116 protein-coding genes and 17 pseudogenes (1 of these 133 running past the window's edge) are annotated in these 115343 nt (G+C 33.3%); 29 read left to right on the plus strand and 104 right to left on the minus strand.

The genetic code is table 11. The annotated features are described in order from the left end of the window. The 14 genes and pseudogenes from VK90_RS30560 to VK90_RS07495 form a co-directional block, all read right to left on the minus strand. Positions 1-186: pseudogene (locus VK90_RS30560) on the minus strand (alveolysin); the annotation flags it as partial. A gap of 49 nt (positions 187-235) precedes the next feature. Next, positions 236-419, minus strand: a pseudogene (locus VK90_RS31200) (hypothetical protein). A gap of 80 nt (positions 420-499) precedes the next feature. Next, positions 500-676: pseudogene (locus tag VK90_RS07445) on the minus strand (IS6 family transposase); the annotation flags it as partial. A gap of 658 nt (positions 677-1334) precedes the next feature. After that, positions 1335-3764 (minus strand): SpaA isopeptide-forming pilin-related protein, encoded by a 2430-nt coding sequence (locus tag VK90_RS07450; RefSeq protein WP_048371647.1) that lies wholly within the window; start codon positions 3762-3764, stop codon positions 1335-1337. A gap of 589 nt (positions 3765-4353) precedes the next feature. Then, positions 4354-5886 (minus strand): alpha/beta hydrolase, encoded by a 1533-nt coding sequence (locus VK90_RS07455; protein ID WP_048371649.1) that lies wholly within the window; start codon positions 5884-5886, stop codon positions 4354-4356. A gap of 243 nt (positions 5887-6129) precedes the next feature. Then, the gene (locus VK90_RS07460; RefSeq protein WP_048371651.1) at positions 6130-7299 is read right to left on the minus strand and encodes a serine hydrolase domain-containing protein; all 1170 of its coding nucleotides are present in this window, start codon (positions 7297-7299) and stop codon (positions 6130-6132) included. A gap of 555 nt (positions 7300-7854) precedes the next feature. Beyond that, positions 7855-8043 (minus strand): RNA chaperone Hfq, encoded by a 189-nt coding sequence (gene hfq / locus VK90_RS07465; protein ID WP_048371653.1) that lies wholly within the window; start codon positions 8041-8043, stop codon positions 7855-7857. Between the two features lie 72 nt (positions 8044-8115). Continuing rightward, positions 8116-8682, minus strand: a complete 567-nt coding sequence (locus tag VK90_RS07470) for an SMI1/KNR4 family protein (protein ID WP_048371655.1) — start codon at positions 8680-8682, stop codon at positions 8116-8118. A gap of 1 nt (position 8683) precedes the next feature. Next, positions 8684-8839, minus strand: a complete 156-nt coding sequence (locus VK90_RS28200) for an HNH endonuclease (RefSeq protein WP_082147841.1) — start codon at positions 8837-8839, stop codon at positions 8684-8686. A gap of 629 nt (positions 8840-9468) precedes the next feature. Beyond that, positions 9469-9924, minus strand: a complete 456-nt coding sequence (locus VK90_RS07475; RefSeq protein WP_048371657.1) for an immunity protein YezG family protein — start codon at positions 9922-9924, stop codon at positions 9469-9471. Positions 9925-9945: 21 nt separating this feature from the next. Next, the gene (locus VK90_RS28205; protein ID WP_331457087.1) at positions 9946-10434 is read right to left on the minus strand and encodes a DNA/RNA non-specific endonuclease; all 489 of its coding nucleotides are present in this window, start codon (positions 10432-10434) and stop codon (positions 9946-9948) included. A 95-nt stretch (positions 10435-10529) separates the two neighbouring features. Then, entirely contained in the window at positions 10530-10775 is a 246-nt protein-coding gene (locus VK90_RS07485) for a hypothetical protein (protein WP_048371662.1), read from the minus strand. 16 nt (positions 10776-10791) lie between these two features. Next, on the minus strand, positions 10792-11418 hold the full coding sequence (locus VK90_RS27565) for a TNT domain-containing protein (RefSeq protein ID WP_053081366.1): 627 nt from the start codon (positions 11416-11418) through the stop codon (positions 10792-10794). Positions 11419-11479: 61 nt separating this feature from the next. After that, on the minus strand, positions 11480-11731 hold the full coding sequence (locus VK90_RS07495) for a hypothetical protein (RefSeq protein ID WP_048371664.1): 252 nt from the start codon (positions 11729-11731) through the stop codon (positions 11480-11482). Between the two features lie 76 nt (positions 11732-11807). On the opposite strand from VK90_RS07495, the pseudogene VK90_RS28210 reads away from it, so the two are divergent. The 4 genes and pseudogenes from VK90_RS28210 to VK90_RS07510 form a co-directional block, all read left to right on the plus strand. Then, positions 11808-12107 (plus strand): annotated as a pseudogene (locus VK90_RS28210) (MFS transporter); the annotation flags it as partial. Positions 12108-12700: 593 nt separating this feature from the next. Continuing rightward, positions 12701-14404, plus strand: coding sequence for a molecular chaperone HscC (locus tag VK90_RS07500; protein ID WP_048371666.1), 1704 nt, complete (start codon positions 12701-12703; stop codon positions 14402-14404). Beyond that, entirely contained in the window at positions 14401-15699 is a 1299-nt protein-coding gene (locus VK90_RS07505; RefSeq protein WP_048371668.1) for a J domain-containing protein, read from the plus strand. Before VK90_RS07500 ends, VK90_RS07505 begins: the two co-directional genes overlap by 4 nt. A 12-nt stretch (positions 15700-15711) precedes the next feature. Further along, positions 15712-16392, plus strand: coding sequence for a DUF1266 domain-containing protein (locus VK90_RS07510; protein WP_048371670.1), 681 nt, complete (start codon positions 15712-15714; stop codon positions 16390-16392). 189 nt (positions 16393-16581) lie between these two features. Here the strand turns inward: VK90_RS07510 and tnpB are convergent, their stop codons facing one another. The 66 genes and pseudogenes from tnpB to VK90_RS07830 all read right to left on the minus strand — a co-directional run bounded on the left by tnpB (position 16582) and on the right by VK90_RS07830 (position 69534). Next, entirely contained in the window at positions 16582-17703 is a 1122-nt protein-coding gene (gene tnpB / locus VK90_RS07515) for an IS200/IS605 family element RNA-guided endonuclease TnpB (RefSeq protein ID WP_048371672.1), read from the minus strand. A 142-nt stretch (positions 17704-17845) separates the two neighbouring features. Next, a complete protein-coding gene (locus VK90_RS30140; protein ID WP_048371675.1) occupies positions 17846-18130 on the minus strand; it encodes a hypothetical protein in 285 nt (94 codons plus the stop codon). Positions 18131-18162: 32 nt separating this feature from the next. After that, positions 18163-18624 (minus strand): hypothetical protein, encoded by a 462-nt coding sequence (locus VK90_RS07525; protein WP_048371677.1) that lies wholly within the window; start codon positions 18622-18624, stop codon positions 18163-18165. Between the two features lie 360 nt (positions 18625-18984). After that, positions 18985-19800 carry a hypothetical protein gene (locus VK90_RS07530; RefSeq protein ID WP_197088200.1) on the minus strand — a complete coding sequence of 272 codons (816 nt, stop codon included), beginning with the start codon at positions 19798-19800 and terminating at the stop codon, positions 18985-18987. A gap of 42 nt (positions 19801-19842) precedes the next feature. Further along, on the minus strand, positions 19843-20325 hold the full coding sequence (locus VK90_RS07540) for a hypothetical protein (protein ID WP_048371679.1): 483 nt from the start codon (positions 20323-20325) through the stop codon (positions 19843-19845). Positions 20326-21885: 1560 nt separating this feature from the next. Further along, positions 21886-23380 (minus strand): annotated as a pseudogene (locus VK90_RS31365) (T7SS effector LXG polymorphic toxin); the annotation flags it as partial. A gap of 849 nt (positions 23381-24229) precedes the next feature. Beyond that, complete coding sequence (locus tag VK90_RS07560; RefSeq protein WP_048371683.1) at positions 24230-24739, minus strand: Imm6 family immunity protein; 510 nt, start codon at positions 24737-24739, stop codon at positions 24230-24232. A 15-nt stretch (positions 24740-24754) separates the two neighbouring features. After that, positions 24755-25282, minus strand: coding sequence for a hypothetical protein (locus VK90_RS27575; RefSeq protein WP_231595835.1), 528 nt, complete (start codon positions 25280-25282; stop codon positions 24755-24757). 229 nt (positions 25283-25511) lie between these two features. After that, positions 25512-25982, minus strand: a complete 471-nt coding sequence (locus VK90_RS07570) for a DUF6985 domain-containing protein (protein ID WP_048371685.1) — start codon at positions 25980-25982, stop codon at positions 25512-25514. A 17-nt stretch (positions 25983-25999) separates the two neighbouring features. Further along, positions 26000-26110: pseudogene (locus VK90_RS30570) on the minus strand (HNH endonuclease); the annotation flags it as partial. Beyond that, on the minus strand, positions 26080-26286 hold the full coding sequence (locus VK90_RS31370) for a hypothetical protein (protein WP_048371687.1): 207 nt from the start codon (positions 26284-26286) through the stop codon (positions 26080-26082). The pseudogene VK90_RS30570 and the gene VK90_RS31370, both read right to left, overlap by 31 nt. A gap of 677 nt (positions 26287-26963) precedes the next feature. Next, a complete protein-coding gene (locus tag VK90_RS07580) occupies positions 26964-27419 on the minus strand; it encodes a DUF4274 domain-containing protein (RefSeq protein WP_048371689.1) in 456 nt (151 codons plus the stop codon). Between the two features lie 24 nt (positions 27420-27443). Then, positions 27444-27650 (minus strand): annotated as a pseudogene (locus VK90_RS30150) (AHH domain-containing protein); the annotation flags it as partial. Next, positions 27650-27906 (minus strand): annotated as a pseudogene (locus tag VK90_RS30580) (HNH endonuclease); the annotation flags it as partial. The pseudogenes VK90_RS30150 and VK90_RS30580, both read right to left, overlap by 1 nt. A 383-nt stretch (positions 27907-28289) precedes the next feature. After that, entirely contained in the window at positions 28290-28745 is a 456-nt protein-coding gene (locus VK90_RS07590) for an immunity protein YezG family protein (protein WP_002187016.1), read from the minus strand. 21 nt (positions 28746-28766) lie between these two features. After that, positions 28767-29402: a DNA/RNA non-specific endonuclease gene (locus VK90_RS07595; RefSeq protein ID WP_082147835.1), complete on the minus strand. Its 636-nt coding sequence runs from the start codon at positions 29400-29402 to the stop codon at positions 28767-28769. Between the two features lie 321 nt (positions 29403-29723). Next, the gene (locus VK90_RS07600) at positions 29724-30215 is read right to left on the minus strand and encodes an immunity protein YezG family protein (protein ID WP_048371692.1); all 492 of its coding nucleotides are present in this window, start codon (positions 30213-30215) and stop codon (positions 29724-29726) included. Between the two features lie 4 nt (positions 30216-30219). After that, positions 30220-30492 (minus strand): annotated as a pseudogene (locus tag VK90_RS07605) (DNA/RNA non-specific endonuclease); the annotation flags it as partial. 419 nt (positions 30493-30911) lie between these two features. Beyond that, on the minus strand, positions 30912-31403 hold the full coding sequence (locus VK90_RS07610) for an antitoxin YezG family protein (RefSeq protein WP_048371695.1): 492 nt from the start codon (positions 31401-31403) through the stop codon (positions 30912-30914). 2 nt (positions 31404-31405) lie between these two features. Continuing rightward, positions 31406-31930, minus strand: a pseudogene (locus VK90_RS07615) (DNA/RNA non-specific endonuclease). Between the two features lie 214 nt (positions 31931-32144). After that, positions 32145-32837, minus strand: a complete 693-nt coding sequence (locus tag VK90_RS07620; RefSeq protein ID WP_048371697.1) for an endonuclease V — start codon at positions 32835-32837, stop codon at positions 32145-32147. Between the two features lie 44 nt (positions 32838-32881). Beyond that, positions 32882-33289 (minus strand): toxin-antitoxin system YwqK family antitoxin, encoded by a 408-nt coding sequence (locus VK90_RS07625; RefSeq protein WP_048371699.1) that lies wholly within the window; start codon positions 33287-33289, stop codon positions 32882-32884. A 112-nt stretch (positions 33290-33401) separates the two neighbouring features. Then, a complete protein-coding gene (locus VK90_RS07630) occupies positions 33402-33872 on the minus strand; it encodes an Imm30 family immunity protein (RefSeq protein WP_048371700.1) in 471 nt (156 codons plus the stop codon). 27 nt (positions 33873-33899) lie between these two features. Next, positions 33900-34172 carry a hypothetical protein gene (locus tag VK90_RS07635; RefSeq protein ID WP_097872584.1) on the minus strand — a complete coding sequence of 91 codons (273 nt, stop codon included), beginning with the start codon at positions 34170-34172 and terminating at the stop codon, positions 33900-33902. 602 nt (positions 34173-34774) lie between these two features. Then, positions 34775-35284 (minus strand): ankyrin repeat domain-containing protein, encoded by a 510-nt coding sequence (locus VK90_RS07640; RefSeq protein ID WP_048371702.1) that lies wholly within the window; start codon positions 35282-35284, stop codon positions 34775-34777. A gap of 22 nt (positions 35285-35306) precedes the next feature. Next, positions 35307-35462 (minus strand): hypothetical protein, encoded by a 156-nt coding sequence (locus tag VK90_RS29805; protein WP_156185385.1) that lies wholly within the window; start codon positions 35460-35462, stop codon positions 35307-35309. 348 nt (positions 35463-35810) lie between these two features. Then, on the minus strand, positions 35811-36266 hold the full coding sequence (locus VK90_RS07645; RefSeq protein WP_048371704.1) for an SMI1/KNR4 family protein: 456 nt from the start codon (positions 36264-36266) through the stop codon (positions 35811-35813). 18 nt (positions 36267-36284) lie between these two features. Continuing rightward, positions 36285-36725, minus strand: a complete 441-nt coding sequence (locus VK90_RS07650; protein WP_048371706.1) for an SMI1/KNR4 family protein — start codon at positions 36723-36725, stop codon at positions 36285-36287. A gap of 529 nt (positions 36726-37254) precedes the next feature. Further along, positions 37255-37659, minus strand: a complete 405-nt coding sequence (locus VK90_RS07655; protein ID WP_016128617.1) for an immunity 22 family protein — start codon at positions 37657-37659, stop codon at positions 37255-37257. A gap of 294 nt (positions 37660-37953) precedes the next feature. Further along, positions 37954-38154, minus strand: a pseudogene (locus tag VK90_RS28240) (PoNe immunity protein domain-containing protein); the annotation flags it as partial. Between the two features lie 130 nt (positions 38155-38284). After that, a complete protein-coding gene (imm48, locus tag VK90_RS07660; RefSeq protein WP_002198549.1) occupies positions 38285-38560 on the minus strand; it encodes an Imm48 family immunity protein in 276 nt (91 codons plus the stop codon). A gap of 141 nt (positions 38561-38701) precedes the next feature. Then, entirely contained in the window at positions 38702-39178 is a 477-nt protein-coding gene (locus VK90_RS07665) for a hypothetical protein (RefSeq protein WP_048371711.1), read from the minus strand. A gap of 13 nt (positions 39179-39191) precedes the next feature. Continuing rightward, positions 39192-39847, minus strand: a pseudogene (locus VK90_RS07670) (type IV secretion protein Rhs). Between the two features lie 266 nt (positions 39848-40113). After that, positions 40114-40764: an SMI1/KNR4 family protein gene (locus VK90_RS07680; protein ID WP_048371713.1), complete on the minus strand. Its 651-nt coding sequence runs from the start codon at positions 40762-40764 to the stop codon at positions 40114-40116. Then, complete coding sequence (locus tag VK90_RS07685) at positions 40761-41132, minus strand: hypothetical protein (RefSeq protein WP_231595837.1); 372 nt, start codon at positions 41130-41132, stop codon at positions 40761-40763. The genes VK90_RS07680 and VK90_RS07685 overlap by 4 nt, the downstream gene beginning before the upstream one ends. A gap of 482 nt (positions 41133-41614) precedes the next feature. Then, positions 41615-42082, minus strand: a complete 468-nt coding sequence (locus VK90_RS07690) for a DUF6985 domain-containing protein (protein WP_048371718.1) — start codon at positions 42080-42082, stop codon at positions 41615-41617. A 15-nt stretch (positions 42083-42097) separates the two neighbouring features. After that, positions 42098-42658: an HNH endonuclease gene (locus VK90_RS30590; protein ID WP_082147837.1), complete on the minus strand. Its 561-nt coding sequence runs from the start codon at positions 42656-42658 to the stop codon at positions 42098-42100. A gap of 247 nt (positions 42659-42905) precedes the next feature. Then, positions 42906-43295 (minus strand): immunity 22 family protein, encoded by a 390-nt coding sequence (locus VK90_RS07700; RefSeq protein WP_048371722.1) that lies wholly within the window; start codon positions 43293-43295, stop codon positions 42906-42908. Positions 43296-43365: 70 nt separating this feature from the next. Beyond that, the gene (locus VK90_RS07705; protein ID WP_048371724.1) at positions 43366-43836 is read right to left on the minus strand and encodes an SMI1/KNR4 family protein; all 471 of its coding nucleotides are present in this window, start codon (positions 43834-43836) and stop codon (positions 43366-43368) included. 20 nt (positions 43837-43856) lie between these two features. Continuing rightward, entirely contained in the window at positions 43857-44441 is a 585-nt protein-coding gene (locus VK90_RS30595) for an HNH endonuclease signature motif containing protein (protein WP_231595839.1), read from the minus strand. A 158-nt stretch (positions 44442-44599) separates the two neighbouring features. Continuing rightward, positions 44600-45067: a DUF6985 domain-containing protein gene (locus VK90_RS07715; RefSeq protein ID WP_048371725.1), complete on the minus strand. Its 468-nt coding sequence runs from the start codon at positions 45065-45067 to the stop codon at positions 44600-44602. Between the two features lie 115 nt (positions 45068-45182). Then, positions 45183-45353: pseudogene (locus VK90_RS31065) on the minus strand (hypothetical protein); the annotation flags it as partial. 148 nt (positions 45354-45501) lie between these two features. After that, positions 45502-45861, minus strand: a complete 360-nt coding sequence (locus VK90_RS07720; RefSeq protein ID WP_156185387.1) for a hypothetical protein — start codon at positions 45859-45861, stop codon at positions 45502-45504. A gap of 188 nt (positions 45862-46049) precedes the next feature. Further along, positions 46050-46367 (minus strand): DUF6572 domain-containing protein, encoded by a 318-nt coding sequence (locus VK90_RS07725; RefSeq protein WP_048371729.1) that lies wholly within the window; start codon positions 46365-46367, stop codon positions 46050-46052. Positions 46368-46515: 148 nt separating this feature from the next. Beyond that, positions 46516-46983 (minus strand): DUF6985 domain-containing protein, encoded by a 468-nt coding sequence (locus VK90_RS07730; RefSeq protein WP_048371731.1) that lies wholly within the window; start codon positions 46981-46983, stop codon positions 46516-46518. Further along, positions 46980-47120, minus strand: a pseudogene (locus VK90_RS31070) (HNH endonuclease); the annotation flags it as partial. The gene VK90_RS07730 and the pseudogene VK90_RS31070, both read right to left, overlap by 4 nt. Positions 47121-47489: 369 nt before the next feature. Beyond that, positions 47490-47945 carry a hypothetical protein gene (locus tag VK90_RS07735; RefSeq protein ID WP_048371734.1) on the minus strand — a complete coding sequence of 152 codons (456 nt, stop codon included), beginning with the start codon at positions 47943-47945 and terminating at the stop codon, positions 47490-47492. Positions 47946-47961: 16 nt separating this feature from the next. Then, positions 47962-48936 carry a hypothetical protein gene (locus VK90_RS07740; RefSeq protein ID WP_048371736.1) on the minus strand — a complete coding sequence of 325 codons (975 nt, stop codon included), beginning with the start codon at positions 48934-48936 and terminating at the stop codon, positions 47962-47964. A gap of 120 nt (positions 48937-49056) precedes the next feature. After that, positions 49057-49770, minus strand: a complete 714-nt coding sequence (locus VK90_RS07745; RefSeq protein WP_048371738.1) for a pentapeptide repeat-containing protein — start codon at positions 49768-49770, stop codon at positions 49057-49059. 561 nt (positions 49771-50331) lie between these two features. Beyond that, positions 50332-50802 carry an SMI1/KNR4 family protein gene (locus tag VK90_RS07750; protein ID WP_231595840.1) on the minus strand — a complete coding sequence of 157 codons (471 nt, stop codon included), beginning with the start codon at positions 50800-50802 and terminating at the stop codon, positions 50332-50334. 34 nt (positions 50803-50836) lie between these two features. Continuing rightward, positions 50837-51265 carry an SMI1/KNR4 family protein gene (locus VK90_RS07755; protein ID WP_048371742.1) on the minus strand — a complete coding sequence of 143 codons (429 nt, stop codon included), beginning with the start codon at positions 51263-51265 and terminating at the stop codon, positions 50837-50839. Next, positions 51253-51609: pseudogene (locus tag VK90_RS07760) on the minus strand (HNH endonuclease); the annotation flags it as partial. The pseudogene VK90_RS07760 and the gene VK90_RS07755, both read right to left, overlap by 13 nt. 463 nt (positions 51610-52072) lie before the next feature. Further along, positions 52073-52816 (minus strand): DUF4261 domain-containing protein, encoded by a 744-nt coding sequence (locus VK90_RS07765; protein ID WP_048371746.1) that lies wholly within the window; start codon positions 52814-52816, stop codon positions 52073-52075. Between the two features lie 41 nt (positions 52817-52857). After that, positions 52858-53328: a hypothetical protein gene (locus tag VK90_RS07770; protein ID WP_048371748.1), complete on the minus strand. Its 471-nt coding sequence runs from the start codon at positions 53326-53328 to the stop codon at positions 52858-52860. Positions 53329-53887: 559 nt separating this feature from the next. Continuing rightward, positions 53888-54343: an immunity protein YezG family protein gene (locus VK90_RS07775; protein ID WP_048371750.1), complete on the minus strand. Its 456-nt coding sequence runs from the start codon at positions 54341-54343 to the stop codon at positions 53888-53890. Between the two features lie 20 nt (positions 54344-54363). Continuing rightward, a complete protein-coding gene (locus VK90_RS07780) occupies positions 54364-56352 on the minus strand; it encodes a DNA/RNA non-specific endonuclease (RefSeq protein ID WP_048371752.1) in 1989 nt (662 codons plus the stop codon). Next, complete coding sequence (locus VK90_RS07785; protein ID WP_048371753.1) at positions 56353-57069, minus strand: DUF4176 domain-containing protein; 717 nt, start codon at positions 57067-57069, stop codon at positions 56353-56355. A 1-nt stretch (position 57070) separates the two neighbouring features. Further along, positions 57071-57358: a hypothetical protein gene (locus VK90_RS07790; protein ID WP_048371755.1), complete on the minus strand. Its 288-nt coding sequence runs from the start codon at positions 57356-57358 to the stop codon at positions 57071-57073. A gap of 17 nt (positions 57359-57375) precedes the next feature. Then, on the minus strand, positions 57376-57807 hold the full coding sequence (locus tag VK90_RS07795) for a DUF5082 family protein (RefSeq protein ID WP_048371757.1): 432 nt from the start codon (positions 57805-57807) through the stop codon (positions 57376-57378). 93 nt (positions 57808-57900) lie between these two features. Further along, the gene (gene essC / locus VK90_RS07800) at positions 57901-62376 is read right to left on the minus strand and encodes a type VII secretion protein EssC (RefSeq protein WP_048371758.1); all 4476 of its coding nucleotides are present in this window, start codon (positions 62374-62376) and stop codon (positions 57901-57903) included. After that, positions 62354-63529, minus strand: coding sequence for a type VII secretion protein EssB (gene essB / locus VK90_RS07805; RefSeq protein WP_048371760.1), 1176 nt, complete (start codon positions 63527-63529; stop codon positions 62354-62356). Before essB ends, essC begins: the two co-directional genes overlap by 23 nt. Before the next feature lie 3 nt (positions 63530-63532). Then, entirely contained in the window at positions 63533-63805 is a 273-nt protein-coding gene (locus tag VK90_RS07810) for an EsaB/YukD family protein (RefSeq protein WP_016128393.1), read from the minus strand. 3 nt (positions 63806-63808) lie between these two features. Further along, a complete protein-coding gene (essA, locus tag VK90_RS07815; protein WP_231595848.1) occupies positions 63809-64303 on the minus strand; it encodes a type VII secretion protein EssA in 495 nt (164 codons plus the stop codon). Positions 64304-64343: 40 nt separating this feature from the next. Next, entirely contained in the window at positions 64344-68066 is a 3723-nt protein-coding gene (gene esaA / locus VK90_RS07820) for a type VII secretion protein EsaA (RefSeq protein WP_048371764.1), read from the minus strand. Positions 68067-68141: 75 nt separating this feature from the next. Beyond that, complete coding sequence (locus VK90_RS07825) at positions 68142-68438, minus strand: WXG100 family type VII secretion target (protein ID WP_025151418.1); 297 nt, start codon at positions 68436-68438, stop codon at positions 68142-68144. Positions 68439-68667: 229 nt separating this feature from the next. Continuing rightward, complete coding sequence (locus VK90_RS07830) at positions 68668-69534, minus strand: Rgg/GadR/MutR family transcriptional regulator (protein WP_025151419.1); 867 nt, start codon at positions 69532-69534, stop codon at positions 68668-68670. Between the two features lie 1360 nt (positions 69535-70894). Between VK90_RS07830 and VK90_RS07835 the strand changes: the two genes are divergently transcribed. Next, on the plus strand, positions 70895-72151 hold the full coding sequence (locus VK90_RS07835) for a DUF5068 domain-containing protein (RefSeq protein WP_048371767.1): 1257 nt from the start codon (positions 70895-70897) through the stop codon (positions 72149-72151). Positions 72152-72318: 167 nt separating this feature from the next. Here VK90_RS07835 and VK90_RS28270 read toward each other — a convergent pair whose 3' ends face one another. From VK90_RS28270 to VK90_RS07890, 12 genes and pseudogenes are all read right to left on the minus strand, one after another. Beyond that, a complete protein-coding gene (locus tag VK90_RS28270; protein ID WP_231595841.1) occupies positions 72319-72477 on the minus strand; it encodes an HNH/ENDO VII family nuclease in 159 nt (52 codons plus the stop codon). Between the two features lie 217 nt (positions 72478-72694). After that, positions 72695-73189 (minus strand): DM13 domain-containing protein, encoded by a 495-nt coding sequence (locus VK90_RS07840; protein WP_048371768.1) that lies wholly within the window; start codon positions 73187-73189, stop codon positions 72695-72697. A 99-nt stretch (positions 73190-73288) separates the two neighbouring features. Further along, a pseudogene (locus VK90_RS31375) lies at positions 73289-73369 on the minus strand (ATP-binding protein); the annotation flags it as partial. Positions 73370-73664: 295 nt separating this feature from the next. After that, positions 73665-74054 carry a hypothetical protein gene (locus tag VK90_RS07845; protein ID WP_053081374.1) on the minus strand — a complete coding sequence of 130 codons (390 nt, stop codon included), beginning with the start codon at positions 74052-74054 and terminating at the stop codon, positions 73665-73667. A gap of 24 nt (positions 74055-74078) precedes the next feature. Beyond that, entirely contained in the window at positions 74079-74711 is a 633-nt protein-coding gene (locus tag VK90_RS07850) for a CdiA family toxin C-terminal domain-containing protein (RefSeq protein WP_082147839.1), read from the minus strand. Between the two features lie 70 nt (positions 74712-74781). Beyond that, positions 74782-75150, minus strand: a complete 369-nt coding sequence (locus VK90_RS07855) for a hypothetical protein (RefSeq protein WP_048371771.1) — start codon at positions 75148-75150, stop codon at positions 74782-74784. Between the two features lie 10 nt (positions 75151-75160). Continuing rightward, positions 75161-75835, minus strand: coding sequence for a hypothetical protein (locus tag VK90_RS30600; RefSeq protein ID WP_048371773.1), 675 nt, complete (start codon positions 75833-75835; stop codon positions 75161-75163). A gap of 155 nt (positions 75836-75990) precedes the next feature. Continuing rightward, positions 75991-76368 carry a hypothetical protein gene (locus tag VK90_RS07865; protein ID WP_048371774.1) on the minus strand — a complete coding sequence of 126 codons (378 nt, stop codon included), beginning with the start codon at positions 76366-76368 and terminating at the stop codon, positions 75991-75993. 9 nt (positions 76369-76377) lie between these two features. Then, complete coding sequence (locus VK90_RS30605) at positions 76378-77913, minus strand: deaminase domain-containing protein (RefSeq protein WP_053081376.1); 1536 nt, start codon at positions 77911-77913, stop codon at positions 76378-76380. A 4-nt stretch (positions 77914-77917) separates the two neighbouring features. Continuing rightward, positions 77918-78268 (minus strand): DUF3958 family protein, encoded by a 351-nt coding sequence (locus VK90_RS07880; protein WP_048371777.1) that lies wholly within the window; start codon positions 78266-78268, stop codon positions 77918-77920. Beyond that, entirely contained in the window at positions 78265-78564 is a 300-nt protein-coding gene (locus tag VK90_RS07885; RefSeq protein WP_048371779.1) for a TIGR04197 family type VII secretion effector, read from the minus strand. Before VK90_RS07885 ends, VK90_RS07880 begins: the two co-directional genes overlap by 4 nt. 551 nt (positions 78565-79115) lie before the next feature. Then, complete coding sequence (locus VK90_RS07890; protein WP_048371781.1) at positions 79116-80090, minus strand: hypothetical protein; 975 nt, start codon at positions 80088-80090, stop codon at positions 79116-79118. 220 nt (positions 80091-80310) lie between these two features. On the opposite strand from VK90_RS07890, the gene VK90_RS07895 reads away from it, so the two are divergent. The 5 genes from VK90_RS07895 (at position 80311) to VK90_RS07915 (ending at position 84299) form a co-directional block, all read left to right on the plus strand. Beyond that, the gene (locus VK90_RS07895; RefSeq protein ID WP_048371783.1) at positions 80311-80886 is read left to right on the plus strand and encodes a hypothetical protein; all 576 of its coding nucleotides are present in this window, start codon (positions 80311-80313) and stop codon (positions 80884-80886) included. A 126-nt stretch (positions 80887-81012) separates the two neighbouring features. Then, complete coding sequence (locus VK90_RS07900; protein ID WP_048371785.1) at positions 81013-81480, plus strand: DUF6985 domain-containing protein; 468 nt, start codon at positions 81013-81015, stop codon at positions 81478-81480. A gap of 609 nt (positions 81481-82089) precedes the next feature. Beyond that, on the plus strand, positions 82090-82548 hold the full coding sequence (locus VK90_RS07905) for a DUF2262 domain-containing protein (RefSeq protein WP_048371788.1): 459 nt from the start codon (positions 82090-82092) through the stop codon (positions 82546-82548). 236 nt (positions 82549-82784) lie between these two features. After that, positions 82785-82937 (plus strand): hypothetical protein, encoded by a 153-nt coding sequence (locus tag VK90_RS30615; RefSeq protein WP_231595842.1) that lies wholly within the window; start codon positions 82785-82787, stop codon positions 82935-82937. Positions 82938-83651: 714 nt separating this feature from the next. After that, positions 83652-84299, plus strand: coding sequence for a lysozyme family protein (locus VK90_RS07915; RefSeq protein WP_048371790.1), 648 nt, complete (start codon positions 83652-83654; stop codon positions 84297-84299). Positions 84300-84658: 359 nt separating this feature from the next. Here the strand turns inward: VK90_RS07915 and VK90_RS07920 are convergent, their stop codons facing one another. Both VK90_RS07920 and VK90_RS27585 read right to left on the minus strand, forming a co-directional pair. Next, a complete protein-coding gene (locus VK90_RS07920; protein WP_048371791.1) occupies positions 84659-85882 on the minus strand; it encodes an alpha/beta hydrolase in 1224 nt (407 codons plus the stop codon). 258 nt (positions 85883-86140) lie between these two features. Continuing rightward, on the minus strand, positions 86141-88351 hold the full coding sequence (locus VK90_RS27585) for an MMPL family transporter (protein ID WP_048371793.1): 2211 nt from the start codon (positions 88349-88351) through the stop codon (positions 86141-86143). 395 nt (positions 88352-88746) lie between these two features. Between VK90_RS27585 and VK90_RS07930 the strand changes: the two genes are divergently transcribed. The 3 genes from VK90_RS07930 (at position 88747) to VK90_RS07940 (ending at position 92401) form a co-directional block, all read left to right on the plus strand. Continuing rightward, positions 88747-89262 carry a TetR/AcrR family transcriptional regulator gene (locus VK90_RS07930; RefSeq protein WP_048371795.1) on the plus strand — a complete coding sequence of 172 codons (516 nt, stop codon included), beginning with the start codon at positions 88747-88749 and terminating at the stop codon, positions 89260-89262. Between the two features lie 581 nt (positions 89263-89843). Then, the gene (locus VK90_RS07935) at positions 89844-90701 is read left to right on the plus strand and encodes a M23 family metallopeptidase (protein ID WP_231595843.1); all 858 of its coding nucleotides are present in this window, start codon (positions 89844-89846) and stop codon (positions 90699-90701) included. Positions 90702-90970: 269 nt separating this feature from the next. Beyond that, a complete protein-coding gene (locus tag VK90_RS07940; RefSeq protein ID WP_048371800.1) occupies positions 90971-92401 on the plus strand; it encodes an IS4 family transposase in 1431 nt (476 codons plus the stop codon). Between the two features lie 299 nt (positions 92402-92700). Here VK90_RS07940 and VK90_RS07945 read toward each other — a convergent pair whose 3' ends face one another. From VK90_RS07945 to VK90_RS07955, 3 genes are all read right to left on the minus strand, one after another. Continuing rightward, positions 92701-93255, minus strand: coding sequence for a hypothetical protein (locus tag VK90_RS07945; RefSeq protein ID WP_048371802.1), 555 nt, complete (start codon positions 93253-93255; stop codon positions 92701-92703). A 94-nt stretch (positions 93256-93349) separates the two neighbouring features. Next, a complete protein-coding gene (locus VK90_RS07950) occupies positions 93350-94537 on the minus strand; it encodes an MFS transporter (protein WP_231595844.1) in 1188 nt (395 codons plus the stop codon). After that, a complete protein-coding gene (locus VK90_RS07955; RefSeq protein WP_053081377.1) occupies positions 94530-94859 on the minus strand; it encodes a carboxymuconolactone decarboxylase family protein in 330 nt (109 codons plus the stop codon). Before VK90_RS07955 ends, VK90_RS07950 begins: the two co-directional genes overlap by 8 nt. Before the next feature lie 148 nt (positions 94860-95007). On the opposite strand from VK90_RS07955, the gene VK90_RS07960 reads away from it, so the two are divergent. The 8 genes from VK90_RS07960 to VK90_RS08000 all read left to right on the plus strand — a co-directional run bounded on the left by VK90_RS07960 (position 95008) and on the right by VK90_RS08000 (position 101949). Next, on the plus strand, positions 95008-95346 hold the full coding sequence (locus VK90_RS07960; RefSeq protein WP_048371803.1) for a MerR family transcriptional regulator: 339 nt from the start codon (positions 95008-95010) through the stop codon (positions 95344-95346). Positions 95347-95451: 105 nt separating this feature from the next. Continuing rightward, positions 95452-96882, plus strand: coding sequence for an IS4 family transposase (locus tag VK90_RS07965; RefSeq protein WP_048371805.1), 1431 nt, complete (start codon positions 95452-95454; stop codon positions 96880-96882). Between the two features lie 762 nt (positions 96883-97644). Next, the gene (locus VK90_RS07975; RefSeq protein WP_048371808.1) at positions 97645-97842 is read left to right on the plus strand and encodes a hypothetical protein; all 198 of its coding nucleotides are present in this window, start codon (positions 97645-97647) and stop codon (positions 97840-97842) included. Between the two features lie 212 nt (positions 97843-98054). After that, positions 98055-98507: a LytTR family DNA-binding domain-containing protein gene (locus tag VK90_RS07980; protein ID WP_048371810.1), complete on the plus strand. Its 453-nt coding sequence runs from the start codon at positions 98055-98057 to the stop codon at positions 98505-98507. 94 nt (positions 98508-98601) lie between these two features. Then, positions 98602-99120, plus strand: coding sequence for a DUF6622 family protein (locus VK90_RS07985; RefSeq protein WP_048371811.1), 519 nt, complete (start codon positions 98602-98604; stop codon positions 99118-99120). A gap of 23 nt (positions 99121-99143) precedes the next feature. Then, positions 99144-99536 (plus strand): DUF3021 domain-containing protein, encoded by a 393-nt coding sequence (locus VK90_RS07990; RefSeq protein ID WP_053081379.1) that lies wholly within the window; start codon positions 99144-99146, stop codon positions 99534-99536. 420 nt (positions 99537-99956) lie between these two features. Continuing rightward, positions 99957-100370 carry a YjdF family protein gene (locus tag VK90_RS07995; RefSeq protein ID WP_048371813.1) on the plus strand — a complete coding sequence of 138 codons (414 nt, stop codon included), beginning with the start codon at positions 99957-99959 and terminating at the stop codon, positions 100368-100370. Positions 100371-100518: 148 nt separating this feature from the next. Then, entirely contained in the window at positions 100519-101949 is a 1431-nt protein-coding gene (locus VK90_RS08000) for an IS4 family transposase (protein ID WP_048371815.1), read from the plus strand. Positions 101950-102355: 406 nt separating this feature from the next. Here VK90_RS08000 and VK90_RS08005 read toward each other — a convergent pair whose 3' ends face one another. Next, positions 102356-103516: an MFS transporter gene (locus VK90_RS08005; protein WP_048371816.1), complete on the minus strand. Its 1161-nt coding sequence runs from the start codon at positions 103514-103516 to the stop codon at positions 102356-102358. Positions 103517-103753: 237 nt separating this feature from the next. On the opposite strand from VK90_RS08005, the gene VK90_RS08010 reads away from it, so the two are divergent. Continuing rightward, positions 103754-104611: a LysR family transcriptional regulator gene (locus VK90_RS08010; protein ID WP_048371818.1), complete on the plus strand. Its 858-nt coding sequence runs from the start codon at positions 103754-103756 to the stop codon at positions 104609-104611. A gap of 397 nt (positions 104612-105008) precedes the next feature. Next, positions 105009-105638, plus strand: a complete 630-nt coding sequence (locus VK90_RS08015; protein WP_048371821.1) for a LysE family translocator — start codon at positions 105009-105011, stop codon at positions 105636-105638. Positions 105639-106372: 734 nt separating this feature from the next. Here VK90_RS08015 and VK90_RS08025 read toward each other — a convergent pair. Further along, a complete protein-coding gene (locus tag VK90_RS08025; RefSeq protein WP_048371823.1) occupies positions 106373-106804 on the minus strand; it encodes a hypothetical protein in 432 nt (143 codons plus the stop codon). Then, a complete protein-coding gene (locus VK90_RS08030; RefSeq protein ID WP_048371825.1) occupies positions 106801-107007 on the minus strand; it encodes a helix-turn-helix transcriptional regulator in 207 nt (68 codons plus the stop codon). The genes VK90_RS08025 and VK90_RS08030 overlap by 4 nt, the downstream gene beginning before the upstream one ends. Before the next feature lie 224 nt (positions 107008-107231). Here VK90_RS08030 and VK90_RS08035 point away from each other — a divergent pair, with 224 nt between their 5' ends. Next, a complete protein-coding gene (locus VK90_RS08035; protein ID WP_048371828.1) occupies positions 107232-107537 on the plus strand; it encodes a hypothetical protein in 306 nt (101 codons plus the stop codon). A 145-nt stretch (positions 107538-107682) separates the two neighbouring features. On the opposite strand, the gene VK90_RS08040 is transcribed toward VK90_RS08035, so the two are convergent. Next, positions 107683-108063, minus strand: a complete 381-nt coding sequence (locus VK90_RS08040; RefSeq protein WP_048371829.1) for an ammonia permease — start codon at positions 108061-108063, stop codon at positions 107683-107685. 38 nt (positions 108064-108101) lie between these two features. Continuing rightward, the gene (locus tag VK90_RS08045; RefSeq protein ID WP_002188105.1) at positions 108102-108575 is read right to left on the minus strand and encodes a helix-turn-helix transcriptional regulator; all 474 of its coding nucleotides are present in this window, start codon (positions 108573-108575) and stop codon (positions 108102-108104) included. A 744-nt stretch (positions 108576-109319) separates the two neighbouring features. On the opposite strand from VK90_RS08045, the gene VK90_RS08050 reads away from it, so the two are divergent. The 4 genes and pseudogenes from VK90_RS08050 to VK90_RS28300 all read left to right on the plus strand — a co-directional run bounded on the left by VK90_RS08050 (position 109320) and on the right by VK90_RS28300 (position 113183). After that, entirely contained in the window at positions 109320-110213 is an 894-nt protein-coding gene (locus VK90_RS08050; protein ID WP_048371831.1) for a Cof-type HAD-IIB family hydrolase, read from the plus strand. Beyond that, positions 110210-110857, plus strand: a complete 648-nt coding sequence (locus VK90_RS08055) for a YczE/YyaS/YitT family protein (protein WP_048371833.1) — start codon at positions 110210-110212, stop codon at positions 110855-110857. Before VK90_RS08050 ends, VK90_RS08055 begins: the two co-directional genes overlap by 4 nt. A gap of 236 nt (positions 110858-111093) precedes the next feature. Continuing rightward, positions 111094-112068 (plus strand): LacI family DNA-binding transcriptional regulator, encoded by a 975-nt coding sequence (locus VK90_RS08060; RefSeq protein ID WP_048371835.1) that lies wholly within the window; start codon positions 111094-111096, stop codon positions 112066-112068. Between the two features lie 72 nt (positions 112069-112140). Further along, positions 112141-113183: pseudogene (locus VK90_RS28300) on the plus strand (IS3 family transposase). Positions 113184-113238: 55 nt separating this feature from the next. On the opposite strand, the gene VK90_RS08075 reads toward VK90_RS28300, so the two are convergent. Next, a complete protein-coding gene (locus VK90_RS08075; RefSeq protein WP_048371837.1) occupies positions 113239-114546 on the minus strand; it encodes an N-acetylglucosamine-6-phosphate deacetylase in 1308 nt (435 codons plus the stop codon). A 126-nt stretch (positions 114547-114672) separates the two neighbouring features. Next, entirely contained in the window at positions 114673-114846 is a 174-nt protein-coding gene (locus VK90_RS30160) for a hypothetical protein (RefSeq protein WP_186320989.1), read from the minus strand. 495 nt (positions 114847-115341) lie between these two features. On the opposite strand from VK90_RS30160, the gene VK90_RS08080 reads away from it, so the two are divergent. After that, positions 115342-115343 carry a 2-nt sliver of an aminotransferase class V-fold PLP-dependent enzyme gene (locus tag VK90_RS08080; protein WP_048371839.1) on the plus strand. 1126 nt of this gene lie beyond the right edge of the window, so just 2 of its 1128 coding nucleotides fall inside the window; its start codon straddles the right edge of the window (only 2 of its three bases are visible, at positions 115342-115343); its stop codon lies off the right edge, out of view.

Genomic DNA, 115343 nt, shown 5'->3' on the forward strand with positions numbered 1-115343 from the left:
ATTATTATACTTAAGATTTCCTATACCAGTATCAATGTTAATAGCTTTTTTTGTTGCATCAGCTGAATTACTTGTATGTGTTTCAGCAAAAGAAATAGAAGAATAATTAAAAGTGCATAAGCCAATTGATAAACATGCTAGTAATTTTATTCCTTTGTTATTTTTCTTAATTTTCAAAAAAATCAACCCATTCCTTTTTTGATATGATATTATAAATGATTGCCAAATAATAAACTTACATAAATACTTTTAAAAGTTCTTGAACGAATGGAATTACTCCACCTACAAATTTCAAAACTGCCATTGCAATTTCCATATTATTTCCTCCTCTTTTCGTATTAAGATGTGGTAAATTTTAATACTTTCATTATAGTAATTACTTATACTTATAGCAATATATTTTATATGCAATATTGCATATAAGAATGTAGCAAGGGGTCTGGTGCAAATACTTAGGAAAGATATAAAGAGGCGAAAAGTTTCCTATTGGAATCTAGTCTTAAGCAGCCATTCCGAATAGTTGATGGATGAACTTCACTTGATTTTGGACAGACTTGTCCAGTAAAACAAGTTTCCCTTTTTTTACCATATGCATAGCTTCTATTCCAGAAATAATGGATGTAGCTATGCGAAAGGATTTTAATCCTAACATCGAACGAACTCGCTTTTTAATAAAAAATAGAGTAATATTCTTTTTTTCTATTTTTAGTTGTTCATAGTGTTCATCTTGTAAGTCCCTCACTTTTTTTATCCCCTTTTATCATTTGAATGCATATGTAACTATCGTATCACATAAAAATTTAAATACTTTTCTAAGTACATATTTCGCAAGAAATCTATTCAAAATATAAATGAAATGTCCATTTTACATGAGGTAGTATCCAAAACAAATAATACATTATCCATTTAACGGATTAATTAGGCATAAAATTAAATGTAGACTATTGACTGGATACTTTGTTTTTTATTAAACATTACGGTACGTGAAATTTTATTTTCTTTGTTAAAAAAGGGTCTTTCGACTCCATTCTATTGTAACAGGATTTTTCCATACACGAGAAACCTTTTCATTTTTCCTAAAAACGCGTGTAAACCCTGTATATATCTTTATTTGCGTTTTTATAGCGAATAAGACCCATTACATTAACTCCTTCATCAAAATACAAAATAAACAAATTTGAAAAAAAGCAGCTCGAAATCTCCCACTTCAATCATTCCTTAAAGATGTTAAGTGGTGAGTAGTTCAAAGAGTTCCATCTATTTGATCTATATTATAGAAAATAAATAAGTACACCTCCTTATTTGAACAAGTAGGTGTACTTATTTTTTAATTTCTATGCATTTTTACGCTTTAAGAATATTACTCCACCAATAACCACTAACAATGCTCCAACTGCCATTGAAATCCAACTTGTAAGGTTAGTACCTGTTTGCGGTAACCATCCAATTTTAGATTCAATTTCTTTTTTAGGCTGTGGCTGTTCTTTTACTTGCTCTTTCGTTGGTGTTTTATCTTCTGGTTTTTGAGTTGTACCAGGTGTAACGGGTTTCTTTTGATCTTTTACAGTATGCTTGATGATTTCACCATCTGTTTTAATCTCAAATGAGAAAATCTCTTCATTTATAAGATATCCTACAGGTGCAATTGTTTCTTTATACGTATACTTTCCAAATGGTAACTTCTCAAATTTCGCAATACCTGTATCATCTGTTTTTCCTTTTACTACTTCTTTCCCAGCTTCATTATAAATAGTAAATTCTGCACCCGGAAGCTTATTATTACCGTTTGCTACATCTACTTTTGTGATTTCTAATAACCCTGCAATCTTTTTATTTTCTACTACATGTTTAATAATTTCCCCGTCTTTTTTAATTTCAAACGAGAACGTTTCTTCACTTACCACATAACCATTTGGTGCAATTGTTTCTTTGTACGTATACTTTCCATACGGTAACTTCTCAAATTTCGCGATACCTGTATCATCTGTTTTTCCTTTTACTACTTCTTTTCCAGCTTCATTATAAATAGTAAACTCTGCATTTGGAAGCTTGTTGTTTCCATCAGCTACATCAACTTTTGTAATTTCTAGATTACCTTTGATAAGATGATTAACTGCTAATAACTCAATAATTTTCCCATGTTCCTTTATTTCGAACTCAATTGGTTCTGTAACAAGAACATAACCGTTTGGAGAAGCCTTTTCCACAAAAGAATATTTACCATGCGCTAAATCTTTGACACTAACTTCACCATTTTTATCTGTCTTATATTCACCAATGACTTTCCCACTTGTATCTTTTAACTCGAATACTGCACCTTCTAATTTTTTGCTGATATCTTCATTATCTACTTTTAATAATTTTACACTCCCTTTCACTTCTGTGTTTTCCACTGTAAAAGTAAGTGTTTTATTATGTTCTTTAATTTCAAAAGGATACTTCGTTTTATTTCCAACATATCCATTAGGTGTTTTTGTCTCTAAGAAATAGTATTTACCATACGTAAGACCATCAACTTTAGCAATTCCATCTTCATTTGTTACTACTTTTTCCACTTCTTTTCCATCTTCGGTGAAAACTGTGAATTCAACATTAGGTAAAACCTTTCCTGAATCGCTAAGTTTTTTAATTTCAATGCTACCTTTTACTTTGTTGTTTACTACTTGAATAGCTCCTGTCTCTCCTGTCTTAACTTCAATAGTTTGTGTTTTTTCATCTGAAACATAACCTGTTGGTGCCTTAATTTCTTTTACTGTGTAAGTACCAATTGGTAGATTATTTAATTCTGCAGTACCATCAGCACCAGTAGTGATTTTTCCAACTGATTCATTATTTGCATTAAAGACTTCAAATACTGCATCAGCTAATACTTCCCCATTTTCTCCAACCTTTTTAATTTTTAAAGAACCAGCAGCTTCCCAATTTACTGCAAGGTCACTACTAAGCTTCTCTTCATTTCTTTCTAGTAATACTGTAGCATTCTGAACAGTATCAGTACCGCGATAAGCAATTGCTTGCACTTTATTCAAATTAGCAGCAACACTTAAATTAAATTCACCTGTTTTTGTATTTTTAGGAATTTGAATACGGAATTTTTCTCCAACCGCAAGCTGATCTTTCACCTCCCCATTTTCACTAATAATTCTAACGCCATTAGGAGCATCTTTTGTTACAACCTTATAAGAACCACCTTTAGCGTTTGTTTGTACTGTATATAGGTTTGTTTCAAAAAATTCTCCCTTTAATTCTGCCTTTTGTTTTTCAGCCGGAATGACATTCATAAAGATATCTTGTGTGTCTTCACTTTTGTTAGCAGCATTTATAATAGTTTTAGCTGCCTTCTCAACATTTTTATTTGTATGTTTTAACTCATTTACATCAAGTTGAACTAAAGCATTCCAAACGGCTAGTTGCGTTGCATAATGAGCCTCATTTGTATTTGCAACCCCTAATTGTTCTACACTCTTTTGTGGGAAACCATTTAATAATACCCGATATACCATATTATCTGTTTTCCCCATTTCAGGTAGATCTTCTCCACTAGGTGATTTTAATCCTAGAGCTAAGCAATATGCAATCTGACCACTTGAATTTTTAATTATTTCAGTTTTAATATACTTTCCTAGTTGATTACTATAACTCCAGTCCAGCGAATACTTTTCATGAGTCATAACTTCTGCACTAGCCCTTGGTAAAAACACATTAAGGAATAATGCCAGTACTGATAATAATGTAAAAACTCTTATAATAACTCTTTTCCCCAATTTTGAAACCTCCCTAAAATAAATTAATCCGAGTATTTATCGAGATATTTAAATCATTCACGATCAACCCGATTATCATTATAAAACAAAAAATTACAAATATTAAACACCCTTGTCAAAATTGTCAAATAACTTACACATTTCAATATTTTTCAGGCTTTTAAACATATTAACTATATACAAATTCCTAAAAAAGGCCTTAATTAAAAAAACTAATATGTATGTTAAGTATGTAAATACCCCGTTCTTTTTGCACGAGTTATTAACCTTTTATGATAATTAAGTTCACTTTTTTCATTTTGGGGTATAATTATTTGTTAGCTTGATGGCGATGTGGTGCTATCCCATCGTTATCAAGCTAAGAAAAGTAAATACCCCAAACGAATTTTTTCGTTTAGGGTATACTTCCAAATATTAAGTTGATGGGCATGTATGGTGCCCCCTGATATGAGAATCTAAAGTATTTGAATAAGAAACTTTACTCCGTTCGTTATAGTTGTTTACATCATAATATAATTATATATCTCTTATTAAAAATGATTCTATCTTAAGAACTGAAAATGGCTATTAAAAAATATGGTTGCTAATTTTATTTCGATCTTCCTTGCACCCAAGCAGCAATATCATTTATAACATACTCAGGGATATTAGCAGGACTATAATATTCATCGGGTTTACTTAATTCCCCATCTCCTTCTGTAAAGAAGTGATTTAACTTTGGATATAGTCGATAATCAACGTTATCTCGCTCTTTTAATTGTTCTTTCCAAAGAGGAATTTCGATTTTTGATTGAACTTGATAGTCTCTTTCTCCTTGAATAATAAGTAGCGGTGTCTTTTGTTCTTTTGACATTTCTGCTGCCTTAATTTTACGGATAGAATCCCAAAATAATGGTGATCCTAAATAAAAATCTTTTGGAGGATTCTGACTAGAGAAATTGGGATCATTTAATAATTCAAATTGTGATTTGTAAAATTTATATTCATCCGGTTTCATTGCCCCAATAGAAAAAAGATACTCAAATTGATCTAAAACAACATCTTGGATCGTACGAGCTGGTCCTCCCATCACAATTGCACCAGCAATATTTTGATTTTGGTCTTTTTCGATCATTTTCGGAAGCATCATTCCACCTTGACTATGACCAAGAATATAAATTTGATTTTTATTTATCATAGGTTCATTTTGAAGAAAATGAGTCGCAAGAAGAGCATCATCTGTTGTCTCTTTATCAACTGTATAAAAAGGACTAAATTGTGTTTTCAATCCATGTTCATAAGTTCGTTTATTATAGCGAAGGACAGCAATTCCTTTCGAGGCAAGACCTTCAGCTAAATCGCGAAATGGTTTTAAGGCAAATGCTGTTTCATCCTGATCAGTTGCTCCAGATCCTTGAACAAGAATAACCGCTGGGAAAGGACCCTTTCCCTTCGGAACAGACAATGTTCCTGGTAATGGAAACGCACCACTTCCAACTACTACTTCTTTATCAACAAATGATTCAGGCTTACTATATGATGGACGCTCTGAAACAGGACTAAACGACATGCTAAGTTGAAAATCATCTATTTTTCCAGATGGATCTAGTTTAATTAGTAAAGGTACAGTAGATTGTTCAAAAACTAATTTAATCTCTACATTTGTATGAACGGAATTTGTCTCTTTTTGTGTTACCTCTCCAATTCCCATAAAAGAACCTGCTTGTAATTGCGCAGGGAGTCCCTTCCAATAGCTCTTCAGCCATTTTTCGGATATTATTTTCTGTAATGATCGTGAGGTTAAATCATATGCAGATTTATAATCCTCACTATTCATATAGCGGATAAATGAAAGGGTAGTAGATATAATAGGATTTTCATCATCAGTATTGTCTATTTTTTTTATATTTGTGTTTGTTTCCTTTAATGTCGAAATAAATTGGTAATTGAACGGATTATTATATGTATCGTGATATAAACTTGTTTTCAATACATCCGTATTCCGTCCCTCATACAAACTTGAAGAACTCGTGAAATTTTTAGGTGAAATTACTTCCTCCGCAAATGAAACTGAAGGAATAGTTATCGCACAAATTGCACTGACAAGTAATAACTTATTCCCTATTCTTTTTTTCGTGCTCATTTTTATTGATTCTCCTTTCAAAATTAAAATTTTTTAATACAGCATGCCAAGTACTATAAGGAAAATAAAAATTATCAAAGAAATTATTAATCTACTTTACGATCCCCTCTAACAGGTTAAAAAGCTATTATAAACAAACTTCAATAAAAGATGCCTTCTCCCTCTTTTTTTATGACTGGATTTTTTGAGTGGATGTGACCCCTATAAAAGCTATGACAAAAATTATCCTGTTTTCCTTTTTGCTTACTTGCTAAATTCAGCAAATAAAATATTTTCAAAAGGATCAGGACTGTTAGCTTTACCCGTACTGTTCAAATTGATGGTCAACGTATGCTTGCCTCCAAGTGTACCTCCAACAAGAGTAATAAACCCTGGAATGCCACCTGTGTGTCCCCATATCGAGACACCGTTTGGAAGCTTAGTTTCATAGATTCCAAGACCATATCCGCTGATTTCAGCATATCCTGTAGGAACTGTAGTAAGCATTTGTTTTAGTTGCTGTTCCTTCAGTAATTTGCCACCGAGCAAGGAAGAAAAGAATTTGTTTAAGTCGTCAGCAGTAGAAATCATCTCTCCAGCCGAGCTAGCTATACTTGGGTTATAATAAGTAACGTCTTTTAGCTCACTTGCTCCGTCTGGCTGGACATATCCACGGGCATGCTTGGTGCCTGGAATAACGCTTGAATTGCCAGGTAGGAATGTATTAGACAACTCAAGCGGTTCAATAATTCGATTTTCAATCTCTTCCGCATAGCTGTTTCCGGTTACTTTTTCAATAAGGATACCCAGTAATACGTATCCTGTGTTTGAATAAGACCAGCCCTTTCCAGGGGCGAAGGCTGGAGGCAGAGAAAGCCCAATCTTCACTATTTCTTCAGCGGTATATGTTTTTTTTGTATTCATCAGATCAACGTCTTTTGAATTTAAGTAGTCAGCGATACCACTTGTATGGTTCAATATCTGCCGGATAGTAATCTGTTTACCATCATATCCGTTTCCTTGAATGACACCAGGCAACCATTTTTCAATGGAGTCGTCTAGATTCAGGCGGTTCTCTCCAGCTAATTGAAGTACAACCGTTGCGGTGAATGTCTTCGTCACGCTGCCAATACGAAAGCGAAAATCTGTTTCCATTGGTTTCTTGGTGCTCAGATTCGCTACCCCAGCGGCATAACCCCACGTTTTTCCACCCTCAGAAGTTTTAGCAAGTATCCCCGGGAATCCAAGGTGCAATGTATCCCGCATTGCTTGTTTGACGGAATTACGATCTCGTTGGGTGCTTGTTTGTAACGAACTAGATACATTTTGAGTGGGCTCTGCTTTTACAATTGAGTTTGGTGTTGTGTATAACAGGGAACTTCCAGCTATTAAAAGGGTAAGACTTGCAAATGTAATTTGACTACGTGTTTTCATAAGGCATTCCTCTCCTCTATTCATATTGTATCGCTGGTTGTTTGCTTGCTGTTTCATACTAACCACACAGCTATCATCTCTACCAATGACAAAAAAACAACAATAAAGTGAAACTTTAATCCGTGTGGGTCTTACTGCCCGTTAATGCGGGGTAAAATTAACTTTGTGCTCTTTCACTCTATAATAAACGGAAGATTCTAAATATCTATTTTCCTTACAAGAAGATTACAAAGTTGTCACTCCATCACCATCAAGCTAAGAAAAGCAAATACCCCAAAACGAAAAAATGTACATCTTCAGGGGAAAATGTACATTTTTTTGTTTTGGGGCCTTATAAAATTCTTAGGTTGATGGCAGTGTGGTGGTACGCCAAAGATAAGATCATACTCTCCGATCTTATCTCTTTTTTGTAGATTCTTGATACAAAAAAAGGAATCCTTATAATAAGGATTCTGCAACAGGAAATAACAAAATATAAATAATAAAAAGAATTACTTATATTATAGTTTATATAGTAATAATATAATATCGGGAAATATTTACATACAGTATGTATTACGTAGCAATTGTAGAAATGACTTGTTTATAGACTAGCTGTTGCTTACCATGAACCATCATTAGAATGGTAAATTTATCTGTTGCAAGAATCTGCCCACGTACTGGAACGCCATTTTTTAAAAATACAGTGACTTCCCCTTTTTTCTCTTTCAATTGTTCATACATATCTTCTTGTAAATTAAACATGAAATGCGCCCCCTGGTTTGATTGTATTTACTTTTCTTCTAATACCTGCTGCTTTTCACTGTTGGATATTATTTAATCTTTCAATAAATCTTCGTCTAAAAAGAGTTCGATGTCATCTAAATTCACATTTTTTTTTCTTTCATGAATTGAAAATTTTAAAATAAACTCTTCAAAAGAGTTTGCTATAAGATAATAATATTCTTTTCCATCTTCGTCTATTGTTTCACCTTCATGATACCAATAATAAATTTTACCCCTGTATTTATCTTTTAAGCCTATACATATTAAATCTCCCCCGTCCGCATCTGCAATAGGCATTACAATACTTCCTAAAATATCCTTATAAGTTTGAATGATTGATTCAATTTCATAGGCATCATTAGTAATACCATAAAAGCCACCTATCGAATCAAAACCATCCTCGAGGGTTACAGGGGTAACTTCAATTGCCTGATACATTCTATTATCTTTAATAAAACACCCTCCATATTCAAGCAAAAACTCTTTGTAGTCTAATGGTAAATCTACACCATATATTCGTTCAATTGTTTCGATTGACTTATATGCATCTTCTTTTTTTGAGACTATCATTTCCGAATCAATTATTTCATTTAATACTTGCTTTATTATTTTGTTCATTTTATTTTCCTCCTCTTAAATTTGATGCTGAACCTATATGTGGTATATTAGCATGGAAATCTGTTGGAATTAACTCAATTTCAGTAGAACTTTTATGGTGAGGTGTTAACCCTTTTTCTTTTAACCGGGCCTTTCTTTGATTCTTTAATTCTTTGATTTAAACCCTTTTAATTGCATAATTTATTCATACACTAAATTGAAATCATTATTAGAGCCATCTAACATACCTTCTTTAAATTTTATAGAACCTTTACTCCAAGGTGTGAAGTTAGGTCTACCATCAATAAATGCTACACCTTCACCATTCGTTATACTTTTAACTTCAGTTTTATCAGAATACCATTTCCCATTACCTGGCTCACCTTTCCAGTGACCATCACTTCTCGGTAACCTTGTTCTAGGATTACCCGTACCCTTAGTGCACTTATAAAATTATAACGCTCTTTTCACTTTTCATGCTTAAACAAAAAAGCACTCGTCGTCTATCGTAGACAATCAAGTGCTTTAAATTCAACTGGTTTTATGCAGCATAACTTTGTAATTTTTCTAGTAACAGTATGAAACCCTTCATATGTCATGACAAGTAATACGTTAGAACTTACGAGTTTGTACGAGTTCGTTAGTTTACTATACACTCCATGTCTTTGTACCCGCCGCACAATAAAATATCATATCGCCTAAGCTTGTACTTCGTTTTCTATTCTATCATTGCACATAGTACCCCATGATGGTATAACCACCATGAGTTATCCATTCAACTTAGATATAACTATTACTGTAAACCTTTTAAAGGTTATTATTTTTCACTTCCTCAAACCACTCATTAGCAATATGCCCAGCCGTTTTAACATCGTCATTTGTATATACTAAATCATACTTATACTCAGCTTTAAACTCGCCACTCTTAACATCATATATTAATTTCATCTCTGTTGGCATGTCTCGTTCATATTCTTTGCACAATTCTTTTATTTTTTTGATGTCTTCACATATTATACGCAATACCGTAAACCCTCGTTTTGGAGATACATCATATCTTTCATCCCCATTCTCCAATGCATCATTCACTTTATGAGGCTCTACATACTTATTATTAATTAAATAAAAGAATCTACCTGAAGTAATACCTTCTTCACGTGAAGCATAAACATATACTTTATCGGCTCTATCTTCAACAAATTCCATACATATAGCTATCATATCTGATTGCAATTCACTAAACTTATCTTCAAATTCTTTCATATTACATTTTCACTCCTTAGATTAATTCTCAATAACTTCAAATTCCCATTTACCATCAATAGAATAATTAACTATAAATTCCTTTGGGCGCATATCATTTCCAGAATAAACTATTTCAACATCAACAGTTACTTCTTTAGGGGGATCTGCTTTCAAAGCTTTAGCCCATTCTTCTTCAATCTTCTTATATTGCTTCAAATTAACATCAGATAATTGCGAAACCAAATTATCAATTTTAGGTGATCCTCCAAATCTATCACCTATCAAATGCCCTGCATGGTCTTGTCCTTTTACTTTACCAGGTGTATTTTTACTATGTGATAATCTCTTCTCTCTTTCAGTTAATTGTAGCTTATCTGTTTCAAGTTTTTCAATTCTTCCAAGACTATCGGTTTCATAAAAATAGTCAAACTCTCCTGTTTTATACCTAATATCAGGCTTTAATCTATTTTTTCTTCCGTTTGTTAACGCTGGAAGGGTTATTGAGAAAAAACTTATAACCTTGATGATTTTGAGGACTAACTTAAAAAGCAGTAGCCTGAAATTAATTTCGGGTTATTGCTTTTTAACTATATTTAAAAAATAATTAATTCAACCTTTTATCTTCATGGCTTTAATATCTTTTCCAATCTTACTCGTTTAATAAAATCATCCAATGCCTCTTCTTCATTTCCATAATGAGCAATTGAGGTTTCTACAATACTCGCTCTCTCATCAGTTGCACAAACACCCCACCTATTATCCTCTTTACAAATTAGAACCTCATCCGGATCCACATCCTTTTCATGAAACCAGTTATAATATTTTAATCCTTCTTCTGATAGGATTCGTTTTGCCTCATCCCTTGTCATATTAAAATTATCCTCCTTATTTTATTTGTTTCAATAATTTCAATCCTTCTAATTGTTCGACTGTTAAAGGAAGTTGTATTTGTGTTCCCCCTTTTATTGTCCCAAAACCTGGAGCTATCTCTCCAATTTGTGCTTTTAATTTGCTATAATCACCACAATAGTACTTTTGAATAGCAGCATCTACCTGTGCTTTTAGTGTAGGGTCACTACAATTATCAATATAGGTTTTTAAATTCGAGAAATCACTTACAACCTCATATTGATGGTATTTGCTCACATCTTCCAAATACGGAAGAGCTCTCTCGCCGTAACTATAAGGTTTTCCATTTACCACAGGTGATGTATACGTACCATTTGACGGCCCATATCGGTCAATAACTTCACCTATTTTTAGTGTATACTCATCCTTCATAACTTTCCCATCCTTATTTACAACATAGCCGCCGTTTGGTACTTGCCCCCAATCAATGTGTCCATCAGCCCTTAAGACATCAGAATTCTTTGGAATTTGTACTTCTTTTGGCCATTTCCCTGTTTTCTCCACTTCTTCTGCTAACTTACTGTCAATATTATTTAAGTAAGCATGTAATTCATCTGTCGTACAAGTTAATTGTTTTAATTCGGAACAAAAAATACCTAGCATTCATCATAAAATGATTTTATCGCTTTATGGTGAATGCTAGGTATTTTTTAGGAGAAAAACATTATTTTCTTCTCTCTCTTCGATTCTTTCGCATTATCAAATATTTTAATATCAATTCACAAGCATCATTTTCATTTTCAAAAGTATCTATAATATTCATTCCACCTCTCTCTAACGATTGATATACTTTCCATACTTTTTCTTCTTTTAATATACCTAATTCCAATTCACCAATAGATTTATCACCTAAGTTGTATTCATGTTCTTCTATTCCTAATTCATCCAATCTAGTTTTTAACTCACTAACATTCATTCTAAACCTCCTACTTATTTAATTTCTTTTATAAATCCAAATTCCTCCAAATATACAATGGACATTGGTAATTTCCATTGTATTCGTCATATCTATGGTTCTATTCTCTAGTTCATTTGCATTCATGTATGCACCATTACTTGATTCTTGCATTTGTACAATCGAGAAAGAAAAAACAGGAACAGCAATCGGGTTTTATAATTTAACACTCAATGTCGGGATGTCAATCGGTATTGCCTTTACAGCAGCAATGATGGACCATTCCGCAATGCGCCAAAGCTTCCTAGGAATTGCAAACAATGCGGACGTTTCCATGTTTAGCAATATCCTATTCATTCTCGTACTCATTGCCCTTTTCAGTTTATCTCTATACTGAATATTAGAAGGACGAGAAGCGACAAAATAGATATATTGTCTATTTGTTAACTAGTCATATAGAATAACGATTCTTTCATAATTAGAACCCTAAAACGAGAAGTTTAGGGTTCTTTTTTATAATTTATAAAATATAAGAGATGTTTTAGACTTGATGCTTCCGCCTAATTATGTAAGCACAAACTATACAATATGTAACTTCTAACCATTCTTACTTAATCTTCTTCTCTCTTTGTCTAACCGTCTAAAAATCACACATATAACACCGCCCGCCACTGTAAACAGAATGCCAGGCACCAATAATAAAAGTCCCCCTCCACTCATCCAAATTAACGCTATTCCTAAAATCAAACATATAATTCCAATTATCATCTGACCTCTTTACCACCCTTTACATAAAATTTCACCATGTTTGTAAAAACATTCTGATAAATTTATACCTCTTTATTTATAACAAGCTCAATACTACTAAACTATCTGTTTCTCCCCCTTTCCTTCAAGGAATAAAACCCTACGATTCCATTTTTCTCCATCATACTATATGTTATTATAATAATATATAGTATGATGGAGAAAAAACGAGAGGAGATTATTATGGTAACGATTGGAATTGACCTAGGAACAACGAATAGTTTAGTAGCCTATTGGACGGATCATGGTGCAGCCCTTATCCCAAATGCATTTGGCGAATATCTTACACCATCTGTCATCAGCGTTGACGAGAGCGGTGAAGTTCTAGTCGGACGCATCGCCAAAGAACGGCTGATTACCCATCCGCACGTTACAGCATCAACGTTTAAGCGATTTATAGGAACAGAGAAAAAATACGAGTTAGGCATGTATACATTTTCTTCAGAAGAACTTTCATCTTTTATCATTCTATCTTTAAAACAAGATGCAGAAGCTTATTTAAACGAAGCGGTTACTGGTGCTGTCATTAGCGTACCTGCTTATTTCAACGATGCTCAGCGCAAAGCGACAAAACGAGCTGCTGAAATTGCTGGATTAAAAGTTGAACGTCTCATTAGTGAGCCAACGGCAGCTGCTATCGCTTACGGACTGTATCAGGAAGCGGCAGAGACAAAATTTCTTGTATTTGATTTAGGCGGCGGAACATTTGACGTGTCCATTTTGGAATTATTTGAAGGAGTGATGGATGTTAAATCGATCGCCGGCGATAATTATCTTGGAGGCGAAGACTTCACAAACGGTCTCATGTCCTTTTTTTTAGAGTCACACCAACTCGATTCCGATTCCCTTGACTCAAAAACGCTATCTTTAATTTATGCACAAGCAGAACGTTGCAAACTTACATTATGTAATGAGCCTGCCGCGATTATGAAAGTCGTTATTCATAATGAGACGTATGAAACTCGCATTAACAGAAGTGAATTTGAAAAATTAGTAACCCCGCTTCTCTTACGGCTTCGCTATCCGATTGAACGCGCACTTCGCGATGCGTCGCTAAACCCTAAGGATTTAGATGCTGTCATTCTAATTGGCGGGGCGACAAGGATGCCGCTTATCAAATCCGTCATTTCTAAAATGTTCGGACGCATGCCCCATGCGAATATTAATCCTGATGAAACGGTTGCTTTAGGTGCTGCGATTCAAGTTGCTTTAAAAGAACGAAACAAAGCACTAGAAGAAGTTATCTTAACGGATGTTTGTCCATATACGTTAGGAACTAGTGTTGTTCAAGCGTTAGGAAATGGACAACAAGAATCCGGATACTTCTTCCCGATTATTGAACGAAATACACCGATTCCTGTAAGTCGAGTGGAACGACTTTATACTGTCAATGATAGACAACACTCCATACTTGTCGATGTTTATCAAGGAGAAAACCGCTTGGTTAAAAATAACTTAAAACTTGGCGAACTTAAAATTAAAGTCCCTCCTGCTCCTGCTGGACAAGAGGCGATTGACATTCGTTATACATATGACATAAATGGCATTCTCGAAGTCGAGGTAATAAGTACAACGACTGGAGAGAAAAAAAGAGCAATTATCCAACAAAATGCCGGAAATCTTACAGAAAAAGAAATTGAAGCTAGACTACTAGAATTGAAGGAAATTAAAATTCATCCACGAGACCGGTCCGAAAACCGATTGCTGCTCGCAAAAGGTGAACGGCTCTATGAAGAATTACTCGGTGACGAACGCCAGAAAGTCGCTATCTTGTTACAGCAATTTGAAAATGCGCTCACAACGCAAAATGATAAAAAAGTGAAAGAAGCTGCTCATATATTAAAAGAGCATTTAGAAAATATTGAAAGGTGGGTCAGTCATTCATGAGCATTTGGGAAACGTTAGAAATTGAGCCTACCGATAATACTGCAGCTATTAAAAAGGCTTATGCAAAACTTCTAAAAATCTATCATCCCGAAGACGATCCTGAAGGATATCAGAGGCTGAGAGAAGCATTTGATAAAGCGATAAAAAGCGCAAAACAAATGAAGACCGCACCTCCCTCTCAACTAGAAAAAACAGATGAAAACGAAGGGAATTCCTATATCCATCCTGTATCCCCTATATGGATGGATGGTGATGCTGAACTTACCGCTACTCTCGTTTCAGAACATCCCGTTCACGCATTTACGGAAAAAATCGAGACGCTGTATAACGATTTCTTTGCACGAATCGAACCGAAAAATTGGGAAGACTTATTAAGTTCCGATGTGATATGGGACGTAGAACATGCGGCAGTGATTCAAGATAGATTAATAGAATTTTTACAATATCATTACCATTTCCCCCGCTCGATTTGGGAACTTCTCGACAATGTATTTCGCTTTAGTGAGCAAAAAGAGGAGTTAGAGTTTGAATACGGTGAAGAAACGGTACAATTTTTGCTAGAGAGAATGAGTGGCGAGAAGGAAATGCGTTATGATATTTTCAAGAAAAGTGATGATTTAGATTTTGAAGCGTATTTTCATTTACGTGAGGAAGTCCAGCTCACACTTATGAATAATAACTTAGAAGCGGCAAAAAGTGCACTCGATTTTGCATACGAGCTTTATCAAGAAGATCCGGAACTTTTACGCATGCAGGGCATTTATTATTTGCGCATCGAAAATAAAGAACGTGCGTTACAATCATTCAATGACATACTTGTCATTTGCCCGGATGACCCAGATGGTTTACTGTATCGGGCCCAGATTTACTATGACCGCGGGCAATTTGCAGATGCTATCAAGGACTGTGAGCATCTACTTTCGATTGAGCCGGAGCATATGGACGCACAGTTCTTAATAGTGAAGTATTCGTTCGAATCAGGTGATATAGAAACTGCAACCACTAGGGTGTTGGATGTGGTAAAGCATTATCCAGAGCGTGCAGAATTTTTTTCATACAGTGTTCGAATTCACACTGAAATTCCAGAGAAGAGACAGAAACAAGAAATAAATACGAAGTTTATTATCGGCTATGCGCTATACCTTTTATTTCTATTTATTAGCCGCACCTGGGTTTATTTGATCTTTATGATTCTTATTGTTTTGACCCCACTACCATCTAAATATGCATTACTTCTCCTACTCCCACTTATTTGGGAAGCATGGAAATTCGTTAGGCTTAAAACATTAGCATAAGGAGGAGACAGAATGCCTGTTTTATATAAAAGAAAACGAGAGAAACAGCTCGAACTATATTTCCGCTGTCTGTCTTCCGTTTCTTTGAATTGTTTTTATCTTACAAACTACTTTACCCGATATGAATTCACCCTTATCAGAGACCGCCTTATTGGGAAACGTTTTTTGAAGAACGTGTTATGGACATGGAAGATTGAAAATTCAAAGGAGTTAAAAGAGAAAATCATTTGGTTTTTAGAAGAAGGAACACGGCAGGAATTTAATCGTATACGCCATCAATTGACTCCTCTTTCCGAGGCAGCGCGGAAGCAATTATCGAAAGACCATCCTGACTATGAAAAACTTTATATCGCTAATTACGGATTACATATTTTGACGGATTCCGGAATTGCAGCGTTTGATTATGCATGGTGTATCTGTTTATGTCGGGTCGGTAGAAGACTCGGTTATTTATCAAAACGGGAAGCAAAGGACTTTATGATACAGGCTGCACAACTTTCACAACATTCTTATTCAGATTGGCACGAGTATTTTAACGCCTTTCGTATCGGCAGCCACTTTAACGCAAATGATATAGAATTCATAAATAAAGATAAGTATAATATTAATTACGTATCGCACTTGTTTGATTATAAAAAAACTCTATTGAGTGTTGTTCCATGGGAAAATAATCTACTTAAAGATTTAAGTTAAATCATGCTATGCTTCTTAACCAAATTAATAAAAAATCCCAGGAACTATGTTTTCCTGGGATTTTATTTACATATGAGGTATTTGATAAACTTAAGAGAATCCACTTCTAATAACTTGAACTACCCCCACTTTCACTTCGTTTAGAAGTGGAGGATTCCTAAGTAAAGAGTTCTATCGAACTCTAATTTATTAGGCTAACCCCGCAGTCCTTGCGGTTAGAAGCCTTATCGCTTCATTCTTTAGATTGATACTTGCGTTAATATCCCTATCATGATGTGTATGACAAGAAGGGCAATCCCATTTACGTAGGTTTAGATTTTTAACGTCTTTGTTTTGATATCCACAACAAGAACATAATTGGCTTGAAGCAAATGTTTTCGATACGACAATGACTTGTTTGCCATACCACTTTGCTTTATATTCCAACATAGTTCGAAACTGTGACCATGATACCTCACTAATCGCTTTTGCTAACTTATGATTCTTTAACATATTCGATACTTGCAAATCCTCTATACCAATAACATCGTGGTTTTTGATGATTTCAGTTGAGATTTTGTCCAAGTAATCTTTTCTAGCATTTGCTATGTATTCATGAATTCTAGCTACTTTTACTCGTTGTTTATTCCAGCGAGAAGATCCTTTCATTCTTCTAGAAAGAACACGCTGTGCTTTTGCCAACTTCTCTTCTAACGATCGAAAAAACTTCGGGTTTTCATAGGGTGTTCCATCTGACAAAATGGCGAAATCTTTTAGTCCCACATCTATTCCAATGTAAGAATTTGTTTTCGGAAGTTCTTGCACTTCTGTTTCAACTAACAATGACACAAAGTATCTACCAGAGGGGTTCCGTCTAACTGTAGCATTTAAAATACGTCCCTTTACTTCACGACTTTTGGCAAATCGAACAAGACCTAGTTTTGGCAATTTCATTTTGTTTCCTACGACGGCAATGTTTTCATTTGTTTGTTTTGTGGTGTAAGATTGTACGTTGTTTTTCTTAGATTTGAAACGTGGGGCACTGTTTTGTTTTTTGAAAAAGCGTGTATAAGCATCCGCGAGGTTGCGAACAGACGACTGAATCGCAATACTATCCACTTCTTTTAGCCAAACAAACTCTTTCTTCATGGCAGGAATTTTGGCAGAGCATGTACCATATGTCAAACCTTTTCCTGTTTCTTTGTATGCATGATCCCATAGAGATAGGAAGTGATTGAATACAAAACGAGAACAACCAATCGTTTTATTGATTAGGGTCGCTTGTGCTTTATTTGGATAGATACGAAATTTATATGCTTTATTGATTATCATTCATTTCACCTCCATTTCGATATGCTTCTATTATACAACAAACATATATTCGGTAGGTAGTGAAGTAACACTTTATATATGTCGAACAATTAAGATGGCTTCCTGCCATCCATTGTCCGAAGCAAATTCATCTCCCACCTACTCACTTCGCGTTCCTTGAGGAAGGAGTCTTCTTGGCTAAAATGATAAAGAAATCAGATAATCCGCCTCTTGGTGGATATAGATTACTATAAATTAATTTTATTTCATTTATAACATCATCAAAGTCTATATAATTATTATTTTGGCATTCATTTAAAATATTAATTACATATCTAACTTCAGATATCTGATAATCTATATCACCTTTCTTATTTCCCTCTAATATTACACCCAATTCACTAAAAAGTTTTTCTAATTTATCTATTACTAACTTACTTGAACTCACTATCATACCTCCTGTTTTATTGGTGTTTCACTTTAAGGCTCTACTCCATTAATCTTCCATGGTTCCGAAATAAAAATTTGATTACAATTTTCTCCACCAAGGTAATGACCCCCTTGATATCCAACCAGCCCTTCATATATTGTAGTTCCTTTAGGGATTTTTATTGCGTATGTTGATTCTATTGGCGAGGTACCTGTCAGTACACCTGTTTTAGGATCTATCCATTGAGCTTTAACCGCAGAATCTATCCGTACTTTTGCAACTGATTCCGCTGCTTCTCTTGTAAACCACTGTCCAAGCGCATTTTGTTCTTCTCCCGGAATTGTTAATCCTCCTTTTTTGCCTGAACGATATAAAGTTGTATCTTCATCCAAAATTTTCACATTATATTTTCCTGCTGGAAAGTTTGATGCTGGATTTCCCCTCATTTCAGCTAAAAGCCCAGGATTCTCTATCATACTATGATTATATTTAGCACCACTCTTCAGATTCACCCCATCAAAAAACGCTGTCGTTTTCTTCTCAAGTCACTAGTTATGTTCTACAGGTATATCCCAAGCTACTACTGGCCGCAGCTTGGGATATAGATTTTCTGCAGTTATTTTTTATGTTTGAATATATCTCTATTTTTCTTGCTACATTCAAACACATTGTTATTACTCCTCTCAATTTCTTTCACATAAAAATAGAACCAATGCTTCTTCCATTAGAAACATTGGTTCTATTCTTAGCTATAATATATAATTATTCTTTCTTTTCATTACATCTTTCATTTAGAGCAAAAGTCATTTAAATGGCAGAATGTTTTAAAACTCTTTAATTTCATTAACTTAAATTACCTTTAATTTTATCTACTACTCTGTTCCATTCATCCGTTGTAATATATTGTATAATTTAGTAGTACTCATCTTAACTTCACTATCATTAATTAAAAACCTCACATTTTTAATATTATTATCAATAGTTACTTTTATTATATTTTGCAAGCTACTTATATTCATATCTATTGCAATTTCATTTGTATTTCCTTGCTCTTTAGAATACTTTTTGCAATCTTTTTCACTAACAAAAACTTTAATATAATCTTCTTCTACCACTGGGACAAATTTATTTAGTATTATTTCTTCACCTATTGTATCCTTACTTGGAACAATCCACAATTTATCATCGCAGAATCTTACACTATTTAATACATTCATAATTGCATATTCACTTTTAGCTAATACTGGAGGTTGACCATGTTTTACAAAACATTCATTTACCAAATCATATATGTTGCAGATTAAGAAATCTCTTCCTTCATCAATAATGACTTGGTATATACCAGAGAACATTGCATAATAAGAACTTATTAGTAACTCTTGGAATTCAACTTTTTTTACTAAATATATGTCATTTCTCTTAAATTGGTAATACTCTGCATATTCCTTTGCTATTTTTTCTTCTGAAAAAAGCCACATTGTAGGCATGTTATTATTTAATCCAAAGAATATTTTCCCTTTATTATCTTTAACTTCTTCATCTGTTGTATTTCTACTAACTACAGTGTATATTTCTTTTAAACTTACTATAGATTTTAAAATTTCATTATATTTATTTAAATAATGCTCTGAGCTTCTTTCTATTCTATTTAATTCATTAATTTTTTCTTGTATAGATACACTACTCATTTTCATTTTTTCTCCTTTTAATACAATATAATTAAATATAATCTATTCTAAAAGGTTCTTTAAATAACTTCTTATATCCTTTTGTTCGATTCTAGTGACCTTTTCATCCATATTTTGAAATTTCAAAATAGGCTCCTTAATTTCTATTAAAGCATCTACTTCCTCTATTGGAACCTCTTTTTTAAAAACAAATTGTTCCATCTTTTCAAATCCATAATTTCTAGCTTCTTTTTCATCACTTGTACCTAGCGTAATTTTATGTATTTCTAGTATGAACTTACCTATTGCCCATGGAACAAATTCTTTTTCTTTATATATTACTTTGTATTTCAATTTATAAGCCATCTCTACTTCATTAATATCAACATCTTTTATATATATTACTTTTGAAACGAATCCTTGTTCAAATTTTAATTCTTTAAATCCATATTTTATGGATTCATTTGAATTACTTATAAGCTCTAGGTTATTATCCGATACATCTAATCTATACAAATTATTTTTATAAATAGCGTAGTCACTCATACTTTATTATACTTCCTTCCTAGTCAGCCATAACCCATCCAATTTTTTTATTAAATTCAAATTTTGTTGCTACATTGCCAGTTTCTGAATCTATAATATTCAATATATCTCCATCTTGGAAAGCTCTTGCATAACCCCTCTCATATGAAAATTCTGGTAATGCAATATTCTTACTTCCTGTAAACCCTCTTGCAGTAAATGGATAATTATCGGCATTAGCTTCCCACCTTGGAATCGTCAACTTCGATGGATCATTTTCTATATATTCAATAGCCCCATAAAACTTATCTGGTGCACCAATTGGTGTTGATACACCATTTCCTCCATAATCTACTTTAAACATCGTTCCATCATAGTCAAGCCTAGCCCCTTCATAATTTTCAAACAGTGTTTTTAAATTTGCACTATGTTCATCAACTGCAGTAAATCCTCTTACACCTGTATAGTTTTCGTCATATAAATACTTATATATATCACTTTGTGGGATTACTTTTTTCATCTTTGTACCAACATCAGGTACTCCAATTTCATTTCTTATATTATCAACTACTGTCTTTTCATTAGCATTTAACACCCTATCTGGATGTAACAACTCAATAAATTCATCTACTGAATACCCACTATTATTAATATGTTTTTTAACACTATTACTGGTATTTAGCTCAGCATTACTTAACCCCTCTGGAACCCATCCAGATTTTTTATTAAATTCAAATTTTGTTGCTACACTTCCAGTTTCTGAATCTATAATATTCAATACATCTCCATTCTGGAAAGCTCTTGTATAACCCCTCTCATATGAAAATTCCGGTAATACAATATTTTTACTTCCTGTGAACCCTTTTGCAGTAAATGGATAATTATCGACATTAGCTTCCCACCTTGGAATCGTCAACTTTGATGGATCATTTTCTATATATTCAATAGTCCCATAAAATCTATCTGGTGCACCAATTGGTGTTGATACACCATTTCCTCCATGATCTACTTTAAACATCGTTCCATCATAGTCAAGCCTAGCTCCTTCATAATTTTCAAACAGTGTTTTTAAATTTGCACTATGTTCATCAACTGCAGTAAATCCTCTTACACCTGTATAGTTTTCGTCATATAAATACTTATATATATCACTTTGTGGGATTACTTTTTTCATCTTTGTACCAACATCAGGTACTCCAATTTCATTTCTTATATTATCAACTACTGTCTTTTCATTAGCATTTAACACCCTATCTGGATGTAACAACTCAACAAATTCATCTACTGAATACCCACTATTATTAATATGTTTTTTAACACTATCACTGGTATGTAGCTCAGCATTACTTAACCCCTCTGAAGGAACTTTCTGACCACTCTTCAAATGCAACCCATCAAAAAACTGCGCTGGCTTTTTCTCAAACACAGGTTCATTCCCTACAGAAGTTTTCTTCTCTATATTAAGAGAAAGATTATCGAGTTTCTCTCCAGATAACCGATTCGCGTTTTGCGCTTGCCCCTTAGTTTCACTCTTAGCAACAGAAAATAACTCTCTACCAAGTGTATTTCCTTCTCCTACATTCCCAACGCCGGCTAATGAAGGTTTAGGGGATAAATTCGGGATCTCAATATTTTTAATCTTCTCCACGACATTCTTCATACTACCCGGCAACTTATTCATGAATGCCGCTACTTCTTCCAACTTACCAACTATTTTACCGCTTTTCTCTGCTACTTGAAAGGCTTTTGCACCCTCTGCGAGTTTTCCGCCTTTCACTGCGGCGGTTACTTCACCAACGCCGACAAAACAACTACCAATATCAAATACTGCGCCTCCCAAGGCATAAGGATCAGTCAAAATATTCTTCAAATAGTTGGCGCCCATTGTAAAGATCTGTTTTTGGTCAGTTCGGAAGGTTTGTGCCAAATCATTCAAAATTGGCACCTTATCAGTCAGCGCCTTATTATTCATCAAATAGTTAAAGGCTGGATTAGCCGTACCAGCGACCACTAGCGCGTACTCACCAAGTTTCTTCACCCCTTGCCAAGTCGCGCTGAGATCGTCCATCCTCCATTGGGCTGTCTCGTGCCCTGTTGCAGAGTTCCATCCCAATGTAACCAAGTTACAGACAAGCGAACCGAGCTTACTTGCACCTATCGCAATCCCACTAATAGCGGAACCTGCCGCGCCTATAAAACCTTCCAACACCAAGGCAGAATCAGAAAGGTCTTTCAGGAAAGGAATGTTCTCCCCTACCCATTTTGTACCTTTTCTCAATACATCCCATTTCTCACCAACACCATCGGAAAAGTTTTGAAGCCAAGCCTCCACTGGATGATGTTCCGCCCATTCCTCTTGCTTTTTCTTCATTTCTCTTTCAGCCTGAAGTTGCGCTTCTTTTTCCGCCTTCGTGATTTGTGTATCCATTTCATGAATGCCTTTTGCCAACTCATCTAGCGCAAAGAAAGCTTGAAGCTTCGGATCAGTATAAGATAAACTACTCATCTCCCCTGCAATTTGAACTTGTTTGTTTAGGGCATCGAGAATGTTTTCCGCATTGCTTTTTTCTTTTTTGCTTTCAAATTGCTGTACTTTTTGAATCGTATCCTCTAGTTCTTTACTGGCTGCAACCAGTTTTTCATCAAACTGGCTGTTCGGCATACTCAGTGAAATCAAATCACTTACGCTGTTGTAAATATTAGAGATGCGACTATCCATTTCATGTTTCTTGGGTTGGAGATTGGAAAGTTTATTTTGTGCTTGCAGTAATGCATCTTCCAGAATAATCGCATTCTCATCAGTTTCTCCCGTTGTTGACTGAAAATCCTGTAAGGTTTGCGCCATTTCGATACTAAGTAATTCATTGGTATCTTTCAAACCAATCACAACTGTATTTTGGTTATTATTGATGTCGTTGACAATCGCTTTCCCTGTTGCACCCTGCATGGCATCAGCTTGGATAATGCCATTCAATGCGTTTTTGGCTTGGTCAAGTTGATCATTGGTTTTACTGGTGTCCTTTTGAAGTTTTTCCAGTACTTCAAGGAATTCCTTTAAATCTACATGAAAGCCCATTTAATCCGCCTCTCTTTCTGGGGCACGGCAACATCGCCCTAAATCCATTATTAAAATTCTTAATGTACATATATGTAGTAACCTATATCTTCTTTTATATGTTTATTAGACATATCACTCTTTAAACGAAACAATCCCCTAAAGAACCCACCTTATGGTGGGTTCTTTTTTTATGCGAAAAAAACAGCGAATTCTTAACTATTTCATCAATACTTTTAAAAATATATATCCCACATAGTTCTGATAAAATAATGGTTGACTCTAAATGACACGTATCTCGACTGATCTCCGGGTAGTTTCTTCAACTGTTTCTAAGAAAAAACATGATTGGGAATATCCGGCCAAAATGAAATAAGAAAAAGGCCACAGATTTCTGAATAGATCCCAAACCAAATGGAACAAAAAAGAACCCTTATCATAATGATTTTGCAAAAGGAAACAATAAATATATAGAGTCAAGATAAAGAGAATTACTTATTATATCGTATATATGTATAAGGTAATGTTAAGGGAATATCAAGGAATGGTCAAATTTTTTAGAATTATACGAAATTACTGCTATTCGTTGGATGAATTAACACCAAAAATCATAAAAAAGGGAAAAGCATCTCGTGATTTCAAAGACATATACAGTTTAAAATCTTCTGGTCTTGGTCTTGAACCCAACCCATAAGTAAAAGTCCGTCTATGTCTTCCACCCCTTCTCGGGTGTGGATGCTCTAAGTTGATAGCATAACTTTCATCTGTCTCAATACCATATTTATCATTCATATATTTATTAGATGGCATATGATGTCCTGTAATGTTGTCACCTTTTACTTCTGGAAGCTCCCCAAATTTATTACTTACTTAAAATATATTTATAAAATCTTCTCTTTTTGTTGGAATTTCAGTATTTGTACTCCAATAATTATTAATAACCGTTTCCATTTCTTTGATTTCCTCTACAGTAATAAGGCTGGTTTCTACTGCACTATTTAAGAAAATTGTAATACTATCGGTAGTAATACTTTCTAATGACTGTGGTAAATATTTTACTTTTTCATTTTTATAAGCTTCCCAAGAAGTATAAGCGACAGCATCAACTAATAGTGACCAGATCCTAGCAATATTCAAATCTTCTTCTTCCTCTGCAAATTCTGAAATTCCTGTAAAGTCTGCGTTATCAATAAGCTCATATAATTCATCCCCAGTAACAGCATGAGATTCAACCCATAGCCAACATTTGTCCAAGGCTTCTCTTCCATCTGGATATCTTTCATCATCCTTGCTGATTATAGAAAATACTCTTTCAGCAACTGCTAAAGCAAAGCCTACTTTAACTTCTTTTTGTAAATTCTCGATTAATATATTACCCATGATTTCCTCCTTAAATTATTCAATAATCTTTCCATCTTTTAAAACAAAAGATAACAATCCATTAGTTTTAACACTGCCATCAATCTCCGATGTTACTTCTATTGTTAAGTTAGGATATTTTTTGCTAACTTGATAAAATATACCACTCTTTTCAATAGGATAAGGTTTCAGTAATCCTTTGCTACACTTATTACATACACCTCTTGGGTTAGATTGATGAATTCTAAGTGTACCCGTTACTTCCGTTGGTTCGATTCCTGCTTTTTTTATAGCATAATCAAACTCATTTAAAACTCCTTCTTCAGCATGTCTTGTAAACTGTGCTAACTTAGGATTTTTTATATGGTCATATGGAGCCCTACTCTCTCTATTTGGTAAGATTGTATCCAATGAAGGCAGTCCAGCTTCTTTTCTAACTTCTGGAGACCCTCCTTCAAAAGCCAAATCCCTAAGGCCTTTTACATCTGTTTTACCAACTGCTATTGTATTAGTCTCTGGAACATTCCACTTTTTCCATAAAACATCCAAATCTTCTTTACCCAATTGGATTTTACTATTACCCGTACCCTTACCAGATGGATTTACAAATTCAATATCTTTAGTAAAAGACCTCAATAGTATGTACGATAGAAATAACCTTCAAGATTAATTTTTCCATTTGCATAAAAAACAGCAGAGATTTCTAATATCTATCTCTGCTGTCTTTACTATCAATTTCCAAAAAAACAATTTTTTATATTCTATTATGTGTATCCCTTACAAATAGTAATGCTTAAATTGCAACGTCCTGATAACCTACCTCAGTTACTTCACCTTTCACAAGACAAAGGCCTAATCCATTTTCCATATCCCATGTACAGTCAAACGTAAGTCCGATATCAAGAAAGTCGATAAGGTCATTATCTGGAACAAAAATTCCAACTAAGGTTATTTTTTCGAGAATTTGAGTAGCTGTTTCTATTAAAGGATAATTTTCGTTAGATTCAACATCGTAACCAAGTTCATATCTTTTTTGTTTATAATAATCTAATATAGGCTCCAAAATACTTTGTTGTAATTGTTGCCATCTTTCTATTAAAAAATTATATGCCATATATTGTTCTTCCTCAAACTGACCATCATCTTCTCCCCTGACTATTAACGCCACCTTAACTTCGTTCCCAAAAAACTCAATGTTTTTATATCCAATCCAATCATAATTATTAAACTCAAGTTCGCCAAAAACTGCATCATTTATTTTCATTTTGAATTTCCCCCTTTCTATTTATTGGCAAATTCTCCTGGCTTAAACGCTCCTGCATTTATCTCTCCTACATCGCCAAGATGCCCAAATTTGCCATTTATTTCTGATGGTACAAGTTGTATTGATTTCTCATTCCTTTGCCGAGTTGTAATTCCGCTTCGACACTATCAATCCGACAAAAGTTGTTGGTTTCATAGGTATCTTCTTTTGTTTTGTACTTCACATTTGGTTTTAGTTCTTTTTTGTTACCAGTCTTACGAAATTGTGTCCCATAAGTGACATCTACTTTACTACTATTACCCATCCCCTTAACACCACTATCGAGATTCTACTCTGAATACTCGCTTTAGAGATGCCACGGTGCTTCTTTTACTTTTCCCTAGAATTTGTTCCCCCGTATCTACTTACGCTTCCATCAGGTAATATTTCTACACCTTTAATGAAGGGGGATATGTTGTCCACAATTTTTGCTAGTTTAATTCCAATTATATAATATTCACGACTTATTTTATTTCATTTATCAATCCGTATATACAATCTATATTTCATTTGTTTATCGAGTCTTAATATATCTATGAAAAAAGCACTTGTTGCCATAAATGACAATCAAGTGCTTTAAGTTCATCTGTTTTTAAGTAGCATAAATTTGTAAGTTTTATAGTAACAATATGACACCTTTTGTATGTCATTACAAGTACTACGTTAAAACTTACGAGCTTGTACGAGTTCATTACTATCATGTTCATTCCATGTGTTTATATTCGCCGCTCAATAAAATGTCATCTCGCCTAAGCTCGTACTTCGTTTTTCTATCTACTTCACATATACTTTATTTTTTATTCATATATACTTGTGCGTATTTAAATTTAGCACCACGAACTTTATCATATCCGTACATAAAATATAAATTAGTATAGTAAGCTTTATAAAATCACTATAACCAAACTCATTTATTTACTGTAATGAGTTTTTTATGTTTATTTATATTTTAGGAATATCAATTATATTTCCTGGTGACTCACTAATAAGAATATCTGAAATACTTGGGTTACTTTTTTTCAACTTGAATATTTGAATTTTTGTTAATTCAGGGTTAAATGATATATTTTGTGTTTTAAACTCCAAATTCATAATTTTATTTTGAATTTTTAATATAAAAACCTTCCATTCTTGTAATGGAGAATTCGAAACTTCCTCCGGACTTTCTAATAGTCGATATCCATCGGCATAATGAAACATTAGTAATCCCGTTCCTAAGTCACAATCTTTATTTTCAAGAATTTCATTTGATATATCAAATCCACTATCCCAATTATAATTTGCTGCAAAACAATGAAGGATTATTGGATTATCTATATTCTTTATTCGGCTAATTGTATCCTCTTTATTTGTATTATAAAGTAATTCTTCAAGCAAACTAATATCTTTATTTTCCATTACACCTTACCACCTTACTGATATTTACTTATTTTGTATTTCCAATTGTTTTAGCTTTCTTTCCCAAAGTTCTACTGTTGCACCTTGGCTTGGGTACAATGGTAAACCATTCCCCTGTAATTTTCTTAAATTTTTTTGCAAATCATATACCTGCTTTTGTAAACTATCAATACTTTGGTTAATATCCATTTTATTTAACGCTCTTGCAACTACTTCATTGTAAACAGAATGATCTGTGCAGGTGTTTGATTAATCCTTGATTCATACGAACTAGCAAATTCCTCTTGCTTGAAGGCTGGTGGAATATCAGCATCTCTATTACCCGTACCTTAGTTTCACTCTTAACAGTAGAAAATAACGCTCCAAGTGCGTTTCTTTCTCCTCCATTCCCAACACCAGCTGCCGAAAGTTCAGGGAATACATTCGGGATTTCAATATTTTTAATCTTCTCCACGACATTCTTCATACTATTCGGCAACTTATTCATGAATGCCGTTACTTCTTCCAACTTACCAACTATTTATAAAGTTAAAGCATACCAATCAATTAAAAAAGCACTTGTTGCCTATCATAGACAATCAAGTGCTTTAAGTTTATTTGTTTTTAAGTATCGTTAATTTTGTAAGTCTTGTAGTAACAGTATGACACCTTATATATTTCGGGACAAGTATTGCATTAAAACTTACGAGTTTGTACGAGTTCGTTGGTTTTATGTTCATTCCATGCGTTTATATTCATCGCCTAGTAATTCGTCATCTTACCTAATCTCGAACCTCGTTTTCTATTCTATCATTACACATAGTACTCTATGATGGTACAACCACCATGAGTTATCCATTCAACTTAGATATAACTATTACTGTAAACCTTTTAAAGGTTATTATTTTTCACTTCTTCAAACCACTCATCAGCAATATGATCCGCCGTTTTAATATCATCAATTGTATATACTAAATCATACTTGTATTCAGCTTTGAATTTGCCACTTTTAACATCATATATTAACTTCATCTCTGTTGGCATGTCTTTTTCATATTCTTTGCACAATACTTTTACTTTCTTGATATCTTCATTTATTATGCGCAATACCATGAACCCTCGTTTTGGAGACACATCATATCTTTCGTCTCCATCCTCCAATGCTTCATTCACTTTATGATTCTTTACATACTTATTATTAATCAAATAAAAGAAGCTGCTCGAAATAATACTTTCTTCACATGAAGCGTAAACATATACTTTATCCGCTCTATCTTCAACATATTCCATACATATGGATATCATATCTGCTTGTAATTCACTAAATCTATCTTCAAATTCTTTCATTCTACTTCTCCACTCCTAAGATTAATTTTCAATAACTTTAGAGCCCAATTCACCATTAATAGTGTAATTAACTATAAATTCCTTTGGGCGCATATCATTTCCAGAATAAATTATTTCAACATCAACTGTTACTTCTTTAGGGGGTTCTGCTTTCAAAGCTTTAGCCCGCTCTTCTTCAATCTTCTTATATTCCTTCAAATTAACATCAGATAATTGCGAAACCAAATTATCAATTTTAGGTGATCCTCCAAATCTATCACCTGCTAAATGCCCTGCATGGTCTTGTCCTTTTACTTTACCGGGTGTATTTTTACTATGTGATAATCTCTTCTCTCTTTCAGTTAATTGTAGCTTATCTGTTTCAAATTCTTCAATTCTTCCAAGACTATCGGTTTCATAAAAATAGTCAAACTCTCCTGTTTTATACCTAATATCAGGCTTTAAACTATTTTTTCTTCCGTTTGTAAAATGTTCTCCTGCTCCAACTAATGTTTTAACGCCACTTGCTCCATCAGTACCATTTACTGACCTATTTACCGTACCCTTACCAACAACACTCTCTTTCAACTTAGAAATCTTATTATGAATAATCCCTTTCGACTCGTCATGACTCGCCTTCACCACAGCTTCCCAATTCGTGCCACGACGAAGTCCCATGACCCCATCAACGGGTGCTAGAGATTTACCTAAAACGAAATCTTTCGCGATATTGAACCCACCTGTTGTACCGTCTACTACCTTGGCAACTCCGCTTTTTATCGCATGATCCCAGTCATTTATTTTATCTACTGTTTTCCAGCCTTTTTGTTCTTAACTTTAACTTCCACTGTACAAAAATTGAATTATTAAAATAAAAAATGACTTTGCCACAAGATCAAAGTCATTTCTTAAATGTTTATTTACTAAAATTAAACTTTTCATCGTATAAACTACGATGTACCCCGATATGTGATAAGAGTTTTTTATAGCTTTTTGATATTAAGAATGCTCCTCTTCATATTTTTGCATTCTTTCCATCAACTCTTTATCATTTTCATCTGTTAGTTCTCTTTTTAAATATTTGTACTCAAAGTATTCAATCCTATCTGAAGGTCCAAACTCTGAGTCGTTCCAATTGACATAATTAAAACGAACTTTTAATTTCCCTTCACCATTCACAATCATTGTAACTGAAAACCAAGCCTCTTGTTGATTATCAATAAATACTTGTTGTAATTGAACTGTCAAATCAAATAATTCATGCAGAAGTTGATTATAAATTTTTCTATCAACATTATACATTCTAGGTATATAGTGTGAATATTTATATTCTTGTTTTTCATCTAAGGTTGTATAGAAAAAGTATACTCCTCCTTCCCCATCTTTCACCTCACCATTAAAGTAAAATTCTCCCCATTCAGCAGGTATCATCTCGTTTATCTTTTCAGCAATTTTAGGATAAAGTTTATTTAATTCATTTTCAAATGACATATTATTAACCTCCTGCTTTATTTAAAATTTCACGTATAATCGGTTTCTTCCCTTGAATTTGATATTCCACAAAGAACGAATTTGGTCTCAATGATTGCCCACTATATACTGTTTCAATCTTTACTGACACTTTTTTAGGAGGAGTTCCACCTAAAGCATTAGCCCACTCCTTCTCCATATTATACCATCCTTCACCAGAACGATTAATTTGTTTATTTTGGGCGACTAAATTATCAATATCACCAGAGCCTTTAAATATAGTTGCAATTAAATGTCCGCTATATAATATTCACGACTTATTTTATTTCATTTATCAATCCGTATATACAATCTATATTTTTATTTGTTTATCGAGTCTTAATATATCTATGAAAAAAGCACTTGTTGCCACAAATGACAATCAAGTGCTTTAAGTTCATATATTTTTAAATCGCATAAATTTGTAAGTTGTACTGTAATGATATGACACCCTTAATATGTCGTGACAACTACTACGTTAAACCTTACAATTTTGTACGAGTTCGTTAGTTTTATATGCATTCTAGGTAATTATATTCATCCTCCATTAAAATGTCATCTCGCCTCAGCTCGTACTTCGTTTTCTACTCTATCATTGCACGTAGTACTCTATGGTGTTTCAACCATCATGAAGTATGTATTTTCAAATAGCCTATTATTTTTTGGTCCTTTATTTAGTTAAATAGGATTATTCGGAAATTCACTATAATATTTATCGATTAACGCTTTATAATTTTCATCATTTGGTACTTCGCCTAAGTATTTATTTTTCCAAATAATCATTTGGTCACTAAAACTATATTCTGTATCGAACCAATTTGTATAATCGTAATGCATCTTAAATTTCCCACTACTCTCAAGAGTCATTGTAAAGGAGTACCAAAGTTCTTGCTGATTATCTTTAAAAACCTTTCTAAGTTCCTTACTCAATTTATATAAAACATCTTCTTTTCTCTCAAATTCATCTTCATCAATTTGATATTTGAAAGGAATTTCTAAACTATATTTATATTGCTTATTTTCAAGTGTATTATAAAAAAAGTAAGTTCCTCCCCCATTTTCTGATATTTGAGCATAAAAATAAAATTTATTCCAATCTTCTGGAATCATTTCATTAACTGTTTCAGTTATCTCTCTATATAATCTATTCATTTTCATTTCCTTTTCCATACTCAACCTCCCGCTCTATTTTCAATGGTTTTCTTAAATATTCCTTTACCTTCAATTTCATAAACTACTTTATATGAATCTGGTCTTAATGAAGTCTCAACGAAAACTGGCTTAATTTTTACAGATACTTTTTTGGGAGGAATCTCTTTCAGAGCGTTTGCCCACTCAGTCTCCATCTTGTACCACTCTCCACCAGAGCGATTAATTTGCCTATTCTGAGCAAGCAAATTATCAATATCTCCCGAACCATGAAACTGAGTTCCTATCAAGTGTCCACCATCATCAAACAACCTATCTTCCCGACCTGCAGCCACTTGCATTCCTTTATTTCGTTTTCCTTTTTGAAGTATTAATTCTCCTGCCTAAACATCTACTATTCTACCAAGCTCATCTGTTGTATATTTATAACCATCCTCAGTAATATAACGCACGTTTGGTGCAAGTTCTTTCCTTCCATTTTTCCCTTTAATAATATGCTTTCCAAGATCCTCCTCTTTTATTTCCGTTATCTTAGGAGGATTACCCATACCCTATGTTGTAATCTTAAACTCTTACAACAAAAAACAAACTTATGGTCGTATCCACTTGAAATTATAGTATTTCGTTTCCTAGTTAAATCCTTTCATTCAAACAAAAAACTAGAAGATAATTTCCCTTCTTCTAGTTCAAAAAACATATACAAATTTATTACAAACACGTACTATAAGCACTATTTACAACTTTCACATACATTCTAATATACTAAACATCATCATTTTTATTAACATGCTTTCTTCTACTCTCATGGGTTGCTAAGTCTGCATATCGTGTTGTAATTGGTAATCTGCTATTTTTCTCAACGAAATGTAGGGTTATTTCTATTGAAGTCCCTAAATCTATCCAGTTACCACATGAAATAAAAATAGGTTTTACATCTTTTCTCGTTCTCAATACCGCTCCATATATTTCTCCATCAACTTCAATATAAGTAAAATTCCCCTTTTCATTTTTAGGCATTTGAAAATCCGTATTTTTTATCTTCAGATAACTTTTCGCAACACCTATCGTAGGTTTATTTAAATAAAATGAAGCATGTGTTGCGATTCCCATATTCCTATAATGAAGATAGCCATTTCCATCGAACATATAAAGATCTGGTTGATACTGCAGTTTATTCACTGCCTCAATTACTAAAGGAAGTTCCCGAAAAGCTAGATAATCTGAAATATATGGCACATCTATTTGCCCCGAATATTCTACTTCTTCTATAATTTGTTTTGTAATATAGTCTATTACGACAATACAACAAACTCCATAATCTTTTTTCCCTTCTGTCCAATATGCAATATCAATTCCAGCCACTAAATAAATATCAGCTAAATGAAAATTATTTTTTAATGAAATCATAGAAATCCATTTTTCTTGTTCTTTTTTGAACAGCTCTTCTTTTCTCATTTTTCACTCATTTCATTAACACAGATTTGATCAGATTTCATTGTTTATTTCCTCATTTCTTCTACTATTTTTCCTTGTTCATCATATTTTTTAAAACTCACTAATCTACCTAAAACTCTATGTTCCATTAATTTTATAACACCATTTTCATAAAATTCTTTTTGTATACCTTCTAAAGTATTTTTGTCTATATGTTTAATTTCTTTAACTTGTCCATTCGGATAAAAATTAACCATTTCTCCATTCTTAATTCCATCCTTAACCATATAGTAATTTGCTAAATTACCATTCTCATAACAATCATAAATGATCCCAGTAAAAATATGCTCATTATTATCTTGATCATATTCTACTATAAAAGAATCGTATTCATCTCCTCCATATCCAAAATACTCTCCAAACTTCTTGCCATTATTCATAACGTATTCTTCATTTAATATTTTATCTTCCAAATTTAGAAACCTCCGATATCACTTCAAATTCCTTCAATTTTACCGAAAACTGAATCATTTATTCTCCCTTTTATTTATTGGAAAATCCTCTCGATTCAAACGCTTTTTTATTTTAGTTTAATTTTTCTAAGATTGAATTAACTTTTTCTAAATATAAATCTGGATCGTCCTCTCTTATCTCAAGAAGAATTCCTTTAATTATTTGTTTTGTTGGGCTATTTACATTTTCTAATGCATTAATATAAGATACTACTAAACCTTTTGAATTTAAAAGTGTCCGATGAATTCTTTCCGCCCAGAATTCTGCATGAGGTAACATTTTAGGAATACCCATAGCTAATTTGTATAGTCCTTCCTCCATCCCGGAATGTTCAGCAATATAAAATATCGTTTCAATAAGGTAATCACCAGCTGATGGCTCAGCGATATCATCCTCAAAAATCGTACAAAGATCAGGGATTATATTGTTTGTTCCTCTATGTGATAATTCATTGAGAATATTTTCAAACTCCTCAATATTATCTCCTTCATTCTCTAGAAAACGCATTTTGTATAAAATAGAAATATCCTCTTTAAATTCCATTGTACTCTCCTTCCTTTCTATTCACTGTTACTTTGGCCTGCCAAATATCTTTAAATCATTATGCTCATATTTTTTATAGTAATCAATATATTCTTTAAGCTTCTCTCTATTTTCTTTGTTATATAATCCATCCTCTTTCATAATTTGCCTTAAATCATTAATATCAAACGCTAGAGAATCCCATGGCTTCAAAGACATATATAAATCAAAATCCCTTGGCCTTGTTCTTTTACTCAATCCATATGTAAAAGTTCTCCTACGCCTTCCACCTTGCCCTGGATGCGGATGCTCTAAGAACATCGCATAACTATCTTTAGTTTTAATCTCAAACTCTTCTTGCATATTATTTATTAGACGGCATATGGTGACCTGTTATATTGTCTCCTTTTGCATTGGGCAATCTTCCAAACTTTCCATGATTCAACCCATTTGGAAGCAATTCTGTACTTGTTTGTGGTATATTTTGTCTCTTATCATCCACAAATCTTTTATAACGTTCTTTAAGCCGTACTTTCAATTCATCATAATCAATTTTACCCGTACCCTTAGTATACTTATAAAATTATACGTGTACCGACTTATTTCTACGCTAAAATACAAAAAAGCACTCGTTGCCATAATTGACAATCAAGTGCTTTAAGTTCATGTATTTTCTAAGTTTTCACGGTTAGCTCTAAATTTGTGCATTTTATTACGTCGTAAAAACAATATGACACTTTTCGTGTATCATGACATGTAATACCTTTAAAACGTACGAGCTTGTGTGCATTCGTTAGTTTACTATGCGTTCCATGCCCATTAAAATGTCATCTCGCCTAAGCCGTACTTCGTTTTCTGTTCTATCATTGCACGTAATACTTTATGATGGTACAACCATCATGGAGTATGTACTTTTTTTCAGCCTATTCTTTTTCATCCATCTTCCGCTTTAAATATTCAGCAATCTCTGTTTGCCCTCTTTCAATAGCAAATTCATAAGCTCCCATATCTTTCATGGTGTCACCAGAGTATTTTATAGATATATCTATATTGTTCTCAACTAACAATTTAACAATCTCCAAATGCCCACCGTATATTGCAGCAAACAGAGGATTTCTATCTGGTTCACTAATATCTATCCCTACATTCCGACTAATTAGATATTCAGCAATCTCTAAATGTCCTTTTGTAGTCGCTCTTTCAAGAGCATTTGTTGAGAAAGTTCCACCTTGTGCATTAATATCTATTCCAGCATTAATAAGATATTCTACTATCTCTAAATGTCCATGAGCTGCCGCTACATGTAACCACGTACCAAATGGTGTCATTGAATGTAAAGATTCTGGATTATCTCCTATTAAACGTTTTACTTCATTAATATCACCAATTTTAATTGCATTCCTTATTGCTTTATTTAAAATTTTTTCATCCATAAAATTACCTCCTGTATCTCTACTATCTTGTACTAGCTATTTCTCCTAAATCTTTAAGAGTTTCAACAATATCATCAAAGTCACCGTCTATTGCTTCAACAACTCTTAACCAACTCACTACTTCCTCCAAAGCATCAAAACTGTGTTGTCCTATTACAGCATTTGGTGCCCAAGTCAAATTTTCCTCCTTTGTTTTTAGTCATGAAAAAAAGCTCATTCCTCCTCATCGTTCAGTTGGAATGAGCCCTTGAAAGCTTAGCAAGCGTGTTTATCAAATTATAAAGGGTTTGATTTGTTGATTGTATGTTCTTGTTGTCATGATATAAGTCCGGTCTATTTTTTCTGTACTTTACAAAGAGGTTATATGTGTTATTGGTTGAGTGATGGGTTCATTCGATACCGATAACGTTGTTTAACTTTGATTCAAATAATGGATTGTACAATCCGTCACTGCTCTTTTTCTACCTACTCAACCAACGGTACCTAATGTGGGTATTTTACAAATTCTCCCTCTGATAATATAATTCTATTTCTCAGAAAGTTTATTAATAAATTTCGTAAAACTAGAAGCTATTTCCCTAATAAATTTTGCTTCTAATTCCGCTTCATTTTTTATCTGATAGGTATGACAGTGATAAACACTTCCTATATCGTTACCATGGATTGACATACATATAATATTATCAGCTGGATCTTTCCCTATCGGAATAAGTCTAGAAGGCAATTTATTTCCCTTAATATAATAATTCAAAGAATTTTGTAGATTATTTTCTGTTTCCTCTGATAGTGGAAAGAACATCATAATTGATGACGTAACTACATCATCTTTCGTAGCAAATCTTCTTCTATTAGATTTACCACCATTATCTCTTAATAAGAAACTCTTATAGTCCTCTGGTAGTTCTAATCCATTAAGTCTTTCAAAGATTTCTATATCTTCGGCTTTAATTTGTTTGAAAGTATATTCAAAATTAAGATTCATAATTCATCGACCTCCGACTCATTCGTTTTCACTAAAATGCAACGAATCTATTAAATTTGTAAAAGTACTGCAAATATATTCAATTGCTTGTTCATCACACTCATCACTATCATAAAAAACTATTGCTGGTGAGTGTTTATCATTTCTAAAATCAAAACATATTTTATTACCGAATGGATCCGTAGCAAAGGGTATTATCTCCTTTGGGATGTATGGCGAGATAATATCATAAGTAACTGTTATGCTAATATATTCATTCGTGTAGCTTAGTAGGCAATCAAAAACTCCTTCTTCTCCATCTTCAAAGAAAAATATATTCGGTACTGGATGACCACCGTTATATTTCATTACACAATTTTTGTAATCTTGAGGAAAAATCACATTAAACTTCTCTTCAACTTCTGAAATTATCTGCTCGGTAATAGGGTCATGTGTACGCTCCCATTTTATTCTTCTCATGAAAACAACTCCCTAATTCGATTTGCTATGTCTCTCTTACCAACTATTTATGAAGTTAAAGCATACCAATCAATTAAAAAAGCACTTGTTGCCTATCATAGACAATCAAGTGCTTTAAGTTCATTTGTTTTTAAGTATCGTTAATTTTGTAAGTCTTGTAGTAACAGTATGACACCTTTTATATGTCATGACAACTACTACGTTAAAACTTACGAACCTGTACGAGTTCATTACTTTCATGTTCATTCCATGTATTTATATTCATCACCCAGTAAAATGTCATCTCGCCTAAGCTTGTACTTCGTTTTCTTTTCTATCATTGCACATCATACTCTATGATGGTATAACCATCATGGAGTATGTACTTTTTAACAGCCTATTCTTTTTCGTTCTCATGCCTTACCCGGCTGTGTATACAATTTTAGTACCACATGCTTTATCACTCTAGTATATAACCTATAAATCCAGTAATAAATACTTAGACAGTTACTGTAGCTAATCGTATTAGTTTCCTTCACTAAATCACAAACTATTCATCCCATTCCTCATATACAGCTGACCCCATATAAATTAAATTTCCACTTTTAAATTTAACTTCATCTATATCTCCATCGTACTCAAAATCATATAATCTAATAACAGAATCATAGATTTCTGGCAATTCTTCCCCGTAATGTTCCACAAATTGTGATAAAATTTCCGTTTCGTAAGAGGAACCACTTAAAAGGGTAGTCAACGATGTAGTGGAGTCCTCTATCAAGGTGCTCTCTAATAAATCTTGGTTATAATCAATAAAATCAAGATTAAAGTCTCTCATGAATTTAGATTGAATTCTATCCCCAACTTCATCAAACTTAATCTCAACATATTCTTTTAGACTTTGCTTAGTTCTAAAATTACCTATCCATAAAGACATTACACCTGGATTTTCCATAAATTCCCCTATATACAAATTATAGTAACATCAATTATCTTAAGCCTTCAGGTAATGAATTTATTCCATCTTTCAATCTATAATGTGCTCAATTTTTTAATCTTCTTTTAAATGTACTATAATCTAGAGAACTATCAATAATTTTTAACAACTCATTATGTGCTGTAGTAGAACCTATATCACCATGTTTACCTATTAGATTAACAAAATAAACTTTTTTCACCCCTTAATAAAACGATTAAATGGACAAAAAAAATCCACAGTGTAAAAGTTTATCACTGTGAATTCTTACATTTATTTTTCTTGGTAATGCACCATATCATAAGGGTAGTACGAAGTATCTTTCAAGGTTGAGTCATCTAATTTTAAAATTTTTGCGATTGCTCCACTTTCAAAACTCCAGTAACCACTATAAATGTCATGTTTATTTTCATGTGCATCGTACCATGTTTCCGAATAAGTTCTCAAGAAACTTTCAATATAATAATTGGCTTTGAATTATCTCGACCGCTATCTAGTTTAACATACCCATCATTTGCTTTAGCCATTTCACTTTATTCTTTAAAAATCTTTCTCCTTCGCTCATAGAATCTAGTGAAATAGCACATACTATCTTAATTCTAATTTAAGTTGCTGTTTTAACAACTTCAATAATATCATGAAAATCTCGTGATAATTCTTCATTTCTACCATCTTTATACATGAAATATCCTTCCAATCCTCTATGAATAATAGCAAACATAGTAGGATGGAAATTTTTATCTGTGGAATTAATAAGAAACTGGCTAAATTGAACAGCAGACTCTAAAGAATAATTTAGTTTTTCGTTTAAAATCTGAATCATAGCACCTTGTATGTCAACAGGTTTAATATTTTTTTCGTGTCCTAATCCATTAAACATTCAAAAAAGTATGCACCTAAGATTTGCTTTACTTGTTCATCATTGATGTCCATTTTAAAAACCTTATATATGGTAGTATTTATAATATTCATATATTCATTAAGGAAATCTTTATTTTCTTCCAAAAAACTTCGCTCCTTATCATATAACTTTTATATTTCCTTTAGGATATTCTCCAGTCCACCCACATGGAATATAACCATTTATATATATTTCGTATAAACAATTATAAAATTCAGACTCGCATACTAAAGAATAACTCTTATATAGTGCGATATTCATTATATCAAATAAAATTTGACTTTTCATGTTTTCTAAAAGTTGTCCTTCACTAATCAGAACAGACAATTTTTTATCAGCAATGGGAATAATTTCTTTTTTTATATCCATCGCTAAATTATTCCAATTTTTATTATACATTTCTTTATAATTCTTTGATAAATGTGAAGTAACATCTCCTATTCTATCTAAACAAAGGTTCTCCCACTTTAATTGATTAATACTTTTACTAGCCAATTTTAAAGTTAGTACTATCTCAAAATCAATTTCTAATTTTCTAGTGTGTGATAAAAAATCAATTCTACATAAAGACTTCACGACTTCATTTTCTAATCTCACTTTACTTCCTCCATCAAGGTTTTGGTTTTGGTAAATTAATTCTCCCCGGTATTCTAGGCATGAAATCATCAGCCAAAAGACCAGCATTTATTTGTTGCTTGATCGCTTCTGAAATTGCTTTGTTTGCTGTGCTTCTGATAAACCTGCATTAATTAAAGAATCTCTCAATGCATTGTTATAGTCTGTTAAATTAGGTTTAAGCCCTGCTAAATCTCCATTTTCCCTGTAAATATTCCAAAAATCTTCTAAACTTTTATGAGCATTGTAATGGGGGTTATCTATATCTTTAAATATATTTCCTTCCAATTTTACAGAAAGTCCGTCATTTCTTGGAATATAGTCTCTAAAAGCAGCATCTTGATTCAAATGATGTGCTTGACCTGAAATTTCTTTATTTCCCCTCAGATTTTTGTATGAATCAACTAAGATATCATCGAATTCATTAGCCCCACTGGCTCCCTTACCAATATTACCCGTACCCTTAACACCACCACTCTCCAAATTCGAGATCCTACTCTGAATACTCGCCTTCGAGGCATCGTGGGCTTCTTTTACGCTTTCACTGAAGTTCGTTCCAGATTTAATTACACCTCCATCTGGCAATATTTCGACGCCTTTAACGAATGGGGATACGGTGTCCACACCTTTTGCTAATCTATTTTCAATTATATAATACTAGTAATTTCTATTAGCCTTAATTCATAAAAGTAATTTTTAAAATTTTATAGCATGCCTATTAATTAAAAAGCACTTGTTGCCTTTAGTCGACAATCAAGTGCTCTAAATTCAAATAATATTTTCTAAGAGTTTAGTTTATTGATTATATAGGACACTCACGGAACCAATAGCAATTTTTCAACAATATTATTTTGAATTAATAATTGTATTAAACGTTTCTTAATTCAAATACCCTCTATTTTAAGCCCTAAAATCAGTTAATCAGTACTAGATATTTTCAATATATCCCCTAATTCGCCTAACAGTTCTATGTTTTTTAAAGCCAACTCAACAGGTATGTCTTTCATTAACACGAATGGTAATTGTTTTGATCCTTTTAATAAGTCAAACAATCCCTTTTTGATGATAAATACCTCTTGAATTTTCTTTAAATCCATAGCCCCTCCTACTGGTGAACTTACCAATATAAGATTACACAGTTTTTCCTTAAATACTTCCTGTTCTTCGTCCACACATTCAATATCTATCGCTCCGTCATTTATCCACTGTACAAAATTCTCACTTACTATGGTAGCATAATCCGGATCCATAATCCTCGAATCAACTTGTACTAACTCTGTTGCGTTTTCATTTGTAGCCATTAACAGTATTTTTCCTCCACCATTACTTCCTACAGCAACATAACCCTTTGCATATTCATGGACTTCATATGTTTTATTCATTTCATCTATTATATCCACTCCAAATATAACGACTCCATTATCGGACACAAAACCATTTGTATGCTTTAGTAATTGTTTATAAGCATTAGGGAGTATTAATCCCATTTCCTCTTCAACTTTTTTAATTTCATTTTCATCAACTGGAGAATATAATTCATAAGTCGACAATTTTTGAACATTTATCATTTGAATCCTCCTAATCCATCAAAATATCTATATGCTTCTCGCATTACTTTTTTTGCTACTTCTAAATCTACACCTGCTTCAATCATTTCTTTATAGCTAATATTAAATTCGTATATTATATCCGTACTAAAACCTTCATTCCTTCTTCTGGCTCTTTGAAGAGCGGATATTATAGCATGTGGTTCACCAGAGGTAGATTTGATTAATATTGATGGTGCTTGTCTACTGCTATAATTATTACCGCTTGTTTTAGCCCATATCTTAGCCCATTCATCCTGTATTGCATGATGTGCTTGCACCAGTCCATCATTTTTTGTATTCCGAAAACCCAGAGCACGATTCTTATTTGGACTCATTTTTTTATACAAGTCAACATCTTCAGCAATATAACCTCCATTTTCAAGTTGACTCCTAGTGGATCTTTGCGGAAATGTAATACCAGCCCTTTCATTAATATTAGCATGGAGCTGTTCAGAAGTTAATTCGCCATATTTCTCTCTCAGATATTCTAATCTGGATTCTCCCGTACCCTATGTTATAATCTCAAAATAAAAAGCACTTGTTGTCTTTAGTTGACAATCAAGTGCTTTAAGTTCATCTGTTTTTAAGTAGCATAAATTTATAAGTATTTTAGTAAAAGTATGACACCTTATATGCATCGCGACAAGTACATTAAAACTTACGAGCTTGTACGAGTTCATTAGTTTCATGTTCATTCTAAGTGTATATATTCGTAGCCAGATAAAACCTCATCTCACCTAAGCTCGTACTTTGTTTTCTGTTCTTTCATTGCACATTGTACTCCATAATGATACAACCATCATTAGTCTGTACTTTTTAACAGCCTATTTTAAATAGCGACATCTTGATAACCTACTTCATCTACCCTTTCATTTATAAGACGAATTCCTAAACCATTTTCCTCATCCCATGAACAATCAAACGAGACCCCTACATCACGTCCATCGCGAAGGAAATCATACGGAACAGAAATACCTACTAATGTTATATGTTCTATTAATTGATCAACTGTTTCAATTAATGGGTAGTCTTCATTAAATGCAACATCATAACCAAGCTCATACCTTTTTTGTTTATAATAATTTAAAATTGGTTGTAATATGTTATGTTGGATTTTCTCCCAATTATCCATTAATGAATTGTATGCCACATATTGACCTTCATCAAATTTACCATCATCTTCTCCTCCAATTAATAATGCTATCTCCGTATCCTTTCCTAAAAACTTTATGGTTCTGTATCCTACCCATGTATACTGATAATCAAGTTCTCCAAAAACTTTATCATTTATTGTCATTTTATAATCTCCTTATTATTTATTTGCAAATCCTTCAGGTTCAAAAGCTCCTGCGTTTATTTCACCAAATCCACCAAGGTGTCCAAATTTGGCGTTTATTTCTGTTGGCACAAGTTGTATAGTAACTCCATCATTTAACTCATGCCATGTTAATTTATTTTTCACTCGATATTTTTCTATATCTTTTGCCGTAATTCCACCAGCTTCCATTCCAAATTGGTTTGCCAATTCTGGTGAATTATTAAGCTGATCTGCTAACCTTTCATTTGCTTGCTTAAAATTATAATCTCTAGCAGTATTTCCTTTAGCCCCTTTTTCACCTAGCATATAATCGATTTCCAACTGTGCCTTTGCTACAGGTGAAAAATCAGGAACTCCATTTTTATACTCAATTCCATTAATACCAGCTTCATTTAAAATTTTCTGTAACGTAGGATCTGGTGGTGGTTTTAGAGTACATAAAGACCCACCTCTAGCCCCTTCGAAAACAACCGTTGAATTTGTTTCTGCGGGTGTTTGCTTAGATCTTAATCCATATGTACTGGCAAATTCCTCTTGCTTGAAGGCAGGTGGAATATCGCTACCTTCTCCCGTACCCTTAGTGCACTTATAAAATTATAACGCTCGCTTCACTTTTCATGCTACAACGCAAAAAGCACTCGTTGCCATAAGTGACAATCAAGTGCTTTCAGTTCATATGTGTTCTAAAGTTTTAAGTCACTAGTCACTTTAAGTTTGTGCATACAATCATTTGATACTGATAATATGATATGTTTTGTATTTCATAACAAATAGTACATTTAAACTAACGAACTTGTACAAGCTACTTGTATAGTACATTACCAATAAATTCAATTTCTATATTTTCGGATTCATCTTCACTTTTCGCTTCATTGTATTTAAAATCATAGAGTACAATAACAGAATTAATACTGTATACTAAATTATCAGCATTTATTAACTCTTTTATTTTGGGGATAATTACTTCACTATAAGAAAAATCTTTTAAAATATCTTCTACATTATTTTTAGGATCTTCATAAAAATAAATTTCAATGTTATCTTCATCATAATAACCAAATTCAAAGTTTTCCCCAAACTTTGAGTCTATTGAATCTCCATCTTCCGTATATTCTATATCAACATACTCTTCAAGGCTCTCAAATGATTTAGAAAACCCAAACCAGACCGAAACCATTCCACTATATTCCATATTATTACTCCTCATTTTTTTAGAGTTCCTTTAGCTAGTTTTAATCATGTGATTTGTCTAGATAGATGTATTAGTGAAGCATACCCATAAATTCATCAAAGGTATCTGCAACATGATAACTTACTGGTTCAAGTTCAGCAGAATTCTCATGATCCCACACACAAACTTTAGGGTTATTTTTTGATTCTCTAAAATCTAAACATAAAAAATCACCGGCAAATAATACAGAAATTGGTAATAAAGCTACTCCCAGTGAATCTCCATCATCCGTAAGTCTCTCATCTAGCTGAGTCCATGTTACATCAATATCAAACATACCTATTTCAATATTTTCTGGGGCTTCAAGAATACATAAAAACCTAATAACTGCATAGCTATGGTTATTACACACAAAAGATTTCTTTTCTGGGGAACCACCATTATTAACTTTTATGAAATTCTTATAATCTATCGGTAGTTGAACTCTCCAAAATTCTTCTTTCCTTAATATTAAACTATCAGATGGTAACGGATAAATTATAGATTCTTTTTTTATTTCCATTAAAAACACTCCTTTTTTTATTATCTTGGCGCATCTGACCACATTCCTTCAGTCCTTCCACCATTATGAACAGTAATACCATGGATTCCATAAGGAACTAGTTGTATTTTCCCTGGTACTTCAGTATGATGCCACGTATAAGAACCATTTTCCACCATAGCCCTTATATCTTCTAGAAGCCTGTTGTTCAACCAGTCAAATTGCTCCACATCTCTTTTTAACCATAAATCTTTTGGAAGTTCATCTTTATGCACTACTAGACCAAGTCCTTCAAAATCAGCAAATCCATAGCGCATACCTTCTACTTTTTTCACTTCAACTTTCGGTATAGGACCTAGTTCTTCAGCTCGTTGTTTTATCATTTTTCTTTTATTACTTGTTAATTTGTTTCCACCTTTAATATTATTGGCCCAAGACCAGTTTTTAATATCTATTACCTCAATATAATGTCGAGCATAATCATCTAATACATCATCAAAATTCTTAGTTCCGTTAATAAAATCATCTATATTATTTAAATTAACTTCACTTACTGTCTTACTTCTATTACCCGTACCCTTAACAGATGGATTTACAAATTCAATATCTTTAGTAAAAGGCCTCAATAGTATGTACGATAGAAATAACCTTCAAGATTAATTTTTCCATTTGCATAAACAAACAGCAGAGATTTCTAGTATCTATCTCTGCTGTCTTTGCTATCAATTTCCAAAAAAACAATTTTTTATATTCTGTTATGTGTATCCCTTACAAATAGTAATGCTTAAATTGCAACATCTTGGTAACCTACTTCAGTTACTTGTTCATCTAATAGACGAAGCCCTAGTCCATTTTCTATATCCCATGTACAATTAAATGTAATTCCAATATCTCGTCCTTCAAAAATACCCGCATATGGAACAATAATTCCATCTAAATTGATCATTTCTAGTATTTGATCAGTTGTTTCAACTAATGGATAACTTTCATTTACTTCAATATCATAACCTAGTTCATGTCGCTCTTGTTTATAATACTCTAAAATCGGTTGCAAAAAACTTTGTTGCAAGTGTTCCCAATTTTGCATAAGCGAGGTGTATGCTACATATTGTTCTTCATCAAATTGACCAGACTCATCACCCTTCACCATCAATGCTATTTCGACTTCATTTCCCAAAAAACTAATGGTAGTATCCTTAGACCACACAAAATCATATTCGAGTTTACCGAAAACTGAATCATTTATTCTCATTTTAATTCTCCCTTTTATTTATTGGCGAATCCTCTCGGTTCAAACGCTCCTGTGTTTATCTCTCCTACCCCACCAAGATGCCCGAATCTTTTGTTTATCTCTGTTGGTACAAGTAGTATTGATTTCTCTTTCCTTTGCCGAGTTGTAATTCCGCTTCGACACTATCAATCCAACCAAAGTTGTTGGTTTCATAGGTATATCCTTCTTTTGTTTTGTACTTCACATTTGGTTTTAGTTCTTTTTTGTTACCAGTCTTACGAAATTGTGTTCCATAAGGGACATCTACTTTACTACTATTACCCGTACCCTTAGTACCACTCCTTCATTATCAATCTCTTTTCCTTTATTCACACGTCCATCAGAGGACGAAGTAAATTGAAATTTCAGGAGAGTCTCCGTACTATTTTGTACTTTATTATACCAAAAATATCCCCTTATGAAGCTATAGTTGCTCCTGCTGCAGTTGCTGCTATATTAGCTAGGATAACGATTGGTGTTGCTAACCCAGCTGTTCCCACTGTTGTTACAGCGGTTAAGAAATTCAAAGTACCTTTTAACGAAATACCTTCAAACATTTCAACCATAGATCCTACTGCCGATATTCCATCTCCTATAAGTCTTTCAAATAGATAGGTTGTTTTCGTCTTCCAATTCATTATTTTCGGATAACTTCCAACAAATGCATCGCTTGTGCCTTGAGGAAATCCAAAAACACCATTTATATACTCAAAAGCATTAATAACTGGTTTTTTACACCAATGTTTAATTGGAAATTTCTTTAATAGAGTCAACAAAAGAGACCTCAAATATGAGGTCCCTTTTGTTGATTCTACTCTATCTATAACTTTCTCTTCACTTACTCAAAGCCAGGTTACATGGTTCATTAAGATATACAATTCTAAAAAACTTCTTCTTCGAAAAGTTCTTTCCTTGATCCAAAAATCTAGCAAAATAAATTAGAACGTATACAAGTAATAAAAAATTATTCTTCTGGTAGGTGAATATTGATGAATATGTCAGTATCATTTAGTTGACTGGAAAGTACGTTCAGAAATTTCAAGCCATTTTCCGAAACACCATGTTGAAAATGTATATCAATTATTTTTTTCTCAAAGTTGTCTCCATAATCTTTAATATACTGCTTATCTTCAAGATATACTAAGTAATTATTAATTTTTTCTTGTAGTACGTCTAGATGCATGTCTTCATATTCCCAGTCTAGATAGTCTATTATTAACAACTTTAGCTTTTTATCTTCTACTCCAATTGCATCTATCTGATCCAAATCTATAACTGCCATCTTTTCTCCTATCCTATATATGTCTATTGCAATAATCTACAATGTACTCATATATATTTTTATCTTCATTTAAAGTTTGTTTTATCTGTCTATATTTCCCTATGCTGATAAGTTCCAATCCATGTGTATTATTGATTAATAGTTACACTTAAATCGCAATATCCTGGTAACCCACTTCAGTTACTATCTCATTTAACATACGAATTCCTAGCCCATTCTCTGTATCCCATGTACAATTAAGTGTAAATCTAATGTCTCTACCTTCACACAAATCCCCATAAGGAACAACAATCCCGTCTAAATCTATCATTTCTAATATTTGATCAGTTGTTTCAACTAATGGATAACTTTCATTTACTTCAATATCATAACCTAGTTCATGTCGCTCTTGTTTATAATACTCTAAAATCGGTTGCAAAAAACTTTGTTGCAAGTGTTCCCAATTTTGCATAAGCGAGGTGTATGCTACATATTGTTCTTCATCAAAATTGTCGTCCTCTTCCCCATCTATCATTAAAGTTATCTCAGTTTCTTTTCCCAAAAAATGAATTATAGTATCCTTAACCCAACCATACTCATATTCAAGTTTACCGAAAACCGAATCATTTAAAATCATTTTACAAGCTCCTCCTTATGTCTATTAGCAAATCCTCCGGGTTTAAACGCTCCTGCGTTTATCTCTCCTACACCACCCAGATGTCCAAATTCAGCATTTATGATTGTTGGCACGAGTTGCATTGTTTTACCCTCATTCTAACCCAGTTGTAAAAATAAAAAAGTCAATAGCCACTACGTTCTCCTAACGTTGCTATTGACTTCCTTTATTGAGCATGTACCTTTGTCAGTGTCCAAGTAACTCACAAAATAGGCACATCTCTCAACTTATTTTTCTATTTCTAGTATCAAGCCTTCCAAATTCAAAACACCTTTATTATTTTGACTAATATTCATGCGAAAAGTTTTAAATAGATTTGCAAGAACATGAACGATTACCATAACACATGGCGTTATTACAATCGTACATGGCCAAAAATAGCACATTCTAGATAGCTATGTAATCTTGATATTAACTTATAAGGAAACCTTGACCGGAGTCAAGGTTGAAGACATACAATCTTAGGTCTATCTATAATACTTGATACACCTTTCTTGAAAAGGGATTCTATCATCGTGCAGCACTTCTTCTTGCAGCAATTTTGTTATAGTCTCTATTTTTACAATGAATAGTGCGAAGAAGTCGCCCGAATTTGGATATGAAAATAGTCCATACCCCTTTGGTGACAGTATTTTGTTGACCTCTTGGATCTTTTCAGGTAAAAATTCATAATTAAATGCTTCTAATTTCTCGAGTTCTTCTTGTGTTGCTAATTCAATTTGGTGGGCAAATTCGTAATCAAGAATAAAATTGACAATTTCTTGGTATTGCTCACCTTTATAGTCAACGTATAAAAACTGTTTCGTCGTCAATCCATATTTTAATAGGTCTTCATGTAAGTCATAACTTCCTTGTTCCTTCAAAAACGTTTCCAAATCCTTGCTATCAGGAAATATAATCTGTGCTATCCCTTTATCCGGCATATTAGCTTCCTCCCTTTTATTGAAATAATTCTCCATGCTTGTTAGGAATATATTCTGGGTAGTTTTTACGATAAAATTGATCGATCATCTGAAGCACGGGATCCCACTCAGGGTATGGCTCACGTTCTCTAAATACCATTTTCGCTTCTGGAGTATTCATCAGAAAATTATCGAATTGAGTAGGTACTGGCAACCCTAGTTGTTTCCTTACATGGATCAAGAATAAGATTTCAAAAGGATAAAATCCGTATCCGAAATCGCCAAATTCACCTAGCTGTCCGATTTCAGATGCTAATGCAGAATGATACTGTGACATTATCGAAATTAGATGTTCTATTTCTTCTAAATTACCAGTCGACCAACGTTCCAGCACTTCATCATAAATGTTCAGGTCTTCAGGGATTGAGCCGCATCGCAGTTCAGCTTCCTTAAACTTATTTTTCACAGCTAGATACAATTTTTTATTCGTTCCCATGATGGTTTTATTTCTATACTGCAAGTACAGCTCTAGCAAAAACCAAATATGTCTATCCTCTTCATTGGCATCTATTAAATGTTCACCGAAGTGATGAGTCATAAAATCATATAATATATTTTCTTCTTTCTCCCATCCATACATTGCAAAATGAACTAATGTGAGGACGACTTCTCTAAACGTATATCCCAAGATCATCCCTGGATACCTGCTTGTATAGAGATCCTGTCCCATGCACTGGTAAAATAAAACCTTCTGCATGTTCTTTAATCCTTCTGCATTGTTTCCACCGCTGATCAATACATCGTTTTTCCATAATGACAAGTGATATGAGGAAATTTTGCTTAGATTTATTAATAGTATGTGATCTTTATCTGTTTCATTTTGCTCAACGATTTTCTCAATCTTTTTTCTACTAACATTATATTTATCTTTAACATCTTCAAATTTGATTCCATCCACAAAATTTTTGCTATATCTTTTAAAAGCCATTTCTAACTTTTTTTGGTTTATCATTGAATCTCCCCTATGAATGTTTGCAAGTTTTATAGTGACAGTGTGACACCCTGTACATGTTATGACAAATAATACATTAAAACTTATTTGCCAAGTTTACATACGATTCAAAATCAACTTCTATATCATTTTCAACACTTGTTCCTTCACATTTTCGTCAAACTTAGCTCCTTCTACATTTGCTCCTGTCCAAACTACATTGTCAAGTTTAGCACCGGTAAAATCCGCTTCCGTAAAATTCCCATTTAAAAGGGTTGCTCCTGTTAAATCTGTATTTGTAAAATCTGTATTTGTAAAATCTGTATTTCTAGCATCTACTTCTGATAAATTTGCATTTTCCAAATACGTTTTTTCAAATTTACCATTTGTAAGATTAGCACTGCTAAAACCCGTTCCAGTGCAATACGCCTGTGTAGCATCAATTTCAGATAAATTCGCATGGCGAAAAGTAGCATGATTTAAAACTGTTCCAACTAGTTCTCCATATGAAAAATCAACTTCGTCAAAACATGTTTCGTAAGCATAACTTACATTTATTTTTGCGTACTTCATATTCGCTTTAGAGAAATCCGCTTCATCAAACCTACAATCTGCAATGTTGATTTCCCCTAAATTACAACATCTAAAGTCAGCCAGCTCAAAATCACAATCAGGAAACGCTGATCCCATTAATGAGGAAGCCCTTAACATAACTCGGTTTGCCATAATACGCTTTCCCATTACCACTGACAGGTCTGAAAAGGTAAGGTCTAACTCTTCTATAATCTTATCATTGTATTGAGATCTACTTAATATTTCCATCACTCTTATTCTATCATTATTCTTCTCATTCATGATTACAATCAACACTCCATTTAATTGTCCTCACTTGAATTTTATAATACATTTCAATCACGTAGAAAAATTATGGATGTCTTTTTTTAATAGTTAAAGACATTTTTTGTATTAATAGAATAATAATAGGACATTAAATAAGTGCTCTTACTCTCCCCGTCAAAAATCCTTTCTGTTTCGTTCACTTGTTTTAGATGCCTGTGCATCTTTAACTTTAGCATCATGAGCTTTGTCATTCTGGTAAATGAATATAAATCAAGTATTAAATAAGTGTGGTTATCCCTCTTATAAAGCCACTGTATCCAATATCATGTGTCTACTTACTAATATGAGCTATAAATTCAAATATGATTTTTCTTAATCATTGGAAATATATTATCTTATAAGCTATCGATTTGGTTCTCAAATCCATAAAAAGAGTACATCAACAGTTTTATTTGTTGATGTACTCTTTTATATTATTTTTTATAGATATATTTTCAAATATAATTATACATTTCCCGCTCATTTTCACAATATTTTTTATCCTTTTTTAATACAAAATTCCCATCATATAACACATTAACTTTTCGGTGGTGCTTTAAGTTCTTTTATAAATGTTGTAAAATCTTTTGCAATAAATTTTATATCTTCATCTAATAATTCATTATCTTGTTCAAAATAATCCATATCGCAATAGTAAAGATTACCTTTCCCCTCTCCCTCGAGCAATAAACAAACTAAACTTTCACCTATGCTATAACCAATTGGGAAAAAGTGAGAAGGAACTACTTTCCCTAAGTTATATTTGTTAAACATTTCTTCTAAATTAAGATTCGTTTCAGTAGTTAAAGGAAAAAACAGTACAATAGAAGACTCGACAGTACCTTCTTTCCCGGCATCATTTGTAACAAATCTTCTTTTCTCCGCTTTCCCCCCATTATTCAATAATAAAAATTGTCTATACTCATCTGGCAACTTAATATTATATTTCTCCTCTAAGTTTTTAATTTCTCTCTGGTCTGTTGGAGGAAACGTATATTCAAAGTTCATATTTATTTCTCCTTCACTTTTTATAAATAGGTTTTCACTCATCATATAATCCATCTAATAGCTCTGAAAATGTATTACAAATTATCTCTATAGTTGCTTCTCCTTGTTCCTCATGATCCCAAAATACAATTGTCGGTGATAGTTTATCCGCACGGTAGTCAAAACATATTAGATTTCCAAAAGGATCTCTTGCAAAAGGAACAATCCCCTCTATCTCAGGCTGTATTGGATCGTAAAACATCTCTATATTCATATCTTGATTTGTGAAACTTAATAGATTATTTATTACACCTTCTCCTCCATTTTCAAAATTAAAGTTATCCGGTTCCGGACATCCACCATTATACTTCATTACACATTCCTTATAATCTTGTGGAAAGATTACTCCTAAAGATTTCTCTACCTTAGATATTATTTTTTCTTCAATTAATTCTTCTGTAAATAGCCAATTTACTTTTTCCATGTCATAATTCCCTCCAAAATCTGTTTTACTAAATGACCTTTCCTTCCTGGAACGCCACCACCCCAGATTGCTCTCCCACCTGTATGTGGTGCTGCATCATGTTCAAAGAAATCAACAATTTGCATTCTTCCTGGATCTTGATGGTGATGCCAAGTCAATGTTTTGGGTACTTTCCCTCTTTTTAAATACTCTATTTCACTTGGAGTAAATTTCAATGCCAAATCTTGATCTCTTTGTATCTTTTCGTATAGCCTTAACGATAACTCTCGAAATTGTACTTTATCTGGTTCTAAATAAAACGATTTATCTAAAAGCATTTCTTCCTTAGAGTTGAATAGAGGAAAACCTTCTTTATATTACCCGTACCCTTAGTGCACTTATAAAATTATAATGTGCCTACTCATTTCTATCCTATAATGCAAAAAAACACTTGTTACCTATAAGTAAACAAGTGCTTTGAGTTTATATGTTTTCTAAATATAAACGCCTCTTAAAGTTTGTAATTTTTATCATTTTATAGTAACAGTTTAACATCCTTTAGGTATCTTAACCAGTCCTCAGAGCCTATACTAGCCCATTAGTTTAGTGCCTACGTCACCGTATTATAATTTCTTCCTCAATTCCTCAATCATCTTTCTTATTTAGTATTAAACAAACACTCCATAATGTTATAACCATCATGGCATTTTGATTCAAACATGAGTTTTTAATCATAAAACTATTAAAGGTATTAAAAACTATAAACGATTTGGAACCGAAAGAGAGAAATATTAACCCATCATCATGCCCTTTAATTTAAAAACAGCTTCAGCTTTTAGCCCGATGGTGACGAACTAAATTCCATACTCCATATGGATTATAAAATGGGTCATCTTCTTCAAACATTGTACAGTTCTCTTGCTCCAATAAGTATATAGGCCCACTAGAATCTATACTAAATGTTTCTCCATCGTTAATAATTGGATTTTCATCAAGATTATATAAACAAAACACTCTAAATAAGGTAGCAACTTCTCTTCCACTTATTCCTTCTATTGAAGTTTTTATATCACATAATCCGAAGTTCTGCATACCAGTAGTATAAAAAGTATCCCCTTCTCGAGACATTTGAACAAATGCTGAAAACAATTTTGTTATATCCTTACTGTTTGTCGCATCTATCCATGCTTCTTTGGTACATGCCCTTCCAGAAGATTCAACATTCACGGCAATACCACCAGCACTAAGAACAGCACTTGCAGCCTTCATAAGGCATTGAACCCTCTCAAGAGATCCACCTTCACTTATAAGGTAAATTATGCTTTTATGTGTTTTTATCTTCTCTATATCTTCTATATCAAGCAATCCATTCCCATTCATTTCCATAAATTCAGTGATATAAGGATTCGGTTCACTTATATCTACCTCGAAAAATTCTTCTGGATTATCTAAACGTCCAACATGGTTACCCATATATATATATCCGTCACCATTTCTAGCCATCGTATTTTTAAAATCATTTCTATTTATCCAATTCCCTGGTATACCTAAAATAATCTTTGGTAAATCCATATTTTTATTCACCTACTTCTCTAATTATCCAAAATGGCTTATCAAATAACTCCTTTAAAAATAAAATTGACTTTTTCTAAATATTGTTTTGGTTGTTTATCACTTATTTCTTTCAAAATATTGATTACTTCTGCTTTTTGAGAAGGTGTAACCTTTCTCAAAACATTAATAAATGGAACAATTAAATCATCTGTAGCTAAAAGACTTCTATAAAGCCTTTTAGCACAATATCTAGCTTGTGGTAAAATGTAACTCATTCCTTCAATTAATTCATATAACCCCTCTTCAATTCCATTCCGTTCAATAATATAAAAAATAGTTTCAATTAAATCACCAATAATTGAAGGTTCATCTATTTCATCATGAAAAACACTACACAAATCACCAATTACTGTATTATCAGCAGTTTGTGATATTTCATTTAAAATTTCTTCTAATACTTCTATACTATCATCTTCATGAGCCAAAAAACGCATCTTTTTTAAAGATGATATCATATTCTCTAAAGACATTATTTCCCTCCATAATTAAGGTTTCTTAAAAATTTTCAAACCATCCTCTTGATCATTCTTACGATAGTTTTTATAGTATTCAATATACTCTCTGATTCTTTCCCTCGAATCTTTATTGTATAAGCCGTCTTCTTTTAATATCCTTCGTAAATCATTTACATCTTTAATTATACTAGCAATTTGTATTTTCCTTAATTTATAAAAAATACTTTTATGAAGCTATAGGTCCCCTATTAATAAAAAAGCACTTGTTGTCTTTAATCGACAATCAAGTGCTTTAAATTCAACTGGTTTTATGTAGCATAACTTTGTAATTTTTCTAGTAATAGTATGAAACCCTTCATATGTCATGACAAGTAATACGTTAGAACTTACGAGTTTGTACGAGTTCGTTAGTTTACTATACACTCCATGTCTTTGTACCCGCTGCACAATAAAATATCATCTCGCCTAAGCTTGTACTTCGTTTTCTATTCTATCATTGCACATAGTACTCTATGATGGTACAACCATCATAAGTTATTAATTCAACTTAGATATAACTATTACTGTGAACCTTTTAAAGGTTATTATTTTTCACTTCCTCAAACCACTCATCAGCAATATGATCCGCCGTTTTAATATCATCAATTGTATATACTAAATCATACTTGTATTCAGCTTTAAACCTTCCACTCTTAGTATCATATATTAACTTCATCTCTGTTGGCATGTCTCTTTCATATTCTTTACATAATTCTTCAATTTTTTCGATGTCTTCACATATTATACGCAATACCATAAGCATTCTTTTTGGAGACACATCATATCTTTCGTCTCCATCCTCCAATGCATCATTCACTTTATGACATTCTACATACTTATTATTAATACAATAAAAGAAACTGCCTGAAATAATTCCTTCTTCACGTGAAGCATAAACATACACTTTATCCGCCCTATCTTCAACGTATTCCATACATATAGATATCATATCGCCTTGTAACTCACTAAATCTATCTTCAAATTCTTTCATCCTAATTTTCACTCCTTAGATTAATTATTAATAACTTTAAACCCTGGCTTACCATCAATAAAGTAATTAACTATAAATTTATCTGGGCGCATATCATTTCCAGAATAAATTATTTCAACATCAACTGTTACTTCTTTAGGGGGTTCTGCTTTCAAAGCTTTAGCCCATTCTTCTTCAATCTTCTTATATTCCTTCAAATTAACATCAGATAATTGCGAAACCAAATTATCAATTTTAGGTGATCCTCCAAATCTATCACCTATCAAATGCCCTGCATGGTCTTGTCCTTTTACTTTACCAGGTGTATTTTTACTATGTGATAATCTCTTCTCTCTTTCAGTTAATTGTAGCTTATCTGTTTCAAGTTTTTCAATTCTTCCAAGACTATCGGTTTCATAAAAATAGTCAAACTCTCCTGTTTTATACCTAATATCAGGCTTTAATCTATTTCTTCTTCCGTTTGTAAAATGTTCTCCTGTTTTAACTAATGTTTTAACGCCACTTGCTCCACCAGTACCATTTACTGTCCTATTTACCGTACCTCCAGTTCCAGCAGAAAATAACTCTCCAAGTGTCTTTCTTTCTCCCCCAATGCCTGCTAGCGCAAGTTCAGGGAATAAATTCGGGATCTCAATATTTTTAATCTTCCCTACGACATTCTTCATACTACCCGGCAACTTATTCATTAATGCCGTTACTTCTTCCAACTTACCAACTATTTTACTATTTTTCGCGGCTACCTGAAAGACTTTTGTTCCCTCTGCGAATTTTCCGAATGCAGCTGTTCCTTTCACTGCGGCGGTTACTTCACCAACGCCGACAAAACAACTTCCAATATCAAATATCGCACCACCAAGAGCATAAGGGTCGGTCAATGCTTTTTCTACATAACCTTTTACGGAGTTAACTAGTGCCTTACCATACTTAGGATAATCCTGCCAGCTGATGATGGCTTGTCCAAGATTTTTTAGCGTATTACCAGCTCCATAAATATCGTCCATCCTCCATTGGGCTGTCTCGTGCCCTGTTGCAGAGTTCCATCCCAATGCAACGAAGTTACAGACAAGCGAACCGAGCTTACTTGCACCTATCGCAATCCCACTAATAGCGGATCCTGCAGCGCCTAAAAAACCTTCCAACACCAAGACATCATCAGAAAGTCCTTTCAGGAAAGGAATGTTCTCCCCTACCCATTTTGTACCTTTTCTCAATACATCCCATTTCTCACCAGCACTATTGGAAAAGTTTTGAAGCCAAGCCTCCACTGGATGATGTTCCGCCCATTCCTCTTGCTTTTTCTTCCTTTCTCTTTCAGCTTGCAGTTCCGCTTCTTTTTCCGCCTTCGTGATTTGTGTATCCATTTCATGAATGCCTTTTGCCAACGCATCTTGTGCAAAGAAGGCTTGCAGTTGCGGATTAGTATAAGATAAACTACTCATTTCTTTTGCCATTTGAACTTGTTTGTTTAGGGTATTGAGAATGTCTTCCGCATTGCTTTTTTCTTTTTTGCTTTCAAATTGCTGTACTTTTTGAATCGTATCCTCTAGTTCTTTGCTGGCTGCAACCAGTTTTTCATCAAACTGGCTGTTCGGCATACTCAGTGAAATCAAATCACTTACGCTGTTGTAAATATTAGAGATGCGGCTATCCATTTCATGTTTCTTGGGTTGAAGATTGGAAAGTTTGTTTTGCGCTTGAAGCAATGCATCTTCCAAAATAACCGCATTCTCATCAGTTTCTCCCGTTGTTGACTGAAAATCCTGTAAGGTTTGCGCCATTTCCATAATGAGGAATTTATTGGCGAGTTCCAATCCAGCCACAACTGTACTTTGGTTATTATTGATGTCGTCGACAATCGCTTTTCCTGTTGCACCCTGCATGGCATCAGCTTGTATAATCCCATTCAATGCGTTTTTGGCTTTTTCAAGTTGTTCATTGGTTTTACCGGTGTCTTTTTGGAGTTTTGCCAGTACTTCAAGGAATTCCTTTAAATCTACTTGAAAGCCCATTTAATCCGCCTCTCTTTCTGGTGAAGTATGAACAGCTTCATAGAAGGCAAGCGCTTTATCTAGTGGTAAAAAGGCACTGGATAGCTTGCCATTTGCTACTTGCATACTTCGTAAGAAAGTAAAAGCAAATTGGTCTTCCCATTCATTCGTCATTCCAGGTGAAACAACTCGCTTAATCATCATATTGGACACATAAATCGCTGGCGTGTTACTCATTTCACCAAACGGCCACAAGTAACCAAGATAATCTACCACATAATCGTTAAATCCCTCTCTTAACGGTACTTTGCGCCCTGTTAAAATCACGAGTTCTCCGAGTTCACTATTCTTGAACATATTTTGAATTACTTCTGGCATCATGTCTATGTCCAATTCCACAACAGTACCCAGCGGCAAAATTTCACTATAGCACGCATCAATCAAACCCATCAAACGTAAAAATTGAGAAAATGGAATATCTAATTGCGTTTCTAATCGTTCAAAACGAATTGTCTCATTCGGATAATCAAACGTCACTGAGAATTTCGCGCCGATTTTTGGTTTGTTTTCAAAGACATCTTCTTGATTTCGAAACGCCTTGTAAACCTCACGAAAAAGGGAAGGCTGATTCCCCAGCAAGTTACCCATTTGTAATAGTTCGTCAGTAATCTCTAAATCTAATGTTTTGTCATTTTGTAAAACAACTTCTAAAAGTTCTCGTTTGTTATATTCGACCATATTATTTGAACCTCACTGTGTTTTGTTGGATTACATTCGCCATTTTGGCATCTTCATCGACAATTTTGTCCGCGACGGCTTTCATTTTGCCTGTGTCAGCAGAAGATACTCCTTTAAATGCTTCTAAAGTTGTTCCGGCTTTCTCTACTAAATTTTGAAAACCCGTCAACCGAGATAGATTATTCTTGGTAATGTTCGGTGAGGGAACTTTCTCTATCCCACTAACTGCGTTTTCTGCACTTGCGACTGCACTTTTAAATTTCCCTTTATCTATACCTATTTTCCCCATCGGTATTTTCTCCTTTTCTATAACATAGCATGCAAACCGCTAATACTTGCTGAAATGCTCGCAATAGCGTCACCTATTATAGACTGATCCATTTCTAATAGAGTGATTTTACTATTCATCGCGTTTAGCTTTTCATTGTGCTTCTCTTTATCTGCATCAAGCGCTGTTGTGATTTCTTCTAATTTTTTATCGAATTTATCACGACGTGTTCCTTTGAACTGGCTTGTTGTTAGACTCCTGCCTAAATTGGTAAACTCTTTCTTATAAGAATCAAAATGATGAAGTTCTCCCTGTAAAGATCTCTTTGCGGCTTTTAAGCGCTCTAACTTTTGGGCATTTGCCCTGTGGCTAGCCATTTTACTATCATAACTTGCCTTAAATCGATCAACACGTGCATGGATATCCGCTTTTCGTGCAGCTTCTTTGGCTTTATCTTCCTCTTGAGCCATAATGTTTTCCCTCCTCAAAATCTATTTCCCTATCAAGACTATCTTTCTGTTTGTAACTACTCAGCCATACACACCACTCGCAGATAAAATGATCTACTCACTAACTAATTTCACTCGTCCTGCATTTCGTCCAACAAAGAAATGAGACTCATCTAATTCCACTGTAGGTTCACTATAACTAGATTTCACATTTATCAATCCTTGATCAGCTAAACGTGTTCCAATCATCCCTGCTGGAATATTTGCTCGTAATCGTTTATTAAATTCATCATAACTGTTCTCAATTTGTTTTTGATTGCCGTGGAAAATGAAATAAACACCTACTTTAGAACCATTTTTTAAGTATTTATTGAATGTTTCATCCGAAATAAATGTTTTATCTCCAAATATTTGCGCATCGGGAATATACACAAACATCGGTTGATTTTCACTTTGTGTCTCTCTTTCTTCAATTTCACTCATTAGATCATTAACAAAAGTGCTGTACTCCATATCTGATACAATCACATCGAAGCTTTCTTTGAATCTGCCAAATCGTTCGCTTCCATTAAACACAATTCTTTGTGCTTTCCCTTCAAAATGTTTGAAGTTTTGAACGATTATACGCTCAATATATTCCGTTTGCTGTGGCGTATCGTCTCCAATCACAAAATAACCATGTTTTTCTGGTACAAAACCAACGACATTTGTGGTTTCTTTACTTAGAGCAAGTGGTAGTTGTAGATTATCCAACATCTCTTGTACCTGTGGATTTGTATAAAAATCATGCATAGAGATCGTTTTAGATAACATCGGAATCTTGGTAGGACGTGTGCCCTTCCATTGCTGATTCATCTGTGCAATCTCTTGCTCTAAATTATTCAATCGATCAATATCATTTTTTCCATGAGTTGGTAAATAAATTTGAACTTCATGTGGCTCGTCTAGTTTGATTTGCGCTCGTCCAACAATTTCTTGCGAAATCAAAGCATCGCGTCCTACAACATCTCGAATTGCACCTTCTTCCACAAGGAATAGCCCAATATGTGATGGAATATTACTCGCCATACTCATTCTGAAGCTGTTCGTACGAAGAACCGTCATAACTACATAGAGTCCCAAACTTGCTCCTTCTCGTAAAAGCTGATTTAACACAGATTCTATAGCTTCCTCTAAAGGACTCTCCTTAATTGAGTCAAAACCATCAACAATGGTAACAATCCCTGGCAACTGCTTTCCTGATTTCTCTTCATATTGAGACAGACTTGCGACACCATACTCTGTAAATGCGTCTTTTCGACTTTGAATTTCTTTGCGAATTCGTTTGAGGAACTTCATCAGTTTTTCTTCTTCCTCTAACCGAACAATATCCACCACATGCGGTAAATCTTTTATTGGAAGTAAACCATTCGTACCAAAATCAAATAGGTTAAACTGGACCTGTTCAGGATTATTAATTCTTGATAAATTCATTACAAGAGTTTGTAATGCAGTGGATTTCCCAAAGCCTGGAGATCCATAGATTGCAAGGTGACTCAACTCTTCTAAATCAAGTAAAAAGTCAATTTGTTCTTGTCTTGATGGAATATCCATCAAACCAAATGGAACTGAAAGATTTCTTTTCGAATCCCCTGAAGTTACTACATTAATCTTTGGACTATCAATTTCTGTTTTTAATGGAGGTAACCAAGGTTTTTCAGGAAGAACTGCATTTGTTTTTTCAGCATGAATCACAATATCTTCTACAATCGCGTCCAATTGTGTTTGCTTTTCTTCCTTTTTCATGGACACTTCATCATCTTGAGATAAATCTGTAGTTAACAATTCGTGCTGGCCCAATTGATTAATTAGCCAAATTCTTTCATCTACTTTTTCTTCATATTGTGCATCTGGATTATAATACGCTCCACTCCACGCAGATTGAAACAGTTCATAAATTTCATTGTTTCCGACCTGTAAATACGCTCGTCCGGGTTGAGTAATCGTTGCTGCATCAGGTGTTTTAATAATTTCATTTGAATCACTTGGATCGGCTACTTTTAATGCTAATTTGAATCGTGAGTTTGACCAAATCTGGTCGTCCACTACTCCACTTGGCTTTTGAGTAGCTAAAATCAAATGAACTCCTAACGAACGACCAATACGTGCAGTTGATACTAGCTCAGCCATAAAGTCTGGTTCATTTGCTTTTAATTCTGCAAATTCATCACTGATTAAGAAAAGGTGCGGCAATGGTTCTGATGGATATTTTTTCTTTTCTACAGGATCAGCAATTTCTTTTCCCTGTTTGTACAACTTGGTATACCCATTAATATGATTAACACCAAATTCACCAAATTTCCGTTGTCTCTTTTGTAATTCTGCTCGAATACTCTGTAATGCTCTTGCAGAACTTGCACCGTCTAAGTTTGTAATCGATCCTAAAAGATGTGGTAAATTCTTAAATAAATTCGCCATACCTCCACCCTTAAAATCAATTGGTAAAAATCCAACGTCTTCTGGTGCAAAATTTACTGCTAAAGATAAAATATAACTTTGGACAATTTCCGATTTACCAGATCCTGTTGTACCTGCCACGAGTCCATGTGGGCCATGTGCTCGTTCGTGTAAATTCAAATAAACAATGTCATCTTTTCCTCGAACACCCAAAGGAACAGCTAATGACTTTGAAGTGTCTGCTTTTTCCCAACGAGCACCAATATGTAACTCTCCAACATTTTTCACATCATATAATTCTAGAAAGTCAATCGATTCTGGAATCGCATTTTTCTCTACCTCAACATGTTCTAAATTAGCTATGCGTTGTATTGCTTGCCCAATTGGATAGCTTTTGGGTAAATGGTTAGGAACAAAAAGTTGATTCACGTACTCATTATTATTGTTAATTAATACCGCGGATTCGTTACTTTGATAATCAATAACTGTGGTTGCTGTCTCTGGCAACATGTTTAACGCGTCTTTCCCCCAAATGACCGTAACACCGTATTGGCTCATATCTTCAGCTAAAAATTCATTTAATCCATGCCCAGAGAGCCAGCTCTCGTCTAAAATCGTAAACATATAATGCGGAGCAAAGGTTACTTTCTCATTGCCCGCCTCTTTGACTTGTTGCCGACGTTTTGTTAACAACTGATAGAACGAATTTAAAACCATGTCACGTGTCTGTGAATTATGAATAATTCCTCGTAAATTTAAGCTTCGTATTTGAAAATGTGGCAACCAACGCCATGCATGCCAACAATCTTGATAATCTTCTTCTGGAACTAATGCTACAAATTCTACATCTCTATAAGAATGTAAAACGGAAAGCTGAAATAATATTGTCTGTACAGCTATTCGTAGTACTGTTTTTGTTCCTGCAAGTCCTAACGTTTGATTTAACATCGAGATGGCAATAGGTGCATCTTTTAACGTTTGATGTGGCCAAACAATTTTTTCTTCTGCAAATTTACTTAAAGCATCATCTTCTTCTCTTGAATGATAACTGACTTTATAACTACTTTGAATCTCTCCATGGCCCAAACGAATACTTATAAAATCAGCATTTGTCATCGTTTTTTCATAAATTCTTGGGCTGTATTCTTTTGTCATCAAAGACAATGAATCCATATCAGGGAAGTTATACGTTAAAGCTTCAAATTGCTTTTGAGAGAGCAACGACAATTCTTTTTCCTGTTGAATAAGATACTTTTCATAGTACTCACTTCGCTTAAGATTCTTTTGTTTCACTTCTTTCTTATTCGTAATATAACTTGAAACAGAGAAACCTGCCGTGAGTAAACTTACTCCCCCCATGCTTAACATCATAATAGGGTTTCCATTACTTAATACGCTCGTCGCACCACTTAAAACAACCATTGCCAATGGCGGAACAATCGTACGCAATAAATCACTTCTCCCCTCAGTTTCCTCAGCTCTTGGAGGTTGAATTGCTATCTCTTCTTTAGGCTCTCGTAAATGAATTCTTGGACTACGTCTAAATTCAGGGAAATTTTTTGGGTATTCTGGAATAAATATCTCGTTAATAATCTCCCAAGAATTTAGTGAAAATTCATTGGTTATCTTACACAACTTAAATTGTTTTTCTCTCAATTCAATAAGCACACCATCAATAACAAGTTGATCCCCTACAGACAAAACTTTTTCTAATCGAGCTACTTTCTCTCCATTAAAGTAAACTAACACCCCATTTGAAAACAGATTTAACTGGTAAGTTTCATTCTTTTCATTAAATGTGACCAGAGCAAAAGCCTTAGTCGGAATGGTGATTCCTGAGTCCTTTGAAGAAGAAATCACAAAATTTGTTTTCGGCTTGATAGTTGTTAAAACCTCTAATTTTTCATGAGGTAACGCGAGAATTCCATCCTTCATATCACCTGTCCATGGATCTTGATCTAAGAACAAATGCGTGCCATCAAAAGAAATTTCATGGTTACCAATCTTAATTGATGGCTTTGACATTGTTAGTTCGTGATGCGAAAATATATGACCAAATGAAAAAATATCATAGAGTACAGACGCTTTATTTACAATTTGATCATCAATTGGCACACCTTCACTAGATAATCTATTGTTTAGGTTTCTGATCATCCGTCTTCCCCTCCAATAACTTCATGTACTTTTCCATCTCTTCCTTATATTTCGAAAGTAATTCTTGTTTCTTCGTACCATTCATCTTGTTATCTGCATTTGTTACATCATAAACTTTTGTATAGGCGTGAAGAATATATTGATTATCTCCAATATTTTTAGCAATATTTAAGGCCTTTTCAAAGTCTCCTTTTCCTATATAGATCCAATAAAGTAATGAGTTATCATTAGATTTTTGGGAGATAGTCCCTAATACAGATTCTTTCTGCTCTTTAGACAAGCTATCTAGTTGAATCGAGCTCACTGCTAACACATATTGTGCGCTTTTAGGAAGATTCTCTGGTTTGTCTTCCTTTAAAGTATCTAGAACATCTGAATAATTATTTGAAATAAAATTTGATTCGGCACTTATGATTCGTTTTTGCTGAGGTACAATATTTAATGAATATATCCCTACCCCTATTGAAAGACCTAATGTTGCTAGACCAAGAATAATTGTTCCCCACTTAAAAACAGTGTGATTTCTACTTTTCACCAGTATACTTGTAGCATTTCTTTTTTCCTTTTGAATCGCAACTGTTTCCATTAGTAACTTGTCTATCTCTTCAAACGAAGAAGATTCTTGAATTTTTTCGGAGAAAGGATCTCGGACTGCACCGGCCCCATCAATAAGATTCTCAAAATCCAGTTTTGGATTTAAAATATAAAGAAGTAATGCCTTGTATTGTTTTAGATATACTTCTTCTGTTGAAAGATAAGGAATAACGGTATTCATTACGCCACGATGACCAATAAACAACTCTTCCCCAAAAATAAAGATATTTTTAGGATGGATAAATGGCGTTACTGGTTGGTTAAGATATTCTTTTAAGAAATTTACTTTTTGTGCTAAAAGAAGGCGATCAAATGCATCTAATTTTTTAACATATTGTTCAAGCGAAAAAGATAATTCATCTTTTTCATAAGTGATAATGACCTTTTCTTCATTCGCCACTTCTATCTTTCCAGTCAAAAAGTGTGGTGCTTTATTTAAAAATAACTGGAATTGCTTTACACCTGACAAAGAATATTGATTAGCTGTTAAGTGCACTTTAATAAAAGTAGATGTAGTTTCCTCTTTAATAACTATCAAACTATTTTTCATTTCCCCCATACTCTAGTGTTCCTCCAAACTCCCTATAATTTCTTTTACGGCTAATTGATCACCATCCGCCAATGGATATTTCGCCAATATAACATTTTCATCTAAATGAATTGGCTTATTTTTTACTTCCAATGAAAAATGAGTGGGCAATTCTATATTTACTAAAGATAATGAATCAACCAATAGTTCTTTCAATCTATTAGAAGAAACCTGATTAGGTATTGTTAAATCAAGTATTTGCTCATTAACATGAAGCTCGATATTAATCATTGTTCTTTCTGCCATTGTTTACTCCTTTTTCCGTATAAATAGGTTTGAAAATCTTTTACCTAATAACCAGCCTAAAATTAATATTCCTATCACACCCATGCTTAACAGTATCCAGAAGGTCCATCTAGGAATTTCATAATTGGTATCTTCCACAGTTGCTTCATTTTCATTAGAAGCTGTGTAGTCTTTAGAAAACAGCTGCTTGGTAATTGTATCCTGTGGTTTCTTTTCTACACTCTCAGCGGTAAGAAATAATTTTTCTTTTATACTTGAAGTACTCTTTCTATTTTCTTTCTCAAGTTCCTTATTTTTTGTGTTTTTGTCTTTTAAAAACAAATCTTCTATCCCTGTAACAGAATAATTATTTTTATGATTTTCTTTTTCATAAATCACGTTGTTATGAATCGTTAGTTTTCCATCTTCAGCATAAGCTAGACTGCTAAAACTAGTAAAAAGATTTGTCACACAAAAAGAAATTAGAAGAGAAAAAACGAGAAATTTTGGTTTTTTCATTTTTTCCAAATTCGTACATCCTTTCTCCTAACAACATAAGCTATTGCTTTTGTTCAGCTTTCTCTGACTTTTTCACACCTGGAAAAGCAATGAAATTCGTACCAATTCCTACAACAATAATAATTACCAATAACAAGTAACTTTCCCATCCAACATGAATAGCATTGCTTAGTGCTGTATAACCATTTTCTATGTTTTGAAGCGGTGAAAAACGATAAAATAAATCGACAATACTACCCGGACGAGTATGCATTCCTAATAATGGTGTTAACATGAGATATAATCCTAAAATTGAAGCACAAACATAGAGTGTTATATTTTTAAACTGACGAGAAAAACCTGTTATTAATAAAGTTCCACCTAAAATAGTTAGGAACGTGTAACTAAACCAAGAGATATTAAACACTCTCCAAATACTAAAAGTAGTTATTCCAGCAAAGAATAGTGAGATAATTAGACTGACACCTGTTACCTTCATAACATTAGGAACATTTAGCCATGCCCTTGTAGGTGTAATAAAAACCATATCTTTCTTAATTTCTCTACGTTGAATAGTACGACATAAGGAAATGCCGGTAATGACTGAAAGAACAGCTCCAACAAGCGTCATATAGTAAGGAATAATAGACGTTTGGCGAGTAGCTTCAAAACTTCCTTTTGTAGCAATTGGGGCTGATAGAAAATTGAATACTTTATAATTATCTGCTCCACCTCGTTTGGTATTAGAAAGCACTTTGCTAAACTCTTCTGAGTATTTTTCATTTTTACTTGTATTCTTTTGAATTTGAGTGACTGAAGTATTTAAATTATTCAAAACAGTATCTGCATTTTTCTGAACATTATCTGTATTTTCTTTCAACTCCTGAATTTTTGGAGAAATGTCATGAGCTTTCGCTGCAGATTTTTCTATACTTTCAGCCGAGCTCTTTGAACTCTGAACTAAATCTTCCATTTCTTTTACTAAGCTATCTGTTTCTGCAGTAATTGGTATTGTATCGTTCTCTGCAGGATGTTGATTTTCTGCAGGATGTAGATTTTCTACAGGATGTTGATTTTCTGCACTGTTTACAGATTCTTCTTGGATTTTTTCATTTTCTTTCCATGATTGATACGCTTCATTAATCTGTTGATTGGCTTGCACAAACCAATTATTTAACTTTTCTGCTTCATTCAGAAACTTCTGAGGTTCAGTCATTAGATTTAAAGTTCCATATAATGTATTTTTTGTTCCATCATGATTTTTATCCGTTGTTGATCCAATTGTTTCTTGTAAATTTTTTATTTGGCCTTCAATATCTGTATAGAGTTGATTTCCTTTATTCTTAAATTCTTCATAAATTTTCTCTGTAATAGCATCTATCTTTTGTTCACCTGTGATATTGTTATACATACGATAAACAGAGTTTGGATTTGCCAACTCTTCGAGAGTCTTCTCTTGATTTTCAGTTTTGTTAATCATATCTGCATAGCTATCAATAGATATGGAATCTTCTGGATTTCCAAATAAGGTAACAATTTGCTGTGCAGTGCTATCAAGCATTTGAAATTGTTTCAATAACTCAGGTAAGTCAGATATTAAATTCTTATTTACATCTATATATTCTGCATAGCTGGCATTCACTTGAGTTTGCTCATTAACAACCCATGAATAATCAACAGAGACAAAAGAGTTTTTCTTCATTTCTTCATCCAAGGTCCAATCAAGATCCGCCTTAAACGTTAAGCTAAAACTTGAAGGTAACGGCGGAAGATCCTTTTCTTTAGAAGTTGGCCTATTAGGCTCATTTTCTGTTCCTGGTTTCGATCCTGTTTCCGGTTTCGGCTCTAGTTCTGTTGGTGGATCTACCGGCGGTTTCGGTTTCTCTGGATCCGTTGGTGGATCTACTGGCGGTTTCGGTTTATCTGGATCCGTTGGTGGATCTACTGGCGGTTTCGGTTTATCTGGATCCGTTGGCGGATCTACTGGCGGTTTCGGTTTCTCTGGATCCGTTGGCGGATCTACCGGCGGATCTACTGGCGGTTTCGGCTCTGGTTCTGTGGGGTTCTTTTTCAATGAAATACTGAATTCATGATTAGAAACTTCACTCCACTCAGAAATGTACCCATATGATTTGAGTTTTTGATCCAATTCTGTTTTTAACACCGGTAAAAGATCCGTCAAATTTCTTATTCCTAAACTTCCTTGTTCTGTATGGTCTGTCTTCAAAGAGATTCTATTATCTTTTGTTGGATCAATAGATATAGTGACCTCCCTACTATTTATAGGAATTATAGAGTTATGTTTAGAATTACCTTCTAGATAGGAAAAATTCCCTTCCTTTCCTATTTCTTTTTCAAAATTTTTCGCATAACGCCGAACTATAGTTAGCTCATCTTGGAATTTTTTAGATTGAGAATCAGTTATAATATTCTCAGCAATTAACTTTTGTAAAAGATTTTCTAAAGTGTCTGCTGGAATTTGTGGTAGACTTTCTTCTATCATTTGACGATAACGATTATCTAAATTAACTTTATTTTCTTTTGAATCAGCCATTAGTTTCACAATCGCCTGTTTAATATCCTCCTCAGAAGCTGTATCCGGATTTTTTTCTGCACTTCCATAATAAGTTTGTGCAATCTGTTTTCTTAAATCATTAAGAGTTTCAACTTGCGATTGCAATTGCTTAATTTCATCTTTTAGTTCATCAATTCGAGCAGTTTGTGTTTCTTGAAATAGCTTAGCGTTTAGCAAGAATTCTGTATAAACCCCAGCTGAATTCACTTCACCTGTTGGCAATGTATAAAAGTTTCCTAGTTGTTTAAACACTGATTGGTTCAAGCCATCATATTTTGCTTTATATCCCGATAAATCAGATTGCCGTTGGTTTTCTAATTGCGTTTTCTGTTGGTTAAATTGATCCTCAAATTGCTTTTTTTGTAGGTTAAATTGATCCTCAAATTGCTTTAAGGAATCTTTTAACTTTTCATTTGTTTTATCGATATTTTCGTTAACTGATTTTTTGGCTTCTTTTGTCGAGGTACTGCCTGCTTCTAAGCTCTTATTATTATCATCCATTAGAGTTTTTACGGATGAAACAAATGCTTGTTGTTCCGAGAGAAAACCTTTATTATCTTCATCAAGAATACTCGAAACATTTGATAAATTATTAAATCCTCCCGATAACTCCTTAAATGGATCTTGAATATTTGTCATCAGATATTTCTTAGCATCAGTTTCTGCTCCAACAATTTTATTAACATTTAGTTGGGCTTCTGATAAATTTCCTACAATACTTGAGAAATACATCTGCACAACTCGTTGATTGAAATTTTTCAAAATATCATTTACTTGTGTTTGAACGGCTTGATTGGATATCTCATTTTGCCCTTTACGTACACGATAATTAATGGTCGCCTGTTCTGGTGCTATACTTTGAAGGGACAAAAGACGTTCAGAGAAATCTTGAGGAATAATAATTTCTGCATCAAATTGACCATTCTCAATTCCTGCATTAGCAATATTCCTACTGACCGTCTGCCAACTATTTTTGGAATCTTGATTAATCAGAGTAACAAAGTCTGCACCTAGTTCATACTTCCTCCCCTCAAAAACAGCCCCTTTATCTTCATTCACTAAAACATATTGAACCTTGGATACTTTTTGATTTGTAGACCGGTACACATTATCATCTTTAAAACCAAAATAAGTGAAAGTCAAAATAAGAAATAATCCACCAAGTATAATGATGAGTAATGGAAAATAACTCTGATATTTTTTTATCAAAATACATTTCTTCCTTTCAGATAAATTAAAAAAGGTGTCAGCACAATGAGTTGCACTGACCCCTTTTTTAAACACTTAATTTAAGCCAAACGAACCTGCATCCTGACGGTCACGGTCTGCGACTGTATCTGCATATTTGGTCAACTGCATATGAATACTTTGTAATAAGTTTTCCATTTGTTTCACATTACCTTCAAGCTGTTTGAATTGATCCAAGTAAGCTCGAAAAGCTTCCCCCTGCCATTCTTGGGCAATCGTTGAATTCATAGAATTCACTTTACGAATAGCGTCTTCAATTTGTGAAGAGGCCGTTTGATATATTTTCGCCTGAGATTTTAGTTGTTCGGGTGTGACCGTAATAGCTCCTGCCATAAAATCATCTCCTTGTTTTATAACTATCCTTACGGATAATATAATATAATTCAAAATTATTTTAAATCTTGGATCAAGCGAGCTTCTTTCTTTGCCTCTCATTATATACACACGTGTCTTATATGACACACTGAAAGAAGGAGTAATAGTATAAACATAAAAAAATAAATGAAATAGAAAAAGGAAGGTCATAATTTAGTAATTACAACCTCCCCAAAAAATATAAACCTTATGTAGAAATTTTAATTTCGTACTTCTGTTTTATAAATTCAATTAATTCTTCATTCATCTTGTAATAATTATCGGCACCTATATATTTACAGACCACCTGTGCTTTTTTTAGCATTTCTTCCCCTTCTTTATTTCCTCTCAAACATTCCCAAATACCATTAATCACCAATTTTAGGTTTTTTTCAAAAAACATTTCTTCTTCAAGTGAAAATGAATTTATTTTATCCATATATTTCCATATAAGATTCATTCTATCGTGCTGGATAAAGAAAACAATTGCATTTGTTAACATCCTAAAGCATTCACTTTTTCCATCTCTAAATTCTTTGTAATGATTGATTCCCAAAAGTGCTTTTTCAAGGGTGATTTCTATAAATTCAGGCGTAAATGCAAACATACAGTTGTTGAATAAAACTAGTTCATAGCGAGTCCATGTCTGCATGTTTATTAAATATTGATAAATTTTAGTTTCTCTTGTTTCAAGAGTTTCATTTTTTAATCTAGCAATGAGCAACTGACATAAACTCGAAAGATGTTCATACTTAATTTCATCTCGCCCTTTAACTAGATTACAAAGACTTTCTAGTCTTATTAACTCTTCTACATCTTTCTTCATAAAAGCATTTCTTATTTCACCCATAATCTGACTGATTACATTTACATCCTTTGGGTAATCAAAAGCTTTTAATTCATCAAAGTATACATTAATTCTAGAAAGCATATAAGTTAGATTTGTAACACTAGTATCTGCACGATTATTTACAAATCTGTTGTAAACAGATCTACTAACAAAATCACCACAAACATCTTTAATAGTTAGTCCCTTTTGTTTTCTCGTATAATCAATAAGTTCTCCGATCTCCATAAAACATCTCGCCCTTCCGAATGATTCTTATCCGACTAATATGTGTCGTATTTTTATAAAAATCACTTATTACGCTACACATTCAAAAAAATTGCCTTTTTCTTATTATTATTTTTTAATAAGCAATGAGAGGAGTTGTTACTATGTGGTGGTGGATAATAATCACTTTATAGAATAATTTTGCACCAGAACCTATGCATTTTTCGCTGATAGATGAAACAAGAAGAACTGGAATTATAAAACATTGAATAAGGTAGATAAAAATCCTTTACCCTTGTTTCCTTTCCTTTAAACAAGTAGGCTTTTTGATTCTAAATAAATTTATACTTGTTTTGCTTTACTACATTGCTTATTAAAAAACATTGAAACAATTAATAATAATACTCCTATTGCAAATAAAATTAAGTTATTTAGCAAAATTACTTCATCTTTCCAATATGCTAAAAATATTAATAAACCGTGCCTAACTAAAAAAACAATCCTAATCCAAATATTGAAAGCAGATATGGAGATGTATTCTTTCCCTTTCCTTTTCTTTCCTTTTCCCTCCTTTTTATCACTATATTAGCACATTTTGTATTAACTTGTTAAATTAATACTTATCAAACTTATTTTCTGATGCCTTTTAGTTGAAACTCTAGCATTATAGAAATGGTTCGAATTACAGGCAATAACCTATTCTATAATTATCAATGTTAAAGAAAACACCTTAAGGCACGCCCTATATATAATCTAAGTCTTTAAGATAAACCTAGGATATTACCCCTATAACAGCACCAACTACCCCTAGAATCAAACCCTTATATTTTTGTAAAAACATCAAGTTAAACCTTTCATACAAACAAAATATTCCATATACAAATAATACTAAATTATGGAATATCTTTAAAGAGTCAAAACATTTTTATATTCAATTCATATATTTTATTCCTTTTCTTAATAAAAATATCCCTATAGATAAGTAAATCCAAAGGGATAAAACGGTGCATCCTTTTTATAAACAGTACGACTTTATTTCAAAGCTACACATTAACCCTAAATCAGCTAAAGGAACAGAAAGAAAAAATCACTAAAGAAACTAAGGCTGAAGCCTTAGTTTTCAAAACTCTTCAGGACTTTTCTTTAAAATCTAGTTGGTCAATATATCCCTCAACAAAAAAGGGGTGAAGAATTTAAATTCTTCACTCCTTTTTTATACAAAATCATAAGGGACTTGGATCCTGTAAAATACTAGAAAAAGGTAGTAAACTGGAAATTTTTTCTCTATAATAAAACTTAGCGCTTATAGGGAGGGGGACATATCCAATCATCTGATTGTGTAGATTAAAAGTTTAATAGTGGGAAAACAGGGGGAAGAAAAATGTCAAAAAAATTAATGTCTTTATTTTCTGTTGGGATGGTTACAGCTCTTATGATAACTGGTTGTGGTCAAAGTGATAAAGCAACTACCGAACCAAAAAAGAATGTGACAAAGGAAAATAAGGAAGAGAAAAAAGATACAGCAAAAGAAAAAGAATCTAAAGATACAAAAGCTAAATCAAACGATTATTCAACGCTTATCTCGTATATGGAGAAAGAAACACAAGGAAAAACAAAAGTCATTTATGAAAACAAAGAACCAAAAGTACATAAGTTACAAGATGTTTCAGTATCACTTGACAACTACTCATTAGTTGAATTAAATGATTTTCATACCGACTTTAATATTCCTTTTAATAACCAAACAAATGGTGGGGTTATTCTTGCACACTATACTGTAAAGAACGATTCACAAAAAGATGTTTATTATATGCCAAATTTAAATATAACATTTACAGGTGCTAAGAAGGATTACAGTAACTATAAAGATTTAATTCCAAAGGAAGAACAATTAACTACAAAGTTATCTCCAAGCAATAATTATTTAGTAAAAGCTGGCGAGAGTATTTCTGGTTATATTGCATACCCATTTGGTAAAGATGATTTAACAAAAGTTTTAGAGCTATCAACAGTTTCAGTCCAAGTCCCTGAAGCACAAGCGAATAAAGGAAAATATGACGCCCCAATTGGAAGTGCTGGAACTTTTGCATTAAGTTTAAACAAAAAAGGCGATCAAAAAGTTTCAACCGACACAGCTTTTTATCAAGATAAAGCAACGGCTCAAAATATGGGCGAGAAAACAATGCTAAGCGAGAAAGCAAACATTAACAAAAGTGAACAATTAGGTTCTACCAATGTTACATTAGATGGATACCAATTTACCAAATTCACGCCAAATTCCGTTGAAGCCCCTCGATTTGAAAATTTTAAAAATGGTATTGTTTTATTGACAGTTAAATTTAAACTTGATAACAAAGAGACCGAAGATATTTCACCGTCTCCAATAAGTTCAAAATTAAGTGTTAATGATGGTGCACAATATGTGCTTAACGAAGGTATGTTACTAAATTACAAATATAATGATTCGATTAAAGCGGGAACATCTGGAGAGTTATTACAGGTTTTCATTTTAGATGGAGAGCAATATGAAAAGATTTGGAAAAACAAAAACTTTGAAATTGAATTAGGACCTATGAGAAACAAAGATGCAAAAGACATTTCAAAAGGACACAAAGTGAAATTTACATTACCAAAATAGATATGTTCCTGAACCCTCTTCAAACTGACGAAGAGGGTTCTTTACTTGTTATTATATTTCTTTCAATATGATTCCAAATATCATTGATTTTTGTAGTTTCGAATCGTCTACAGAGGGTTGATATACTAATTTGACTCTCTTCTTTTAATTCGCTATAAGTTAATCTTCTATTGTATTTTTTGGTAATCTTGTGCTCTCTGTTTCCAGTAATAATCACGAAATCGCTCATACTGAGCTTTTAAAATCTCATCATTTCTAAAACTTTCCCCATCATCAATTGTGCCATGAAGCTGTTTTGAGTATTCCCGATGTTTACTAGCTGGCAATTCAACCATGCTTCCTGGTTCTCGCTGAGTCGTATGATGAAATTGAATTTGTTTGAAAAAGAAAAAGCACCTTGATTTCAGAGAAGGTGCTTTAGTAATTATATTTGTTTTCTATATATTGACACATATATAGTTGTAAAACTTACAACATCATTAACATTCTTTTTTGAATGACCTTGTAGCCTATATACATATCAATATTTTCCTATATCTCTCTTTATTTCTCAAAATGAGCCATACCAAAATTTTCATTAAACCTCTTACACCATATAGAAACTAAACCATATGCATCGATATCTACCTCTTCAGGAATTTCATAGTTTTGAGATCCTTTGTTTCCCTTTAACTTACCTAATTCAATATACTGATAGTTTTTAACATCTTCATTATTTTTTAAACTTTTCACAGGAAGTAATACCACTCGAACATCTGGACCATTAGAAGTTTCAAAATTGGTAAGTCTTAGAACGCGCTTTCCATTCGATAGTTGATAGATTGTTGCTACTCCCGTCGTTTCATGAATACCATTTTGAAACTGCCCTTTGCTTATTACTCGTTCTTGTTGTTTAACTTCTTTTGATTTTATTTCTGTTTGTGGCAATGCTTCATTAATTTGCTTATCAATAAATAATTTTTCGGGACGGAATAAAAACCATAAAATCCCCCCGATCATTACAAACCCTGTAATCAATAAAACAGATTTTATTTTCATAAAATAATCTCCCCTGTAACATCATAGTACTTATATGTAAGTTAACACGAAGGTCTTTCATTTTTATAACATAATTATTACAAAAGTCTTTCAACCGTCTCATTTCTTTTCTGATGTAACGGGAAGAGTAAACCAAAATTCACATCCCTGTTGCTTATCCGGACGATCCCGAACACTTATAAATAACATTAAATATGTATTATAAGTGTAGGAATCAAGAGTAATTTATCATTTTAGCCAAGTAGACTCCTTCCTCAAGGAACGTGAAGGGTCGCAGCCCAGTGAGTAGGTGGGAGATGAATTGGCTTCGGACAAGGGATGTCATGAAGCCATCTTAATTAGGTAAATTCTTTAATATAGGCATTTTCGTAGCCTTATGTTAACTAGTGGTGTATAGGATATTCACCTTTTGATGTTACTTAATCTGTGTTGAAAATATTCTCTTTACTCTCAGAATCTAACAAAATAGACAAGTTTATAAATTAAATCCTATTTTCACTTCTAATAACAGCTTATTTAACTCAGATTTTTCGTCTGGATTATCCTCTATAATAGCCGAAACTCTGTTAATCAAATAATCATAAAATTCATTAAAAGTTAAGTAGACTTGAGTATCTCTATCAGCAGCGGGATAGTCCATTTCTAATATCACATGAGAATCATCTATGGGCTTCGAAAGCTGTGCTAAATCAAAATCATCAAAATCATATTTAAAAAGAACTGCCACAAATTCTTCTCCATATCCTCTTTTTTGAGAAAAGCATCTTAAAGCTTTCTTAAATTGTTTGTCACTTACTACTGAAAAATACGTCAACATTAATTTATCAATTGTTGGTTTATCAGTAACAATAATATACTCACTCATTATTTTCCTCCTAAAAATCTAAAGTTAGTTTAACATTGGATAAAAGTTTTTAATATTCCCTTCTGAATCAAGAAACCCTTTGAATTTTAACCCATTAGAAGATGTACCTATCACAGTTCTTCCATCGGCTTGAATTGTTCCATTTTGCATTGCATTTTTTCCCCATTCAAACATTTGCGCATCTGAAACTACTTTTGGATCATAAACTGTCTTCGGCGTATAAATATCTTTGTATGTTATAGGTTTAGCAATATTTTCTGCCATATCTTTACGTGGAATCCTATACTCAATTTCGTACACACCATTAATTGTAGGATGGGATTTCTTTGTTATTATTAAATCTTCAAAGTTTACATCCTTTGGAGCTAAGGTTCTTCTAAATTCATCTAAATTATGACCACCACTTACTCCCCTTTTTGCATTTACTTTTTCAACATTTTTCAGATGATTTTCGGCATTATCACCAAATTTAAAGTTGTTAACCACGCTGGCTTTCCCAACATTTTCGACTTTGCCAACTTTGTCAAGCAACCCTGCCTCTTTTAATATTTTCTCTTCTTTTTCAGTTAATTCTACACCTTTTAAAAGTTTGTTCCCACCCTTTAACTCTTTTGCTATATTTTCTAACTTCTTAGTAGGAAGGACTGATGAATCCATTACTATAAAACGGATTCCCCCTTGTCCTTGCTACTGATAAGTAGCCTTATGTTAACTAGGGGTGTATAGCCTATTCACAATACAGTTGTAATCTATCAACTTTCAAAATAACATATTGTCCTATCAAGTACTGATAATCTTCAAATAAATCACTTGTGATAAAAAAACCTACATCTAAAACATTATCTTTTAACATTTCACCAAAAAGCATATAACTATAATTTTTTATATGTTCTATTTTTTTCAAATTTATATCTTTTTGTTCCTCTATATCCAAAATATCATTTACAAATATATCTATTTCAGCCTCATATTCTTTGTCTACTTCCAGCTTTTTTGGTGATACATCAAATCCTATAACTTCTTGGTTATTTACTAAAAAGTTTACTTCTTCCTCAATAAAAGGGTCAAATTTATATATTTTTATCATGTTATTCATAATTTCACCTCTATTCTACAGGATTAATAACAGGAATATTTTTACCGTTATTCAACAATTTCCAAAAAGTTTTACCACTTTCAACATGATATGTTGTAATTTCTCCTAAATTATTTGTTCCCACAAATTCAAACTTAGCGTAACTTTTTATAGGAACACCCTTGGGATTAGTTAAACTACTATTCTTCATAAATTTAACATATCCTGTCCTTAGTTCTCCTTTATAATTGTACTGAACTTTTGTTCCATTTTTTATTACATTATTAGCTCCTGCTAGATACTCAACTGCATTGGAATATGTTCCTCCAAATTCACCACCATGCTTTATAAAATGTGATTCTAATTTTTCTGTATTTCCGAATTTTAGTTCGCTGGCCTTTGCAACATTTCCAGATTTTCCGACTTTATCGACCTTGGTGACTTTGTCAAAGTATCCTGCATCATTTAATATTTTTAATTCATCTGCTGAAAGTTCGATGCCTTTCAATAGTTTATTTCCTGCTCTTATCTCTGTTGCTATATTCGTCAACTTACTATAAGGCAATAATGCTAACCCTAGCCATCCAGCTGCTTCTACTCTGTTACTTTTTTCTTTCGATAGCCAATCCTCACCCATTATTAATCGATAAATGTCATTAGCCAATACAATAACGATCACTAAAATTAAAAAAGAGCAAGTTCTCATGTAGAGAAATTTGCTCTTTTTTTACACTCGAGTATCCCAGTTATATCTTTATAACGGAGATACTCGTGAGGTTTTTTCATATTTTCTTCTGAAGACTTTATTTTTCCCTCAGTTTCAATTTCAGACGCTGATTTTGATTTAGTTCATGGATTAAATTATTCTAATAACATATTTACTCTTAACTTATAAACATCATCTTTATCAATACTGTAATTCTGTGTATCTAATAACTTCTGTAAGTTCATTTTCTCTTCTTCATAAATGGACTTCTCTTCATCATTTAAAGCATCAATTTCTTTTAAACTATCTAATCTTTCTAATAAATAATCAGGAATAAAATTTTGTTTTAAACTTAATATAGCTAGTGTCATTATGACAGATACATACACCTTTTTACTTTTCCTCACCATTAATACTGATTCTTCAAAGGTGGCTGCTATTGCTTGGCTAGGAGTAAATCCTTCATCTTCAATAAAATCATTATAATCATCTACTACCAATTCTTTAGCTTCTAAATAACCTAATTCTTCCACACTTTTCACCTACTTTGTAAATATATTAAGCTTTATATTTGGAAAACTTTTTCTAAACTCTAAAATAACATTTGTACAACTTTGACATGCTGGTAATTCAGTATACAAATCTATTTTACCAGAAATATTTGGGTCTTTAACCCGAGAAGCAATATCTTCTAAAATTTTCGCTTCAGTATCATTATATCTTGGGAATTTATCCACCGTATATGACTTGAAAATTCTATTTTCTGATGCTGGGGAAAAATTACCTACATCGGCTCCTTTACTATTTGGCCCATGAATTTTACTATGTGCGATAAATTCATCAGGCAATCCCTTAATATTAACATCTGCCGCCGCCATGTTACCTTGATTTTTCAACTTAGAGTTTGGCATTTTGTTTCTAATATCATTAATTCTATTTTGGAATCTTTCTATCTTTTGAGTATTAGTAAGTCCGCTGGCCTTCGCAACATTTTCAACTTTTATGACTTTGTCAAAGTATCCTGCATCATTTAATATTTTTAGCTCATCTGCTGAAAGTGCGACGCCTTTCAAAAGTTTATTTCCTGCTCTTATCTCTGTTGCTATATTCGTCAACTTACTATAAGGCAATAATGCTAACCCTAGCCATCCAGCTGCTTCTACTCTATTACTTTTTTCTTTCGATAGCCAATCCTCACCCATTATTAATCGATAAATATCATTAACCAATGCAAAATCGCCTACTAAATGGATTGTCTGCCCTATAGACTGATTTGTAACCATCCACATGAGTTCGTTCGTTTTATCCTTGTCAAGGATTCCGTCGACATACACTTCATACTTTGTGAATTCCCCTCTAAGGCCAGCATCTATCTTTTGAACCCGTACCTCTATCTTAGGTTCATGGCGTTCAACATAATCCTTCCATTTCTCTTGAATGCCTTTTGTCCAACTTAGGGCCTCTGAACTTGGAATCGTAAAAGTACCACTTGAAGCATTCCATGCTGTCTTTGTTTGGGCTAATCCTTGATTAACGGCTTGCTGTAAAGAGGCGATTTCTGAAAATATATGAGGAGAACTAGCGTTAAAAGCTAACAACTTTTGTAATTTTTCTTCTAACTTTTTCTTAACACCACGATACATAAAAATGAGCGTTGAATTAGCTGATAATTGGGCTGTTTTCATACCAACAAGATCTGGTACATTAAGCGACATTAGATTACTTTGAATGTTCTCTGCCTGTAATAACAATGCATTAACTTCACGAATTTTCATTTCTAACTCTGCTTGTTTCAAATCGCCACTATCTACTTGAGCAACATACGTCTCTGGAAATTTCTTAACCGATCGTTCGACTGCTTCAGATAAAAGTATACCTGCTTGTGCAAGAGGATATAAGACCGAAGAAAAATATTTCTTTGCCGAGTCATATGCTTTTCCCGTTAGAAAAGGACTGTTCATAGTAAAATCATTGATCGCTTTTTGTAATTGTTCATACCCTTGAATCTGTTGCTTACACATATTACTTGCGCTTGATGCTTGTCTCTGAGAGGATGAAACATACATGTTAATACTCATATTTTCACTCTTTCTCAGCCATGGAAGCTTTTCTTTTTTCAGATGCTACATCACTCAACTTATTTTCAATGGTTCTATAGTAAGACTTTAACTCTCGTTCTCCCTCGTCTACAGAATCCATAATTTTTTTGGATTCCCTTGAAAATTCACTCATTGTCGTTTCATAAAAAGTACGTTCATCATTTTTATGAAATAGATGTCTCAGTTGATCCATTACACGCTTGGAGTTCCTAAAGTGGTCATCATACATATCTTTTACTTGTTTTATTTGTCTTATCTCTTTTGTCATTACTTTTTCTTGTTCTATGAGCTTCCGTTCTTCTTGATGCAACTTTTCCCATTCTGCTTGTGTCATGAATTCAACGCTCCCATTCGGTTGAATACAGTTTGACTCGCTGATTGATCCATTGCTTCAAAATTTTCTGCCACACTATGTATATTGTTAGCTGCGGTAGCAATAGCAAGTGCGACTTGTTTAGCTGTTTCTTGTGCAATCTGAATCGCTTCTTGTGCGTTCTTATTGCCAGCAACCGTTGTTTGTGTATCTGCCTCACTTGATATTGAAGAAGATTGAATCATCATGTCTGTAGCACTTTTTAAAGCAGTCGCTTTTTGTTGCGCTCCACTTAAATCACTTTTAATAGCAGACAATGTATTACCTCCTTAGTCTAAAAAATTCAACTAAGTATATCAAAATAAAACAAGAAAACATCAAAACGTCTTTTATTCGAAACGTATGTCACATATCAAATACAAAATTCTTAATTCATTAGTTTTTTTGCATGATGGGACGGTACCCCATTGCTATCAAGCTAAGGTTTTGAAGTACCGCCAAACCGAAAAAACAAGCTGTTTTCTGTCAAAAATACACGGAATTTTCATCCTCGGGGTGTAAATTCTTAAGTTGATGGGCATGGGGTAGTACCACACACCCATCAAGCTAAGAAAAGCAAATATCCAAAAACAAAAAAATGAACTGAATTCTCATAGAAAACTAACTGTGAAGAGATAAAATTTTTATTTTGGGGGACATCAAAATATTAGCTTGATGGGTATGTATGGTGACCCCTAATAGCTGCTATATCAACATCCCAATGACCAGAGACATGAATTGCAATATGCCAGCTCGCCCAAAGAATTGGAGTAATATTGCTGGCCATGTCCCTAATTACATTTCCAAACTCTGTAAAAAAGTTTTCTATCTACTTTTTAGCTTCATCACTCATTTCAATGATATGAGTCCAATATTTCTTTGTAATGGGATCGTATTCTACCCTAACTGTGACATTCTTTTGAGCATCTGTATTTACATATCCTTCAATCGTTAGGGCATGAATCGCATTTGATGATCTATTTTCTTTTTTATAGGAACTCGTATGCTTGTCAAAGACTTGTTCAACAATTGTTAAATCAAAGTTATACTCATTTTTCATATACTGAATCGCTTTCGATTCAGAAATATTACGGATATTCATTTCTTCCTCTGGTGTAAGAGCCAACTGCTTTTCTAATTCTACAGCATGTTGGTTATCTTTAGATAGATTTAGAACACCTGTATTTTCTTCTGAATTATAATCTACCAGCCACTTTTTATCTTTGTAGTACGCTTCGACAGAGGATTTGCATGAAAATCCGCTCTTTCCTTCATTTTGTGCATCACAGCTAACTAACTCAAAATGAATATTTATTTTGGAATATTCCGGACTTCCTGTACCTTCATTCGCTTGCACCCTACTTTCCTTTGTCACATATGTAATCTTTATAGGACCATTAGTTTTTTCAACCTCATGTTTTACTTTTTCTTCAATACGTTGTTCCTGAACCTGTTTCGCGAAAATGTAGTTCTCCTCATAAAAATGATACATTGCTAAAGGAACAAATAAAGCAAGCCCTAAAACGAAACAAGAAAGTGCATAATAAGCCAACATTCGCTCTGTAGTATATATACGGAAACAGGAAAGTACAACCCGAATATATACTAAAGGCAAAGCGATATAAAAAATAGGTACTGAAAAGTAAAATGTAAAGGCTGTAATTAGAAAAATCCCCCCGAGTAACTCGATATATCGCGGAATACCTATACTGTATGCTGCTAAAATCAAAAACCAAATGTAACTTGTTGATACAAGAAAAGCAATTCTATAATACTTCTTACTTTTTATGTTTTTCTCTTCCATTTCCCCACCATCTTTGCAAAATTGAAACTGTACTATCGGTTACAACTTAAAACAAACTCTTACTTACATTCAGTTTCTCAAATGAATGTAAGTAATACAAGAACAAACTCCATTTATTAGCTTGGTTTCATAACTCATGTGAAAATGATATGATTGCATTGTCAATATTATCTAATTACTAAAATATATTACAAGGAAATCACAAAGAGGAGGAGAAATCATGGGTTTTTTCAGTAGATTTTTTAAAAAGGTGGAACAAGTAAACAATAAAGAGGCCACTATCCATGAATTAGATGAAGAATTGTATGTTGAATCCCCACTAGAAGAAGCCAATAGCTATTGGGTCTCAATGGCACAAAATTTACTTATTAATACTGTAAAAGCCGCTGGAAATAATGTGGAGCGTGCTTTTTTATTGCTTAATATGAAAAAGGGAGAGGCTTCATTTGATATTTTTTATCAAATAAACGGACAATTGTATTTTTGGGATCAAATAGAAAATCAGGAAATAAAAAATAGAATTAAAAATGAGTTATTACCACAAGCTTCGGAAGTTTCAGATGCTGTAAACCAACACTTTCTCGAAGCAGATCATCCTACAATTTCGTTTGCAGAATTACAATTTGAATGGGAAACAAAAGCTTGGTTTTCACACATTATCTGGGAAGATGACCCAGCCTCTCAATTACCAAAGGCTCAAATATTAAACAAATGGTATAGCCTAATTAACAAGGAAACACACGGTAAACCACTTGATAGCGATATAAAATTTTCTTGGTATCCATCAAACTCTTAATAATCTAACAGTATCTAAAATAGGGGACATTGTTCCGATTAGTTTAAATATAGTTAGTTAATAACCTTAAAAAAATAGAGACCCCTTATAATAGAAAAATTCAATTTAAAGGAGGTATTAAATGAAATGGCTATTAAAAACCTTAAAACCAATGAAAATTCCGAATTAGAAGGAGAAGCCTATTTCGAATTATTTGATCAAAATATTCTGGTATACATAGACCAAGATGCAGATATCGAATACGCAGAGCTATGTATAACATACTTAAATTCTTTAAGTGAAGAACTGAAAAATAAACTTTGTAAAGCATCTATTAGATACTGTAATGAATTTCTTGATGATATAGGTGAAGATATTATAGAATTTTCTAAACTGACAGATGTTCTACCTCATATTACACCAAATACTATATGTATTCCGAATCCTAAAAATAAATCTGAACCTGTCATTGATTTAGAATTAAATTGCACATGGGAAGAAGAACATGGTATGGAATGGATCATTCGCAGTGGGAAAGTTATGTATGTTGGAGCATTTAATGGAATAAATCCATATGGGGATTGTGATATCGGAAAAGATTGGAATTATGCTTAATGTATGATTTCATAGAAATGTAATCAAAAAATATACTAATTTTCTTATTAAACTAAAAGGTGCTTTTGTTTAATAGATTTAAACATCTTTATTATCTTTTATGTGAATAAATTTGTATAGTTCAATATATTATTAAATAACTTTATTATTTCTATACAGTTATTATTTGTTGTAGCTTTGAAATAAAGTCGTATTGTTTATAAAAAAGATGTACCGTTTAGAAAAAAGTTGCATCGTTTTATTCCTTTTCGATTGAAGAATACTAAATGTATTTTGATTAAACTTTTTATAAATAAGTTAATCTATCACAATAATTCAGGGTATGTTTTGATCAATCTTTTTTCAAAACATGCCCTTTAGACTTGCCTCTAAATCAAGGTTATTAGTAATAATTTAATCAAACTTTATTCTAAAGTTACAGCAATGCCTTTTAAGAACATTGAATATTCATGTGAAATTTCAGATGAGATTGTGAAGGTTTCTCTTAAACTAACGAGTGGTTTAAGAAGGAGTAATTAATTTCTATAATGAATTAGTGATAAAAATCAAGAATATGTCGATGTAATCGATGGAGGATGAGGATTATATTAATAGAAAGGAAATTAGGAGATGGAAAAATCAATAAAAAGTGAATTAATTGGAGTGTTTATCTTTAATGAGGCTTGTAAAGCATATCAGCAAAATAAGGGTAAAATACATTGGCAATTGGATATTAGAAATGAATATGTCGATGTTAATGAGATGATTAAAAGAGCAGAGAAGCTTTTTTTATATGTAGAAGAATTTGATAAAAAGGCTAAAGTAGCCATAGCAGAGAAAATGATTGATTATAAAAATGACTTTTGGCCTGAGTATGATGAGAATGATGAACATTTAAATTGGGATGCTGTAGATGCAGGAGAATATGATGTAACTAAAGAAAAATTTACAAAAGCAATTACCCTCTATGACATCGAAATTAGAGCAAATGATATATACTGTGAATATCATGATGGAGATTTATTTGGTGGACACAGGATACATGCCTATTTTGATAATGATTACAAGTTATTAAATGCAGAAGTGTAGTTTTAATTAGATGAAAATTGCGAGAATAACGCGACATTTCGCTAATTCACAACTCTTAAATTATATGTAACAAATACTATTCTTTATTGAACTAAAGGTGGCTTCGCTACAACTGTTCCTGCGAAAAATAGAATTCAAGAGACAACTCTTTTACCAGAATGGAAAAAAACAGTAGAATGTATGAAGTCGGGATTAAAGTTCCAAAGGATGCGAATCTTAATATTGGAGGCATAAAAATGATTTCACAAGATCAAGATATTATTGAATTAAAACAAAAAATGAGTAATGTTATTCAAACCCTTCAAGAACAAAATGAAGTAAAACAAAAACGGATGATTGACGATATAATTAAACGTTATAAAAAAAGCACTGGATACTTTAGAAACTAAAGATAATAATTCTTTAACTAAATTAGACTTCAATATTTCCGGTGGGGTAAGAGCATATCTTGATTGTGCAAGTGACTATAATAATCCTGTAATAGGCGAAATGGATGCAACTGAAGAGTTACTTCAACATATCTTAGAAAAATAAAAAAATCGATTGCCTGTAATTGGCGGTTGATTTTTTTATCATTTTCCGACAGAAGACTCCTTCCTCAAAAATGTGAAGGTGTGAAACACAAATTTTAGGTGGGAGATGAATGTCAGTAGGCGTAAGCCTACGTTTTCATAATTCCCTATTCTAAATAAAAAAATAAGCTTACTGAGGGTATTGCCAAACTCATAAATATTCAACAGTTAATGCATAAAAACTGTCAAGTTTATATTGTTCTTCTTTGTTGGTGATATAATATTTTCTTCACTCTTCCTTGGAGATCCGAGCAGTTAGCTTTTGCTAGCTGCTCTTTTTATTTCTCTTCATATCAACAAGTTTTCCCTCATATCCGTTTGTACCAATATCTTTTTAAAGTACTCTAAAAAATGAACTTTATCTTAACTTTACTTTATCTTTACTTAATCTTTAGATTTCCATATTAAACTTTAAACTTAAAAGAAATAATTTTGGATCTAAAAAGGATCAGGGAATTAGCTGTTCATTACATATTTTGTAATGAACAAACCTCCATTGAAAAATGGAGTTTCTTATAAGAGGAGGAATATATGAAGAATACGAGTAAAAAACGAATAATTATATTATTCTTTATTAGTATTTTAGGCTTAGGAACAATGCTTGGAATACTATATTTTAATCATAAAACCAATAATCATAAAAATAAAGTACTTGCTACCGAAAAACGTTTATTGCAATATGAGCCCATTTTGAAAAAAGAATTAGAACAATATAACTTGGGAGAGAAAACAGCAGTTTTGTTAGGTATTATGTACCAAGAGAGTAGAGGTGAGGGCAACGACCCTATGCAATCTTCTGAATCACTTGGATTAAAGCCAAATGAACTTCAAGAGACAAGCTTGAGCATTAAACAAGGGGTAAAACACTTTGCTCAAATGTACAAATATGGAACGGAAAAAGATGTTAGCATGGATACAATTATTCAAAGCTATAATATGGGACCAGGGTATATTGATTTTATTGCCAGTCAAGAAGTTAAACAACACTCGGAGGAGTCGGCTAAAAAGTTTTCTAAGATGAAAGTTGATCAAAATCCAGCGATGTACACTTGTGGTGGAAATAAAAATAATTTTAGGTATCCATATTGTTATGGTGATTTCACATATGCAACAAAGGTGAATGAAAAAACAAAACTTATTGAAGAACTTCTCCAAAATGTACATGACTCTTCTAAATAGGCAGTAGAATGAAATGTGATGATACCGTCAGTTATTAATGTGATATGAACCATAAGTTTGCCAGAACGGCAAGCTTATGGTTCTTTTTGTTTGCGGCAAACTTATGCTTCCAAAAATAAAAGATTTTAAACCGTATCTTTATTATTGTCTACTTGACAGGGAGATGACCACCTTACGTGCATATGATATTCATTGAATTTCCACAATTTAAAAGTACAATTTGTACCATTGATAAAATTACTAGATTTATACTAAAAACACGCATTTTGATTAAGTTTTTTCAAAATGCGTGTTTCACTTATTTTTATATTTTACAATGATGCAAACAAACCTTCTTAAATTATTTTTACCTATATTTGTTAATTGTGTTTTTGAAGAAAGGCTTTTACTTTTTCAAAAGCAAATTGCGTATTCAAGCTACCTGATTTTACATCAAAAACGTGATCAGCTCCTGGAAGAAGATAGAATTCATGTGAAACGCTATTTTCTCTCAGCTTCCTGTCTAAAATTTCACCTTGTTCATCTGGGACAACTCGGTCACTTGTTCCATAAAATGAAATAGTAGGAGGTGTATTTTCATTAATGTAACTGATTGGAGAGAGTATTTTGTAACGATCAGGGAATTGTGCAGGTGTACCCTTTATATACTTTTTCAATACATCTTCCGCGTAGTCAGGACTTCGTTTATTCTTGTAAAACTCTGTCATATCAGACGGACCGTATATATTAATCACAGAGTTAATAGGTACCGGTGAAACGCTAGTAGAAGGTGGTAACTGTTCATCCCCCATACTATAGGCGGCTAGCATAGCTAGATTCCCCCCTGCTGATTGCCCCATTACATTTATTTTTTTAGGATCAATTTTGTAAGTATCCGCATGTTCTACTACCCATCCTATTGCTGATTTTACATCACCTACTTCATCTTTCCATCCCGCATGAGGTGGCATACGATATTGTACATCAAAAACAGTATATCCTAATTCACTAAGTCTTTGATACCAATGAGGTGAACCACCTTTATCACCCTCAACCCAGCCGCCTCCATGTAACATGATAACAGCGGGGTGAAGTGATTTTTTTGAGTCTCCATGAGCTGGCCACACATCAAGCTTTAATTCCACACCATCAGAGGTTGTACCGTATACAACGTCCTGTGTGACTTTTGATGTTATCTCTGTCTTACCAAAAAAATGAGAACTAAGCGAAACGGAAACATTCTCGTTTTTAGCATAGTTTAACGTCTGAGTAATTGGCTCTATTATTAAAAATAATACTAGTAATAATTGAGGAATCAACAATGCTCGAGCGATTAAGGCTTTTTTCCATACAGCTAATAGTAATAGCACAATTATAAATAATGTTAGAATTACTAAAAACATTGGCATTTGCAATGTAAGCATTGCCAAAAGACTCATTATATTAGAAATTCTTAATGTGACATTAAAATCTGATGGATTCCAAATATAATATGCCAAACTACCAATAAAAGCTAATGCTAGTACTGTAAGAACTGTCAGAAACCATTGAATAAAACCTCTAGGACGCCAAGAGGTTGATTGTTTTTGTTGTTTCTTTTTCATTTTTTTATATTCCTCCATAACAAAAAAGCAATTTTAAAATGTTTAATATAAATTGTATCTGAATATCCCTCCCTATTTATAACTTGAAAAATGGCGGTAAATTTCCAATGGGAGACAAAGGAAATGGCACACATTGACAGCGATAATGTCCTTTTATATATTTACATAATTAGCGGAGGAAAATCTATACTTTCTCTAAAAAACCGCTTCTCTTTTATAGGGAAGCGGTTTTTTTATGAATACAACTATGAATTAACTTTAACTGTTCTGTTTATATATCTTTTCACTTTTGTTTTCCATGTGATGGATAATGCTTTCTCCTTCAACATCAATGTTAGGCAAAATTTTATCTAGCCATTTTGGCAAGTACCAGGCTGACTTACCCATGAGAGTCATGACCGCAGGTACGATTGTCATTCTCACGATGAATGCGTCAAAGAAAACACCGAATGTAAGAGCCATGCCTATGGATTTAATGATGGTATCAGGTGCCAACATGAATCCAATAAATACAGACATCATAATTAATCCTGCTGCGACTACGACTCTACCGCTCTCCCGCATTCCTTCTAAAATAGCTCTCTTCGGGTCGCTTGTATGCGTATATACTTCCCGCATCTTGCTCACTAGGAACACCTCATAGTCCATGGCGAGTCCGAACAGAATGCCAATCAGAATGACAGGCAAGAAAGCTAAGATCGGACCAGCAGCCGGGAAACCAAATATATTTTGGAAATGCCCATCCTGCACGAAAAATACCACGGCTCCCAACGTAGCACCAAGAGAAAGTAGAAACCCTAATACTGCTTTTAATGGAATGAGCAGAGATCTAAAGACTAGAACTAAGAGTACATATGCAAGTCCAACAATAAGGGCAGCGAAAACTGGCAAGGCATCACTCAGCTTTTGCACAATATCAATATTCATCGCTGCTGGGCCCGTTACCATTAGTTCAATTCCATTTTCTTTCTCAGTCTGGTTCGATTTGTCCCGGATCGCTTTTACCAAATTCTTCGTCTTTGTATCGTCAGGTCCTGTTTTTGGTGTGACGGAAATCATATAAATCTTTCCAGAAGGACCAGGGATAGCTGGTGTCACACTTTTCACGTCAGATAAGTTACCCAATTCTTTTGCAACGGTGTTCATAGCATTTTGCGTTTCAGCTGTTGCTTCCTCTGATTTTGCCACTACCACTAAAGAGGCATGAAATCCTTCTCCATATGCCTCCGTCAATAAATCATATGCTCTTCTTTCTGTCGTTTCTGTAGACTTTGTTGTTCCATCAGAAGGCAGGCCAAGGTTCATATGGAAAAATGGAATCGTAATCACTGCAAGTAGTCCGATTGCGAAAATCGTAACAATCAGAGGACGTCTTATGACAAATTCCCCCCATTTATTTGAACCAGCATGTTTCTTGCCTGCCCCAGTCATCTTTTGCAAGAATCGATTTTGTTTAGATGGGGCAATCTTATGGCCGACTAATCCCAATATGGCTGGTAATATGATGATAGAAACCAACACAGCTGCGAGCACAGTAAAGGCGGCGGATACGCCCATCGCTGTCAGGAATGGAATCTTTGTAACAGACAGTCCCAAAAGACCAATAATAACAGTTAATCCTGCAAAGATTACGGCACTTCCCGCTGTTCCCGTTGCGATGGCAACAGATTCTGGAACAGAATCTCCTTGTGCAAGCTGCTGTCTAAAACGATTGATAATGAAGAGCGCATAGTCAATGCCTACTGCGAGTCCCAGCATGGCAGCTAATGATAAGGAAACTGTTTGGATTTCCACATAATTGGTCCCAATCATGATTCCTAGCATTCCAATCGCTAATCCGATTATCGCAGTGAGAATCGGCAGTCCAGCTGCCAGAAAAGACACAAAGGTAAATGCCAGGACTACGAAGGCTACAAGTACTCCGACAATTTCAGTCATACCTGAAGTCTCTGAGTCGGAAAACTTGATATCGCCTCCTGATAACTCCGTTTGAATGCCGGCATCCCTTGTTGTTTTAATACTATCTAAAATCTTATTCTTAGAAGCTTCTGTGACCTTTTCCGCTTTCACTTTGTACGTAACGACTGCATATCCGATTGTCTTATCTTCACTGAGGTTCTGCAGTTGCATCGGTGCTGCCACAGAATCAACAGCTGAATCTTTTTTAATCTCATCTAGAACTTCTGCAATTTTCTGTTGTACTTCCGCTGACTCCAAGGTTTCGTTTTTTGGTGCTTGAAACACCACTTTTACTTGGGCACCTGCTGGTTGCATCGCTTTAAACTCTTTTTCAATTACTTTTCCTGCTTTATCTGCTGGTGTATTCGGAATGCTCAGCTCCTCCTTGAAAGAGGAACCCATGTTGACTGCAAAAAGCACTAATGCAATCATAATTGCGAGTGCACTGAATACAACCTTTTTCCTATGATTTACTGCCCAATGTCCTAACTTATACAGATATTTTGCCAATTGAATCTCACCCTATTCTTGTCGAAAATTTGTTTTGTTCTTACGTTGTAATCTAGAAACGCACAAGCACTAAACCGCATATTATTCATATAAAAAGATTTTAAAATGCTCATTATAAATTGTATCTGAATATCCCTCCCTATTTATAGCTTGCAGAATCGCCGCAAATTGCCAATAGGAAACAAAGAAAATGGTACACATTGACAGCAATGATGTCCTCTTATACAATGGCGTTATCACTACGTTAACAATTGTGCTTACATGTGTAAGTATAACAGTGAATTTTCATCTTTCAAGCACTATGTGATGATTTGCACTTAAAACGAACAGAATGAAGGGATGTGTTAGCTTTGAGGAAGTCAAGAGAAGACAGTATACACTCTCAGAGATATATTATGGAGGCATTGAGCGCACTGTTGCATGAACATAAACTGCAAGATATAACCGTAACAGCTATTTGCAAAAAGGCTGGAGTTGCCAGAGTCACATTCTACAAATACTACCGCAACGTTTACGACGTCGTACAAGCATCTGTGGATGAAATTGTTCAACATTTCTTGAAAGAGGTTGATAGTTTGGATCCATATGAAAGTATGCAGCTAATTATTGAATATATCATAGAGGGATTTGTGTCTGCACAGAAACCGTCAGGAAAGTTAATTGATGCAAATATATCTAGTATGATGCTTGATTATTTGAATTACACAATGGAAAAGGTCTTTCAAGCGGATATTACGCGCAATCATGGCATGAGCAGAATGCAAATCCTGTTTTTAGCAGGCGGTATCTATAATATTGTTAACGATTGGATTAAAAGAGGGGCAAGGGAATCTCCCAAGGCACTTGCTGCAAAAATATACGAGATTCTTCCATATGGGACAACAGATACAAGGAATTTGGCAAATTCATGATGCAACTGTTCTACCTTTGATTACATCTAAAAAATGGGCATCACATAAATAGCTGTGTAAACGACCGTTTTTGGTTAAAAGAACAAAACTTTCTTTCATATAAAACTTTCTTAACGTTGTTGAAAGCGAAGGAATCGTCAGGAAAATGGACTTAGCGTTGTAAATCCGCATTTTCCTGACGGTACCCCATCGCTATCAAGCTAAAAAAACAAAATACCCCCTAAAATGAAAAAATACGCTATTTTTTCTGTAGATGTGGATTTGAATAAAGTCACGACGTAAAAAAATGTTGTGATATTTGGTTACTTTTAGATAATTTTTTTCTAAGGATAAGTTCCTTTTTTTACTATAGGAGTAGGTTTGCCTAATTAGAAAATAATAACGAACTGAATCTACACCTAAAGCTGTATGGAAATTTTATCCTTAAATTGTTATATTTAAGGAGGGTGGTTCTTATTATTTGGCAATAAATGAACGGATTTGGTTAGGAACCTACTAAAATATTAATCTTATTAGTTCTAAGTAAGGAGGAGTGGTTTATTTTCAAAAAATTATTGCGAAAGATTGGTTATCTAAATTGTGTGTTAATAGGGTTCATTTTATTATTATGGCTCAGTGTTTTTTTTATTGGTGATATATTTGGTGCGTATTCATGGACAATACTCAAATTAGTTTTACCTATCATAGGAGCACTCGGATTATTAATTAATTTTGTCATGTTTATCATTTTAATTGTTAAAAAGAAAAGAAGTTTAAAGTTGTTTATTAATGTAATGATAAACATAGTATTAATCTTTCCAATATTAATGACCATGAATATTATTCTTTGTGCTTACCCAAACAGTATTAAACATGCTCAGCCATCTGTAACTGTAAGTTGGCCTTTAACTGAAAAAACCGTTGTTGGTTGGGGCGGTAATAGTGTCAAAGATAATATACCTCATGCAACATGGGCATCTGAGAGATGGGCATATGATTTAGTAATGGAACCATATAATATTAATAGTGATAGTAATGAAGATTATGGAATATGGAATAAAGAAATTTATTCACCGGTTTCTGGAATAGTAGTTGCTGTTTCGGGTGATGAAGCTGACATTAAACCAGGCTCAGAAAATTTTATTTCAATGGAAGGAAACCATGTGTATATAAAAATAAAAGAAACAGGCACTTATCTTTTACTTAACCATTTCAAAAAAGATAGTGTCCCTGTTGAAGTAGGAGATCATGTAAAGCCAGGGGACGTCTTAGGACGTGTTGGGAATAGCGGTTCATCTTCAGAGCCTCATTTACATATTCATCATCAAAGACAAGATCCAACTAAAGTTATACACCCTGTCTTAGCAGAAGGACTACCTCTATTTTTTAAAGATATAAATGGTGATTTAATGCCGAAAAAAGATTCTGTTATAAAACCCCAAAATACTTCATTAAAGTAACGATTTTCTATTTACAAAAATTTACATCCAGAAAAATTAATCAGTGTGATTCCGCTAACGGGAGCTAATATTCAATAAAACGTACCTAAAAGTGATCAAACGTTTTTATAAAAAATAATCATCTAATAACAAATTGAACTCACATTTTGATCACTCTTTGTCAAAATGTGAGTTTTTCTTATGTTATAAATTCAGCGTTTGTAGTTCCATTTTAATCAAAATTCATTCCAAACCAACAGTAGAATCATAGGAAAGGATGGCGTTTTTGTATGTCTATTTCTGTATCTGATGAATTACAACTATTTGCTCAAGAGATTCAAAGCTTTTTATCTCCAGATGTTTTACGAGATCTTGCTAGAGATGTTGGTTTTGTACAACGAACCAGTAAATACCAAGCAAAAGATTTAGTTGCTTTATGTATATGGATGAGTCAAAATATCGCTACAACCTCTTTAGCTCAATTATCTAGCTGTTTAGAAGCATCAACAGAAGTACTCATCAGTCCTGAAGGACTAAATCAAAGATTTAACGCCGCAGCCGTGCAGTTCCTACAACAAGTATTAGCTAAACTTCTGAACCAAAAATTATCTTCATCTAGGTTGTGTTCTTCTCCCTATACTTCTATTTTTAAGAGTATTCGCATCTTAGATTCAACTGCGTTTCAACTTCCAGATGTATTTTCATCAGTTTATCCAGGTGCAGGAGGTTGTAGCCATACAGCTGGGATAAAAATTCAACTTGAATATGACCTTTTAAGTGGACAGTTCCTCCACATTCATACAGGACCAGGTAAACAACATGATCGAACCTACGGATCTTTGTGCGTCCCGACTGTGAAAGCCAATGATTTGTGTATCCGAGATTTAGGCTATTTTCACCTCAAAGATCTTCAACATATACACGATAACAAAGCTTACTATATCTCTCGTATTAAATCCAATACACGTATTTATCAGAAAAATCCTAACCCAGATTACTTCCAAGATGGACGAATAAAGAAGAGTACGCAATACATTCAGTTAGATATGGAGAATTTGATGAATTCCCTTCACTCAGGACAAACCTATGAAATAACAGATGCTTATGTAGGGATGAGTGACAAAGTACAAACTCGTGTCATCGTCCATCGACTTACCGAAGAACAACAACAAAAACGTCTACGAGATCAAGCTGTTCGAGAGAAAAAGAAAGGAATGACATATTCTCCTCGTAGTAAAAGGCTCAGCGGTATCAATGTATATATGACAAATACCCCTACAGATATTGTCCCGATGGGACAAGTACATGATTGGTATTCTTTACGTTGGCAAATCGAGATTTTATTTAAAACGTGGAAATCATTCTTTCAAATTCATCATTGTAAAAAGATAAAACCAGAACGATTGGAGTGCCATTTATATGGTCAATTGATTGCCATTCTACTCTGTTCTTCTATCATGTTTCAAATGCGCCAATTGCTCCTCATGAAGAAAAAACGAGAGCTTAGTGAGTATAAAGCCATATATATGATTAAAGACTATTTTCTTCTTCTATTCCAAACTATACAAAAAAACACCCAAGAGCTATCAAAGGTGTTACTTCGCCTGTTCAATCTCCTACAGCAAAACGGGCGAAAATCTCATCGATATGAGAAAAAAACGGTCTTTGATATATTAGGTGTCGTTTACAATTGTACCATGTCTGATAATGAAGCCGCTTAATTCAAAAAAGTGAAACCCGTTAGGGTTTATTTCGTATGTAAATCTTTCAATCACCTACACTTGTCCTTTAGAAAAAAGAAACAATCTCACCCAAAATTGACTTTGCATAAGCTTAGCTTGATAGCGATGGGGTACCGCCACATGCCCATCAACCTAAGATTTTAAGGTACCCCCAAAACGAAATTTTTATCTCTTGACAGTTATTCATATAAATTCAGCGCGTTTTTTTCGTTTTGGAGAATAACCGATATCTTAACTTGATGGCGATGCGGCGATACCCCTAAGTACATAATACCTTTCTAAAACCATGAATCATGTAACCATTTTTCTGTTAGTCGACCATTCTCCCATTTAATTCCCTGCTCAAATGTTATCACTTTATCATTAGAGCCAACAATTACCCAAGCATAACTATCTTTGTCTGTCAGGTAACATTTATACTTCATACCAGTCATGATCATTTGTTTCCCATTTATAATAACTGATTCATCATGTGGTCGAATCCAAAGATTTTCCAAACAATGAAATAATCCAGGCTCAACTTTCTCTAAAAATAAGTGAGCAATTTCTTCTGTTCTTTTTTGGGTTGGTAATTCACCTTTAATAGAAAAAATCTGATCCATCCATGTAACACCAAGAAGTTTATGATTTTTTCGACTTACTGTAAAAGAGTAATGTTCTCCGCCAAGCCCATTATTATTACCAGTAATCTTTTCAAAGCGGAATACAAAAACTTCTTCTTTATTTTGTTTTACACTTTTCACCTTTTTTAATTCATATCCTTTTGGAATTGTTATTTTTTCACGAACTGCATCTAAAGCTATCCCATATTCTTTTTGTTCAATTGTATTCATATTTTCCACCTCATATATAATTTAAAATAGTAACTTTAATTTCTAGAAATTTCAGAAACCAAACTCCAAATTTCCTGACATATTCTCCATCATTTCATAAACGCTTAATTGAGAACGAAATAACTAAGCTAATTACTAGTAAAAAGGCTAACGTTTCAAAAGTTATTAAATAACTTCCTATCCCTAAGAGGGTAATAGTAATTATAGGTCCTAAAGTAGCACCAATAAACAAAATAAAGGTATAAAGAGAAACCGCTACTCCGCGATATTCACCACCAAATTGTCCCACCATTACAATAAGTGTTGGTACAGTGATAGAAATTCCACCAACAAAAATAACGCTCATTATTATGAGAAGAGAAAGATTAGTGCAAACACCAAGAACCGCTAGACCTAAAATAGCCATCACTATTCCACTACGAAGGATATAGTTAACACCAAATTTCCCCACTAATTTACCCGCAAATGGGGACAAAAGCATCCCAATAATACCTACAGACCGTATAGACAAAATTTGCTGGTTGGTCAAATAAAAATTAGTATTCAAATAGCTTCCCAAAGTGGTATACATTCCTACAAAAGTCAGTAGTAATGTGATAGTAATCGCATAACACATAAGTAATTGCTTATTTCGTAACACGACTGCTATTTGTTTAAAAACATCTAACAAACTTCCACTTTTTTGTTGCACACCGTTACTCGGAAGAAAAATAATAACGAGAATAATTGTTGTAAGATACATACCAGCAAGAAAATAAAAGACACTTTGCCACCCAAATTCTGTAGCCATGAAGCTACTAAACACTTGACCAACAATCCCAGCCATCAAAAATCCTGTACTAACAAAACCAATAGTCGTTACCCTTTTCTGAAGTGGAAATACTTCCACAACATATGCTAAAGCTGATGGTGCGAATGTTGCAGCTGCAACTCCTTGTATACTTCTTAGAACAATCAAACTAGATAAATTATGAAAAAAAGCTAAAAATGGAGAAACAATTGTCAAAGCAATGAGTCCTAATAAAATAATTAATTTTCTCCCATACCGATCAGATAATGGTCCGAAGAACAAAAAGCCTACCGCATAGAAAAAAGAGAACGCACTACTTGTTAAAGTTGCTTTGGCTATCGTTACTTTAAATTCACTTGCAAAAATTGATACTAATGGGATCGTAACATATAAGCTTGACACAACTACCAAACCACACCAAAACAAAATCATTGTCATTATGGAATAATTTTGTTTGATTAATCCCTTTTTCACCTCGACTATATTACTCACTTACTTCTTCCCCTTTACATTTTTTTAGCGCATTCATCATTTCTGGCAAAATGGCAAGAAAATCACAAATCCCTCCCGCTGGAATAGATAACATAATTGCTTCTCTAATTTCTTCAGGTGTTGCACCTACCTCTAAAGCTTTCGCAATGTGTACACGAATAGCAGGCGCATATCGATTAGCAGTCAAAACCCCGAGATAAACCAATTGTTTCGTTTTTTCATCTAGAGCATTAGAACTGACACTTTGATACACACTACCAAAAGACTCGTAAACTTCTGGAAACTCATTTTTAAATAATTCAAAATCAGGATTTTTAATCAACTATATTCCCCCTTGTTTTAAATAATCAAATGCACTAAAACTACATTAATTGTAACCTATTTACAAAACAAGTCAATAATTAACGTAAATGTTTGTAATCTAATTACTTTTGATGTAAAATAGTTACAATATATATTGGAGGAGTAAGATGAATAACAAACATGAATTGGATCCATTACTTGACTTTGGATTACTTCAAAAACTTGTAGTAGGTATTGGGGAAGTTGCTGATATTACTGGAGTTCCTACAAGAAAAATTCGGTATTGGGAAGAAAAAGGAATCATTAAATCTGAAAACGAAACAGAAGGAACAACTCGTAAATATAATTATTTAAACATAAAAAAAATCCTTTTGATTCAAGAACTAATCGAAGAAGGATTCACATTAGACGCTGCAGCTAAAAAGGTCGAAGCTCGAATGCACAACATCAATGAGGTATTTTCTAAATTAGCAAATCATACATCCGAAACAAATAATGCAGAATAAGGGGTAGCACTACATCGCTATCAAGCTAACAAAACTAAATTTCCTTAAAATGAAAAAATACGCTATTCTTTCTGTAGAATCATAGGAAAGGATGGCGTTTTTGGCATGAGCTTATCGACTTTTGATAAATTAGAATTGTTTTCTAAAGAGTTACAACGATATATGTCACCTGATGCTTTAGAACAATTAGCTAGAGAGATAGGATTTGTCCAACGAAAAAGTAAATATCGTGCGCAAGATTTAGTAGCTCTTTGTGTTTGGTTAAGTGAAAACATAGCAAACGCTTCATTGACACAACTATGTAGTCGATTAGAAGCTAACACGGGCATTTCTATGAGTCCGGAAGGACTCAATCAACGCTTTAATTCTCAAGCTGTACAGTTGTTACAACAACTCTTAGCACATTTACTTCATCAACAATTTTGCTCTTCTACCAAGATTTCAACTTTGTATACAAACTATTTTCGTCGTATTCGTGTGCTGGATTCTACACATTTTCAAATTCCGGATAAATTCACCTCTACATATCAAGGTTCAGGTGGTAGTGGTCAAAATGCTGGTGTGAAAATCCAACTAGAGTATGATTTACTAAGTGGTCAGTTTCTACATGTTCATGTAGGATCAGGAAAGCACAATGATAAAACGTATGGTTCTACTTGTTTAACGTCTCTTCAACCTAACGATGTATGTATACGTGATTTAGGATACTTCGATTTAAAAGACTTACATACTATAGAAGAGTGTAATGCTTATTTTATTTCAAGATTAAAGCTCAATACACGTATATATCAGAAGAATAAAGAGCCTGAATACTTTCAAAATAGAACTATAAAAAAGCACTCCGAGTACATCAAATTAGATATGGAGCAATTCATTGACCAATTACAATCAGGTGAAACATATGAAATTCCTGATATTTATATTGGAATGTATCAAAAGCTTCCTGCAAGACTAATTCTCTATAAATTAACTGAAACGCAAATGAAACGTAGACAAAAGGATTTAGCATCTAAAGAACATAAGAAGCAAATTACTTATAAAGAACGCAGTAAGCGGCTTAGTGCAATTAACTTTTACATTACAAATATTCCTTTGGAATACCTACCAAAGGAACAAGTATACGATTTCTACTCTTTACGATGGCAAATTGAACTTATCTTTAAAACGTGGAAATCATTTTTTCGTATCCATCACTGTAATTCTGTAAAATTAGAACGGCTAGAGTGTCATTTATATGGACAACTAATTAGCATCCTTCTTTGTTCCTCCACCATGTTTCAAATGCGCCAATTACTCCTCATCAAGAAGAAACGAGAATTAAGCGAATATAAAGCGGTTTATATCATAAAAGATTATTTTCCACTTATTTATCAATCTTTACAAAAAAACACCCAAGAATTAACAAAGATATTGTTACGTCTGTTCAATCTCTTACAGAAAAACGGACGAAAATCCCATAGGTATGAGAAGAAAACAGTCTTTGATATCTTAGGCGTCGTATACAACTTTTCTATGTCTCACAATCATGTAGCGTAATCCAAAAAATTGAAACCCGATAGGGTTTATTTGGTATGCAAATTTTTAAAGAACTTACACTGGATCTTTAGAAAAAAGAAAAAATCTCACGTGAAATTAAACTTATATGAGCTTAGCTTGATGGGCATGGGGTATCGCCGGCATTTCGGAAAAAAACCACGCTTAGAGTATACAAGATTTTATACAGTTTTCGGCTAATCCAGTAACAAACGAGAAACCTAAAACCGTGCCATAATAGGAATGTATAAAAAGATGAATAGCTTTATAGAAAATAAAAAAGAGGATTCCTTATGAGAGTAAGGATTCCCCTTTTTCCTTGCTACCGATAATAGGACGTTATGTTAACCGAACATGTATAAAATATACAGGAAAACTTTTCTTATAAGCAAATTATCTAAATGATACAATTAAGAAAAGGGAGGTATATGTATGAAAAAGGGTTTTATAAGAAGAATATTCCTGAAGGAATGGATGTTTACTCTGGTACTGATAGCAATTTTCCTTAATGTTTATATCCAAAAAACAGGTATAACACACATTTCCCTGCTCAAATTACTGTTTATTCCCGTTATCTTTATCATTGCTCATTTCATAGATAAGAAATTTGCAAAGTATGCAAGTTAAGCATAGAAGAGGGAACGCCAACATTTCGCGAATTTTGTACGCTACGGCATAACGTAGTCATTGATTGAAAATATTTCGTAGAATTTTATAAATGCAGAAATCCACCAGGAATATTCTTTAAAGGAGAGTGATTACTTTATGTTAAGTGAATGGATAAATAAGATAAAAGAACCTAAATGTATTCATAAATATAACTTTATTAAAACTCAAGATAGTGAAAATTTTAAAACAGGACAGATCGGCACAGCTAGTTTTTATAAGTGTGAAAAGTGTGGAAAAGAAAAGATTGAATATAAATATAACAGTGATATAAATAGTGACTATTGGAATATATAAAGTAGATTGTTTAATGAAACAGAGATTTACTAATATTAATTATTCGCTTCCTATAACCAGAATTATGTAAAAAGTAAAGCCGTCCTGATGGACGGTTTTTTGTATTTTTTGCTTAGCGCATTTTTTATATAAAATAATTTTTTGACTTTAATTAAACTTTCTTTCAAACTAACAATAGAATCTATTTTGAAGAAAGGAACATAGGATAGCAAATGAAAGTAAACATTAACATCATCGAAAAAATTAAAGAAGAATCTTGTACTTTTTACGTGCACAAAATTACATCTTTCATTCTAGATATGATATCAACACTAGAGAATAGTTCTGATGATTATTTAATAGTAAATTCTATTCACAAAAATGAACAAGAAAAAATCTCTTGTTCAACTATTTATTATTTGGAATACCTTGAAAGAAAAGTGTTTATTTATACAAAAGAAAATATATTTGAGATAAAAAGTCCTTTATATAAATTACAATATACGCTTCCAGATAACTTTATTAGAATTTCCAAAAATATAATTGTCAATATCCATTTTTTAAACAAATTCTCCGCTAAGGCGAGTGGGAATATAGAAGCACTACTTTCAAATGGAGAAAATTTAATTGTATCAAGAAAATACGTTTCTTCTTTAAAAAACAAGCTAACACAATATTCTAAATAACCACTTATGTATTGATTTTTACCACTTATGCTTAAAAGTATTTCTTTCTATCTCCTTTGATGTAAATATTAATAAAAACAAAGGAGGAAATACAATGTATATCATGATTAAAGAAATAGTTATAGGAACGCCATTATGGGTATGGATATTATTATTCTTTTTAATAAAAAGAGGTATTGCTATTTCTCAAGAAAGACCAATTAATTTGTCTAAAATGTTTCTTGTTCCCATGATATTTATGATATGGGGTTTGAATAAAATGATTACTAAATTTTCTCACTTAGGATATTGTTTAATAAGCTATACTATTTTCATTCTTCTAGGTATTTTAATTGGATATTTGTTGTATCAAAAATATCAAACTTTTTTCGAAAAAGAGACAGTGATTTTCAGAAAGAAATGTTATCTTCCATTAATAATTATCTTGATTAATTTCTTTGTAAAATATCTCTTAAATGTAACTTTAGGAATTTCCTCAGCATTTTATGATAATATTTCGTTTAACATAATTTATTCTGCTATAAGCGGACTATCTGTTGGTTTATTTTTTGGAGGAATCTTTTATACATTTTATATACAATCAAAATTAAATAATCTTATCTTAAAATCATAGAAAATACGAAGGGAAAGACTATATTGAAATTAAAAAATCGACTTTATTCAGGTTTAGGGACTGGATCATTTATATATATGATAGTTTTACTATCGAGAAACAATAATATATCTATCACACAAGCTGAGGTTATAAGTGTTCTTATAATTTCAGCTTGTGCAGGTATTTTCACATTCATTTTTGATGTTGAAAGAATAAGTTATGTATTCGCTTTAATAATTCATTTTTTCATAATGATTTTAGTTATCTTTGTTATATCTATATATAACCATTGGATAGAAACCTTTCCAACTGCTGATTTTTTCGAGAGTATAGTTTTGATATATGCATTTTCTTGGTTTATATCCTTTTTAAACACAAAAAAAGATGCTAAAGAATTAAATATATTACTAAAAAACAATAAGAGTATTATTTAATTGACTTCCAATAACGTGAATTATGTAAATAAGCTGTCCATATGGACAGCTTATTTTATTTTTTGCTTAGCGTGGTTTTTTTCCGAAATGCTGGCGGTACCCCATACCCATCAAGCTAACAAGAATCCACTACCCTAAAACGTTAAAAATGACTTTTATTTATATAAAAGTCATTTTTCATTCTCAGCATATTATAAGATTTTCTTAGAGGATTAGTAGTTTGATATGTTTTAATAAATATAAAAAAATAATTTAACTTAATTAATATTATCAAAATGTTTACAAATCAAAATTTTGGAATATAATAACTTTAGAGTGAAAAAACACAGTTCGGTTGGTAGTCCGGACGCAATAATTATTGTCAGTAACCTTCCCCCCTGGGATGTCCATCACTCATGTATTAAACAAGGGGGATTCTCAATGAAACTTACAATTTATTTTGATGGACAGTTTTGGATTGGAATTGTAGAAATGTATGAAAACAACAAATTGAAGGTATGTAAACATACTTTTGGTTCTGAACCAAAAGATAGTGAAATACTAGATTTTATTTTTCATGATATGATTCCGCTATTACAGGGTACATCAGGTGTTAAAAACTCTATTGATAAAAGAAAAAATAAGACTATTAGTCCCAAAAGATTGATAAGATTAGCAGCCAAGGAAATGAAAAATCAAGGAGTTTCTAACAAATCCTATGAAGTGTTGAGAATAGAATTAGAACAAAAAAAGAAAGTGAAACAATGTATTACGCGTCAAAAGAAAGAGGAATTACAAGAAAAAAAACGACAAATGAAAATCCAAAAACGGAAAGCAAAACACCGAGGAAGATAAAAGATCATCCGCTAATTTTAGCGGGTGATCTTTTATCTTGAGGATTTATTTACACCTTGTCATTTTTTACTGAAAAAGAAATTGTATTTATAAAGCGAAAAAAAAGCTATTCTTTTTGTAGAAAAATACAGAAAGGATGGCGTTTTGTATGACTCTATCGATTCAAGATGAGTTTCATTTATTCGCTGAAGAACTACAGCGATATCTATCTCCAAGTATCCTTCAACAGCTCGCACAGGAGACGGGTTTCGTAAAACGTAAAAGTAAGTATGGCGCACGAGATTTGGCCGCTTTATGTATTTGGATTAGTCAACACATAGCAAGTGATTCTCTCACTCGATTATGTAGTCAGCTTTATGCAAATACAGCTACACTCATGAGTCCAGAAGGACTGAATCAACGCTTTAATCCAGCAGCTGTCGCATTTCTTCGAGAAGTCTTTACTTCTCTTCTCACACAAAAACTCTGCTCAAATCACTCACTTTCTACACATATAATCTCTACTTTCAATCGTATCCGCATTCTAGATGCAACAGTGTTTCAACTGCCTGATCAATTCGCTACAGACTATCAAGGTTCCGGTGGGAGTAGTAATACGGCAGGCGTAAAAATTCAATTGGAATATGATTTGCTTAGTGGTCAATTCCTTAACGTGCAGCTTGGACCAGGAAAGAATAATGATAAAACATACGGTACCAACTGTCTTGAAACCGTAGAGGTGGGCGATTTGTGTTTACGTGATCTTGGTTACTTCGATTTAGGAGACTTACAAACGATTCATGATAAAGGAGCTTACTACATCTCGCGGTTGAAGCTGAATACACGGATTTATATCAAGAACCCTGAGCCAGAATACTTCAACAACGGTATGTTAAAAAAGCAAACAGAATACATCCAGCTCGATATGACACAAATGCTGTCTGGCCTAATCCCTGGTGAAACGATGGAAATCCACGAGGCATACATTGGCCAAAATCAGAAACTTCCAGCACGTGTCATTATCCATCGTTTAAGTGATGATCAAACGCAAACACGTCTGAAAAATCAAGCGATACGTGAAAAGAAGAAAGGCATTGTCATGAAGGATAAAAGTAAACGTTTAATGGGCATGAATGTGTATATCACGAATACGTCGCTAGAAGAAGTACCGACAAACTACGTGCATTCATTATATTCACTGCGTTGGCAGATTGAAATTTTATTTAAAACGTGGAAGTCATTCTTTGAAATTGATGAATGCAAAAATATAAAAAAAGAACGCCTAGAGTGCCATTTATATGGACAACTCATCAGCATTCTCCTCTGTTCTTCTACGATGTTTCAAATGCGTCAGTTTCTGCTTGAAAAGAAAAAGCAGGAACTAAGTGAATACAAAGCGATTTATATAATTAAAGATTACTTTCCGTTACTGTTTCAAGCGATAGCTTTTGGCACAGAAGAACTTTTAAAAATTCTGCATCGCCTTTATCAACTACTCAAAAAGAACGGTCGTAAATGTCATAGGCATAAGAAGATGACCGTCTTTGATATTCTAGGGATTGTGTATAAAACGACAGTGAAGCATAGACAAGCTGCCTAGCGAAAAAATCGCGTTTTAATAGGCTTCTTTAGCATGCCTACTTTTATATCAATTGCTAGTTTTGAAACACGGATCATTTCGTAACTAGTAATTTACTTGGTTAGCTTGATGGGCATGGGGTACCGCCAGCATTTTGGAAAAAAACCACGCTAAGAGCATACAAGATTTCATACAAAATTTTGTACCAATACAGAACATCCGTAAACCTGAAAAACCCTAAAGTCTCCACAATGTATAAAACCATGCAAAGTGTTGGTTTAGAATAAAGTTTAATCAAAAACACTTTGTAAACCCTCATTTTACAGCAAATAAAAAGAATCTATTTTGAAAAAAGTTTGATCAAAATAGATTCCACATTTGAAATAAATTATTTAATTTTTATAAAAAAGTTTGATCATTTTCTCAATCAGCATTTACTAACCTCTGTCACCTTAAATCTGTTTTTCATGCTATAAAATTGTAAACAAAGGGAGAACACCATAGAAAGAACTGCAAAATAAATCAGTGTAATAGCTCCCATCTCTAAAGACAATACAACCCCACCTAAGGTAGCACCTATTGCACTCCCTAAATAATTGACAGAACTGTTTAATGCCACCGCTGAACTTCCATTATTCGGCTGGTATGATAGTAATATATGCTGTTGTGGTGCTTGACATGCCCACCCCATTGCTCCCCAGACAAAGAACGGTAGATACTTTAATATTGGTAAGTTAATCATTAGTGGTATACATATAATAGATAGTGTTAAAGTTATTAAAATTATTGTAACCAAAGTTTTTGGCTTTTTAAAATAGTCGATCAGATAACCAATCATCACACTGCCAAACAAACCTCCAAATCCCCATGCCCAAAGATACATCGTTAAATTACTAGAAACTGCAATTTCTTCTAATAGTGGTGATAGGTATGTGTATAGGCCTAAGCTAGCAATGCTAGCAAAAAATGTTATAAATACAGTTATGGTTACCCTTTTATCTAGAAACATCTTTAATCGTTCGTTTAGTGCAGGAGGAGGTGTAGTTGGAAAATTCGGGAGAAATCTAAGCATACCTAAAACAGCAATTACACCAATGATAACTAATAGCCAAATTGTTGATTTCCAATCAAACAAGTCGGATATATATATACCTAAAGGGACACCCAAAACTGTTCCTATGCTCATTCCACCTATAGTCAGCCCTAGAGCTCTCCCTTTCTTTTCACTTGAAACAAGCTGTGCAGAAGCTGCTACAGCTAATGGTGAGAATAAACCAGCTCCTACTCCAGCAATTGCTCTAGATAATAGGAGAATAGAAAATGTTGGAGCAAGAGCTGTAATACCATTAGCAATAGTAAAGACTAGCATTGAACATAATAATACTTTTTTGATTGGTTTTCCGGCAAGTAGAGAAGAAAATAAGGGCGCTGATATAGCATAAAACAAAGTAAATATGCTAACGGCTTGTCCTACTTGTGACACATCTTTATGATATGTCTCACTAATCCCTGGGATAAGCCCTGCAATTATATAAGCATCAAAACCCAAGGCAAACATACCCAATGATAGTAATAAAACTTTTTTCATAAATTAATCCTCCCTAACTAGGTGTTGAACATTCTGTCGATTAATTCAATGTTCAGTTATCGGTTTTTCTTTTGTTCATTCCAGTAGAAAAACAAACCACATTAAACGATAGCCTATAACATTATGTTATAATCAAAACATCTTCCATATCTAATAGGTTACCAAAAAACAAGGAATATGGAAGAATGATTATTTTATAAGGGTATAACAAATTGTTATAAGGTTTGGAGGAATATAATGAATATTGAGTGGTTGCACAGCTTTGCTGAAGCAGCTAAACAAAAAAGCTTTTCTAAGGCTGCAAAAGCAAATAATCTTTCCCAACCAGCATTGAGCAAACATATTCGGAATTTGGAAAATAATCTTGATATTGAGTTATTTCACAGAACATCAACTGGTATTGAATTGACGGAAGCTGGTGAACGTTTCTATAATCGAATTACGCCTGTTATCTCTGAATTAACCGCAATTCGTCAAGAATTACAACAATTTTGCCGTACTAATCCTATAGCTATAGGCAGTCTTCCTAGTTTAGCCACTTACTATTTACCCTCTAGGATTAAGGGACTTCGGCTATTGGGTAGACCCTTGACATTAATGATTCAAAATACTTCTAGCGAACTACTACAGTCTTTACAGGAAGGAAGACTTGATGCGATCTTTGTTGAGGCTTTAAATATTGGAGAATCGTTGTGGAGTTGCGAGTTGTTTACGGAGCCTTACTATGCGGTGTTTCCTTTAGATCATCGATTTAAATCGAAAAAAACGGTTGAGCTTGCCGAACTGTGCGAAGAACCACTTATTGCTCATCAGGCTCCTTGTGATACAAGGAAGCATATTATTGAACAAATGTCATCGCTCGGTTACAAGCCTAACATAATAAGCGAGGTAGCCTTTGGTGATTTTATCTTTGGAGCCGTAACTGCTGGAATGGGGATAACCATAGTACCAGAGTTAATGGCTAAAAATATCGGTCATCTCGAACTTTTTGCTTTACCAATTGATAATTTCGGAAGAAAAAGAACTGTTTCATTGGTCACTCGGAATAATAAACTTGGATCAAAATTATATCAATTTTTATCTGGAATTGATTAATCTTTTCATAAGAAATTTATAAGTTATTATTTGTTCAATCATTCAAGCCAATAATTGTTAAAAACAAAAAGATGTTCTTTTCCTTTTCATTATAAAAACACCCCTTTAGATAAACAGATCCAAAGGGGCAAAACATCGCAACTTTTTTATAAACATCGCGTCTTTTTTTAAAACACCGTGACTTTATTTAAAAGCAACAGCTACCATAAAAAGTCTTGCAAAACATGTAAAAGCCCCTTCAGAAGTACTGAAAGAATTTTCAATTCGCATAATCAGCTTTATTGGTTGTAAATCAAAAATCCACTGATTTTATTGAATAAATAGAAAATACTTTCCTTTTTCGTCTATTTAATTTAATATCAATAAGGGCACCAAAAAAATAGATAGAGGTGCTAGAATGTACGGTATTATTAATTATGAAGTGTTTTTACTAACAGGGATTTTATTAAATTTAATTCCTGGCGCAGACACCATGTATATTGTGGGGAGAAGTATTTCACAAGGTAGAAAAGCAGGTGTGTATTCTGTTTTTGGTATTATTACTGGTTCTTTAGTTCATACGTTATTGGTTGCTTTTGGTTTATCTATTATACTTACAAAATCCATTGTACTATTTAACACCATTAAGGTTATAGGTGTTATCTATCTTGTATATTTAGGGATTAAAATGATACTTGATAAGACAAATGTAGCTTTCCAAGCCTCATCCAATAAATTGAACATTAGAAAGATATATTTACAAGGACTTTTAACAAGTCTGACGAATCCAAAAGTCTCTTTATTCTTTATTGCGTTTCTTCCGCAATTTATAGATACAAAGGCTTCAGGTCCTATGCCTTTTATCATTTTAGGACTTACTTTTACAGTAACTGGACTATTATGGTGTTTATTTGTTGCTTATTTCTCTTCATATGTTACAAAAAAATTAAGAGGAAACCAAAAGGTAGGAATGATTCTAAATAAGATAACAGGACTGATTTTTATTGGTATGGGGTTAAAGTTGCTTCAAACGAAAGCTCCTCAATAAACCTGAATAACATAAAAATGCCCCCTAAAATGAAAAAATACGCTATTCTTTCTGTAGAATCATAGGAAAGGATGGCGTTTTTGTATGTCTATTTCTGTATCCGATGAATTACAACTATTTGCTCAAGAGATTCAAAGCTGTTTATCTCCAAATATCTTACGAGATCTTGCTAGAGATGTTGGTTTTGTACAACGAACTAGTAGGGGTCCCGCCAACCAAATGACATAAAACCCACGTTAATACATTTTTTGGAAGTTAAATCCTTAATTTTCGTACGCTAAGGGTTTTCCATGCTATAAAAAGGTAATAAACATCTTCAATTTCTTTGTAACAAAAAGGATGTCAAAAAGTTTTGATACAGATTAAATTTGTTACGCCAAAATCAACAAATCGCTTAGTAATAAGCTTTAAACAAAGCATTGTAACAAAAACGTACAGTATTGTTACGGTACAAATACTCCTTAGCGTGGGTTTTATTTTAGTGCGTTGGCTGTACCACTAGTATGAAGATAAGAATAAATGATACAATATTCCATAATTACATTTGAATATTTAGATGTATAATGAATAAGAACTGATCAACTTTTTTCGTTAAAGATAGTCTATCAACCTCTAACTACCTAATGAACTCAAGTAAGCACATCTTAAGTCATTTTAAACAGGTTCTATATAAAAACCACTTAGACAATTGTCTAAGTGGTTTGGCATTACTAAGTATAGAATATGTTTATGTATTATTCCTCTTCTAAATCAGCAAGTTGTTTCATTCGTAATTGATAGACATATAAAATAGGAATGAGTCCGCAAATGAACACGATAATACCTAGCAGTATCCCATCTCTTGTACTAGATTCTGGACTAATCGATGTAAGGTAAGATAAACCAAGTACAATCACTACTAATACGAGCAAACTTGTAAGGAGTGATTTTTTAGGATTCTTTTTCATATGTTCATGCTGCACATTAATGCTCATGGATAGATACCCTGACACGACCGAAGTGATAATAAATAGCATCCATAGCGGATTGTCTCGCATGTGTTCAAAGCCCCCATGGATCAAATCATATCCAAGAATGCAAAGTATACCTATTGTTTGTACAAAGAATAGAATACGGATATTTTGTAAGTTCCTTAGTACAAGTCTTTCATCTGTAATTTTCTTCATTCATAATTCTCCTGTTCTATCCAAAATATTTCGTCTAATGTTGCGTCTGTCGCATAACAAATTTGTAAACATAACTTTAATGAGGGGTTATATTTCCCTTTTTCAATAAGGCTAACAGTTTGTCTTGTAATACCAACTGCCTCAGCTAATTGCTGTTGGGTCAAATCGGCTTTTACTCTTGCAAGTTTGACGTGATTTTTCATAAGTAACCTCCTATATAAATGTAACTTATATATTACGTATTGTAAAGTATATATTACTTCATATTGATGCTGTTTTATGCTTTAAGGTATACTTGAATGGCGCTACTCTCCATCTTCGTTTGTTTTCCTTGTAAACTTACTTGCTTGCATTCCCCTTAAACATGCTGGTGTGATGCAGTGTAAATTTCGATTTGGGAAGATGCAAGACAACTAGGGGTGAAACAATGAAAAGTATAAGGCTACATGATTATGATACCGTAGAAGATATCCTATTAGAATTCTTGTATCGAATTGGTGTACCAGTCTATTCTTGTTATGAATCGTTAGATAAAGAGGTTATATATGTGTGCGGGACGATGAATATTGTTAAGATTGGAGACAAAGCCGATACATTGAAGCATAAGTATCATGATGGAAACTGGTCAGAGAATGTAGAAATTACAGATAGCTATCGATATGCTACCTTCTATGTACTTGATGAAATACAACGGTTATGTGCAACCCATCTGATAGGTAAATGGTTCATGTAAAAAAGGAGATGCTATAAGTGCTATAGCATCTCCTTTTTATTTACTGATTCATAAAGAAAGACAGAGATTTATCCTCTACCTTTGTTGCGTTATCCTATTGGATTAAGTCACCATATAGTAGTAGATGCGTTGAGTTTAGTAAAAACTATCTGATATACATTGAATCAGGTACAGACATTAAATAATAGAAAAGGTCGCCTACTATTCCACTAGTAAAAATAATAAATCCCATATTGCGTATGCCTTTAATTTTTGACCATAATCCAATGAATGCTGCTAGTAGCCCAGTTAAAGAAAATAGAATCCAGTATAGTTCGGTTGGAATGGGAAGATATTTATCTCCATCAACCCCCATACCCCAAAAAACATAAGGCAGTACGACAAAGGAAACGCTGAGTAATCCCAGTACACTGGCTAGTAATTTGCGATATTTAACACCAGTAATAATTAGATAAATCCCACCGATAAAACCGCATAATACAAGATAAGGTACATAGAGAATCCAAAGAAGACTCAAGATGATCATATGTAATTTCCTCCTATTTATTTTCGTTCATTGTAGTTTTAAGGGGTTATTTGATTTTCTGAATCTGTTGCTAATTTATTAAGTTGATCTAGTGCTTCTTCTTGATCAAACGAATTAAACCAACGGTAATCATGTTTGTCTAAAATACGATAATGCTGACTAATCAGATTTTGTTGTAAACGAAAGTTCCCTTTTTCTTGAATCTGTTTCCACCAGACTTTTCCTCCCAATGTTTTTTCTTTGAAGTTGCTAGTTCTATTGTGGGCCATTGTTTCGATTACTACTAATGGATCATCCCCAAGAGAAGACTGTAAAACCTCACTATCCCTAAACAATGCACAAATAGCAACGGTGTTGGTCCAACCTGCATTCGTTCTCCCTTTCTCAATTTGAACAAGCGTTTTTTTTGAAATGCCGAGAACTTCAGCCATTTTATCCTGTGTATATCCTTTTTCAGTACGTATTAACTTTATTTTCGTTGAAATGAGTTCAATTGTAAGCTCCTTATTCACTTTCTTTCCTCCAAAAGTAACAAATGTTTTATTTAGTGTAATTTTACACTAAAATCAATCCGTTTTCAACTCGTCCCCCTAAATCTTGTAAGAAATAATTGAATAAGCCATAAAAATGGTCATTCCACAGTTATCCATGAGAAGTTAACTCGTTTTGGGGTGCTAGAAAATTCTTAAGTTGATAGCGATGTGAAGGAACCCCTTAAGTTAAAACCTTTTAATGAATTTATAGCGGAGCAATTAAATTAAACTTTATTGGGATGTTTTGTATTGTGTAGACAACCCCGCCCTAAATTTAGGGTGGGGTTAAAATATAGTTATATCTTTAAAATAATGTTTGATTTGTTATGTAACTTATTTAGAAATCTTGGATTGAAAATATAAAGTATCTTAATTAGTAATACAAAAAGAACTTGTAGGAATCCCTACAAGTTCTTTTTTAGATAATGTAAAAAAGTTAAAACAAACTATCTCATATTTGAATCGGAGCAAACACTATAACCACGGGTTGATAGTGCTTCCATTTGAACAAATTTTCCTTTTTTAAACCAATCACACACCTTTTTTAGAGTAATAGTATCAGTATGTCCAAGGTTTAGAGATTATCTGCAATTTCCCTGAAGTTTTTGCACCAGAACCCTCAAAAGTCCTCATCTTGAAAGAACATAATCCATTTGCTCTGAAACGCGTACCATACTTTATACTGACTATGAATTTTTCAAATCAAGAAATGAGGGAAGCAACATGAAGATCATCGCAATTGACTTAGATGGTACTCTGTTATCTGAGAACTTATCTATCCAAGAAAAAGATGTAAACGCCTTACAGAAAGGACAAAAGCAAAATCATATTGTAACAATCGCGACAGGAAGGGCTTTATTTGATGCAAAACATATCATTAATAAATATAATTTAAATTGCCCAATCATTGCATCAAACGGAGCTCAAATCTATGTAGATAACCAAAAAATATATGAACATTTTATGGGTTCAGATATAACTCGACCTATCATACAATGGCTAAACAAAGAAAATATCTATTATCAAGTGTATTTATCTGACAAGATTGTCGTATCAAATCAGGGAATTCATCAATTAGAAAAGCAGCTATATGATGTAGTAATTCAAGATTCCCATTTTAATAAAGATATGTTTTGGGAAACTATTAAAGCTCAAATCTATCAATATGGTTTAGAAGAAGTTTCTGGTATAATTGACCCTATAGATTACCGTTTGGTCATCAAATTTATGATTGTTTCTCCAAACAGAGGTAAGCTAAAGCAAGCAAAAGAATATTTTAGTCAAATGGACGGGTGTGTCGTATCTAGTTCTGGATCATTCAACCTAGAGATTATGAGTACAGGGATAGATAAAGGAGTAGCACTACATAAACTTTGCGAATATTACAGAACAACTGTAGCAAATGCAATAGCGATTGGTGACAATCTAAACGATATGCCTATGTTTAAAGTAGCAGGAATAGGGATAGCCATGGGAAATGCAGATGAAAGACTTAGTAAAGTGGCTACTTTCAGAACGTTACCAAATTATAATTGTGGTGTAGCTTATGCTTTCGAGCATTATATCCAAACGTCTGAGGAAGAAAACCACAACTCAGTTCGGAGTATACAATCATGAACTATTTCTTTCAAAGATGTCTGATTTATATTATTGGATTATTTGTTTTATCCCTAGGTGTTGTTTGTATGATTAAATCCAATGTAGGAATTGCTCCATGGGATGCCTTGAATGTTGCATTATCAGAACGAATCGGACTTACAATTGGATCATGGGTTTTCATTATTGGTGGAATCCTTATTTTTATAAATAGCCTGATAAAAATGAAACTTCCTAATATAGCAGGTTTTATTCCTATCTTTATCATTGGGACTTTTGTTGACCTTTTAAACTTGAAGATTCTCTCATCCGTAAAAGTAGATGTTTTACTTTTTAAGTGGAGTTTATTTTTTATAGGACTATGTATACTAGCCTTAGGAATTGCTATTTACTTACGGGCATCTCTTCCCTCCGTACCAAATGATGAATTGATGTTAGCTATCACTGCACGTACAGGTTGGGGTATTAATATTACAAAAACTATTGGGGAAGCTATAGCTTTTGTACTTGCAATTGTACTCCAAGGTCCGGTTGGATTAGGAACTATTATTGTACTACTATGTCTTGGGGTAATCGTAGGTCTATTTGATCAACTATTACACAAGATGGGAATGCCACGCTCTATTTATAGTAAGGGGTACAATCAGGAGAATGTGGATTTATAACAATAAGCCATTGAGTTAATAAATATTTGCTGATTTTTATAACGCTAAATAGATTTTAGTTTTTGGTATAAATCATATGGGATAAGATAAAAGTCTATTTTAAGCGATTTTGGTTTTGTTTCACTAGGGTTAAACCTTAATGAAACATAGAAAGAAACATTGATATACAAGGGTTCTTTTTCTTAACGTTGTAAAAAAGAAAAATTCTGACGCTACCTTAGTAAGGAGTAATAGTAATGACTAATATTACAGAGATATCCAAAAAAGCAAACGTGTCTCGAACAACAGTATCTAGGGTCCTCAATCATCATCCTTATGTCAAACCTGAAAAACGAAATGCTGTCTTACAAGCCATGAAGGAATTAAATTACGTTCCAAACTTCAATGCTATAAACTTATCCAAAGGAAAGACGAATGTATTGGGAGTAATTGTACCTAAAATTAACCATCCGTTTTTTAGTAATTTAATTGAGGGAATAGGTGAAGAGTGTAGTAAGCATAGTTATAGTTTACTCGTGCACCAGTCTAATAACGACCCTGCACAAGAACTAGAGTTTTTCAACAGATTAAAATACAAGCTTGTTGATGGTCTTATTTTAGGTTCATGTATAAGTCCTTGCCACATACTCGATGAAGTATCTTATTTTGGGAAAATCGTTTCCTGTGAAGCTTCTGAAAGTAAACAAATTGCAAATGTATTTATTAATCACGAGTCCGGAATCCAAATGGCTATTAATCACTTAAGAGATCAAGGACATCAGGCCATTGGTCTATGTATAGGAAATCTTAAAAGTGGTGTGGGAATGAGTAGAAAAAAATCATTTTTTCACTATCAAAAGGAATACGGATTAAAATGGAGAGATAATTGGTACTTTGATGAGCGGTATACAATTGAGGATGGAATTGAAGTAGCAAAAATACTACTAGAACAGTCGACTCGTCCTACGGCTATAGTTGTAGGAAGTGATTATGTAGCTGCCGGAATCATCTACGAAGCTAAGAATCAGGGAATACGGATACCTGAAGATTTGGCAGTTATAGGATTTGATAATCAGCCAATATCGAAAGTAGTGGAGCTTACAACGATACATCAACCCATTAAAGAGTTGGGTGAGACAGCGGCAAATTTATTATATAATTTAATTAATAATAAAGATGTTCCAACCATTAATACATTAGAACTAGAGTTTATTAAAAGAAAGTCCACATAAGAAAAGACCGCATTCAAAATGAAGTTCACCCCAATTGTTAGACACAGTCTAACAATTGGGGTGAACTTTTTTATGGCTAAATTTTCTTCAAAAGAAAAAATACAAGCAGTGCGACGGTATTTAGAGGGGACTGAAGGAGGGGGGACAATTGCTAAATCTGTAGGTATTGATTCTAGAGAGTTCTATCAATGGATTAAGCGATATGAATTTTCAGGTGAAAAAGCTTTTGAAAAGCGCTATACATCCTACTCTTCTGAGTATAAACTAGATGTACTTCATTATATGAATAAACAAGGGACATATATCAGGGAAACGGCGGCCCTTTTCAATATTCTTTCTTGCGAAACACTTCGGAAATGGAAAGTAACTTATGAAACAGGAGGATTGGATGCCCTACAATCATAAAAAGGGGCGTCCATCCATGGAAAAGAAAAAAACAAATACAACTAAAGAGAAAAGTGTAGTGGTAGGTTCAATAGAGGCGCTACAAGCGGAAAATGATCGTTTACGTATGGAAAATGCATATTTAAAAAAGTTGAATGCCTTAGTTCAGAACAAGGGAAAATCACAAAACAAGACAAAGCACAAGTAGTCTATGAGTTAAGGCGTAAATTCCCTGTAAAGGAACTACTTCAATTCGCAGATATCCCACGTAGCACGTATTATTATTGGGTGAAAAGCTATACTTATCACCAATGTTGGATTTATTTAATGGTGAAATTATCACACATACAATTGCTTCAAGACCAGCCTACTCCCTTGTTTCACAAATGTTAAATCAATCTTTTGAACGCTTAACAGATAAAGCCACACTTCTGATTCATTCCGATCAAGGATGGCACTATCAAATGAAACAATACCATCATTCTCTTACTGAGCATGACGTTACACAAAGCATGTCCCGTAAAGGAAACTGTTACGATAACGCAGTGATTGAAAATTTCTTTGGGATCATGAAGTCTGAATTTCTATACCGAAAAGAATTTGAGAATATAGAACATTTTAAGCAAGAACTAGCAAAGTACATAGCTTACTATAATCATAAAAGAATTAAGGCAAAACTAAAAGACATGAGCCCGGTACAATACCGGACATATGCCCAAGAAGCTGCCTAATGAAATAATGTGTCTAACTTTTTGGGGTCACTTCAAAAATGTGTTCTTTTTATACTTAAGCTAGAACTAGTTCTGGCACAGGAGCTTTAAAATGTGTTCTTTTTTTAGTTTCATCTATAAAGCTGAATGGTTTCATAGGTAGATTTTCTAGTGTGTGTAGGTAATTACAAGCTTGTAATGGAACAAATGAGGTCATATTCCATACATCCTTTTCATTAAAACCAGTAGCGCGAATATTATGCATGAGTCGATCAATTGTGTAAGATCCCGCCGCTACATATCCTTTTTCCTGATACCACAAATTATTCCCTTCAATTTTTTGTAATGACTGACCACACATAGAATCTGTGTCAATACGATCAGTCATGGCAATAATGCTTTTGGAGCCAACGAGCTCTACAACTCGCCGTGCAACTTCTAAGTCTACATGCTCACTATCAAAATTCATACAGATTGTTAACAAACCTTCTGTAGCAGCTCTCATTAAAGTACCAGGAACTTCTCCAACAACTGTGTTTATATTATCTAGATTCCATTGGTCTAATCGAGCATTTTTTAATCCTTCTAATCTATGTGCTCTTTCCTGAGATGTTCTCCAAGTGTGTTTAAAATTATTGGGCATATCATTAAATAAATGGTCTGTTAATACAGCATCTGATCCAGTATAATTACTACGTTTTTGCGCCGTATCTATAACCTTCATAATAAGCTTTGAAGTTTCTTCTGGATATGCCTTTTGGAAGTGACCTAATGCGGGCTTAACCCCAGCTTCTACCAGCGTATCCACAATCCATTCTAAGCTTGGATGCTCCTCAGTTATATACTTCTTTAGATAGGAGTTTTCAGTCATAGCATCTGGAGAAAGTACAGTATAAATAAGACCATATTCTCCACAAGATGCAATCTTTTCCCATTCTTTTTTAGTTGGTGCCCAGTTTCCTCTTTCTGGTGTACCTGCAAAACTGGCTAATAATGGTCCCTCTAATGATATACCTAAAATATTATGATAGAGTCCCTTTTTCTTTTGTATATGAAAATCTTTCATAAAAGCTACAAATTGATCTAATTGGTTATGTGGAAGAAAGATAGAAGGTACACAGAAAATGCCTTCATATTCGGCTAGTGTATTGACTTTCTCAATATCTAATTCATCTAAATTACTAAAATCATAATCACCGATTCCATGGCAGTGAAATTCTACTGGAATGGATGGAACTAAATAAGCACCAGATTTCTTGAAAATCCCTTCGTCACCTATTTCAAAGTGCATCCACTCATTGTTATTATAGGAAATATTCGCAAGCTTCATAACCCCGCTTGTTTCAAGATAGGATGGACTAGTAAATGATGTGCTAAACTGCATAGAAGATTCCTCCTGGGAAATATTATCTTAGTTGTCATCGAAGACATATCATCATCCTAAAACATGGAACGCGTACCATGTCAACATCTTTATTATTATCTTTTATCGATTTAAGGTCACATTTAGCTAACTATCTATAATATATTTACGCAGAATCATTATTTTTCTTTCTTTATCCATTAATTCTTTATCCATCTCTACAAGCAATGTATTGACTTGGAAAAGTTCCATTACTTTTAATTTCAAAGCAAAAGGAGCATTATGTTTTTTTAACCATTCAAATATTTGTAGTTCACTCATATCCTAAATACCCTCCTTTTAAATATCTATCAGTTAAAAACACTAGTCGTAACGCCACTATGTCTATAAATCTCTATTCGTGTTACGCCAACTATTGTTCTTCTTGAGTTTATTTTATGGGAGTGGTTTCATGTCAATAGTAATAAAAAATATTTTTGCATAATTAGGGGTACGGAAACGATTCGAGGGATGAGAAGTTTTTTTTACTTAGAACCATTCATATACTTTTTATTATGCAAAAACTTATGAATTTACAGATAAATCTTATAAATCAGATGGTTTTCCTATGGATAATTTTACAAAAAAAAAGAATTGACATTTTCGGTTTAAATGTGAAATTATAGTATTTGTTATGAATATTCACACCTTTCTTACAGTAAACACGAACGTTTTTTATTTAATATGGGTTAATGTACGCTTTTTATGAATGCGTATTAATCTGTATATCAACAGACAAGAGCAGAACTCATTTTGCTAAGAAAGGAGGTGTAGAACAT

It is taken from the genome of Bacillus sp. LK2 (assembly GCF_001043575.1).
Taxonomy (GTDB): domain Bacteria; phylum Bacillota; class Bacilli; order Bacillales; family Bacillaceae_G; genus Bacillus_A; species Bacillus_A paramycoides.

Bases quoted from the DNA above. Each gene is read 5' to 3' on its own strand.
- VK90_RS07455 (WP_048371649.1), bottom strand. From the start codon at position 5,886: ATGAGCACGAAAAAAAGAATAGGGAATAAGTTATTACTTGTCAGTGCA.
- VK90_RS07460 (WP_048371651.1), bottom strand. From the start codon at position 7,299: ATGAAAACACGTAGTCAAATTACATTTGCAAGTCTTACCCTTTTAATA.
- hfq (WP_048371653.1), bottom strand. From the start codon at position 8,043: ATGTTTAATTTACAAGAAGATATGTATGAACAATTGAAAGAGAAAAAA.
- VK90_RS07470 (WP_048371655.1), bottom strand. From the start codon at position 8,682: ATGAACAAAATAATAAAGCAAGTATTAAATGAAATAATTGATTCGGAA.
- VK90_RS07475 (WP_048371657.1), bottom strand. From the start codon at position 9,924: ATGAAAGAATTTGAAGATAAGTTTAGTGAATTGCAATCAGATATGATA.
- VK90_RS07485 (WP_048371662.1), bottom strand. From the start codon at position 10,775: ATGACAAGGGATGAGGCAAAACGAATCCTATCAGAAGAAGGATTAAAA.
- VK90_RS27565 (WP_053081366.1), bottom strand. From the start codon at position 11,418: ATGCTAGGTATTTTTTGTTCCGAATTAAAACAATTAACTTGTACGACA.
- VK90_RS07495 (WP_048371664.1), bottom strand. From the start codon at position 11,731: ATGAATGTTAGTGAGTTAAAAACTAGATTGGATGAATTAGGAATAGAA.
- VK90_RS07500 (WP_048371666.1), top strand. From the start codon at position 12,701: ATGGTAACGATTGGAATTGACCTAGGAACAACGAATAGTTTAGTAGCC.
- VK90_RS07505 (WP_048371668.1), top strand. From the start codon at position 14,401: ATGAGCATTTGGGAAACGTTAGAAATTGAGCCTACCGATAATACTGCA.
- VK90_RS07510 (WP_048371670.1), top strand. From the start codon at position 15,712: ATGCCTGTTTTATATAAAAGAAAACGAGAGAAACAGCTCGAACTATAT.
- tnpB (WP_048371672.1), bottom strand. From the start codon at position 17,703: ATGATAATCAATAAAGCATATAAATTTCGTATCTATCCAAATAAAGCA.
- VK90_RS07530 (WP_197088200.1), bottom strand. From the start codon at position 19,800: ATGAGTAGTGTATCTATACAAGAAAAAATTAATGAATTAAATAGAATA.
- VK90_RS07540 (WP_048371679.1), bottom strand. From the start codon at position 20,325: ATGAGTGACTACGCTATTTATAAAAATAATTTGTATAGATTAGATGTA.
- VK90_RS07560 (WP_048371683.1), bottom strand. From the start codon at position 24,739: ATGGGTAATATATTAATCGAGAATTTACAAAAAGAAGTTAAAGTAGGC.
- VK90_RS07570 (WP_048371685.1), bottom strand. From the start codon at position 25,982: ATGAAAATAAATGATGCAGTTTTTGGCGAACTTGAGTTTAATAATTAT.
- VK90_RS31370 (WP_048371687.1), bottom strand. From the start codon at position 26,286: ATGGGTAATAGTAGTAAAGTAGATGTCACTTATGGGACACAATTTCGT.
- VK90_RS07580 (WP_048371689.1), bottom strand. From the start codon at position 27,419: ATGGAAAATAAAGATATTAGTTTGCTTGAAGAATTACTTTATAATACA.
- VK90_RS07590 (WP_002187016.1), bottom strand. From the start codon at position 28,745: ATGAAAGAATTTGAAGATAGATTTAGTGAATTACAAGCAGATATGATA.
- VK90_RS07595 (WP_082147835.1), bottom strand. From the start codon at position 29,402: ATGGGACTTCGTCGTGGCACGAATTGGGAAGCTGTGGTGAAGGCGAGT.
- VK90_RS07600 (WP_048371692.1), bottom strand. From the start codon at position 30,215: ATGTCATTTGAAAATGAATTAAATAAACTTTATCCTAAAATTGCTGAA.
- VK90_RS07610 (WP_048371695.1), bottom strand. From the start codon at position 31,403: ATGGAAAAGGAAATGAAAATGAATAGATTATATAGAGAGATAACTGAA.
- VK90_RS07620 (WP_048371697.1), bottom strand. From the start codon at position 32,837: ATGAGAAAAGAAGAGCTGTTCAAAAAAGAACAAGAAAAATGGATTTCT.
- VK90_RS07630 (WP_048371700.1), bottom strand. From the start codon at position 33,872: ATGGAATTTAAAGAGGATATTTCTATTTTATACAAAATGCGTTTTCTA.
- VK90_RS07635 (WP_097872584.1), bottom strand. From the start codon at position 34,172: ATGTTCTTAGAGCATCCGCATCCAGGGCAAGGTGGAAGGCGTAGGAGA.
- VK90_RS07640 (WP_048371702.1), bottom strand. From the start codon at position 35,284: ATGGATGAAAAAATTTTAAATAAAGCAATAAGGAATGCAATTAAAATT.
- VK90_RS07645 (WP_048371704.1), bottom strand. From the start codon at position 36,266: ATGAATCTTAATTTTGAATATACTTTCAAACAAATTAAAGCCGAAGAT.
- VK90_RS07650 (WP_048371706.1), bottom strand. From the start codon at position 36,725: ATGAGAAGAATAAAATGGGAGCGTACACATGACCCTATTACCGAGCAG.
- VK90_RS07655 (WP_016128617.1), bottom strand. From the start codon at position 37,659: ATGGAAAATCCAGGTGTAATGTCTTTATGGATAGGTAATTTTAGAACT.
- imm48 (WP_002198549.1), bottom strand. From the start codon at position 38,560: ATGTTTAATGGATTAGGACACGAAAAAAATATTAAACCTGTTGACATA.
- VK90_RS07680 (WP_048371713.1), bottom strand. From the start codon at position 40,764: ATGATAAATGTTCAAAAATTGTCGACTTATGAATTATATTCTCCAGTT.
- VK90_RS07690 (WP_048371718.1), bottom strand. From the start codon at position 42,082: ATGACAATAAATGATAAAGTTTTTGGAGAACTTGATTATCAGTATACA.
- VK90_RS07700 (WP_048371722.1), bottom strand. From the start codon at position 43,295: ATGGAATATAGTGGAATGGTTTCGGTCTGGTTTGGGTTTTCTAAATCA.
- VK90_RS07705 (WP_048371724.1), bottom strand. From the start codon at position 43,836: ATGGAAATAAAAAAAGAATCTATAATTTATCCGTTACCATCTGATAGT.
- VK90_RS07715 (WP_048371725.1), bottom strand. From the start codon at position 45,067: ATGAGAATAAATGATTCAGTTTTCGGTAAACTCGAATATGATTTTGTG.
- VK90_RS07725 (WP_048371729.1), bottom strand. From the start codon at position 46,367: ATGGCAGTTATAGATTTGGATCAGATAGATGCAATTGGAGTAGAAGAT.
- VK90_RS07730 (WP_048371731.1), bottom strand. From the start codon at position 46,983: ATGATTTTAAATGATTCGGTTTTCGGTAAACTTGAATATGAGTATGGT.
- VK90_RS07735 (WP_048371734.1), bottom strand. From the start codon at position 47,945: ATGCCGGATAAAGGGATAGCACAGATTATATTTCCTGATAGCAAGGAT.
- VK90_RS07740 (WP_048371736.1), bottom strand. From the start codon at position 48,936: ATGATAAACCAAAAAAAGTTAGAAATGGCTTTTAAAAGATATAGCAAA.
- VK90_RS07745 (WP_048371738.1), bottom strand. From the start codon at position 49,770: ATGAATGAGAAGAATAATGATAGAATAAGAGTGATGGAAATATTAAGT.
- VK90_RS07750 (WP_231595840.1), bottom strand. From the start codon at position 50,802: ATGAACTTTGAATATACGTTTCCTCCAACAGACCAGAGAGAAATTAAA.
- VK90_RS07755 (WP_048371742.1), bottom strand. From the start codon at position 51,265: ATGGAAAAAGTAAATTGGCTATTTACAGAAGAATTAATTGAAGAAAAA.
- VK90_RS07765 (WP_048371746.1), bottom strand. From the start codon at position 52,816: ATGGATTTACCAAAGATTATTTTAGGTATACCAGGGAATTGGATAAAT.
- VK90_RS07770 (WP_048371748.1), bottom strand. From the start codon at position 53,328: ATGTCTTTAGAGAATATGATATCATCTTTAAAAAAGATGCGTTTTTTG.
- VK90_RS07775 (WP_048371750.1), bottom strand. From the start codon at position 54,343: ATGAAAGAATTTGAAGATAGATTTAGTGAGTTACAAGGCGATATGATA.
- VK90_RS07780 (WP_048371752.1), bottom strand. From the start codon at position 56,352: ATGGGCTTTCAAGTAGATTTAAAGGAATTCCTTGAAGTACTGGCAAAA.
- VK90_RS07785 (WP_048371753.1), bottom strand. From the start codon at position 57,069: ATGGTCGAATATAACAAACGAGAACTTTTAGAAGTTGTTTTACAAAAT.
- VK90_RS07790 (WP_048371755.1), bottom strand. From the start codon at position 57,358: ATGGGGAAAATAGGTATAGATAAAGGGAAATTTAAAAGTGCAGTCGCA.
- VK90_RS07795 (WP_048371757.1), bottom strand. From the start codon at position 57,807: ATGGCTCAAGAGGAAGATAAAGCCAAAGAAGCTGCACGAAAAGCGGAT.
- essC (WP_048371758.1), bottom strand. From the start codon at position 62,376: ATGATCAGAAACCTAAACAATAGATTATCTAGTGAAGGTGTGCCAATT.
- essB (WP_048371760.1), bottom strand. From the start codon at position 63,529: ATGGGGGAAATGAAAAATAGTTTGATAGTTATTAAAGAGGAAACTACA.
- VK90_RS07810 (WP_016128393.1), bottom strand. From the start codon at position 63,805: ATGGCAGAAAGAACAATGATTAATATCGAGCTTCATGTTAATGAGCAA.
- essA (WP_231595848.1), bottom strand. From the start codon at position 64,303: ATGAAAAAACCAAAATTTCTCGTTTTTTCTCTTCTAATTTCTTTTTGT.
- VK90_RS07825 (WP_025151418.1), bottom strand. From the start codon at position 68,438: ATGGCAGGAGCTATTACGGTCACACCCGAACAACTAAAATCTCAGGCG.
- VK90_RS07830 (WP_025151419.1), bottom strand. From the start codon at position 69,534: ATGGAGATCGGAGAACTTATTGATTATACGAGAAAACAAAAGGGACTA.
- VK90_RS07835 (WP_048371767.1), top strand. From the start codon at position 70,895: ATGTCAAAAAAATTAATGTCTTTATTTTCTGTTGGGATGGTTACAGCT.
- VK90_RS07840 (WP_048371768.1), bottom strand. From the start codon at position 73,189: ATGAAAATAAAATCTGTTTTATTGATTACAGGGTTTGTAATGATCGGG.
- VK90_RS07845 (WP_053081374.1), bottom strand. From the start codon at position 74,054: ATGAGTGAGTATATTATTGTTACTGATAAACCAACAATTGATAAATTA.
- VK90_RS07850 (WP_082147839.1), bottom strand. From the start codon at position 74,711: ATGGATTCATCAGTCCTTCCTACTAAGAAGTTAGAAAATATAGCAAAA.
- VK90_RS07855 (WP_048371771.1), bottom strand. From the start codon at position 75,150: ATGAATAACATGATAAAAATATATAAATTTGACCCTTTTATTGAGGAA.
- VK90_RS30600 (WP_048371773.1), bottom strand. From the start codon at position 75,835: ATGAGAACTTGCTCTTTTTTAATTTTAGTGATCGTTATTGTATTGGCT.
- VK90_RS30605 (WP_053081376.1), bottom strand. From the start codon at position 77,913: ATGAGTATTAACATGTATGTTTCATCCTCTCAGAGACAAGCATCAAGC.
- VK90_RS07880 (WP_048371777.1), bottom strand. From the start codon at position 78,268: ATGACACAAGCAGAATGGGAAAAGTTGCATCAAGAAGAACGGAAGCTC.
- VK90_RS07890 (WP_048371781.1), bottom strand. From the start codon at position 80,090: ATGGAAGAGAAAAACATAAAAAGTAAGAAGTATTATAGAATTGCTTTT.
- VK90_RS07895 (WP_048371783.1), top strand. From the start codon at position 80,311: ATGGGTTTTTTCAGTAGATTTTTTAAAAAGGTGGAACAAGTAAACAAT.
- VK90_RS07900 (WP_048371785.1), top strand. From the start codon at position 81,013: ATGGCTATTAAAAACCTTAAAACCAATGAAAATTCCGAATTAGAAGGA.
- VK90_RS07905 (WP_048371788.1), top strand. From the start codon at position 82,090: ATGGAAAAATCAATAAAAAGTGAATTAATTGGAGTGTTTATCTTTAAT.
- VK90_RS30615 (WP_231595842.1), top strand. From the start codon at position 82,785: ATGATTTCACAAGATCAAGATATTATTGAATTAAAACAAAAAATGAGT.
- VK90_RS07915 (WP_048371790.1), top strand. From the start codon at position 83,652: ATGAAGAATACGAGTAAAAAACGAATAATTATATTATTCTTTATTAGT.
- VK90_RS07920 (WP_048371791.1), bottom strand. From the start codon at position 85,882: ATGAAAAAGAAACAACAAAAACAATCAACCTCTTGGCGTCCTAGAGGT.
- VK90_RS07930 (WP_048371795.1), top strand. From the start codon at position 88,747: ATGGAGGCATTGAGCGCACTGTTGCATGAACATAAACTGCAAGATATA.
- VK90_RS07940 (WP_048371800.1), top strand. From the start codon at position 90,971: ATGTCTATTTCTGTATCTGATGAATTACAACTATTTGCTCAAGAGATT.
- VK90_RS07945 (WP_048371802.1), bottom strand. From the start codon at position 93,255: ATGAATACAATTGAACAAAAAGAATATGGGATAGCTTTAGATGCAGTT.
- VK90_RS07960 (WP_048371803.1), top strand. From the start codon at position 95,008: ATGAATAACAAACATGAATTGGATCCATTACTTGACTTTGGATTACTT.
- VK90_RS07965 (WP_048371805.1), top strand. From the start codon at position 95,452: ATGAGCTTATCGACTTTTGATAAATTAGAATTGTTTTCTAAAGAGTTA.
- VK90_RS07975 (WP_048371808.1), top strand. From the start codon at position 97,645: ATGTTAAGTGAATGGATAAATAAGATAAAAGAACCTAAATGTATTCAT.
- VK90_RS07980 (WP_048371810.1), top strand. From the start codon at position 98,055: ATGAAAGTAAACATTAACATCATCGAAAAAATTAAAGAAGAATCTTGT.
- VK90_RS07985 (WP_048371811.1), top strand. From the start codon at position 98,602: ATGTATATCATGATTAAAGAAATAGTTATAGGAACGCCATTATGGGTA.
- VK90_RS07995 (WP_048371813.1), top strand. From the start codon at position 99,957: ATGAAACTTACAATTTATTTTGATGGACAGTTTTGGATTGGAATTGTA.
- VK90_RS08000 (WP_048371815.1), top strand. From the start codon at position 100,519: ATGACTCTATCGATTCAAGATGAGTTTCATTTATTCGCTGAAGAACTA.
- VK90_RS08005 (WP_048371816.1), bottom strand. From the start codon at position 103,516: ATGAAAAAAGTTTTATTACTATCATTGGGTATGTTTGCCTTGGGTTTT.
- VK90_RS08010 (WP_048371818.1), top strand. From the start codon at position 103,754: ATGAATATTGAGTGGTTGCACAGCTTTGCTGAAGCAGCTAAACAAAAA.
- VK90_RS08015 (WP_048371821.1), top strand. From the start codon at position 105,009: ATGTACGGTATTATTAATTATGAAGTGTTTTTACTAACAGGGATTTTA.
- VK90_RS08025 (WP_048371823.1), bottom strand. From the start codon at position 106,804: ATGAAGAAAATTACAGATGAAAGACTTGTACTAAGGAACTTACAAAAT.
- VK90_RS08030 (WP_048371825.1), bottom strand. From the start codon at position 107,007: ATGAAAAATCACGTCAAACTTGCAAGAGTAAAAGCCGATTTGACCCAA.
- VK90_RS08035 (WP_048371828.1), top strand. From the start codon at position 107,232: ATGAAAAGTATAAGGCTACATGATTATGATACCGTAGAAGATATCCTA.
- VK90_RS08040 (WP_048371829.1), bottom strand. From the start codon at position 108,063: ATGATCATCTTGAGTCTTCTTTGGATTCTCTATGTACCTTATCTTGTA.
- VK90_RS08050 (WP_048371831.1), top strand. From the start codon at position 109,320: ATGAAGATCATCGCAATTGACTTAGATGGTACTCTGTTATCTGAGAAC.
- VK90_RS08055 (WP_048371833.1), top strand. From the start codon at position 110,210: ATGAACTATTTCTTTCAAAGATGTCTGATTTATATTATTGGATTATTT.
- VK90_RS08060 (WP_048371835.1), top strand. From the start codon at position 111,094: ATGACTAATATTACAGAGATATCCAAAAAAGCAAACGTGTCTCGAACA.
- VK90_RS08075 (WP_048371837.1), bottom strand. From the start codon at position 114,546: ATGCAGTTTAGCACATCATTTACTAGTCCATCCTATCTTGAAACAAGC.
- VK90_RS30160 (WP_186320989.1), bottom strand. From the start codon at position 114,846: ATGAGTGAACTACAAATATTTGAATGGTTAAAAAAACATAATGCTCCT.